This window comes from Actinopolymorpha rutila, from assembly GCF_013407855.1.
GTDB classification, from domain to species: Bacteria; Actinomycetota; Actinomycetes; order Propionibacteriales; family Actinopolymorphaceae; genus Actinopolymorpha; species Actinopolymorpha rutila.
Map to the genome: position 1 here is coordinate 3,670,890 of NZ_JACBZH010000001.1, position 113,342 is coordinate 3,784,231.

Annotated in this window: 108 protein-coding genes and 1 pseudogene (2 of these 109 cut by a window edge); 37 read left to right on the plus strand and 72 right to left on the minus strand. The window is 70.6% G+C overall.

From position 1 onward, the window contains the following. The 6 genes from F4554_RS16400 to F4554_RS16425 form a co-directional block, all read right to left on the minus strand. Window positions 1-98 carry the beginning of an aconitate hydratase gene (locus F4554_RS16400; RefSeq protein ID WP_179788184.1) on the minus strand. 2,710 nt of this gene lie to the left of the window's left edge, so the window shows 98 of its 2,808 coding nt (coding positions 1-98); it begins with the start codon at window positions 96-98; its stop codon lies beyond the left edge, outside the window. Window positions 99-318: 220 nt separating this feature from the next. Next, window positions 319-2,376, minus strand: coding sequence for a cytochrome c oxidase assembly protein (locus tag F4554_RS16405; protein ID WP_179788187.1), 2,058 nt, complete (start codon window positions 2,374-2,376; stop codon window positions 319-321). A gap of 17 nt (window positions 2,377-2,393) precedes the next feature. Next, a complete protein-coding gene (locus tag F4554_RS16410) occupies window positions 2,394-2,966 on the minus strand; it encodes a copper resistance CopC family protein (RefSeq protein ID WP_179788189.1) in 573 nt (190 codons plus the stop codon). Next, a complete protein-coding gene (locus F4554_RS16415) occupies window positions 2,963-3,733 on the minus strand; it encodes a YcnI family copper-binding membrane protein (protein ID WP_179788191.1) in 771 nt (256 codons plus the stop codon). Before F4554_RS16415 ends, F4554_RS16410 begins: the two co-directional genes overlap by 4 nt. A gap of 146 nt (window positions 3,734-3,879) precedes the next feature. After that, on the minus strand, window positions 3,880-4,479 hold the full coding sequence (locus F4554_RS16420; RefSeq protein WP_179788193.1) for a hypothetical protein: 600 nt from the start codon (window positions 4,477-4,479) through the stop codon (window positions 3,880-3,882). Window positions 4,480-4,510: 31 nt separating this feature from the next. Continuing rightward, window positions 4,511-4,762 carry a hypothetical protein gene (locus F4554_RS16425; RefSeq protein ID WP_179788195.1) on the minus strand — a complete coding sequence of 84 codons (252 nt, stop codon included), beginning with the start codon at window positions 4,760-4,762 and terminating at the stop codon, window positions 4,511-4,513. Between the two features lie 25 nt (window positions 4,763-4,787). Here F4554_RS16425 and F4554_RS33630 point away from each other — a divergent pair, with 25 nt between their 5' ends. Continuing rightward, window positions 4,788-5,396 carry a CGNR zinc finger domain-containing protein gene (locus tag F4554_RS33630; protein WP_179788197.1) on the plus strand — a complete coding sequence of 203 codons (609 nt, stop codon included), beginning with the start codon at window positions 4,788-4,790 and terminating at the stop codon, window positions 5,394-5,396. On the opposite strand, the gene F4554_RS16435 is transcribed toward F4554_RS33630, so the two are convergent. Together F4554_RS16435 and F4554_RS16440 are read right to left on the minus strand one after the other, a co-directional pair. Further along, entirely contained in the window at window positions 5,338-6,279 is a 942-nt protein-coding gene (locus tag F4554_RS16435; RefSeq protein ID WP_179788199.1) for an LLM class F420-dependent oxidoreductase, read from the minus strand. The genes F4554_RS33630 and F4554_RS16435 overlap by 59 nt on opposite strands. Before the next feature lie 79 nt (window positions 6,280-6,358). Beyond that, window positions 6,359-8,404: an amino acid permease gene (locus tag F4554_RS16440; RefSeq protein ID WP_179788201.1), complete on the minus strand. Its 2,046-nt coding sequence runs from the start codon at window positions 8,402-8,404 to the stop codon at window positions 6,359-6,361. Window positions 8,405-8,536: 132 nt separating this feature from the next. On the opposite strand from F4554_RS16440, the gene F4554_RS16445 reads away from it, so the two are divergent. Both F4554_RS16445 and F4554_RS16450 read left to right on the plus strand, forming a co-directional pair. Then, window positions 8,537-9,199, plus strand: a complete 663-nt coding sequence (locus tag F4554_RS16445; protein WP_179788203.1) for an NAD-binding protein — start codon at window positions 8,537-8,539, stop codon at window positions 9,197-9,199. Further along, window positions 9,199-9,882, plus strand: coding sequence for a potassium channel family protein (locus tag F4554_RS16450; RefSeq protein WP_179788204.1), 684 nt, complete (start codon window positions 9,199-9,201; stop codon window positions 9,880-9,882). The genes F4554_RS16445 and F4554_RS16450 overlap by 1 nt, the downstream gene beginning before the upstream one ends. Window positions 9,883-9,912: 30 nt before the next feature. Here F4554_RS16450 and F4554_RS16455 read toward each other — a convergent pair whose 3' ends face one another. The 4 genes from F4554_RS16455 to dut form a co-directional block, all read right to left on the minus strand. Further along, on the minus strand, window positions 9,913-10,761 hold the full coding sequence (locus F4554_RS16455; RefSeq protein ID WP_179788206.1) for a DUF3159 domain-containing protein: 849 nt from the start codon (window positions 10,759-10,761) through the stop codon (window positions 9,913-9,915). A 2-nt stretch (window positions 10,762-10,763) separates the two neighbouring features. After that, window positions 10,764-11,159 carry an OB-fold nucleic acid binding domain-containing protein gene (locus F4554_RS16460; RefSeq protein ID WP_092655108.1) on the minus strand — a complete coding sequence of 132 codons (396 nt, stop codon included), beginning with the start codon at window positions 11,157-11,159 and terminating at the stop codon, window positions 10,764-10,766. A 142-nt stretch (window positions 11,160-11,301) separates the two neighbouring features. Further along, window positions 11,302-12,078 (minus strand): DUF3710 domain-containing protein, encoded by a 777-nt coding sequence (locus F4554_RS16465; RefSeq protein WP_337796071.1) that lies wholly within the window; start codon window positions 12,076-12,078, stop codon window positions 11,302-11,304. A gap of 1 nt (window position 12,079) precedes the next feature. Continuing rightward, a complete protein-coding gene (dut, locus tag F4554_RS16470; RefSeq protein ID WP_337796072.1) occupies window positions 12,080-12,565 on the minus strand; it encodes a dUTP diphosphatase in 486 nt (161 codons plus the stop codon). Window positions 12,566-12,618: 53 nt separating this feature from the next. Here dut and F4554_RS32210 point away from each other — a divergent pair, with 53 nt between their 5' ends. Then, window positions 12,619-13,197 carry a DUF3093 family protein gene (locus F4554_RS32210; RefSeq protein WP_179788213.1) on the plus strand — a complete coding sequence of 193 codons (579 nt, stop codon included), beginning with the start codon at window positions 12,619-12,621 and terminating at the stop codon, window positions 13,195-13,197. A gap of 166 nt (window positions 13,198-13,363) precedes the next feature. After that, window positions 13,364-13,606: a DUF4235 domain-containing protein gene (locus F4554_RS16480; RefSeq protein ID WP_337796073.1), complete on the plus strand. Its 243-nt coding sequence runs from the start codon at window positions 13,364-13,366 to the stop codon at window positions 13,604-13,606. Window positions 13,607-13,785: 179 nt separating this feature from the next. On the opposite strand, the gene F4554_RS16485 is transcribed toward F4554_RS16480, so the two are convergent. Beyond that, window positions 13,786-14,085 (minus strand): DUF4193 domain-containing protein, encoded by a 300-nt coding sequence (locus F4554_RS16485; protein ID WP_092655104.1) that lies wholly within the window; start codon window positions 14,083-14,085, stop codon window positions 13,786-13,788. A gap of 341 nt (window positions 14,086-14,426) precedes the next feature. Between F4554_RS16485 and F4554_RS16490 the strand changes: the two genes are divergently transcribed. Together F4554_RS16490 and F4554_RS16495 are read left to right on the plus strand one after the other, a co-directional pair. Next, window positions 14,427-15,386, plus strand: a complete 960-nt coding sequence (locus F4554_RS16490) for an ATP-binding cassette domain-containing protein (protein ID WP_179788216.1) — start codon at window positions 14,427-14,429, stop codon at window positions 15,384-15,386. Continuing rightward, on the plus strand, window positions 15,383-16,603 hold the full coding sequence (locus F4554_RS16495; protein WP_179788218.1) for an ABC transporter permease: 1,221 nt from the start codon (window positions 15,383-15,385) through the stop codon (window positions 16,601-16,603). Before F4554_RS16490 ends, F4554_RS16495 begins: the two co-directional genes overlap by 4 nt. Window positions 16,604-16,728: 125 nt before the next feature. Here F4554_RS16495 and F4554_RS16500 read toward each other — a convergent pair whose 3' ends face one another. From F4554_RS16500 to F4554_RS16540, 9 genes are all read right to left on the minus strand, one after another. Beyond that, a complete protein-coding gene (locus F4554_RS16500; RefSeq protein ID WP_179788219.1) occupies window positions 16,729-18,597 on the minus strand; it encodes an ABC transporter substrate-binding protein in 1,869 nt (622 codons plus the stop codon). Window positions 18,598-18,645: 48 nt separating this feature from the next. Continuing rightward, window positions 18,646-18,831 carry a hypothetical protein gene (locus tag F4554_RS16505; RefSeq protein ID WP_179788220.1) on the minus strand — a complete coding sequence of 62 codons (186 nt, stop codon included), beginning with the start codon at window positions 18,829-18,831 and terminating at the stop codon, window positions 18,646-18,648. Continuing rightward, on the minus strand, window positions 18,828-19,727 hold the full coding sequence (locus F4554_RS16510; protein WP_179788222.1) for an ABC transporter ATP-binding protein: 900 nt from the start codon (window positions 19,725-19,727) through the stop codon (window positions 18,828-18,830). The genes F4554_RS16505 and F4554_RS16510 overlap by 4 nt, the downstream gene beginning before the upstream one ends. Beyond that, window positions 19,720-20,619 carry an ATP-binding cassette domain-containing protein gene (locus tag F4554_RS16515; protein WP_179788224.1) on the minus strand — a complete coding sequence of 300 codons (900 nt, stop codon included), beginning with the start codon at window positions 20,617-20,619 and terminating at the stop codon, window positions 19,720-19,722. The genes F4554_RS16510 and F4554_RS16515 overlap by 8 nt, the downstream gene beginning before the upstream one ends. A gap of 9 nt (window positions 20,620-20,628) precedes the next feature. Next, a complete protein-coding gene (locus tag F4554_RS16520; protein ID WP_179788226.1) occupies window positions 20,629-21,546 on the minus strand; it encodes an ABC transporter permease subunit in 918 nt (305 codons plus the stop codon). 2 nt (window positions 21,547-21,548) lie between these two features. Then, complete coding sequence (locus F4554_RS16525) at window positions 21,549-22,634, minus strand: ABC transporter permease subunit (RefSeq protein ID WP_179788228.1); 1,086 nt, start codon at window positions 22,632-22,634, stop codon at window positions 21,549-21,551. Window positions 22,635-23,242: 608 nt separating this feature from the next. Then, window positions 23,243-24,091, minus strand: a complete 849-nt coding sequence (locus tag F4554_RS16530) for an inositol monophosphatase family protein (RefSeq protein WP_179788230.1) — start codon at window positions 24,089-24,091, stop codon at window positions 23,243-23,245. Beyond that, window positions 24,088-26,211 carry a S9 family peptidase gene (locus tag F4554_RS16535; RefSeq protein WP_179788232.1) on the minus strand — a complete coding sequence of 708 codons (2,124 nt, stop codon included), beginning with the start codon at window positions 26,209-26,211 and terminating at the stop codon, window positions 24,088-24,090. The genes F4554_RS16530 and F4554_RS16535 overlap by 4 nt, the downstream gene beginning before the upstream one ends. 131 nt (window positions 26,212-26,342) lie before the next feature. Further along, window positions 26,343-27,446, minus strand: a complete 1,104-nt coding sequence (locus F4554_RS16540) for a ferrochelatase (protein WP_179788234.1) — start codon at window positions 27,444-27,446, stop codon at window positions 26,343-26,345. A 127-nt stretch (window positions 27,447-27,573) separates the two neighbouring features. On the opposite strand from F4554_RS16540, the gene F4554_RS16545 reads away from it, so the two are divergent. The 3 genes from F4554_RS16545 (at window position 27,574) to F4554_RS16555 (ending at window position 30,935) form a co-directional block, all read left to right on the plus strand. Then, entirely contained in the window at window positions 27,574-28,812 is a 1,239-nt protein-coding gene (locus tag F4554_RS16545) for an MFS transporter (RefSeq protein ID WP_337796074.1), read from the plus strand. A 204-nt stretch (window positions 28,813-29,016) separates the two neighbouring features. Then, a complete protein-coding gene (gene sepH / locus F4554_RS16550) occupies window positions 29,017-30,213 on the plus strand; it encodes a septation protein SepH (protein WP_179788236.1) in 1,197 nt (398 codons plus the stop codon). A 233-nt stretch (window positions 30,214-30,446) separates the two neighbouring features. After that, on the plus strand, window positions 30,447-30,935 hold the full coding sequence (locus F4554_RS16555) for a hypothetical protein (RefSeq protein WP_179788238.1): 489 nt from the start codon (window positions 30,447-30,449) through the stop codon (window positions 30,933-30,935). On the opposite strand, the gene F4554_RS16560 is transcribed toward F4554_RS16555, so the two are convergent. Next, window positions 30,879-31,745 carry a sulfurtransferase gene (locus F4554_RS16560; protein ID WP_179788240.1) on the minus strand — a complete coding sequence of 289 codons (867 nt, stop codon included), beginning with the start codon at window positions 31,743-31,745 and terminating at the stop codon, window positions 30,879-30,881. The two genes, F4554_RS16555 and F4554_RS16560, sit on opposite strands and share 57 nt — an antisense overlap. Before the next feature lie 92 nt (window positions 31,746-31,837). Between F4554_RS16560 and F4554_RS16565 the strand changes: the two genes are divergently transcribed. Beyond that, window positions 31,838-32,848: a S66 peptidase family protein gene (locus F4554_RS16565; protein WP_179788242.1), complete on the plus strand. Its 1,011-nt coding sequence runs from the start codon at window positions 31,838-31,840 to the stop codon at window positions 32,846-32,848. A 54-nt stretch (window positions 32,849-32,902) separates the two neighbouring features. After that, window positions 32,903-34,279, plus strand: coding sequence for a M20/M25/M40 family metallo-hydrolase (locus tag F4554_RS16570; RefSeq protein WP_337796075.1), 1,377 nt, complete (start codon window positions 32,903-32,905; stop codon window positions 34,277-34,279). Between the two features lie 35 nt (window positions 34,280-34,314). On the opposite strand, the gene F4554_RS16575 is transcribed toward F4554_RS16570, so the two are convergent. From F4554_RS16575 to argS, 4 genes are all read right to left on the minus strand, one after another. Next, on the minus strand, window positions 34,315-34,971 hold the full coding sequence (locus F4554_RS16575; protein ID WP_179788245.1) for a thymidine kinase: 657 nt from the start codon (window positions 34,969-34,971) through the stop codon (window positions 34,315-34,317). A 121-nt stretch (window positions 34,972-35,092) separates the two neighbouring features. Continuing rightward, entirely contained in the window at window positions 35,093-36,226 is a 1,134-nt protein-coding gene (locus F4554_RS16580) for an alkaline phosphatase family protein (protein ID WP_238341319.1), read from the minus strand. A gap of 53 nt (window positions 36,227-36,279) precedes the next feature. After that, a complete protein-coding gene (locus F4554_RS16585; protein ID WP_179788249.1) occupies window positions 36,280-36,873 on the minus strand; it encodes a DUF5998 family protein in 594 nt (197 codons plus the stop codon). A gap of 37 nt (window positions 36,874-36,910) precedes the next feature. After that, window positions 36,911-38,644 carry an arginine--tRNA ligase gene (gene argS / locus F4554_RS16590; RefSeq protein WP_337796076.1) on the minus strand — a complete coding sequence of 578 codons (1,734 nt, stop codon included), beginning with the start codon at window positions 38,642-38,644 and terminating at the stop codon, window positions 36,911-36,913. 112 nt (window positions 38,645-38,756) lie between these two features. Here argS and F4554_RS16595 point away from each other — a divergent pair, with 112 nt between their 5' ends. Then, window positions 38,757-39,413 (plus strand): MBL fold metallo-hydrolase, encoded by a 657-nt coding sequence (locus tag F4554_RS16595; RefSeq protein WP_179788253.1) that lies wholly within the window; start codon window positions 38,757-38,759, stop codon window positions 39,411-39,413. A 30-nt stretch (window positions 39,414-39,443) separates the two neighbouring features. Here the strand turns inward: F4554_RS16595 and F4554_RS16600 are convergent, their stop codons facing one another. Beyond that, window positions 39,444-40,454: an aldo/keto reductase gene (locus F4554_RS16600; RefSeq protein WP_179788255.1), complete on the minus strand. Its 1,011-nt coding sequence runs from the start codon at window positions 40,452-40,454 to the stop codon at window positions 39,444-39,446. A gap of 109 nt (window positions 40,455-40,563) precedes the next feature. Then, window positions 40,564-41,298, minus strand: a complete 735-nt coding sequence (locus F4554_RS16605; protein WP_179788256.1) for an MBL fold metallo-hydrolase — start codon at window positions 41,296-41,298, stop codon at window positions 40,564-40,566. Window positions 41,299-41,568: 270 nt separating this feature from the next. Between F4554_RS16605 and F4554_RS16610 the strand changes: the two genes are divergently transcribed. Together F4554_RS16610 and F4554_RS16615 are read left to right on the plus strand one after the other, a co-directional pair. Beyond that, on the plus strand, window positions 41,569-43,551 hold the full coding sequence (locus tag F4554_RS16610; RefSeq protein WP_337796077.1) for an N-acetylmuramoyl-L-alanine amidase: 1,983 nt from the start codon (window positions 41,569-41,571) through the stop codon (window positions 43,549-43,551). Between the two features lie 109 nt (window positions 43,552-43,660). Further along, complete coding sequence (locus F4554_RS16615; RefSeq protein WP_179788259.1) at window positions 43,661-44,419, plus strand: Clp protease N-terminal domain-containing protein; 759 nt, start codon at window positions 43,661-43,663, stop codon at window positions 44,417-44,419. A gap of 75 nt (window positions 44,420-44,494) precedes the next feature. Here F4554_RS16615 and F4554_RS16620 read toward each other — a convergent pair whose 3' ends face one another. The 4 genes from F4554_RS16620 to F4554_RS16635 all read right to left on the minus strand — a co-directional run bounded on the left by F4554_RS16620 (window position 44,495) and on the right by F4554_RS16635 (window position 48,980). After that, on the minus strand, window positions 44,495-44,740 hold the full coding sequence (locus tag F4554_RS16620; RefSeq protein ID WP_179788261.1) for a hypothetical protein: 246 nt from the start codon (window positions 44,738-44,740) through the stop codon (window positions 44,495-44,497). A gap of 51 nt (window positions 44,741-44,791) precedes the next feature. Beyond that, on the minus strand, window positions 44,792-46,141 hold the full coding sequence (locus F4554_RS16625) for an alanine racemase (protein WP_179788263.1): 1,350 nt from the start codon (window positions 46,139-46,141) through the stop codon (window positions 44,792-44,794). Continuing rightward, a complete protein-coding gene (locus F4554_RS16630) occupies window positions 46,138-47,742 on the minus strand; it encodes an amidohydrolase family protein (RefSeq protein ID WP_179788265.1) in 1,605 nt (534 codons plus the stop codon). The genes F4554_RS16625 and F4554_RS16630 overlap by 4 nt, the downstream gene beginning before the upstream one ends. Before the next feature lie 98 nt (window positions 47,743-47,840). Further along, on the minus strand, window positions 47,841-48,980 hold the full coding sequence (locus F4554_RS16635) for a Gfo/Idh/MocA family protein (RefSeq protein WP_179788267.1): 1,140 nt from the start codon (window positions 48,978-48,980) through the stop codon (window positions 47,841-47,843). 287 nt (window positions 48,981-49,267) lie between these two features. Here F4554_RS16635 and F4554_RS16640 point away from each other — a divergent pair, with 287 nt between their 5' ends. The 4 genes from F4554_RS16640 to F4554_RS16655 all read left to right on the plus strand — a co-directional run bounded on the left by F4554_RS16640 (window position 49,268) and on the right by F4554_RS16655 (window position 52,219). Beyond that, window positions 49,268-50,188 carry a phosphotransferase family protein gene (locus F4554_RS16640; protein WP_179788269.1) on the plus strand — a complete coding sequence of 307 codons (921 nt, stop codon included), beginning with the start codon at window positions 49,268-49,270 and terminating at the stop codon, window positions 50,186-50,188. Beyond that, window positions 50,185-50,919 carry a class I SAM-dependent methyltransferase gene (locus F4554_RS16645; RefSeq protein ID WP_337796078.1) on the plus strand — a complete coding sequence of 245 codons (735 nt, stop codon included), beginning with the start codon at window positions 50,185-50,187 and terminating at the stop codon, window positions 50,917-50,919. Before F4554_RS16640 ends, F4554_RS16645 begins: the two co-directional genes overlap by 4 nt. A gap of 100 nt (window positions 50,920-51,019) precedes the next feature. Then, complete coding sequence (locus F4554_RS16650; protein WP_179788271.1) at window positions 51,020-51,670, plus strand: LysE family translocator; 651 nt, start codon at window positions 51,020-51,022, stop codon at window positions 51,668-51,670. 60 nt (window positions 51,671-51,730) lie between these two features. Next, window positions 51,731-52,219 carry a MarR family winged helix-turn-helix transcriptional regulator gene (locus F4554_RS16655; RefSeq protein ID WP_179788273.1) on the plus strand — a complete coding sequence of 163 codons (489 nt, stop codon included), beginning with the start codon at window positions 51,731-51,733 and terminating at the stop codon, window positions 52,217-52,219. Between the two features lie 62 nt (window positions 52,220-52,281). Here the strand turns inward: F4554_RS16655 and F4554_RS32215 are convergent, their stop codons facing one another. Together F4554_RS32215 and F4554_RS16670 are read right to left on the minus strand one after the other, a co-directional pair. Continuing rightward, window positions 52,282-53,124, minus strand: coding sequence for an HNH endonuclease (locus F4554_RS32215; protein ID WP_238341320.1), 843 nt, complete (start codon window positions 53,122-53,124; stop codon window positions 52,282-52,284). 39 nt (window positions 53,125-53,163) lie between these two features. After that, window positions 53,164-54,055, minus strand: a pseudogene (locus tag F4554_RS16670) (DUF222 domain-containing protein); the annotation flags it as partial. Between the two features lie 147 nt (window positions 54,056-54,202). Between F4554_RS16670 and F4554_RS16675 the strand changes: the two are divergent. Together F4554_RS16675 and F4554_RS16680 are read left to right on the plus strand one after the other, a co-directional pair. Then, the gene (locus F4554_RS16675) at window positions 54,203-55,759 is read left to right on the plus strand and encodes a threonine/serine exporter family protein (RefSeq protein WP_179788280.1); all 1,557 of its coding nucleotides are present in this window, start codon (window positions 54,203-54,205) and stop codon (window positions 55,757-55,759) included. A gap of 117 nt (window positions 55,760-55,876) precedes the next feature. Beyond that, window positions 55,877-56,704: a phosphotransferase gene (locus F4554_RS16680; protein ID WP_179788281.1), complete on the plus strand. Its 828-nt coding sequence runs from the start codon at window positions 55,877-55,879 to the stop codon at window positions 56,702-56,704. Between the two features lie 57 nt (window positions 56,705-56,761). Here F4554_RS16680 and F4554_RS16685 read toward each other — a convergent pair whose 3' ends face one another. After that, window positions 56,762-57,232 carry an Lrp/AsnC family transcriptional regulator gene (locus tag F4554_RS16685; RefSeq protein WP_337796079.1) on the minus strand — a complete coding sequence of 157 codons (471 nt, stop codon included), beginning with the start codon at window positions 57,230-57,232 and terminating at the stop codon, window positions 56,762-56,764. A 160-nt stretch (window positions 57,233-57,392) separates the two neighbouring features. On the opposite strand from F4554_RS16685, the gene F4554_RS16690 reads away from it, so the two are divergent. Then, window positions 57,393-58,343 (plus strand): EamA family transporter, encoded by a 951-nt coding sequence (locus tag F4554_RS16690; RefSeq protein ID WP_179788283.1) that lies wholly within the window; start codon window positions 57,393-57,395, stop codon window positions 58,341-58,343. Continuing rightward, window positions 58,310-59,296, plus strand: a complete 987-nt coding sequence (locus F4554_RS16695) for an aldo/keto reductase (protein ID WP_179788285.1) — start codon at window positions 58,310-58,312, stop codon at window positions 59,294-59,296. The genes F4554_RS16690 and F4554_RS16695 overlap by 34 nt, the downstream gene beginning before the upstream one ends. 39 nt (window positions 59,297-59,335) lie before the next feature. Here F4554_RS16695 and F4554_RS16700 read toward each other — a convergent pair whose 3' ends face one another. Further along, a complete protein-coding gene (locus F4554_RS16700) occupies window positions 59,336-60,319 on the minus strand; it encodes a DUF6528 family protein (RefSeq protein ID WP_179788286.1) in 984 nt (327 codons plus the stop codon). A gap of 12 nt (window positions 60,320-60,331) precedes the next feature. After that, window positions 60,332-61,273 (minus strand): MurR/RpiR family transcriptional regulator, encoded by a 942-nt coding sequence (locus F4554_RS16705; RefSeq protein ID WP_179788288.1) that lies wholly within the window; start codon window positions 61,271-61,273, stop codon window positions 60,332-60,334. Between the two features lie 141 nt (window positions 61,274-61,414). On the opposite strand from F4554_RS16705, the gene F4554_RS33635 reads away from it, so the two are divergent. Then, complete coding sequence (locus F4554_RS33635) at window positions 61,415-62,146, plus strand: HAD family hydrolase (RefSeq protein WP_179788290.1); 732 nt, start codon at window positions 61,415-61,417, stop codon at window positions 62,144-62,146. On the opposite strand, the gene F4554_RS16715 is transcribed toward F4554_RS33635, so the two are convergent. From F4554_RS16715 to F4554_RS16765, 12 genes are all read right to left on the minus strand, one after another. After that, window positions 62,118-62,822 carry an SDR family NAD(P)-dependent oxidoreductase gene (locus F4554_RS16715; protein ID WP_337796080.1) on the minus strand — a complete coding sequence of 235 codons (705 nt, stop codon included), beginning with the start codon at window positions 62,820-62,822 and terminating at the stop codon, window positions 62,118-62,120. The two genes, F4554_RS33635 and F4554_RS16715, sit on opposite strands and share 29 nt — an antisense overlap. Next, entirely contained in the window at window positions 62,774-63,106 is a 333-nt protein-coding gene (locus F4554_RS31520) for an SDR family NAD(P)-dependent oxidoreductase (protein WP_202889315.1), read from the minus strand. Before F4554_RS31520 ends, F4554_RS16715 begins: the two co-directional genes overlap by 49 nt. Window positions 63,107-63,244: 138 nt before the next feature. Further along, on the minus strand, window positions 63,245-63,673 hold the full coding sequence (locus F4554_RS33090; RefSeq protein ID WP_179788292.1) for an anti-sigma factor antagonist: 429 nt from the start codon (window positions 63,671-63,673) through the stop codon (window positions 63,245-63,247). Window positions 63,674-63,941: 268 nt separating this feature from the next. Then, window positions 63,942-65,126 carry an SRPBCC family protein gene (locus tag F4554_RS16725; protein ID WP_202889316.1) on the minus strand — a complete coding sequence of 395 codons (1,185 nt, stop codon included), beginning with the start codon at window positions 65,124-65,126 and terminating at the stop codon, window positions 63,942-63,944. A 14-nt stretch (window positions 65,127-65,140) separates the two neighbouring features. Continuing rightward, on the minus strand, window positions 65,141-65,824 hold the full coding sequence (locus tag F4554_RS16730) for a hypothetical protein (RefSeq protein ID WP_179788294.1): 684 nt from the start codon (window positions 65,822-65,824) through the stop codon (window positions 65,141-65,143). Between the two features lie 81 nt (window positions 65,825-65,905). Beyond that, window positions 65,906-66,661 (minus strand): GvpL/GvpF family gas vesicle protein, encoded by a 756-nt coding sequence (locus tag F4554_RS16735; protein WP_179788296.1) that lies wholly within the window; start codon window positions 66,659-66,661, stop codon window positions 65,906-65,908. Between the two features lies 1 nt (window position 66,662). Next, on the minus strand, window positions 66,663-67,136 hold the full coding sequence (gene gvpJ / locus F4554_RS16740) for a gas vesicle protein GvpJ (protein WP_179788298.1): 474 nt from the start codon (window positions 67,134-67,136) through the stop codon (window positions 66,663-66,665). Then, the gene (locus F4554_RS16745; protein WP_179788300.1) at window positions 67,124-67,483 is read right to left on the minus strand and encodes a gas vesicle protein K; all 360 of its coding nucleotides are present in this window, start codon (window positions 67,481-67,483) and stop codon (window positions 67,124-67,126) included. The genes gvpJ (F4554_RS16740) and F4554_RS16745 overlap by 13 nt, the downstream gene beginning before the upstream one ends. Continuing rightward, on the minus strand, window positions 67,480-67,698 hold the full coding sequence (gene gvpJ / locus F4554_RS16750; RefSeq protein ID WP_179788302.1) for a gas vesicle protein GvpJ: 219 nt from the start codon (window positions 67,696-67,698) through the stop codon (window positions 67,480-67,482). The genes F4554_RS16745 and gvpJ (F4554_RS16750) overlap by 4 nt, the downstream gene beginning before the upstream one ends. Next, window positions 67,691-68,476, minus strand: a complete 786-nt coding sequence (locus F4554_RS16755; protein WP_179788303.1) for a GvpL/GvpF family gas vesicle protein — start codon at window positions 68,474-68,476, stop codon at window positions 67,691-67,693. The genes gvpJ (F4554_RS16750) and F4554_RS16755 overlap by 8 nt, the downstream gene beginning before the upstream one ends. Continuing rightward, window positions 68,476-68,883 (minus strand): gas vesicle protein, encoded by a 408-nt coding sequence (locus F4554_RS16760; RefSeq protein ID WP_179788304.1) that lies wholly within the window; start codon window positions 68,881-68,883, stop codon window positions 68,476-68,478. The genes F4554_RS16755 and F4554_RS16760 overlap by 1 nt, the downstream gene beginning before the upstream one ends. After that, the gene (locus tag F4554_RS16765) at window positions 68,880-69,200 is read right to left on the minus strand and encodes a gas vesicle protein GvpO (RefSeq protein WP_179788306.1); all 321 of its coding nucleotides are present in this window, start codon (window positions 69,198-69,200) and stop codon (window positions 68,880-68,882) included. Before F4554_RS16765 ends, F4554_RS16760 begins: the two co-directional genes overlap by 4 nt. 342 nt (window positions 69,201-69,542) lie before the next feature. Between F4554_RS16765 and F4554_RS16770 the strand changes: the two genes are divergently transcribed. Together F4554_RS16770 and F4554_RS16775 are read left to right on the plus strand one after the other, a co-directional pair. Further along, entirely contained in the window at window positions 69,543-69,926 is a 384-nt protein-coding gene (locus tag F4554_RS16770) for a DUF3618 domain-containing protein (RefSeq protein WP_179788308.1), read from the plus strand. A gap of 110 nt (window positions 69,927-70,036) precedes the next feature. Beyond that, entirely contained in the window at window positions 70,037-72,025 is a 1,989-nt protein-coding gene (locus F4554_RS16775) for a glycoside hydrolase family 43 protein (RefSeq protein WP_179788310.1), read from the plus strand. A 266-nt stretch (window positions 72,026-72,291) separates the two neighbouring features. Here the strand turns inward: F4554_RS16775 and F4554_RS16780 are convergent, their stop codons facing one another. The 3 genes from F4554_RS16780 to F4554_RS16790 form a co-directional block, all read right to left on the minus strand. Further along, window positions 72,292-73,887 (minus strand): SRPBCC family protein, encoded by a 1,596-nt coding sequence (locus F4554_RS16780; RefSeq protein ID WP_179788312.1) that lies wholly within the window; start codon window positions 73,885-73,887, stop codon window positions 72,292-72,294. Between the two features lie 62 nt (window positions 73,888-73,949). Then, entirely contained in the window at window positions 73,950-76,529 is a 2,580-nt protein-coding gene (locus F4554_RS16785; protein ID WP_179788313.1) for a hypothetical protein, read from the minus strand. 63 nt (window positions 76,530-76,592) lie between these two features. Then, a complete protein-coding gene (locus F4554_RS16790) occupies window positions 76,593-77,027 on the minus strand; it encodes a gas vesicle structural protein GvpA (RefSeq protein WP_179788315.1) in 435 nt (144 codons plus the stop codon). Between the two features lie 707 nt (window positions 77,028-77,734). On the opposite strand from F4554_RS16790, the gene F4554_RS16795 reads away from it, so the two are divergent. Further along, window positions 77,735-78,721, plus strand: a complete 987-nt coding sequence (locus tag F4554_RS16795) for a sodium:calcium antiporter (RefSeq protein ID WP_179788317.1) — start codon at window positions 77,735-77,737, stop codon at window positions 78,719-78,721. 205 nt (window positions 78,722-78,926) lie between these two features. Continuing rightward, on the plus strand, window positions 78,927-79,979 hold the full coding sequence (locus F4554_RS16800) for a zinc-binding dehydrogenase (RefSeq protein ID WP_238342059.1): 1,053 nt from the start codon (window positions 78,927-78,929) through the stop codon (window positions 79,977-79,979). On the opposite strand, the gene F4554_RS33640 is transcribed toward F4554_RS16800, so the two are convergent. The 5 genes from F4554_RS33640 to F4554_RS16825 form a co-directional block, all read right to left on the minus strand. Then, complete coding sequence (locus F4554_RS33640) at window positions 79,957-80,679, minus strand: HAD family hydrolase (RefSeq protein ID WP_179788318.1); 723 nt, start codon at window positions 80,677-80,679, stop codon at window positions 79,957-79,959. The two genes, F4554_RS16800 and F4554_RS33640, sit on opposite strands and share 23 nt — an antisense overlap. Window positions 80,680-80,721: 42 nt before the next feature. Then, window positions 80,722-82,278: an ABC transporter substrate-binding protein gene (locus tag F4554_RS16810; protein WP_179788320.1), complete on the minus strand. Its 1,557-nt coding sequence runs from the start codon at window positions 82,276-82,278 to the stop codon at window positions 80,722-80,724. 17 nt (window positions 82,279-82,295) lie between these two features. Then, window positions 82,296-83,165 (minus strand): carbohydrate ABC transporter permease, encoded by an 870-nt coding sequence (locus tag F4554_RS16815; RefSeq protein ID WP_179788322.1) that lies wholly within the window; start codon window positions 83,163-83,165, stop codon window positions 82,296-82,298. Then, window positions 83,165-84,175 carry an ABC transporter permease gene (locus F4554_RS16820; RefSeq protein ID WP_202889317.1) on the minus strand — a complete coding sequence of 337 codons (1,011 nt, stop codon included), beginning with the start codon at window positions 84,173-84,175 and terminating at the stop codon, window positions 83,165-83,167. The genes F4554_RS16815 and F4554_RS16820 overlap by 1 nt, the downstream gene beginning before the upstream one ends. Before the next feature lie 67 nt (window positions 84,176-84,242). Continuing rightward, window positions 84,243-87,233 (minus strand): hypothetical protein, encoded by a 2,991-nt coding sequence (locus tag F4554_RS16825; protein ID WP_179788324.1) that lies wholly within the window; start codon window positions 87,231-87,233, stop codon window positions 84,243-84,245. A 163-nt stretch (window positions 87,234-87,396) separates the two neighbouring features. Here F4554_RS16825 and F4554_RS16830 point away from each other — a divergent pair, with 163 nt between their 5' ends. Continuing rightward, complete coding sequence (locus F4554_RS16830; RefSeq protein ID WP_179788325.1) at window positions 87,397-88,152, plus strand: GntR family transcriptional regulator; 756 nt, start codon at window positions 87,397-87,399, stop codon at window positions 88,150-88,152. 120 nt (window positions 88,153-88,272) lie between these two features. Here F4554_RS16830 and F4554_RS16835 read toward each other — a convergent pair whose 3' ends face one another. Both F4554_RS16835 and F4554_RS16840 read right to left on the minus strand, forming a co-directional pair. Further along, on the minus strand, window positions 88,273-88,998 hold the full coding sequence (locus F4554_RS16835; RefSeq protein ID WP_179788327.1) for an isocitrate lyase/PEP mutase family protein: 726 nt from the start codon (window positions 88,996-88,998) through the stop codon (window positions 88,273-88,275). Next, window positions 88,998-89,468, minus strand: coding sequence for a carboxymuconolactone decarboxylase family protein (locus tag F4554_RS16840; protein ID WP_179788329.1), 471 nt, complete (start codon window positions 89,466-89,468; stop codon window positions 88,998-89,000). Before F4554_RS16840 ends, F4554_RS16835 begins: the two co-directional genes overlap by 1 nt. Before the next feature lie 47 nt (window positions 89,469-89,515). Here F4554_RS16840 and pdxR point away from each other — a divergent pair, with 47 nt between their 5' ends. Then, complete coding sequence (pdxR, locus tag F4554_RS16845) at window positions 89,516-90,955, plus strand: MocR-like pyridoxine biosynthesis transcription factor PdxR (protein WP_179788331.1); 1,440 nt, start codon at window positions 89,516-89,518, stop codon at window positions 90,953-90,955. Window positions 90,956-90,976: 21 nt separating this feature from the next. On the opposite strand, the gene F4554_RS16850 is transcribed toward pdxR, so the two are convergent. The 3 genes from F4554_RS16850 to F4554_RS16860 form a co-directional block, all read right to left on the minus strand. Next, window positions 90,977-91,783: an EI24 domain-containing protein gene (locus F4554_RS16850; RefSeq protein WP_202889318.1), complete on the minus strand. Its 807-nt coding sequence runs from the start codon at window positions 91,781-91,783 to the stop codon at window positions 90,977-90,979. Between the two features lie 196 nt (window positions 91,784-91,979). Further along, entirely contained in the window at window positions 91,980-92,327 is a 348-nt protein-coding gene (locus tag F4554_RS16855) for a DUF2188 domain-containing protein (protein ID WP_179788333.1), read from the minus strand. A gap of 92 nt (window positions 92,328-92,419) precedes the next feature. Continuing rightward, window positions 92,420-93,202: a MerR family transcriptional regulator gene (locus tag F4554_RS16860; RefSeq protein WP_179788335.1), complete on the minus strand. Its 783-nt coding sequence runs from the start codon at window positions 93,200-93,202 to the stop codon at window positions 92,420-92,422. A 146-nt stretch (window positions 93,203-93,348) separates the two neighbouring features. Between F4554_RS16860 and F4554_RS16865 the strand changes: the two genes are divergently transcribed. Beyond that, on the plus strand, window positions 93,349-94,521 hold the full coding sequence (locus F4554_RS16865) for a calcium:cation antiporter (RefSeq protein WP_179788336.1): 1,173 nt from the start codon (window positions 93,349-93,351) through the stop codon (window positions 94,519-94,521). A 12-nt stretch (window positions 94,522-94,533) separates the two neighbouring features. On the opposite strand, the gene F4554_RS16870 is transcribed toward F4554_RS16865, so the two are convergent. Then, the gene (locus F4554_RS16870) at window positions 94,534-95,034 is read right to left on the minus strand and encodes a DUF2127 domain-containing protein (protein ID WP_179788338.1); all 501 of its coding nucleotides are present in this window, start codon (window positions 95,032-95,034) and stop codon (window positions 94,534-94,536) included. A 260-nt stretch (window positions 95,035-95,294) separates the two neighbouring features. Here F4554_RS16870 and F4554_RS16875 point away from each other — a divergent pair, with 260 nt between their 5' ends. After that, window positions 95,295-97,145, plus strand: a complete 1,851-nt coding sequence (locus tag F4554_RS16875; RefSeq protein ID WP_179788340.1) for a DUF222 domain-containing protein — start codon at window positions 95,295-95,297, stop codon at window positions 97,143-97,145. A gap of 29 nt (window positions 97,146-97,174) precedes the next feature. Here the strand turns inward: F4554_RS16875 and F4554_RS16880 are convergent, their stop codons facing one another. Further along, the gene (locus F4554_RS16880) at window positions 97,175-97,672 is read right to left on the minus strand and encodes a metallophosphoesterase family protein (protein WP_179788342.1); all 498 of its coding nucleotides are present in this window, start codon (window positions 97,670-97,672) and stop codon (window positions 97,175-97,177) included. Between the two features lie 55 nt (window positions 97,673-97,727). Between F4554_RS16880 and F4554_RS16885 the strand changes: the two genes are divergently transcribed. Then, entirely contained in the window at window positions 97,728-98,663 is a 936-nt protein-coding gene (locus F4554_RS16885; RefSeq protein ID WP_179788345.1) for a phosphotransferase family protein, read from the plus strand. Window positions 98,664-98,667: 4 nt separating this feature from the next. Next, complete coding sequence (locus F4554_RS16890; RefSeq protein ID WP_179788347.1) at window positions 98,668-99,228, plus strand: P-loop nucleotide/nucleoside kinase family protein; 561 nt, start codon at window positions 98,668-98,670, stop codon at window positions 99,226-99,228. A 53-nt stretch (window positions 99,229-99,281) separates the two neighbouring features. Here the strand turns inward: F4554_RS16890 and F4554_RS16895 are convergent, their stop codons facing one another. Beyond that, a complete protein-coding gene (locus F4554_RS16895; RefSeq protein ID WP_179788349.1) occupies window positions 99,282-100,001 on the minus strand; it encodes a tyrosine-protein phosphatase in 720 nt (239 codons plus the stop codon). Between the two features lie 59 nt (window positions 100,002-100,060). Between F4554_RS16895 and F4554_RS16900 the strand changes: the two genes are divergently transcribed. After that, window positions 100,061-101,218 (plus strand): hypothetical protein, encoded by a 1,158-nt coding sequence (locus tag F4554_RS16900; protein WP_179788350.1) that lies wholly within the window; start codon window positions 100,061-100,063, stop codon window positions 101,216-101,218. Here the strand turns inward: F4554_RS16900 and F4554_RS16905 are convergent. Genes F4554_RS16905 through F4554_RS16915 form a run of 3 tightly spaced genes read right to left on the minus strand, consistent with a single transcriptional unit; the run spans window position 101,205 to window position 103,581 of the window. Continuing rightward, window positions 101,205-101,696 (minus strand): cupin domain-containing protein, encoded by a 492-nt coding sequence (locus tag F4554_RS16905; protein WP_179788352.1) that lies wholly within the window; start codon window positions 101,694-101,696, stop codon window positions 101,205-101,207. The genes F4554_RS16900 and F4554_RS16905 overlap by 14 nt on opposite strands. Next, window positions 101,693-102,856, minus strand: coding sequence for a Gfo/Idh/MocA family protein (locus F4554_RS16910; protein ID WP_179788354.1), 1,164 nt, complete (start codon window positions 102,854-102,856; stop codon window positions 101,693-101,695). The genes F4554_RS16905 and F4554_RS16910 overlap by 4 nt, the downstream gene beginning before the upstream one ends. Next, entirely contained in the window at window positions 102,853-103,581 is a 729-nt protein-coding gene (locus tag F4554_RS16915; protein ID WP_179788356.1) for a GNAT family N-acetyltransferase, read from the minus strand. The genes F4554_RS16910 and F4554_RS16915 overlap by 4 nt, the downstream gene beginning before the upstream one ends. A 235-nt stretch (window positions 103,582-103,816) precedes the next feature. Here F4554_RS16915 and F4554_RS16920 point away from each other — a divergent pair, with 235 nt between their 5' ends. Beyond that, entirely contained in the window at window positions 103,817-104,776 is a 960-nt protein-coding gene (locus F4554_RS16920) for a TauD/TfdA dioxygenase family protein (RefSeq protein ID WP_179788358.1), read from the plus strand. Window positions 104,777-104,827: 51 nt separating this feature from the next. On the opposite strand, the gene efeB is transcribed toward F4554_RS16920, so the two are convergent. The 3 genes from efeB to efeU all read right to left on the minus strand — a co-directional run bounded on the left by efeB (window position 104,828) and on the right by efeU (window position 108,370). Further along, window positions 104,828-106,201, minus strand: a complete 1,374-nt coding sequence (gene efeB, locus F4554_RS16925) for an iron uptake transporter deferrochelatase/peroxidase subunit (protein WP_179788360.1) — start codon at window positions 106,199-106,201, stop codon at window positions 104,828-104,830. 4 nt (window positions 106,202-106,205) lie between these two features. Next, on the minus strand, window positions 106,206-107,405 hold the full coding sequence (efeO, locus tag F4554_RS16930) for an iron uptake system protein EfeO (RefSeq protein ID WP_179788362.1): 1,200 nt from the start codon (window positions 107,403-107,405) through the stop codon (window positions 106,206-106,208). An 80-nt stretch (window positions 107,406-107,485) separates the two neighbouring features. Beyond that, window positions 107,486-108,370, minus strand: a complete 885-nt coding sequence (efeU, locus tag F4554_RS16935) for an iron uptake transporter permease EfeU (protein WP_179788363.1) — start codon at window positions 108,368-108,370, stop codon at window positions 107,486-107,488. A 239-nt stretch (window positions 108,371-108,609) separates the two neighbouring features. Between efeU and F4554_RS16940 the strand changes: the two genes are divergently transcribed. After that, window positions 108,610-113,342, plus strand: partial view of a HAMP domain-containing protein gene (locus tag F4554_RS16940; RefSeq protein WP_202889320.1) — the 5' portion only. The gene runs 487 nt beyond the window's last position; the window shows 4,733 of its 5,220 coding nt (coding positions 1-4,733); the start codon lies at window positions 108,610-108,612; its stop codon lies beyond the right edge, outside the window.

Below are 113,342 nucleotides of genomic sequence, written 5' to 3' on the forward strand. Positions count from 1 at the left end.
CGCTCGGCGCCGTCGACGGCGGCGAGCCGGTAGATCTCGTACGACGCCTCACCGACCTCGAGCTGTCCCTTGGCTCCGAAGCTGTCGACGCTCGCCATGGCCCTCTCCCCTTGTCCGTTGGATCCGTCCGCCGGGTCCGGTAGGTCCCGGTCGATCCTGCGTTGTCGGCCCGTCGGCCATCCTGCCCACCGATGCTCCGCGTGCACCGGCCGGGGTCCGGATGCGGCCCGGCTCCTCGCAATTATCTCGACGTCAAGATACACGGACCGGCCGAGCCGCCGCCACCCGTCCCCGCGAGCCGCCGGGACGGCCGCGTGGTCAGCGGCCGGAGTCGTCCCGAGCGGCCAGTCGGGCCAGCATCGCGTTGTAGTCGGACAGTCGGCCGTCACCGGCGTCGGCGCGCCGGTCCAGCCGCTTCGCCTCCCGGGCGTCGGCGCGCACCCACTGCGCGAACACGACGCCGAGGACGATGAGCACCGGAAGCTCCGCCGCGGCCCAGGCGATCCCGCCGCCGACGTTCTGGTCGGCCAGCGGGTCCAGCCAGGGCAGCCGCAGGCCGGCGAACCACTCCGCGCCGAGCACCGTCGTCGTGGTCATCACGATCACGCCGAAGAACGCGTGGAACGGCATGGACGCGAACAACAGCAGCATCCGGCCGAACGGCGGCAACCGGCGCGGCATCGGGTCCAGCCCGATGATCGGCCAGAAGTACAGCGACCCGACCGCCAGGAAGTGGAACGTCATCAGCAGGTGGCCGATGTGGTTGCTCATCGCCGCGGCGAACAGTCCGGTGAAGTAGAACGCGTACAGGCTCAGCACGTACAGCGCCAGCGCCACGATGGGATGGGTGACCAGCCGGACCACCCGGCTGTGCAGCACGAGGAGGATCCACTCGCGCATGCCCCGCTGGTGACTCCGCCCCTGCCGCTGCCCCTCGCCTCCCCGGCGGCCGGCCGGGAGCGCGCGCAGCGCCAGCGTCACCGGAGCGCCCATGGCCAGCAGGATCGGCGACAGCATGGTGAGCGTCATGTGCTGGGCCATGTGGACGCTGAACATCGCCGGGGCGTACGTCGCCACCCCGGAGCACAGCACGAAGACGGTGACCGCCACCCCGAACAACCAGCTGACCGTACGCCCGACCGGCCAGCGCAGGTCACGGGTGCGCAGCCGCCACACCCCGCGCAGGTAGAGGACGACGCCCGTGGCCGCCGCGACCAGCACCAGCGTGTCCGGTCGCCACAGGGTGAGCACGTTCGACCAGGAGAACGGCGGAACCGCCCAGCCGATCAGGGCCTGCGCGGTCGACTGGCGGCCCGCCTCCTCCGGCAGCGGCGTGGGCGTCCGCGACAGCGCGACGGCCAGCCCGATCGTGGCGGCCATCACCGCCGCCTCCGCCGCCGCGAACCGGCGGAACGCACCCGGCGCCTTCCGGTCCAGGGCCGGCAGGGTCCGTCGGCGGTGCCACCAGCCGAACCAGCCGAGGGCGACCAGCGCGGTGAGCTTGCCGAGTACCAGCCAGCCGTACGACGAGGTGACCAGCGGAGCGATCCCACCGAGGCGTACCCACGCGTTGACCAGCCCGGAGAAGCCCGCGGCGGCGAAGCACCACAGGGCCAGCGAGCTGTACCGGCCGGCGGCACTGCCCAGCGCGGGCGTGGTCGCCCGCCGGCCGTACACCGCCAAGCCCACCAGGCCGCCGACCCACAGCGTCACCGCGACGATGTGCACCAGCAGGCTGGAGGTGGCGATGTCGTGGTCGGCGGCGGAGGCCGAGTGACCGGTCAGCGCCGGCGGAAGTGTGGCGGTGACCGCCAGCACGAGCAGCAGGGCGACGCCGTTGAGCGTACGCACGCCGCGCGCGGTGGCGGCGAGGATGACCGCGAGGAGGAACACGACCGCCAGCGACCGGCCCTGGGTCACCTCCGAGACGAAGCCGGCCAGGTTGTCCCGGTAGTCCAGCCGGGCGACCGGGATGCCGAGGAAGTCCGAAATGGTGAACATCAGGGTGAAGGCGGCGGCCACCGCCCATGCCCACGCGCAGGCCGCCGCTCCGCGCAGCGCCCGGGTCGCGGCGGGTTCGAGCGCACCGGCCCGCGTGGGCGCCAGCACCCCGAACAACAGCGACCCGACCGCGCCGACGGCGGCGAGGTCCATGGCCAGCTTGGCGATCGGCAGGCCCCAGCCGGTCAGCATCCCCGGGTCGGGCAGCCCCGGGGCGGTGGGCTTCGGCCGTCCCCCACCCACCACCAGGGCGATCACGAGCACACCCACCCCGGCCAGCAGCCAGCCGGCCACGACCCAGGGGAAGTGGCCGGCCGGGCCGGGGCGGGTGTCGCCGCGGTCCGGCCGGCTGCCGGCGTCTCGACGTTCGGTCACGCTCACAGCATCCCCACCTAGCCCTCGTCCGGTGACGGCGGGTCGCCGGCGCGCCGCCTCCGGACGGCGATCACCCCGCCGCCGGCGAACACCACGAGCACCGCCACCCCGATCGGCCACCACGGCGTGCCGGACTTCCCGGGCTTCGTCGTGGCATGTGTACCGTGCCCGCCTCCGGCGGTGCGGGTGGTGAACTTCAGCGTCCCGGACACCGGGTGCCCGTCGGCGGACACCACCCGCCAGGCGACCTGGTAGGTGCCGGCCGGTCCCAGGTCGGCCAGCCGCTGGGTCACCTTGCTTCCCAGCACCCGCGCACCGCCGGACTGGTAGGTGGCGCCGCCGGGCCCACTGACCGCGACGACGTCGAACTTCCGGGAGATCGGGTCGTCGAACTCGAGGGTGATCTGCCGCGGCGGGCGGTCGAGCACCGCGCCGTCCTTCGGGTCGCTGGACACCAGCGCCGCGTGGGCGAACGCCGGAACCGACGACCAGGCCTGCAGGCCCAGGCAGGCGGCGAGTACCAGCGCGGTGGCGAGCACCCGCGCTCCGGCCGGGCGGATTCGGCCGGGCGTCCCGCGCCGGCCGGTCATCGTGGCCCGCCCCGGCCGAGCCGGCGGACCGCCAGCGCGGCGTACCCGGCGGCGGCCAGGCCGAGGATGCCGACGACCAGTCCGGCAGTCCCGAGCGTGCGTGCGGTGGAGTCCGCCGACGCGGCGGTGGGTTTGGCGGTGGGGTCGGCGGCGGCCTCGGTGCCGTGGTGACCGCCCGGGCCTGCGACCAGCGTGAGCGTCGGAGCCGGGTGCTCCGGCTCGGCCGCCCCCGGCGCCTGGGGTTGGTCCCAACGCGTGACCTTCTGGTCGTCGTACGTCTGGACGGTGGGGAACGACATCGACGACATGGATGCCTTCGCAGGCAGCGGGCCGACCGACACGTCGAACTCGTCGAACTCCCCCGGCCCGATCGCCGACCCTTCGGCGGCGGTCCAGGTGACCGCGGTGACGGCGCGGTCCAGTCGTACGTCACCGACGTCGACCGGCCGCGGGAGCTTGGACTCGGTCACCTTCGCGGTCCAGCCCGGGTGTGGCTTCACCCGGACCGACGGGAGCGGCGTCGCCGCCGGGAAGTTCACCCGGACGCGGACGGTCGAGGCGGTGCCGGACTCGTTGGGCACCCGGAAGGTGAGCTTGGTGTACTCCCCCCGTCCGGCCTCGCCGGGATCGACGGTCACGTGGGCGGAGGCGGTCCCGGCGGTCAGCAGCAGCGCACCGGTGGCGGTGCCGGTGACGACGGCGGCCCGCCGCAGCGGCGTACGGACCGATCGTGAGGTACGGGCGAGATGAGGCGGTCTGGCGTGCATGAGAACCCTTCGGCGCGAACCCGCGCACGGATGGGATACCAGCGGTTGGTACCGGCGCGGTGACTGGACGGTGGCCCGGTCGGCTCCGGCCGCCCAACGACCGTCGTCCCGTCCGCCGGTGCTGAAGGGGCGGTGGGAGCCGTGGGTCAGGCCGGAGCCGGCATCACGGCCGGGGGTCCTCGCCGCCGGTGGGCTCGGCGGATCCGAAGCTCACGCGCTCCCGGAAGGTCGTCGTGGTTCCGCGCGGGGGTGACGTTGACCCCGGCCGGGGCCGGCAGGGTCAGGGCGGGCAGGCGTACCAGCCCGAGCAGGTGGAACACCACCCACACGAGGGTCTCCCCGGCCGCGGCCAGGGCCGCGAGCAGCACGGCGGCACCGAGGTGGGCGAGCACCATCACCGGCGTGGGGAACGCCTCCACGAGCGTGCCGGCGACCGGGCCGGGGGTGCCGGGAGTGATGGTGGTTCCCGTCGTGAGTTCGTACCCGTGGGCACATGCGAGGGAGAACAGGACGTGGAAGACCGCCTGCGCCGCCAGCGCGCCGGCCAGGATCTGGCCGAACGCGCGCCGCCGGTCGGCGAGCACGGCGAACTCCGCGCCGACGACGACCGTGCCGGCCACCAGTGCCGCCACCGCCGGTGCCTCACCGCCCGCGCCGACGTGACCCACCACCGCCAGGGCGGTGCAGCAGCCCGCGAGCAACGCACCGCGGATGATCCGCGGCGGCCCACTGCCGGGGTGGCTCACGACCGGTCCCGTTCGCTCGGAAGTACGTCGGTCAGAGTCTAGGTGCCTCCCGGGAGGCGGCCGTGCTCCGGTGGCCAGGGCTGCGCTGCCCGCTCGCCCACGACCCGGCGGCACCCGCGACGGCACCCGCCACCAGGACGAGGAGCCCGCCGCAGACGCACCGTATGTAGGTCACCGTGCCGGCGGACGTGGCGTGCCGGGACAGCACCTCGCCCGCTCCCCCGGGGTCACCCAGGTCGGTCGCCGGCCAGCCGCAGGTGGGACAGCCCTCGTGGTCGCGCATCGCCCCAGCGTGCTGTCATGGTCTTGTGCACTTCAACCATTACGGTGGATCGGCGGCCCGGCTGGCGACCGCGCTGGTCAACCAGTGCCGGGAGACCGCCGGCCACCCCCGTACGGACGACACGGACGAGCTGGCCCGGATCCTGGCCGCCCACCAGATCGAGCACGGACGCCTGAGCCGGCGCGACGCCGACGACCTGGCCGCCTGGGCCGCGCACCTGGACCGGGCCTACGGCGAGCCCGACCTGGACCGCCAGGTCGCCCTGGTCAACGAACTGCTCGACCTCGGCGCGAGCCGCCCGTTCGTCAGCCGGCACGGCGGCCGGCCACCGCACCTGCACTACTTCCCGGAGGACCCGGACGTGGTGACCCGCGTCCGCGCGCAGACCGCCGCCGGCATCGCGCACGTGGTCTGCGACGCCGCCGGGCACCGGCTCGGGCGCTGCGGCCGGGAGGGGTGCGGTGCGGTCTTCCTGGACACCTCCCGCAACGGCCGGCGGCGGTTCTGTTCGCTGCGCTGCGCCAACCGGGTGCGTGTCGCCGACCACCGCGCCCGGGCGACGAGCCGAGTCCACGTCAGCCGAGCTGCGGCGCCACCTGCGCGGCGATCAGCTCCACCTGGTCCAGGTCGGTGAGGTCGAGCAGCTGGAGGTAGAACCTCGACACACCGAGTTCGGCGTACGCACCGATCCGGTCGACCAGCTCCGCCGGCGTACCGGCCAGGCCGCGTTCGCGCAGCGCCGCCGGGTCCTGGCCGATGGCGGCGGCCCGCCGGGCCACCTCGGCGTCGTCGCGGCCGCAGCTCACGGTCAGCGCGGCCGACAGCCGGAGCGTGCCCGGATCGCGGCCCTGTTCGGCGCACACCGACCGGACCCGTTCGTACGCCGGTGCCATCTCCGCGGGCGGCGCGAAGCCGAGGTTGAATTCCGCGGCGTACTTCGCTGCCAGCGCGGGCGTACGACGTGGCCCGGCACCGCCCACGATGATCGGCGGGTGCGGCGACTGGACCGGCCTGGGCAGCCCGGTCGTGTCGGTGAGCTGGTAGTGCTCGCCGTCGAAGCTGAACCGCTCGCCCGGCGGCGTCGACCACAGCCCGGTGAGGATCGCCAACTGCTCGGCGAACAACCCGAACCGCCGGGACGGGAACGCCAGCCCGAGCGCCCGGTGCTCCTGCTCGTACCACCCCGCGCCGAGCCCGAGCTCGACCCGGCCGCCGGACATCTGGTCCACCTGCGCCACCTGCAGGGCGAGCATCCCGGGCGGACGGAAGGTCACCGGGGAGACCAGGGTGCCCAGCCGGATCCGGGTGGTGTCGCGGGCCAGGCCGGCCAGCGTGGTCCATGCGTCGGTGGGACCGGGCAGCCCGTCCGGGCCGGCGGTCGGCATGCCGTCGATGGCGAGCAGGTGGTCGGAACGGAAGAACGCGTCGTAGCCGCAGTCCTCCGCCGCACGGGCGATGCGGAGCTGGTCGTCGTACGTCGCGCCCTGCTGGGGTTCGGTGAAGATACGCAGGTCCATGCCGGCATCCTTCCCGACCCGCCGGCCCTTACAGTCGGCGGCGGTCGGCGGGGGTCGGCGGTGTTGGGAAGGTCGGTGGTCAGCGGCGGGTGCCGGACCGCTCCCGCGCGGCACGCCCCGGCCCGCCCCGGCGTACCTGACCCGGTGCCCGCCACGGGCTGTCCTCGCGCCGGGCGGCGATCCGCGACGACCTCAGCTGGTACGGAACGCTGGTCACCAGCACCCCCGGGGTGAACAGCAGCCGGCCCTTCAGCCGCAGCGCGCTCTGGTTGTGCAGCAGCTGCTCCCACCAGCGGCCCACGACGTACTCCGGGATGTAGACCATCACGATGTCGCGCGGGCTGGCCCGGCGGATGCTGCGGGCGTACTCCACGATCGGCCGGGTGATCTCGCGGTACGGCGAGGCGAGCACCTTCAGCGGCACCGGGATCCCGCGCTGGTCCCACTCGTCCACCAGCCGCACGGTCTCCTCCGGGTCGACGTCGACCGTCACCGCCTCCAGCACGTCCGGGCGGGACGCACGGGCGAACGCGACCGCCCGCAGGCTGGGCCGGTGCAGCTTGGACACCAGCACCACCGCGTGCACCTTCGACGGCAGGGTCATGTCCTCGTCGGTGTCGATCGCGATCTCGGTGGCCACCCGGTCGTAGTGCTTGCGGATGCCCTTCATCAGCACGAACAGCACGGCCATCGCGGCCAGCGCGATCCACGCTCCGTGGGTGAACTTCGTGATCAGCACGATGATCAGCACCAGGCCGGTGGTCGCCAGGCCGACCGCGTTGACGATCCGGCTGCGCTGCATGCGGGTGCGGGCGGCGGGATCCTGTTCGGTGCGCAGCAGCCTGCCCCAGTGCCGCAGCATGCCGGTCTGGCTGACCGTGAACGACACGAACACGCCGACGATGTAGAGCTGGATCAGCCGGGTCACGTCCGCACGGAACGCCACGATCAGCACGATCGCGAAGCCGGCCAGCAGGATGATGCCGTTGGAGTACGCCAGCCGGTCCCCGCGGGTGTGCAGCTGCCGGGGCAGGAAGCCGTCCCGGCCGAGGATCGAGCCGAGCACCGGGAAGCCGTTGAACGCGGTGTTGGCGGCCAGCACCAGGATCACGCCGGTGACCGCCGCGACCACGTAGAAGCCGATCGGGAAGTGGTCGAAGATCCCCGCCGCGAGCTGGCTGATCACCGGCGGCTGGTGGTAGTTCGGCCCCACCGGCGTACCGTCCGCGTGCAGCAGCTGGGTAGCCGGCCGCTCGGCCATCCGAACGTGCATCAGGTTGGCCAGCACGATCACGCTGAGCGCCATGCTGACCGCGACCACCGCCAGCATCAGCAGGGTGGTCGCGGCGTTGCGGCCCTTCGGCTTGCGGAACGCCGGAACGCCGTTGCTGATCGCCTCCACACCGGTGAGCGCCGCGCTGCCGGAGGCGAACGCCCGCATGATCAGGAAGACCCCGGCCAGGCCCATCAGGCCGTGGGTGTAGGCGGGCTCGGGCGCCACGTGCAGCTCGGCGCTGGCCGCCTCCGGCAGGTCGCCGAGCACCAGCCGGACGAAGCCCCACGCCGCCATGCCAAGGATGGAGAACATGAAGAGGTACGTCGGAATGGCGAAGGCCGTGCCGGACTCGCGGATGCCGCGCAGGTTCATCGTCATCAGGAACACCGTGGCGATCACCGCCACGATGGTCTGATGGCCCTGCAGCGACTCGATCGCGGTCGCGGCGTACTGCGCCGCCGAGGAGATGGACACCGCCACGGTGAGCACGTAGTCGACCAGCAGCGCGCTGGCCACGGTGAGCCCGGCCGTCTGGCCGAGGTTGACGCTCGCGACCTCGTAGTCGCCGCCACCGGACTGGTACGCCTGCACCGTCTGGCGGTAGGAGGCCACCACCACGAGCATGACCAGGGCGACCGCGATCCCGATCTTCCAGGAGAACGCGTACGCCGCCAGGCCGGCCGCGGACAGGGTGATGAAGATCTCGTCCGGCGCGTAGCCCACCGACGAGAGCGCGTCACTGGCGAAGACGGGAAGGGCCACCCGCTTCGGCAGCAGCGTCTCGCTCAACTGCGTGCTGCGGAGCTTGCGGCCGACCAGCAGACGTTTGCCCAGATCACCTAATCCCACGGGAGGGATGCTAGAGGTACGGACCGATCCGGTCGCGTGCGCGCCTGGATCACCCGCCGGGCGGGCGGCCAGACTCGCCCCGGTGTAGCGTTCGGGATTGCCCTGACGAGAGATCGTGCGAAGAAGGACACTGTGCACATCGTGATCATGGGCTGCGGCCGGGTCGGCTCCACACTCGCGCACAGCCTGGAGGACCGCGGCCACAGCGTCGCGATCGTGGACCGGGCGGCCGAGGCCTTCCGCCGGTTGGGCCCGCACTTCGCCGGCCGCACCGTCACCGGAATCGGCTTCGACCGGGACGTCCTGATCGAGGCGGGAATCGAGCAGGCCGGTGCGTTCGCGGCGGTTTCCAGCGGTGACAACTCCAACGTCCTCGCCGCACGGATCGCCCGGGAGATCTTCCGGGTCGACAACGTGGTGGCCCGCATCTACGACCCCGGCCGGGCCGAGGTCTACCAGCGGCTCGGCATCCCCACCGTGGCCACCATCCCCTGGACGACGCACCAGATCATCCGCCGGCTGCTGCCGGAGGGCTCGGAGCCGGAGTGGCGCGACCCGACCGGGACGGTCCGGCTGGCCGAGGTGCACATCGGACCCGCCTGGGTGGGCCACCGGGTGAGCGACCTGGAGCAGACGTCCGGCGCCCGGGTGGCGTTCCTCACCCGGCTCGGCGAGGGGATCCTTCCCCACCGGGACACCGTCATCCAGGACGGCGACCTGGTGCACGTCATCATGCGGGAGGACGGCATCGAGAAGGTCGAGGCCGCGTTCGCCACCGGACCGGAGGACGTCTGATGCGTGTCGTGATCGCCGGGGCCGGCAACGTCGGCCGTTCCATCGCCGCCGAACTCCTCGAGAACAACCACGAGGTCCTGCTGATCGACCGGGACCCGCGGGCCACCAAGGCCGAGGCCGTGCCCAACGCGGAGTGGTTGCTGGCCGACGCCTGCGAGCTGTCCACCCTCGACGAGGCTGCGCTGCACCGCTGTCAGGTGGCCATCGCCGCGACCGGTGACGACAAGGCCAACCTCGTCGTGTCGCTGCTGGCCAAGACCGAGTTCGGCGTGCCGCGGGTGGTCGCCCGGGTCAACCACCCCAAGAACGAGTGGATGTTCAACGAGTCCTGGGGTGTCGACGTGGCGGTGTCCACTCCCCGGATCATGGCCGCGCTGGTCGAGGAGGCGGTCTCCGTCGGTGACCTGGTGCGGTTGTTCACCTTCCGCCAGGGCGAGGCCAACCTGGTCGAGCTCACGCTGCCGCCCAACTCGACGTGCATCGGAAACCGTGTCCAGGACGTCTCCTGGCCGCCCGACACCGTGCTGGTGACCATCGTGCGTGAGGGCCGGGTGCTGGTGCCCACCGGCGACACTCCGCTGGAGGCGCACGACGAGCTCCTGTTCGTCGCCGTCACCGAGCGCGAGAAGGAGCTCCAGGAGCTGTTGTGCCCGCACCAGGTGAAGAAGGCGCGCCAGAGCTGACCGGCCAGGGCGTGCGGCACGCCCTGTGGATCACTTGGGGTGCTGCCGGGCGGCGATCCGCTCGGCAGCCTGCTTGACCGCGCGGAAGTGTTCCTGCGGCACCGAGCCCTTCACCACGACGTACGTCAGCCAGAGCAGCACCAGCCACAGCGGCCAGCCCATCACCACCCGGGCCACGCCGAGCGCGACCACCTGGTCGGCGAGGTACAACGGCAGCTGGACGGCGAGCTTGAGCAGGAAGAACCCCGCCCACAGCCAGCCCACCCGGGTGAACGCCCGCACCAGCACCGGGTCGTCCCGCCAGGCCGTACCCCACCCGGCGGCCAGCCCCACCACGACACCGATCAGCGGCCAGCGCGCGAGGTTGGCGACGAGGTAGCCGACCGCGTAGGCGGCGTTGATGAACAGGCCGGGCAGGTAGAAGTCGGCGGCCTTGCCGGTGGCGTTGGCGATCAGCGCGGCGATGGCGACGCCGAAGAAGCCGCCGATGACGTTCTGCAGCGGGTCATGGCGTACCAGCCGGACGACGGCGAACACCACGCCCACCCCGATCGCCACCATGAGTGCCGGCCGCAACTGCTGGCCGGACAGGGTGAAGGTGGCGACGAACGCCAGACCGGGAAGACCCGCGTCCAGCAGGCCACCCCACCCGCCGAAGACGCGCAGCAGGGAGAAGGCGTCCTCGTCGTCCTCCGAAGCCGCCGGCCCGTCGGCATGCTGCTCGGAGGGCTCGGCCACGGCGTCGCCGGTGGGATTCGGGTGCTCGGGGGCCCCGGACTGGCCGACGGGATGCTCGGGGGCCTCGGTGTGGTCGGCGGACCGGCCCGGAACCCAGCCGGGCGAGTCGTCGTCTGGGCGGGGCGACGGTCCGTCGGTCACGTTCACTCTCCCAGGGGCCTGAGCTCGTAGCGGGGGTTGTACATGATCCTGCGGTCGTCGTGCACGGCGATCCGGCCGCGGACGATGATGTTGCGGCCGGGTTCGATGCCGGCGATGCGGCGCCGGCCGAGCCACACCAGGGCCACCTTGCCGGACCCGTCGTACAGCTCCGCCTCCAGGGCCGGCGTGCCCGCCCTGGGGCGCAACGTCACCGTCTTGATGGTGCCACGCAGCTTGACCTGCTCGCGGTCGGCGCAACCGTGGATCGGGTCGTAACCCGCCTCCAGCACGTCGTCCTGCAGCTCGGCCGCCTCGAGGTCGTCCTGGCTGCTGGTCAGTCTGGAAAGGGCACGACGCCACATACCGGTGCGTGTCGACCTGGTCGTGTCGCCGCTCATGCGACGCAGCGTACTCGGAGGCTCCGGAAGCGACGAGGCCGCACGCACGCCGGGACCCCGCCTCCCGCGATCCCGACCCACTCGAGGCCGCCGCCGGGATCGGGAGCGCCGCTCAGCCGAGGTCAGCCGAGGTCAGCCGAGGTCAGCCGAGGTCGTCGAGGTCCTCGTCGTCGGGGCCGATTCGCTGGGCCTCGTCCGGCAGGCGCAGCGGGATCATGTCGCGCGGCGCCATCGGACCCTTGCCACGCACCACGACCACCTGCGCCATCGCCGCGAGCAGGGGTTCGGCGGCATCGGGCTCGACCGCCGCGCGGCCGATCAGCGTGCCGCGCAGGAACCACCGGGGGCCGTCCACGCCGACGATCCGGGACGCCTGGGTGGCCTGCTGGCCGTCGGGCATCGTGGCCGGGACTACGACCTTCACCTCGGGCCCGAACGGTCCGGTCCCCTCGGTGACCATGCCTCCGCGCCGGGTGGTCTCGGCCGCGATCTCGCGGCGGATCTCGTCCCACAGGCCCTCGGTGCGCGGTGCCGCGAACGGCCGCAGCTCCAGCGCGGAGTCCTCCTGCACGAACAGCGCCGCGACCACGGACTGGGACTCCTCGTCCACCTGCAGCCGCAGCTCCGTCCCCTCGACCGGGTGCACCTGCAGCCCGCCCAGGTCGATCCGGCCCACCTCCAGCGGCTCGTGGAGCGACTCCACCTCGCCGGCGTCGTAGGGCCCCTGCGCACGCGGCGTGGTGGCGCCGGTCGCCGCCCGCGCTCCCGGGGTTCCCGCGTCCGGGTAGTCGGCATCGGCGCCGGACTGCTCGTCGACGGCGTACGTCGGCACGTCCTCGTCGTCCGGACGGCGGCCCCGGCGGCGGCGGTCGCGCGCGTCGAGGTCGGCGGGTGAGGAGTTGGCCCGTCGGAAAATCACGTCAGATCCCTCCACCGCGGGGTTGGCCCGCATCGGTAAAGCCCCCGGTCGAGCCGTGGCCGTCGGCACCGCGCAGCGACCCCGGCAGGGAGTCGACCTCGACGAACCGGGCACGTTCGACTTTCTGGATCACCAGCTGCGCGATTCGGTCACCGCGCCGGAACTCGACCGTGGTGTGTGGGTCGAGGTTGACCAGGACGACCTGGATCTCGCCCCGGTAGCCGGCGTCGACGGTGCCCGGTGCGTTGACGATCGACACACCGAGCCTGGCCGCGAGGCCGGAACGGGGATGCACGAAGGCGGCGTACCCGGCGGGCAGGGCGAGCGCCACGCCGGTCGGCACCACCGCGCGCTCCCCTGGGGCGAGCGTGACGTCGGCCGTGGTCACGAGGTCGGCCCCGGCGTCACCGGGGTGGGCGTAGGCCGGAATCGTCACGTCGGGGTCGAGACGCCGGATCAACACCGGTACGTCGTCCGTGCTGGTCACGGTGCCCGACCCTACTCGCAATCCCAGGTGCTCGCGGTGGGAGGCTAGCCGACGTGAACGCGCCATCGGATCACACCCCCGATCGCCCCGCGGACCCCGCGCGGACCGGCTCGCCGGGCCTCTCGTCCCCTTCCGGGCTTGGTTCCAGGCCTGGTTCCGGGCCTGGTTCCAGGCCGGTCTATGCAGAACGCTGGTGGGTGCCGGCGTCGTGGTGGGCGTTCGCGGCGGTGATGGTCGCGTCGTTGTGGTTCGCCGCGGAGCACGCGATGGGCGCTCCCGGCCACGTGGTCGGTGCCCTGGCGGCGGCGCTCTGCGGTGCGGGCCTCGGCTATCTCGGCAGCACGCGGGTCCTGGTGGACGACGCCGGGCTTTCGGTGGGCAAGGCCCAGGCGCCACTGGCGACGACCGGCTCGGTACTGGCTCTGACGACCGGACAGGCCCGCGCGCTGCGGGGCCCGGCGGCCGACGCGACGGCCCGGATGTTCCTGCGTCCATACATTTCCCGGGGTGTACGGGTGGAGATCACCGACCCGACCGACCCCACGCCGTACTGGTACGTCGCGAGCCGCCACCCCGAGCGGCTGGCCGCCGCCATGGAGCGGGCTCGGGAGGCCCCGCCCTTCACCGGCTGAGCCGGCGGCGGCCCGTTCGCGCGCGAGCCCGGGGGCCGTGCCCGCGGCTCGCCGAACACTCCCGGCCGGCCCCACGGGATCTCGCGCGAGCACGACCACGACGTGCCAGACTCGACCAAAACAGGGAGGTTTCCACGTGCAAAGGTCGAAACTCGGATGGACCATCGTGCGGAGTGTCAGCACGCTGGCCGCCGTCGCGGTGACCCGCAAGGCGGTCGACACCAGCTGGCGCTACGTCACCGGCAACGAGCCGCCCTCGGACCCGGAGGATCCCGACCTGACCTGGAAGGAAGCGGTCACGTGGGCGCTGGCCAGCGGGATGGGGATCGCCATCGCCCGGCTGCTGGCGACCCGGCAGGCCGCCAAGCTGTGGCAGCGCTGGACCGGTGAGCTGCCGCCGTCGAAGTAGCGGCGGACCAGGCGAGGCGCCACCCGGACACGACGACGCGTCCGGTGGTGAGCCGCCGCACGTGGCGGTCGCTCACCCCCGGACGCGTAGGTCCTGTGTTCCCCGTCCAGCCTGCTTGTTCGGCTGTGTTGCTTGGCTCTGCTGCTTCGGATCTGCTGCTTCGGATCTGTCCTGCGACCCTAGGCGGCGCAGTCCCGGCAGATCGGCCCGCCGTTCTTCTCGAACGCGAGCTGGCTGCGGTGGTGCACCAGAAAGCAGCTCGAACAGGTGAACTCGTCCGCCTGGCGGGGCAGCACCCGCACGGAGAGTTCCTCGTTGGAAAGGTCGGCGCCCGGGAGCTCGAACGTCTCGGCCACCTCGGCCTCGTCGACGTCGACCTTCCCGGAGTTCTTGTCCATGCGCCGCGCCTTGAGCTCCTCGATGCTGTCCTCGGAAAGCTCCTCGTCCGTCTTGCGTGGCGCGTCGTAATCGGTGGCCATCGTCCCTCTTCCCCCTGGCTCAGCGGGTCTTGCGGTGTGCACGTCGTTGTGCGCGGTGTGTAACGGGACCCTCGGTCTGCGGCGCTCGGGCAGCGGGTCCGGACTGCTTATCGAGCACCTAACGCTCGGCGGGCCGAACTTGTGCCCGATCCGGGGCGCAGATTCTGCCTTACCCCGCTCCGGGCCGTGAGCACCTGGAGCAGGTGTCGTCGAACTGGTCGTCGAATGAGCGGTTTCCCGCGCCGTTCGACATGCGCGGCGCCCGGATCCTACCCCGGGTCGATGACAAACCGTCCCCGAGGATGACCTGATTTACCACGAACGCCTGAAAGTCTGGCCTGGTGCTGGAACTCGTAGGTGTCACCAAGCGATACGGCGACCGGGTCGCCGTCGATGATCTCTCCTTGTCGGTCGGGCCCGGGCAGATGTTCGGCTTCGTCGGGACCAACGGCGCGGGCAAGACCACGACGATGCGCATCCTCATGGGTGTCCTGGAACAGGACGCCGGGCAGGTCCGGTGGAACGGCCGCCCGGCCGACGCCGACGCCCGGCGAAGCTTCGGATATATGCCCGAAGAGCGCGGCCTCTACCCGAAGATGCGCATCCGCGAACAACTCGTCTACCTCGCCCGGCTGCGCGGCACCGCGCGCGACGTGGCTGCCAACGCTGTCGAGGAGCTGCTGGCGGAGTTCGGCCTGGCCGACCGGGGCGGTGACCGGGTGGAGGCACTCTCCCTCGGCAACCAGCAGCGGGTGCAGTTGGCCGCGGCCCTCGTCCACGACCCCGCCTTCCTGGTGCTGGACGAGCCGTTCTCCGGGCTGGACCCCGTGGGCGTCGACGCGCTGGCCGAGATTCTCGCCCAGCGGGTACGCCGCGGCGTGGGAGTGCTGTTCTCCAGCCATCAGCTCGATCTGGTCGAACGCCTCTGCGACGCGGTCGGCATCATCCGGGCCGGCCGGATCGTCGCCACCGGGACGGTCGAGGAGCTCCGGACGCAGAACCGTCCGCGCCGCTACCTCGTCGCGGTCGGTGCCGGTACGGGCTGGACGTCCGGCGTTCCGGGGGTCGACGTCGTCGCGGAGGACCAGCGGGACGGCAGCCTGGCCACCACAGTCGAGCTGGCCACCACGGTCGACCCGCAGCACCTGCTCGACGCCGCCCGCGCGGCCGGGCCGGTGCACGAGTTCCGGCCGCTCACCCCGAGCCTGGTCGACCTCTTCCGCGAGGTCGTCTCCGAAGAGCTCCCGCAGTCCCCCACCGGCAACCACCGCCGCCCGGCCACCCAGGAGATTCCGGCATGAGCGCCCCGCTGTCCATGTCCGAGGCCACCCGCACGGTGGCCCGTCGCGAGCTGACCGAGCGGCTGCGGGACAAGTCGTTCTGGTTCTCCACCGTCCTCACCCTGATCATCCTCGGCGTCGTGCTGTTCCTGCCGAAGCTGCTGGGCGGTGACGACACCTACCGGATCGCCTACGCCGGATCCGCCGCCGACCAACTCGCCGCGTCGGTGAAGACCCAGGCCACAGCGCTCGACGTGACGGTCGAACGCGCCCGCTACGCCGACGAGGCGGCCGCTCGCGCCGCCGTCACCGACGGCAAGCTCGACGCGTACGTCGGCGCCGGCAAGGTGGTCGTCAAGGACAAGCTGGACCCGCAGATCGCAGCGGCGATCCAGTCCGCCCACCGCGACCTCGTCGCCGGCCAGCGGCTTCGTCAGGGCGGCATGGACCCCGCGGCGGTCCAGGCGGCCCAGCAGGTCGCGCCGCTCACGGTCGACGCCCTCGACCCGACCGACCCCAAGGCCGAGATGCGCGGCCAGATCGCTTTCATCGGCAGCATCGTGCTCTACGGCCAGCTGATCGGCTACTGCATGTGGGTGGCGTTCGGCATCGTGGAGGAGAAGGCGAGCCGGGTGGTCGAGCTCATCCTGTCCGCGATCTCCACCAAGGCGCTGCTGGCCGGGAAGATCCTCGGCATCGGTCTCCTGGGGTTCTGCCAGCTGGCCCTGATCGCGGCGTTCGGGCTCACCCTGGGCAACGCGACCGGGATGCTCAACGTCACCGCCGACCTGGTGATCCCCGTCGGGTACGTCATGGTGTGGTTCGTACTCGGCTACGGCTTCTACAGCTCGGTGTTCGCCGCCAGCGCGGCCCGGGTGTCGCGCCAGGAGGAGCTGCAGAACGTCATCGCGCCGGCCAGCATGAGCATCATGGTGTCGTTCTTCGCCACCTTCTACGTGAACCAGAACCCCGACGCACTGGTCTCCCGGGTGCTGTCGATCGTGCCGCCGTTCTCGGCGCTGTGCGCTCCGGTGCGGATGGCGCGGGGTGACGCGCCGCTGTGGGAGATCGGGCTGGCCCTGCTCCTGATGCTGGCCGCGATCTTCGCCCTGGTCGTGAGCGGTGCGCGGATCTACGAGGGCGCGATCCTGCGGATGGGCGCCAAGATCTCCCTGATGGACGCGTGGCGCGGCGCGCGGAAGCGCTCCACCCCGGCCGCGGTCGAGGCGGCCCGCTGACCGGAGCTGCTCGCCGAGCAGCCCCGTGGCGCAGGGCCGGAGGACAGACGGAACGGCCCCCGCACGACTCGTGCGGGGGCCGTTCTCGCGTTCGCTGCGACTACTCCGCGGCTACCTGAGCAGGCCTACTTGCCGGCCGGCTTCAGGTCGCCGGACAACATCAACATGATCGTGAAGTTGTCGGCGTACGGGGAGTTCTGCAGCAGCGGGTCGCTGTCGGCAGGCCACTTGTCGACCCGGACACCCTCCAGGCACGGGTTGTTGCCGTACCGCTCGAACAGCGGCACGATCGGCAGCAACTCGTTGAACACCACCGCCGCCTTGGCGACGTTGCGCTTCTGCTCGGCCTCGTCCAGACCCTGCGCGGCGGAGAGCACGACCTCCTCGAGGTCGATCTGGCCGAACGCCTTGGTGTTCTGCTTCAGCTCGAAGCCCATCCCCTTGCCGCCCTGGTTGGCGGCGATCGGGATGTTGTGCGTGAACAGGTCGGCCACGAAGGCGAAGTGCGGGTGCGGCTGGGAGGACGTTCCCCAGCCCTGGATCGCCAGCTCGAAGTTGCCCTTGTCCACGTCGATCGGCTGCTGGGTGAAGGTGACCCCGCGGCCGGTGACCTTGATCCCGAAGTTCGACAGCTGCTTGGCGGCGTTCTCCCCGGCCGCCGACCAGTCGGCGAACTCCGCCGGGAACGTGAGCTCGTACGCCGCCGGCTTGCCGTCCGGCTTCATCCAGGAGCTGCCCTGCTTCTTCCAGCCGGCCTGGGTGAGCAGGGTGGCCGCCTTCTTCGGGTCCAGTGGGTACGTGTCGAGCTTGGCCTGCTCGGCGTCGCTCAGCCAGTCCGGCACCTGGTTGTCGGAGAAGCCGGTCATGAACTTCACGCCCTTGCCGGAGTCGCCCAGCGCGAACGTGCCGTTGTCGTTCCGGTTGATCGCGTGCGCGATGGCCTGGCGGACCCGCGCGTCCTTGAACTCCGGCAGCTTGGCCATGTTGAAGAAGATCGCCGGCCCGGAGTAGACCGGCGGCCGGATGATCCGCAGGCCCTTCTTGATCGCCTGCTTCTCGGTCGCCACCGGGAAGCCGTGGGTGGCGTAGTCGACCTGCTTGCCGAGCACCAGCGGGGTGACGGTGGGCACCTCGCCGTTGTAGAGCACGATCCGGTCGAACAGCACCTTGTCCGTGGCGTAGCCCTTGTCCTTCTTGAGCAGCGTCAGCTGGGCGTTGGTGATGCTGTTGAAGTCGAACGTGAACGGACCGCTGGTGATGAACTCCTTGGCAGGGTTCTTCGGGCGGTAGCCCTGCAGGTCCTCGTTCAGCTTCTTGCCCTCGGGGCTGTCGAGGTCCTTGCCGCCGTTGAACAGGTCCTGCGCGCGCTTGGCGAACGTGCCGTACGTGGCGTCGGAGAAGATGGCCTGGCGGATGGCGTACCGCTCCAGCACCGTCGACGGCTTCTTCATCGAGAAGACCACGGTCTGGCCGTCGGTGGCCTTCACGTCGTCGATCAGGTCCCACTCGACCTGGCGCATGATCCGCCGGCACCAGAACGTCGTCACGACGTCCTTGCTGGTGATCGGCTTGCCGTCACTCCACGAAAGCCCCTGGCGGACGTGGTAGGTGAACGTCTTGGCCTTGCCGTCGAACTCCCACTTCTCGGCCAGCATGGGCTCCCACTTCTTCTCCGCCCAGCGGTACATGCCGCCGGGGAGAAGAATGAGGTCCTGGTACGGCGTGCCACCCATGATCGAGTCGGTCACACCGCTCATCAGGTTGAAGTGGCCCTTGGGCGGCACGGAGTACGGATAGGCGCCGTGGAACTCGCCACCCTTGCCGCCGCCGCCGCCACCGGCGGCTCCACCGCCGCCGCCACCGCCCCCTCCGTTACCGCTGTGCTGGCCGCCACACGCGGACAGCACCGCGGCGCCCGCGGCACCGAGGCCGAAGATCTCGAGCACCCGTCGCCGGGAAAGCTCGGGCCCGAACGGGCCTGGTGTTGCGTTCATCAGGTTCCTCCCCATCAAGGGATCAGTGCCGCGCTAGGAGGGTTCTGCCTAGCGATTCTTCAGGCGTACGAGAACGAAGACCGCCGCCGCGAACACCAGCCCCATGACGAGCATGAAGCAGGTGATCACGAACTGTGCCGTGCCGGGCTCGACGATCAGCAGCAACAGCCCGGAGAAGACGACGACGAACGCCGCCACCCGGAATGCCATCAGTCCGGCGCCGGGGTTGATCATGCCGCCGGGGCCCCACTGGCCGGGGCGCCGTCGGAGTTCGATGCCCTGGCCGCGGTGCGGGCCGCACGCTTGCGCCGGGCGAGGTCGGGGTCGGCCTCGGGAACGGCTTCCAGCAGCGCCTTGGTGTAGTTGTCCTGCGGGTCGTCGATGACCCGCAGGGTCGGGCCGTACTCGACGATCTTCCCCTCGTGCATCACCGCGATGTCGCCTTCGGCGCCGAAGTACTTCGCCATCGCCAGGTCGTGGGTGATGAACAGGAAGCCGACGCCGAGTTCGGTACGCAGCTTCGTGAGCATGCGGAGCAACTCGATCCGGATCGACACGTCGAGCATCGAGGTCGCCTCGTCCGCGATGATCAACCGCGGCTCGAGGGTCAGCGCCCGGGCGACCGCCACCCGCTGGCGCTGCCCACCCGACATCTGGTGGGGAAACTTCGGCATGAACGTCTCGGGCGGGTTGAGGCCCACCTGGGCGAGGAGTTCGGCTACCCGCTCCCGCGCCTGGGACCGGTTCTTCACCAGACCGTGCCGGCGAAGCGGCGCCGACAGGGTGGTGAAGACGTCCTGGATCGGGTTCAGTGAGGCGTACGGGTCCTGGTGGACGTACTGCACCGCGCGCCGGAACCGCTTGAACCTGCTCTTGTCCGGGCGCCTGCTCCCGAGGATGTCCTCGCCCTCGAACCGCACCACGCCGTCGGAGGGACGCAGCAGCCCGGAGGCGATCTTCGCCGTGGTGCTCTTGCCCGAGCCGCTCTGCCCGACCAGGCAGAGCACCTCGCCCACCCCGAGCCGCAGGGTCACGTCGTCGACGGCCCGCACCTCTCCGCGCCGGGTGCTGAACACCTGCGTGATGCCGTCGAGTTCCAGCAGCGGGCCGGACGTCGCGCCGTCAGCCATTGGTCGGCACCTCCTTGCGTTCCTCGGTCACCGTGGGCACGGCGTTGATCAGGCTCTTGGTGTACTCGTGCTGCGGGCGGTAGAAGATGTCGCGGACGTCGGCCATCTCGACGATCTTGCCGTCGTACATCGTGGCCACCCGGGTGGCCAGCTCGGCGGCCACCGCAAGGTCGTGCGAGACGAAGATCATCGCGAAGTCCAGCCGCTCGTGCAGCTCGTGGATCAGGTCGACGATCGCCCGCTGGGTGAGGATGTCCAGCGCCGTGGTCGGCTCGTCCAGGATGAGCATCTGCGGACGCAGCAGCATCGCCATCGCGATCAGCACGCGCTGGCGCATGCCGCCGGACAGCTCGTGCGGGTAGGACTTCAGCACCCGGTCGGGGTCGAGGTCGACGTCGCGAAGGACCTGCGCGGAGCGCTCGTACGCCGTCCGCTTCGACATCGACCGGTCGTGCGCCCGAACGGTGTCGTACATCTGGTCCCAGACCTTCAGCACCGGGTTGAAGGAGTTCATCGCGCCCTGGAACACCATGGCGGCCTCGGACCACCGGAACTTCCGCAACTGCTGGTTGTCGAGCTTGAGCAGGTCGACCTTCGAGCCGTCCCGGCGCCGGTAGGTCACCGACCCCGACGGGATCGAGCCCAGCTTCGGCAGCAGCCGCAGCAGGCCCAGGCCCAGCGTGGTCTTCCCACAGCCGCTCTCCCCGATCAGCGCGATGCTCTCGCCCGGAAAGAGGTCGAAACTCACGCCGTCCACGGCACGGTGGGCCGGGTCGTGCACGCCCTGACCCGTCTTGTACTCGACCACGAGGTCGCGCACCGACAGGACCGGCTCGCCCGAGGTGTTCTGGGTCGTGTTCGGGGTCGAACCCTCGACTACGCCTTCTCCCACAGCGTCCTCCTAGTTGTGCCGCAGTCGGGGGTTCAGGATTTCCTCGAACGACCTCGCCATCGTCACGAGCGAGAGCTGGAGGATGCAGATCGACAGCACCGGACCGAGGATGTAGCCGAGGCTGCCGTCGAAGAAGATGGCGCCGCGGGTCCAGGCGAAGTTGATCATGATGCCCCAGTTGTCGCCCTGCATGGGCGCCAGGCCGAGGAGGTAAAGACCTGCCATCGCGTAGATGGCGTTGGTCATGCCGATGACGAAGTTCATCAGGATGAAGCTCGCCATGTTGGGCAGGATCTCCCGGATCACGATCCGGCCGGTGCCGAGGTCGAGCAGCTTCGCCGCCTCGATGTACTCCCGCTGCTTGAGCGAGAACACCTGGGCGCGCACGGCACGCAGCAGACCGGGCCAGCCGAGAACGCCGAGGATGACGGCCAGCGTGATCGAGTCGCCCACGCGGTAGAACGCCGCCAGCACCGCGAGCAGGATGATGCTCGGCACCGTCAGCACGATGTCGGTGGCCGTCACGATGACCGAGTCGACCCGCCCGCCGAGGTAGGCGGCCAGCGCGCCGAAGATCACCGCGATCACGGTGGAGATCAGCGCGGCGAGGAAGCCCACCAGGATGACCGCCCGGCCGCCGTCGATGACCTGGATCAACACGTCCCGGCCCTCGGAGTCGAAGCCGAACGGGTGGGTCCAGCTCGCCGGGCCGTAGATGAGGTTGGTGTTGGTCGGCAGGTCGTTCGGCGTGAACAACGGGCCGATCAGGCACACGAGGACCATCAGGGTGAAGACGCAGAAGCCGAGGAAGCCGGTCTTGCTGCGCATCAACTGGCGTACGAAGCTGCGGAACGCGCCCATGCCCTGCTCGTCAGGCGCCGGGGCCTGGGCCGGCTGCATCGTGCCGGCGTCGACGATCTGGGTCACGGTCAGCCCTCCTTGCTGGTGATGCGGATCCGCGGGTCGACCCTGCTGTAGAGCAGGTCGGCCACGAGGTTGGCCAGCACCACGGAGATGGTGACGATCAGCAGGATGCCTTGCAGGACGGGGTAGTCACGACGCTGGACCGCCTCGTAGAGCAGGAATCCGATGCCCTGGTACTGCGTCACCTGCTCGACCAGGATCGAGCCGCCGACGACGAAGCCGAGGGAGAGGACGAAGCTGGTGAACAGCGGCAACATGGCGTTGCGGCCGACGTACTGCACCTGGATCCGGCGGTCGGTGAGCCCCCGTGCTCGGGCGACCGTCACGTAGTCCTCGCCGAGGGTCTCCACCGTCGACGACTTCATCACCAGCATCCAGCCGCCGAGCGACGTGAGCACGTAGACGAACATCGGCAGCGCCGCGTGGTAGAAGGCGTCGGAGAGGAAGTACAGGCTGAACTCCGGGTGCACGCCCGGCGAGTAGGCGCCGCGCATGTTCGCGATCGGCAGCCACTCCAGCTGGACGCCGAAGAAGACGATGATCATCATCGCCAGCAGGAAGTTCGGGATGGAGTGCGTCACCGAGGCGACCAGGGTCATCGCGTGGTCGAAGATGCCGCCGCGGCGGTAGGCCATCGCCATGCCGATGCCGATGCCGAGCACGAAGCTGATGATCAGCGCGATGCCCACGCTGAACAACGTCCACGGCAGGTAGGCGCCGATCTGGGAGGTCACCGAGGAACCCGGCGAGAGCAGCGAGGTGCCCAGGTCACCCTGGACCAGGCCGCCCAGGTAGTGGAGGTACTGCATGAACTTCGACTCGTTCGGGTCGAAGGAGAACAGGCCGGCCGCGGCGTTGGCGGCCTCCTGGTAGCTCATGCCGTACTGCGCGATCTGCTGGTTGATGTAGACGTCCACCGGGTTGCCCGGCAGTAGTCGAACCAGGAAGAAGATGGCGGTCGCAACCACGTAGATCGTCAGGAACGCCTTGACGACCCGGCCCACGATGTACTTCGTCGTGGACGATGTCCGGCCGGCCGGTTTCGAGCCCTTCTCCGGCTCGTCCGTGTCCAGGCTTTCGGTCGCAGCCACCTTCACCTCCCGGCTTCTCCCCATCACCGGTACGACCGGCGGCTTCCGCACACAAAGCGCGGTCGATCCGACACTGTCGACACAGGGATGCGTGATTTCACATAGTGCTCCCGGCGCGGATTCGCGCCGGGAACTTTGGCTGACCCGGAACGTATACCTTCACCCGGGCGGAACGGAACCACATCAGGCAAGTTGTAACCCGATTTTGTTGCGGAAATCTGCACACTCCCGCCTATGTCCACCCGGTTTCGCGCATCCGCCCGCACCTTATGTCCGTTTTCATGGTGATTTCGAAGGGTGTCGCGGCGATCTTGGCGGCGCCGCGCGCCGGATGGCTCCCCGGCGTTCACGCACCGCCGGTTGTGTACGAATGGCAAAGGGCGGCAGGCGGGTGTCGTCCCAGCCTTTGCGGTCAACGCTCACAGCCCGGTTTTCGGTCGACTCCGGAAAGCGTTCGGACAATTACTACGAGCAATCAGAGCACGACTTTGTTGCCCATCAATGTGATATTTACCGCAATCGTTCTTTCGACGTACGGGGAACGGGCCGAGAAGGCCGACGAGCCGTGGTTCGGGATCGAGCGGCCGATTACTCAGGGGCCGGCCGAGCTAGGAGTCGCCCGGGACGCGCCCCGGGCCGACCGCCACCACCGGGCTGCCCACGACGTCAGCCCCGTGGGTCACCACCAGCGACCGGAGCTCGTCGAAGACGGCCGGGGAGGCGGCGATCGCCAGCCGCCGGCTCGCGGCCTCCCCCGGCAGACCGCCGACCCGGGCACCGGCCTCCCCGGCCACCAGCAGGCCGGCCGACCAGTCCCACGGATGCAGCCCGGTCTCGTAGTAGGCGTCGAGCCGGCCGCAGGCAACAGAGCACAGGTCCAGCGCCGCCGACCCGATCCGGCGCACGTCGCGCACACGGGGCAGGACGTGCCGCAGCAGCTCGGCCTGCCGGGCGCGCAGGCCCGAGTCGTACCAGAAGCCGGTGCCGACCAGCGCACGGTCGAGTTCGTGCACCGAGCCGGCCCGCACCGGGTCGTCGTTCAGCCAGGCACCGGCGCCCCGCACCGCCGTCCACAACTCCCCCGCCGGCGGACAGAACACGGCGCCGGCCACCACCTCGCCGGCCACCTCCGCGGCGATGCTGACGGCGTACGCCGGCAGGTCGTACAGGTAGTTGACGGTGCCGTCGAGCGGGTCGACCAGCCACCTGACGCCTGATCCGCCGGGGACACTGCCGCCCTCCTCGCCGAGGATGGTGTCGTCCGGGCGCGCGGCGCGGAGCCGGTCGCGGATCAGCGCCTCCGACGCCGTGTCCATCGCGGTGACGATGTCCGTCGGCGTCGACTTGGTGTGCGCGACGCTCACCTCGTCGGTCAGCCGCCGCGCGTGAAGCAGCTCACCCGCCTCACGCGCGGTCCGTGCGGCCAGGTCGAGCAGCGCCGCCGGATCGGCGCTCACACCAGCTCCGGGCGTTCCCAGCCCGCGCCCTCGACGTGCCAGGAGAGGAACGCGAACACCGTGGAGTACCAGACCTTCGCGTGGTGCGGGGAGAGCACCCAGTGGTTCTCGTCGGGGAAGTAGAGGAACCGGTGCGGCAGCTCGGCCGAGTCACCGTCGTGCAGGCGGTTGAGCTCCCACCACAGCCGCAGCCCCTCCCCGATCGGCACGCGGTAGTCGCGGTCGCCGTGGATCACCAGCATCGGCGTGCTGATCTGCTCGGCGGACAGGTGCGGGGAGTTGGCGAGGGCACGCTCCGGAGTGAGTTCGCGGAACCAGTAGGACGCGACGTCCGTCGTCGGGCCGAACTGGTCCAACGCCCACAGGCTGGCGTGCGTCACGATCGCCTTGAACCGGTCGGTGTGCCCGGCCACCCAGTTGGCCATGTAGCCACCGAACGAGCCACCCATCGCCGCCGTGCGGTCGGCGTCGATCTCGGGCACCTCGAGGGCGGCGTCGGTCACCGCCATCAGATCGGTGAACGGCTCGGCACCCCAACGGCCCCAGCCCCGGTCGACGAACTCCTGGCCGTAGCCGGTGGACAGCGCCGGGTCGGGCAACAGGACGGCGTAACCGCGGGCAGCCATCAGCCAGGGGTTCCACCGCCAGCTCCAGGTGTTCCACGACGACAGCGGACCGCCGTGGATCCACAGCAGCAGCGGCGCCGGTTGCTCCGCGGACGCGCCGTCGGGGAGCACCAGCCAGGCCCGCAGGTCCGAGCCGTCCTCGGCGGTCGCGGTCACCTCGGTGAGCCGCCCCGGCAGCGCGGGTGTCGCCTCCGGGCCACGCAGTCGCTCCGCCTCCTGGTCGACGGCGTCCACCGCGAGCCGGACGATCGACGGCGGTGCGTCCACGGCGTTGCGCAGCGCGTAGAGGAACCGGCCGTCGGGCGACGGCTCCAGCCCGGCGTAGGCGCCGGTCGCGGTGAGCCGGCGCACGCAGCCGGTGGCGACGTCGACGGCGAAGACCGGACAGTGGCCGCGTTCGTCCGCGGTGAAGTAGATGGTGTGCCCGTCCGGGGACCAGCGGGGCTCGTGCGGCCACAGGTCGAGCTCGGGAGTGAGGTCGCGCTGCTCGCCGCCGTTCGTCGGAACCAGCCACAACGTGACGTCGGGCGCGGCCTCGGTGGAGCTGCGGCGCTCGCGCGAACACACCACCCAGCGGCCGTCCGGTGAGATCCGGGGCGCCTCGTGGTCGTGGTCTGCGTCGGTGGCCAGCACCCGGCGCTCGCCGGTCGCGGTGTCGAACGCCACCAGGTCGACGCGGTGGTCGCCCTGGCGGGTCGCGACCTTCCACGTGCTGACGACGGTGTGCCCGTCCGCGCTGACGTCGGCCGCACCCTCGTCGAGTGCCCGGCCGGGCTCGGGGCTGAGGTCGCGGGGCCGCGGGTGACCCTCGTCGACGTCGAACGCGTCGGCGGCGTACAGGCGGAGCTCGTCCGGGCCGAGGTCGTGATCCCAGTAACGGACGGGGTAGCTCTCGTGCAGGATCGCCGACACCGACGCGTCGGCGCGGGCCTTGCGGCGCTCGCGGTCGTCGTCGGCGGACTTGGTGCCGGGAAGCGTGGGCGCGGTGAACACGAGCGTGCCCGCGTCACGCGCCACCATGACTCCGCCGACGCCCCCCGGCCGGGACACCACCCGGCGTGCCTCGCCGCCGCCGGCGGGCAGCACCCACAGGGCGGGCTTTTCGGCGTCGTTCGCAGCGTCACCGTCACCGGCGGACGCCTCCGCCGGGTCGGTGCCGTCGGTGCCGGCGGACTCCTCGTCGTCGGAACGCGTGGACTCCGGCGGCTCCGGCCACTCCTCGTGGGGGCGCTTGGCCACGAACAGCAGCGAGCCGTCGGGCAGGAACGCCGCGCCGCCCTCGCCGGTGGTGCCGCGGGTGAGCCGCCGCGCCGGCCGGTCACCTGACGGATCGACCTGCCACAGCGACGTGACGTACTTCTTGCGGTCGGGTGAGAGCTGCTGGGCGGCGGCCACCAGCCGGCTGCCGTCGGGCGCCAGCCACAGACCGGCGAGCCGGCGCAACGCTACGTAGTGGTCGAGATCGTGGAAGGGGGTCGCCGTCTCCGCAGTCATGTGGATCAGCCTAGAGGTGGGCACCCACACAGGGCGACGATGATCTTCGGCCGAGCGGGACCCACTCCGGCCAGGGCGCCGGCCGGGCGGCCGGATCGGCGGCCCCGGATCGGCGTCTCGGGGTCGGCGGCTCAGTCGGCGCCGCAGGCAGCCGGACGGTCGCCCCGCAGGTTGCGGCAGCACCCGGCCGGGCAGTTGGCCCAGGTGGGCCCCAGGGAGCCGGTCAGCACGGGGTCCTTGTCGCGTTCGTCCCCGACGTCACCGTCGTCACCGTCGGTCCCGTCCTCGGCGGCGACCCGCTCCCGGACGAGATCGCCGACCATGCGGACGAACCTCGGGTCGACACCGGGCGTGGCCACCCGGGTGAAGGCCAGCCCGAGCCGTCCGGCGGTGGCCCGGGCCTCGGTGTCCAGGTCGTACAGCACTTCCATGTGGTCGGAGACGAAGCCGATCGGCACCACCGCTACACCCGGCACGCCCTGGTCGGCCAGCGCCGCGAGGTGGTCGTTGACGTCCGGCTCCAGCCACGGCTGGCTCGGCGGACCGGACCGGCTGCAGTAGACGAGATCCCAGCCGGCCTCCCGGCCGGTCCGGCCGGCCACCTCGGTGGCCACGGTGGTCGCGACGTCCCGGTGCTCGGCGACGTAACGGCCGCCCTCGGGTCCGCTGGCGGCGTTCATCGCCTCGGGGACCGAGTGGGTGACGAAGACGATCCGCGACCCTGCGGGGAGGTGCTCCAGTGCGTCGGCCGTCCCGTCCACGAACGGAGCGACGAAACCGGGACGGTTGAAGTAGTGCGGCAGCCGGACGAGTTCCGGGGCGCCCTCGCCCACCTCGGCCAGTGCGTCGGCGAGGTTCTCGCGGTACTGCCGGCACCCGGAGTAGGACGCGTACGCACTGGTGAACAGGCAGGCCGCCCGCCGAACCCCGGCCGCGCGCATCCGTGCCAGCGTGTCGGACAGGTAGGGGTCCCAGTTGCGGTTTCCCCAGTAGACCGGGAGGTTCGGGCCGTCGGTCCGCAGGTCCTCCTCCATCGCGGCCTTCAGTGCCCGGCACTGGTCGTTGATCGGGCTGCGGCCGCCGAACAGGAAGTAGTGCTGGCCCACCTCGGCGAGCCGTTCGCGAGGAATGCCCCGCCCGCGGGTGACGTTCTCGAGGAATGGCACCACGTCGTCCGCTTTCTCCGGTCCGCCGAACGAGACCAGCAGGACGGCATCGATCGGGACGGCTCGCATGGTCCCGATATTCGCAGGTGCCCTGTCGGTGCTGCTCGTTAGGGTGAGCGCAGCGGTCGCCCGGATTCGTCGCCGCACAGCGCGCAGCACGAGAGGCACCGCACCACCACGTCCCGACCGATCAACCGTGAGCCGCCCTGCCATGTTCAGCCCCTACCGCACGATCCTCGGCCATCCCGGGAGCCTGGCCTTCTCCCTCACCGGCTGGTTCGCCCGACTTCCGTTGTCGATGGTCGGACTCGGCCTGGTCCTGCTCGTGTCGGCCACCACCGGCTCCTACGGCCTGGCCGGCACGATCTCCGCGTCCTACGTCATCGCGGCGGCGGTGCTCGCCCCGGTGCAGGCCCGCCTGGTCGACCGCCACGGGCAGCACCTCGTCCTTCCGCTGATCGCGGCGCTCAACGCGGTCGCGCTGGGCGGCCTGATCGTCGCCGTCCGGGCCGGCGTGCCGACCCCGCTGCCCCAGGCGCTGGCGGCCGTCGCCGGAGCGTCCGGTCCGCTGGTCGGTTCCTACGTCCGTGCCCGGTGGACCCACCTGCTCGAGGGCAGGCCGGAGTTGCACACGGCGTTCGCGCTGGAGGCACTGCTGGACGAGGTCGTGTTCATGGTCGGCCCGCCGCTGGTGACCCTGCTGGCCACCACAGTGAGCCCGGTCGCGGGACTGGTGACGGCCATCATCGCGGGCGTGGTCGGCGCCAGCCTGCTGGCCGCACAGCGGCGTACGCAGCCACCGGTCCACCGTCCCGGCAACGGGCAGCAGGTGAAGCCACCGCTCGGCTGGCCGGTGCTCGGCCCGGTCGTGGTGGCGTGCGCGGGCCTCGGGGCGCTGTTCGGCAGCGCCGAGGTCGTGGTCGTCGCGGTCGCCTCCGACGCGGGTCACCGATCCGCGTCCGGTCTGCTGCTGGCCGGCTGGGCCACCGGGAGCATGCTGTCGGCCCTGGCACTGGGCGCGATGCGGCTGCGGATGCCGCCGATGAAGCGGTTCCGGCTCGGTGCCGCGGCAATCGCCGCGACGATGCTGCCGCTGCCTTTCATCGGTCACCTCGGCGTGCTCGGCGTCGTCCTCTTCCTTGCCGGGTTCGCGATCTCGCCCACGCTGGTGTCGAGCATGGCGGTGGTGCAGCGCACGGTTCCGCCGGCCCGGCTCAACGAGGGCATGGCCTGGACCACCACCGGGATGGCCGCGGGTGTGGCGGCCGGCGCCGCCGTCGCCGGTCAGGTCGTCGACGCGGCGGGTGGCCGCGCGGGCTTCTACGTCCCCCTCACCGCCGGCGTCGTCACCGTGCTCGTCGCGTTCGCCGCCAGGCCACCGCGGCGACGCGCGCCCGCCGGTGTCGCCGAGCCGGTCGAGCTGACCACGACCTGATCTCGACCTGCTATCGGCCGCACCGTCGGCGGACCCCTCTGCGCGACCGCGGACCGACACTGACGCGCTAGGGTCTTGACGAAGGCGTACTCCCCCGGGACCACGGATCAGTCGAACCGCCTCGGGTGTCTCCGGCGCGGTGCCTGGCATCGTCCTCCCGGTACGCGAGAGACTGAGCAGGCTCGACATGTGGGGAGGCACACTGTGCGCGACGTCAGGCTGGTACACCTCAGCGACGACGGCACCCATCTGCTCCTGACTCACGAGGGCTCGGGGGAGGAGTTCGCGCTCAAAATCGACGACCGCCTCCGCGGAGCCGTGGTCAGCGACCGGGCGCGACAGGGATCGGCGCCGCTGGAGAAGCAGAGCCGGCTGCGGCCCAAGGAGATCCAGGCCCGGCTGCGTGCCGGGGAGTCGTCGGAGGCCGTCGCCGCGGCCGCCGAGGTGCCGATCGAGCGGATCCTGCGCTACGCCGGACCCGTGCTGGCCGAACGCGAGTACACCGCCGGACAGGCCCGCCGCTGTGCCCTTCGCCGTAACGGCCGCGAGGGCCCGGCGCAGATCCTCGACGAGGCGGTCGGCAGCCGGCTGGACTCGCTTGGCGTCGGCCGCGACCACGCGACGTGGGACGCCTGGCGCACCCCCGAGGGGCGCTGGGCGGTCACGGTCACCTTCACGTTCGAGGGTGAAGAGCACCGCGCGATGTTCAGCTACGACCCGCTCGGCCGGGTCGTCGTCACCTCCGACGCCAAGGCCCGTGACCTGGTCGGTGAGGCGCCGATGGACAGCATCGTCCCTCCGCCCGCCGCGCCGGCCGCACCCGAGCACGTCGTCGAGCCGCAGTCGCGCGAGGCGCACCGGCTCCGGCTCGCTCCGCCGCCGGCCGACGCCGCGCCGGACACCGAGGACACCATCGACCTCTCGCACAGCATCGGCCGCCAGCTCGCCACCGGGCAGGGCCCGCGTGCGGTGCCGGCGCCGAGCGGTCCGGCAGGCCGGTCGAGCACGCACGGCGCCACGAGCGCGAACGAACCCGACGAGCTCGCCCCCGACGAGGTTCCCGACCTGGACGAGGCGCCGGACACCGAGCAGGCGGCCACGCCCGCGTCCGCACCGGCCGACGAGCTTCCGCGGCCCTCGGCACCGGCCGCCGCGGACGAGAAGGCCCGCGGCTCTGAACCCGAGGTGGCCACCGAAGGTGAGGCCACCGTCGGCGAGAAGGAGCAGCCCGCACCCGAGCAGCCCCCCGCGGCGGAGGCGGAGAGCCAGCAGCCCGCCCGTCGGCGGGCGGCGGAGGCCCGGCGTCGCCGGGCACGGGCTGCCGGCGGCAAGGGCAAGGGGCGCAGCGCGGTGCCGAGCTGGGACGACATCCTGTTCGGCGGCGGACGCGGTTCGGAGTAGCCCTCCAGTCCTCCCCCGGGACGTCTACTTCGTCCTGAGCAGGCACCGTTCGTCCCTACCCGGGCTGGACACTGTGTCCGGATGCTGGACGCCATGTTCGGCCTGCCCGGAAGGCTGGCAGACTTCGGCCATGCGTTCTGGCGTCCTGCACCGCTGTTGTTGTTGCTGCTGACCTCATCCGGTCCCGCGGCCTGCCGCCGCAGCATCAACCAGCACCTTCGAGGACGCCCGCGATGGACTTCGCTGCCTGGACTCGCACACTTTTCGACCGCGGCCTGCGCGTCGTGCCGCCGAGCCACCCCGCCCCGGTGCGGCTGTGGGCCCTGCTGCCGGCCGGCGGGCTGCTGCACTTCCGCTGCCACGGCACGACCGTGGATCTCGAGCGGTACGCCGAAGGTGACTTCCTCTTCGCCGCCCCGGCGGGCCGCTGCGACTGCGGCTGCGGCCAGCACCTGCCCGCTCCGCAGGCGCCACCCCGGCTGGTGCTGCGTACGGGCGCGCGACCTGTCGACGGCGTGCGCCACGACGGGGCGGGCGAGCGCGGCTGGCGCGGCTACGAGGCCGGGCTGCTGTCCGTGGACGCGGCCGCCGAGGTGTTCGAACGGCTGCTCGCCGAACTCACCCCTGGTGCCGGCGCGGCCGCCGGCCCACCGGCGGGACGGGGGTCAGCCCCGGTCCGGGCCGGTGGACACCGGGCGCCGGCCGTCGGACACCCAGTCTGACCAGGAGCCGACGTACAACCCGGCGCGTACGCCGGCCAGCTCCAGCGCGAGCACCTGCTGCGCCGCACTCACCCCGGAACCGCAGTAGGTGCCCACGTCGGATCCGCCGTCAGCCTCGTCGATCCCCAGGGCCGCGAACCGCTCGCGTAGCCGGGAGGGGTGCAGGAACAGTCCGTCAGCGTCGAGGTTCGCCGCGGTGGGAGCGCTGAGCGCACCGGGGATGTGCCCGCCCACCGGGTCGACGGGTTCGGTCTCGCCGCGGTAGCGCTCCCCCGCCCGGGCGTCGAGGAGCAGGCCGGATCGGGCGAGCATGGCCGCCTCGTCCACGTCGAGTACCGGCATGCCACCCGGCCGGGCGACGAAGTCGCCTGCGGTCTCGACCAGCGCCGGCTCCCCCGGCTCCCCCGGCTCGACCGGTTGCCCGGCCGCCACCCATGCGGCGAACCCGCCGTCGAGCACCCGGACCGAGCGATGCCCGAAGTACCGAAGGCACCACCAGGCGCGCGCGGCACCGAAGCCGTCGGGTGCGCCGTAGACCACCACGTCGGAGTCGGTGCGTAGGCCGAGGTCACGCATCGCCGCGGCGAACACCTCCGGGGCGGGCAGCGGGTGCCGCCCACCGCCGGCCGGGTCGGCGGGACCGGACAGCACGGTGTCGAAGTCGACGTACCGCGCACCGGGCACGTGCCCGGTCTGGTAGACCTCCCGGGCCGGTGGGCCGGCAAGCGTCCACCGGACATCGAGGACGACGGGCGGGTGGCCACCGGCCAGCCAGGTGACCAGGTCCGGCACGGAGAGGATCGGGCTCATGGCAGCCAGTCTCCCAGGCGGTGGACCGGTGATCGACTGGTGTCCGGCGATCTGACAGGCTGGGCTGCCCGGCGGCCACCGAGGAGGATTCGATGCCGACGTCCGCGCTCCCCGGCCCCGCACGTGCCGGCGCCGGTGACGGTGGTGGCACCACCCAGGCCGCCGGGGCCGAGCGTTCGGCCGCGCCACGCCGGCTGCGTCCAGGTGACCGGGCAATGGTCGTGGCACCGTCCGGTCCACTGGTGCCGGAGTACCTCGACAAGGGTGTCGCCGTCCTCAGGTCCTGGGGTCTGGAGGTCGAGGTCGCCCCGCACGCCCGCGACCGGCACCCCACCCTCGACTACCTCGCCGGCGCCGACGCCGACCGGGCCGGCGACCTGACCAGCGCGTGGTGCGACCCGGACGTTGCGGCGATCTTCTGCGCCCGCGGCGGGTACGGCGCGCTCCGCCTCCTCGACCTGCTCGACTGGACCGCGATCGCCGCCGCTCCGCCGAAGGTGTTCACCGGCTCCAGCGACGTCACCGCGCTGCACCAGGTGATCGGCTCCCGGCTCGGCATCCCCACGGTGTTCGGGGCGATGATCGGTACGGCGTCCTTCGTGGACGATCCGGCGGCCCAGGAGAACCTCCGCCGGTTGCTGTTCGAGCCGGAAGCCGGCCTGGTGCTGTCCGGGCCGCTGGCGCAGACCATGGTGCCCGGCCGGGCCCGCGGGCGCACCGTGGGCGGCAACCTCAGCCTGGTCGTCTCCGGACGCGGGGTTCCCGACGTCGCCCCGCCACCGCCGGGGTCGATCGTCCTGCTCGAGGACGTCACCGAGGAGCCGTACCGCATCGACCACTTCGTGACGCACCTGCTGCGCGCCGGGTACTTCGAGGGCGTGGCCGGGATCGCGCTGGGCTCGTGGGTGGAGTGCGGCGAGCTGGAGGTCGTTCGCGCGGTGCTCGCGGACCGGCTCGCCGGCCTCGGCGTACCGATCATCTGGGATCTTGGCTTCGGGCACTGCCCGGCACAGCTGGCGGTTCCGCTGGGCGCGGAAATGGAGCTGGTCGCCGACCCCGACGCCGGGGTGGCGCAGTTGGTGCTCACCGAGGCACTGGGCTGAGGGCGTGACCGAGGAAGTGGTCCGGGACGTGACACGGTGCAGGACGAGGCGAACGTGAGCGAGGGATCGAACGTGACCGGAACCGACGAGGCGTACTCCCACACCAGCCCCGGGACTGCTGCCGGGACAGGCACCCACCGGCCGGAGGACGGGGTGGAGGACCTGTGCGCCCGGCTGATCCGGTTCGACACCACCAACCGCGGACCGGGTGACTCGGTGGGCGAACGCGAGGCCGCCGAGTACGTCGCGGGCGTGCTCACCGACGCGGGCCTCTCCCCGACCCTGCTGGAGTCCGCGCCGCGGCGGGCCAACGTCGTGGTCCGCATCCCCGGCACCGACCCGGCCGCGGAGGCGGTGCTGGTGCACGCCCACCTCGACGTCGTACCGGCCGACCCGAGCGAGTGGTCGGTGCCGCCGTTCGCCGGTGAGATCCGCGACGGCCTGGTGTGGGGCCGCGGCGCGGTCGACATGAAGGACATGTGCGCGATGGTGCTCGCGGTGCTGCGGTCCTGGTCGGCGGCCGGCCTGCGGCCGCGGCGCGACATCGTGGTGGCGTTCGTCGCCGACGAGGAGGCGCACGGCGACTACGGCGCGAGCTGGCTGGTCGACGAGCACCCGGACCTGTTCGCCGGGTGCGCGATCGGGATCAGCGAGTCCGGTGGGCACTCCTTCGACGTGGACGGCGTACGCCTGTATCCGGTGGCCGCCGCCGAGCGCGGCACCATCCATCTCCGGCTCACCGCCCGGGGGCGGGCCGGTCATGGTTCCCGGCCCAACCCCGACAACGCCGTCGTACACCTGGCACACGCGCTGGCCCGGATCGCGGCGTACGAGTGGCCGGTCCGGCTCACCCCGACCGTGCGGGCCTACCTCGAACGCACCGGCGCGGCGCTCGGCGTCGACGTCGACCTGACCGACGTGGACGCCACGATCGGCCGGCTGGGCAAGGCCGGAGCGCTGGCCACCGCGACGGTTCGCGCGACGGCGACGCCGACGATGCTGGACGCCGGCTACAAGATCAACGTCATCCCCGGCACCGCACACGCCAACCTCGACGGCCGCGCGCTTCCGGGCACCGAGCAGGAGTTCCTGGACACCATCGACGAACTCCTCGGCCCCCACGTCGAGCGGGAGACCCTCGACTACACCGAGGCGGTGTCCGCGCCGATCGACTCGCCGTGGTTCGAGGCGATGGCCGCCGCGTTGCGTACGCAGGACCCCGACGCTGTGGTGGTGCCGTACTGCATGGGCGGCGGTACCGACGCCAAGTCGTTCGCCCGGCTCGGAATCGCCGGCTACGGCTTCTCACCGCTGCGGCTGCCGGTCGACTTCCCGTTCCGGGGCCTGGCGCACGGGGTCGACGAGCGGGTGCCGGCGGACGGTCTGCGGTTCGGCGCGCGGGTGCTGGACCACTTCCTGCGTACGGTGTGAGAGCTCGTCGCCTGGTTGGTCCGGAAGACTGCTCGTCAGGCGGACGCGCCGAACGGCAGGACGTCCGGCGACGGTGATCCGGCCCCGGCGGCGTGCGCGGTGACCCGCCGGCGGTGGTGGCGCCGGCACAGCACCTCGTACCCGATCTCCAGGGTGGCGCCATCGTCGGTGTCGCCGACCACGACCTGCTCCCCCTCGGTCACCATCACCCCGCCCACCGTCCGGGCGTTGTGGGTGCCGCGGCGGCCGCACCAGCACAGGGCCTGGACCTGCAGCGACTCCACCCGGTCGGCGAGTTCGACCAGTCGCTGGCTGCCCTCGAACAGCCGGGTGCGGAAGTCGGTGAGGATGCCGAACGCGTAGACCTCGACGCTCAGCTCGTCCACGACCCGGCCGAGCTGCTCGATCTGGGCACCGGAGTAGAACTGCGCCTCGTCACAGATGAGGTAGTCGATCCGCGCGCCCGAGGTCATCTCGGCGACGACGTACCGCTGGAGGTCGAGGTGCGGGCGTACCTCCACGGCGGGCACGGTGAGTCCCAGCCGGCTGGACAGCGTAGCCGCGCCGGCGCGGTCATGGCAGGTGAACAACCGTCCCGCGAGGCCGCGTTGCCGGGCGTTGTGGTCCAGCTGCAGGGCAAGGGTCGACTTGCCGCAGTCCATGGTTCCGGTGAAGAAGACGAGATCGGCCACGGCGGGCCATCCTCGCCTATCACCCGCGCCGAGTGATCGGCGGGGGCGAGTGATCGGCTGAGTGGGTCGGCGGACGGATCAGCGGACGTACGCGGTCGGCGGGGATGGCCGCCGGGCCGGGTCAGTCGGCGACCAGCAACGGGACCAGCATCTCCTCCGCGGTGAGCGAGCCGTGCCAGCCGACCAACAGCGGCTCCATCGGGAACTCCCGCCTGCACTCCACCGCCATTTCGTCCAGCGCGGCGATCACCACGTCACCGATTCGCGGGCGGACGCGGTCCTCCACCTCGCCGAACCACCCGGCCGCGATCGCCTCGTCCCGGCCCAGCACGAGGGCCGCATCGCCGAGCCGCTCCCGCCACGTCGCCAGCACGTCGGCGGCGGCGCCCTCGTCGGTGTAGAGGTAGCGCAGCCGCGGGTCGCCGCCGACCATCCGCACACCGGCCCGAAGCTCTGGTGCGGAGTCGACGTCCACCCGGTGCTCCTTCGGCACGTCGACCATCCCGTGGTCTCCGGTGATCAGGAGTACGACGTCCGCCGGCAGCGAGGCGCGGAGCCGGGCGGCGAAGTGGTCGACCGCGGACAGCTGATGCCGCCACGCCGGAGCGTTCACGCCCGCGCGGTGGCCGGTCCAGTCCAGGTCACCCTCGTACAGGTAGACCAGGCTGCGGTCTCCGCGCCGGCTCGCCTCGACTGTTCCCGCCGTGGCCTGCCCGGCGCTGTCCGCGGGGACGAACTCCCCGCCGCGCAGCCCGGCCACCGTGATGCCCGAGCCCCGGAACGCCTTGCGGGACACGGTGGTGACGGCCACTCCGGCCTGGACGCCGCGTTCGAACGCCGTCTGGTGCGGCTGCCACACCAGCGGCTCCACCGTGGTGTCCCAGCGCAACGTGTTGAGCAGCCGGTCGGTGCCCGGGACGGCCATGGTGTAGCCGACGATGCCGTGCCGGCCCGGCGCGAGCCCGGTGCCCAGGCTCGCCAGGCTGGTGGAGGTGGTGGAGGGCACACCCACGGTCAGCGAGCGCCTGATCCGGCCCTCGCCATTGAGGAACGGCGCGTCCTCTGCGTGGCGGTGCAGGAGGTGCCAGCCCAGCCCGTCGACGAGCATGACGACGTACCTGTCCGACGGCGGCAGGCCGAGCAGGTCATGCTCGCCCTCGACTCCGAGGGCGGCGAGGGCGGACGGCACCACGTCGGACAACGCGCCGGCGCCGTAGCGCGGGAGCACCAGGTCCGCAGAAGCCGAGGGAGGCAACGGAGGCGACGGGAGCGGAGGCACGCCAGGCCGGCCGCCGCCCTCCGGCGAGGTCATCGAAACTGCGGCGGGCGCCGGGTGAGTACGGACAGCTCCTGCGCGAAGCCGAGCAGCCGGCCCACGGCGTCGCCGCCCTCCACCGCCGAGCTCACCCGCACGGTGAGATCGTCGGAGGAGAACGTGCCGGTGTAACCGTGGTCAGCGTCGCAGTTGGGGTCGGCGCAGGTGGCGGGCTCCAGGTCGAGCCGCCCCATCGCGCCCCAGCCGATGGTGAGGATCGCCTCGTGGACGGGGCCGCCCGGCTCGTACGCGGCCGGGTTGGCCACCACCCGGCTCACCACGATCGAGCTCACCCGGTCGATGGGCACCGCCTCGGTGGACGCGGTGGCGTACGGTGTCGGCAGGGTCTCGTCGGCCGGATGCTCGTCGGTGTGGCCGAGGACCAGCCGGCTCGGCGTGAGGACGAGCACCGTGATGTGCCGGCGGACCTCCTCGGAGTAGAACGTCGGCTCGTGGTGGACGAAGTAGGAGACGACCCGTTCACCGGCCAGGCAGGTCTCCAACGCGTCGGCGACGACGTCCGGGTAGTAGCCACTGCGGTCGATCGCCGCGCGCAGCCCCTGCGTCGCGCTCGCGGACTCACTCATGCGGTCATCCTTCCACGCCTGCCTCGAGGGCAGCGTCCTACATGCGGGTCGGCGCGGCAATCCCCAGCAGCGACAGTCCGGAGGCCAGCACCCGGGCGGTCACGTCGCACAGTACGAGGCGGCTGGTCCGGGTCTGCTCGTCCTCGGCGCGCAGCACGGGGCAGCGCTCGTAGAACGCCGTGAACGCGGTGGCCAGGTCGAAGAGGTACCCCGCGATGCGGTGCAGCTCCACCTCGTCGACCGCCTTGTGCAGCACACCCTCGAACTCGGTGAGCCGAAGGGCCAGGGCGTGCTCGGCCGGGTCGGCGAGCACCACCTTGGCGCCGGCCAGGCTCACCGGGTCGATCTCGCCGCGCCGGAAGACGGAGTGGATCCGGGCGTGGGCGTACTGGAGGTACGGCGCGGTGTTGCCGTCGAAGGACAGCATCCGGTCCCAGTCGAAGACGTAGTCCTTCACCCGGTCGTTGGACAGGTCGGCGTACTTCAGCGCGCCGATGCCCACGATCTGGGCGACCTCTGCCTGCTCCTCCGCCGACAGGTGCGGCGCCTTCTCCGCCACCACGGCCGCGGCCCGGCGGACCGCCTCCTCGATCAGGTCGATCAGCTTGACCGAGTCGCCGGCCCGGGTGCGCAGCCGCTTGCGGTCGGCGCCGAGTACGACGCCGAAGCCCTGGAACTCCGCCCGCGCGTCGGCGCCGAGCCAGCCGGCCTCCCGGCCGGCCTGGAAGACCATCTCGAAGTGCAGCCGCTGGCCCAGGTCGGTGATGTAGACCAGCCGGCGGGCCTTCAGGTCGTGGACGCGGTGCCGCAGGGCGGCCAGGTCGGTCGTGTCGTACCCGAACCCGCCGTCGCTCTTGCGCAGGATCAGCGGCAGCGGACCGCCGTCGCGTCCGGTGAAGCCCTCGGGGAAGACGCACAGCGCGCCCTCGCTCTCCCGGGCCAGCCCGAGCTGGACCAGCTCCTCGATCACCGGGGCCAGCTGGTCGTTGTAGCTGGACTCCCCCGCGATGTCCGCAGGCGTCAGCAGCACCGACAGCCGGTCGTAGACGGCGGCGAAGTAGCGGCCGGACTCCTCCACCAGCACCCGCCACAGGGCGAGCGTCTCGGCGTCGCCGCCCTGCAGCGCGACGACCCGGCGGCGGGCCCGGCCGGCGAAGTCGGTGTCGGCGTCGAACTTCGCCCGGGCGTCCCGGTAGAACAGGCCGAGGTCCCCGACGGACAGCTCGTGCGCGGTCTCGCCGGCGCCGAGGTCGAGCATGTGCTCGATCAGCATGCCGAACGGCGTGCCCCAGTCGCCGATGTGGTTCTGGCGTACGACGTCGTGGCCGAGGTGGTTCAGCAGCCTGGACAGGGCGTCGCCGATGATCGTCGAGCGCAGGTGCCCGACGTGCATCTCCTTGGCGACGTTCGGGCCGGAGTAGTCGACCAGGACCCGCTCCGGCTCCGGCGTGGTGGCCACGCCGAGCCGCTCGGTGTCGGCGGCCATCTGCTCGACCATCCCGCCCAGCGCGGCGTCGGCGACGGTGAGGTTGACGAACCCGGGCCCGGCGATCTCCGCGCCGGCGACCAGCTCGCCGAGGTCGGCGCGCTCCAGCACCTCCGCGGCCACTTCTCGCGGCGGGCGGCCCAGCTGCTTGGCCAGGCGCAGCGCGCCGTCGGCCTGGTAGTCGGCACGGTCGGAACGGCGCACCGCCGGATCGGCGGGCGATCCCGCCACGTCGGCGAAGGCACGGGCCAGCTTCTGCGCGAGCAGCTCGGGAAGGTCGGTCACAACACGTAAGGATCGCATGCCCACCCGCTCCCGGGCACCTGGTGGGTCACATAGCGGCGGGTTACTTTGCGGTGGGTCACCTGGTGCGTTGTGGTGCGCTACCGTCCGTGCCATGGCGTACGACGGAAATGTGAAGGTTGGCGGCGCCCCCGCGGTCCGGGAGCTCGCCGGGCTGACCCTGACCAAGGTCTCGGTGGGCCGGATGGACAACAACGCCTACCTGTTGCGCTGCCGGGAGACCGGCGAGCAGGTCCTGATCGACGCTGCCGACGACGCCGGCACGTTGATCGACCTGCTCGGCGGCGCGCCGCTGGCCCGGGTGGTCACGACCCACCGTCACGGCGACCACTGGCAGGCGCTGGCCGAGGTCGTGCGGCGGACCGGCGCGGCGACCGCCGCCCACGTCGACGACGCGCCCGGCATCAAGGTGCCCACCACCGAGCCGCTGCACGACGGCGACGAGATCCGCGTCGGGTCCTGCGTCCTCACCGTCACCCACCTGGTCGGGCACACGCCCGGCTCGGTCGCGTTGTGCTACGACGAACCGGGCGGGCGCCCGCACCTGTTCACCGGCGACAGCCTGTTCCCCGGCGGCGTCGGCAACACCCACGGGTCGAGGAAGGACTTCACCCGGCTGATCGACGATGTGGAGCACAAGCTGTTCGACCGGCTGCCGGACGAGACGTGGGTCTACCCCGGCCACGGCGCCGACACCACCCTTGGCGCCGAGCGGCCTCACCTGCCGGAGTGGCGCGCCCGCGGCTGGTGAGGCAGCAGGGTTCGGCTCGACAACGGCGGCTCAGCCTGGCCGGCGGACGAACGACCGCAGCAGGGCGTACGGATAGGGGCGGGTGAACTCGCTCGCCTCGTCCAGCCGGGCCATGTCCTCAGGACCCAGCGACCAGCCGGCCGCGCCGAGGTTGTCGTCGAACTGCTCCAGCGTCCGGGCGCCGATGATCGGCGCCGTCACCCCGGGCCGCTGCACGAGCCAGCGCAGCGCGACCTGCGCGACGGTGTGGCGGGTCGACTCGGCGATGTCGTGCAGGGCGTCCAGGACGGTCCAGGTGCGGTCGTTGGCGTACCGCTCCCAACTCTCGCCGTTGTCGTTGCCGCTCGCCTCCGCTACTCGGGAGCCGGCCGCCGCACTACCCGCGCCGCGGCGGTACCTGCCGGACAGCCAGCCGCCGCGCAGCGGGCTCCAGGTGATCAGACCGAGGCCCTCACGTTCGCAGACTGGGACGAGTTCGAGTTCGGCGTCGCGGTCGAGCAGGTTGTACAGCGGCTGCAGGCAGGAGAACGGCTCCCAGCCGTTGTGCCGGGCGACGTCGACCGACTTCTGCAGTTGCCAGCCGGTGTAGTTGCTGGCTCCGACGTACCGGACCTTGCCGCTCTGCACCAGCCGGTCGAGGGTGCCGAGCGTCTCCTCCATCGGCGTTCCGTCGTCGAAGACGTGCACCTGGTACAGGTCGATGTAGTCGGTGCCGAGCCGGCGCAGGCTGGCCTCCACCGCCGCCATCATGTGCTTGCGGCCGGCGCCGGTGTCGTTCTGGCCCGGCCCCATCTGCCCGTACACCTTCGTGGCCAGCACGATGTGGTCGCGGTTCGCCGACGACAGCCAGCGGCCGACGACCTCCTCGCTGGAGCCGGCGCCGTAGACGTCGGCGGTGTCCACGAACGTCCCGCCGGCCTCCACGAACCGGTCCAGCATCTTGTGGCTGGTGGCCTCGTCGGTGGACTGCCCGAACGTCATGGTGCCGAGGCAGAGTTCGCTGACCCGCAGGCCTGTTCGGCCGAGATATCGGTGTTCCATGGGCCAGACCCTACGGGCGGATCAGCCCGTGCGGACGGGCCGATCGCGACGCCGTTCCCCGGACCAATTCGCACCCGTCCGGGCGCCTGGCCGTGGGAGCCCGGGCGCGTCAGGAACGGCCGCGCCCGCGACCTGCCTTCCGCCGGAAGCGTTCGGACGCACCGGACAGGATCGGCTCACCGTGGCAGAACACGGCCTTCTCGAAGTCGAGCTCCCCGAGCCGGCTGAAGCTTCGCGCCGCCGCGGGCATGTCCTCGGTGACGATCTCCCCTGCCCGGCCGGCGGGCGAGCGGATGCCGGCGAGGTTGACCGCCGCGTCGCCGACGAGGAGGGTCCCGCCGTCGCGTTCGAGCAGGAACGACAGGTGCCCGCGGGTGTGGCCCGGCGTGTGGATCACCCGAATGCCGCCCGCGAACGGCAGCCGGTGCCCCTCGCCGACCTCGATGTCGACCGCCGCGGGCTCGGGTTCCCCGCTCCTGGCGGTCAGTCGCACGACGAGGGGACCGAGCACCCTGGCGACGATGCCCTCCCACTGCGGCCACTGCCGTGGAGTGTCGCCACGCACCACAGCGGCGTCGATCGGGTGGGCGTACACCGACGCGCCGGTGCGCCGCACCATCGCGGCCAGGCCACCCACGTGGTCGGCATGGTGGTGCGTCACCAGGATGTGGTGGATCTGCGCTGCCTCCCGGCCCAGCTGCCGCAGGCCCTCGGCGATGTCCTCGTCGTCCTTGCGTTCGCCGGTGTCGACCAGGACGAGACCGTCGTCGGACTCCACGACGTAGGAGCTGACGAACCCGTGCTTGATGCGGTAGACGCCCGGAACCACGGTGGTTGCCTTCATTCGCACCACGGTAGGGCAGCCGGCGCCGGCGCGGGGCCGGTCCGAGTGCCCCGGAGTTTCGCGGCCGAGTCGGTCCGGGAAAATACCTGCGCAGACGTCCGGATGTGCGCAATCCATTGACGCGACTCGGTGGGTGGGATAACGCTGAGCGCGACATTGCGCGGCCTGATGCACCCGAGGGCCTGTGCCGCGTGGCTGACGGGGAGGTCAGTGATGCGCCGGAAGTATCCGAGGAACCAAAGGAACCCGAGGAAGTCGCCGTCCCTGCGCGTGGGCGTCGCCACCGCCGCCGTGGCCGCGGCGGCACTGGCGATGAGCGGGGTGCCCGCCGTCGGTGCGCGAGCGTCGGTCCCGAGTGCGGCCGTCCAGGGCCGGCAGAGCGCCCAGAGTGGCCAGGACCCAACCACAGCAGGGGTTTCGGCCTCCCGCCAGGCGGCGTTCGTTCAGGCGGCGCGGGAGTACGCCGTACCGCTGCCGGTGCTGCTCGGTGTGTCCTACCTCGAGACGCGCTGGGATGCCCACAAGGGGCGGCCCTCCATGGCCGGCGGCTACGGCCCGATGCACCTGACCGACCTGGCCGCCGCCACGGCCCACGACGGCACGCCGGCTCCGGGCGAACGCGGCGACCCCGCGCGTCCGGGTGCGACGAGGACGCCCAGTGGCCCGGCGTTCCGGACCGTCGACCTCGCCGCCCGGTTGACCGGCGTGCGCAAGGCCACCTTGCGCACCGACCCGGCCGCCAACATCCGCGGCGGCGCGGCGGTGCTCGCGGAGTACCAACGCCGGTTGGGCGGAGCGGGCGCCACCGACCCGGGCGACTGGTACGGCGCGGTCGCGGCGTACTCCGGTGCCACCGAGCAGACCGCGGCCCGCGCGTTCGCCGACGACGTCTACGCCCAGATCGGTACGGGCGCGAGCCGGACGACCGACGACGGCCAGCGGGTCACCCTGGCGCCGACCGGCGTACGCGCCGACCGCACCTGGCTGCGCAAGCTGGGCTTGCGCACGACCACGAACGCCGCACATACGCCGGAGTGCCCCGCCGACCTCGGGTGTGAGTGGATTCCCGCGCCCTACCAGGAGTTCGGCGACGGCGACTACGGCAACCACGACCTCGCCGACCGGCCGAACAGCCAGAAGGTGCGCTACATCGTCATCCACAGCACCGAGGGCAGCTACGCCGGCACCGTGAACCTCGTCCAGGACCCGACGTACGTCAGCTGGCACTACACGTTGCGCGACAGCGACGGCCACATCGCCCAGCACGTACCCACCAAGGACGTCGCCTGGCACGCGGGCAACTGGTACGTCAACGCGAAGTCGATCGGCCTGGAGCACGAGGGCTATGCCGCGCGCGGTGACTGGTTCACCGAGGTGATGTACCGCAACTCCGCCTCCCTGGTGCGATACCTCGCCGCGAAGTACGACATCCCGCTGGACCGCCAGCACATCCTGGGCCACGACAACGTACCCGGCATCACTCCGGCCTACGTGGCCGGGATGCACTGGGACCCGGGTCCCTACTGGGACTGGGGCCACTACTTCGAGCTCCTCGGCGCACCGTTCACCCAGAACGCCACGGCCGCCTCCGGCGTCGTGACCATCAAGCCGAACCCCGCGACCAACCGGCCCATCTTCACCAACTGCGAGGACAACCCCGGCCCGCCGTCGGAGGGCCGACCACGCCGCTGCCGGGCATGGCCCTCGTCGGCGCTGCTGCTGCACACCGAACCCCGCCAGAACGCTCCTCTGCTGAAGGACGTGGGCAGCAACCCGCCCAACGGCGTGAGTACGACCAACGTCGCCGACATCGGCAGCCGGGTCTCCACCGGGCAGCAGTACGCCGTCGCGGAGGTGCGTGTGGAGTGGACCGCGATCTGGTACCTCGGCCAGAAGGGGTGGTTCTTCAACCCCGCCGACGCTCCGCGCGCGGTGTGGACGAAGGCGACACTGGTGAAGCCCAAGCAGGGCAAGGATTCGGTGCAGATCTACGGTCGCGCCTACCCCGAGGCCTCCGCGTATCCGTCGGACGTTCCCGTGCAGCCGTTGGTGCCGTTGCAGTACACCTGGCCGGCCGGTCAGGAGTACGTGCTGGGGATGCAGCCGGAGGCGGAGTACTACCGTGCGGTGACCTTCGACCCCGCCGACCACCAGGTGATTCGTGGACAGCTGCGTTATTACCAGGTGCAGTTCGGCCATCGGATCGGCTACGTGCTCGCCGACGACGTCGACCTCGTGTCTCCCGGCAACTGACCTCGACCGAACTTGACCGAACTCAACTGAACTCGGCGGTCCGGCTGGGTGCGGCCAACTATGTCAACGTCCGCTTGACATAGGGCGATCATCCAACCAGTCTGTCTCCATGGCTGTCAACGACTTGGATCTCGACCAGATCATCGCCGCGGTCGAAGGCGAACAGACCCAGGCCACTCCGCTGGAGCGGGTCGGTGCCGCTCGGTCGGCGGCGACCCGGTTGGATGCCCTTGCGCAGCACGTGGTCGCGCACTTCGTCGACCAGGCCCGCCACGAGGGTGCGTCCTGGACCGACATCGGCGCGGCGCTCGGCGTCACCCGGCAGGCGGCTCAGCAGCGCTTCGTTCCGGCTGAGGGAGTCGACGTGGAGGCGGCGGGCAGTCGCGCCGCTCTCCCCTACAGCACCAGGGCGACCGCGACCCTTGCGGCGGCCCGCGAGCTGGCGGTCTCCCACCACCACCGGTACGTCGACGACCTGCACCTGCTGCTGGCGTTGCTGGACAACCGCAGCGGTGGCGCGGTCGGTGCGGTGAAGGCCTCGGGTGTGCGGGTGGCCGACGCTCGCAAGGCCGCGCGATCACGGCTCACCGCGGAGGGTCCGCGCCGGGTCACGAAGAACCCCCCGCTGGGCCGGGCATCGGTTCGGGCGCTGGACGTCGCGGTGCGCGAGGCGCTTCGGCTGGGCCGTGGCGAGATCGGCACCGAGCACGTGCTTCTCGCCCTGACCAGCGACCCGCGCACTCCGGCGGGCCAGGCACTCGCCGAGGCCGGGCTGGACTACACCGCCCTGCGCGACGAGGTGGGCCGGCAGTCCGCACAGACCGCCGAGCGCCCCGCGGTCAAGCGCGCCGCCCGCAAGCGGGCGTAGCACTTGGAGGTCCGCCCGGGGAACGCTCTGCTGGGCGGCGACCGTGGGCAGGTCAGCCCGGCAACCGACTCATGGTCAGTCGCCGGGCTGACGCCAATCCGGGGTTGACGCCGGGTCGTCCGAGATCGGGTCACCCACGTAGCAGGTCCAGCCGCCGTCGCGTTCGGTCAGCGGCTTGGCGCACTGGTCCGACCTTGTCCACCCGTGGCCGGAGTCGTAGTCCCTGAACGAAATGCTGTGGCCGCTGGTGGGAGCGCTGGCGGCGACGGTGAGTGCGGCCGGGACGAGCAGGGCGGCGAGAACGAGGCGTGGCTTGCGCATGCCCGGTGGGTACCCGGCCGCGGCCGGATCCGAACCGCGGCCGGACAGCGGTCAGAACAGCGTGTGCGCCACCTCGACGATCCGGTCCTCCTCGTCCACGACCGGGACCAGCCGCCACTTGTCGAACGCCGTGCACGGGTGGGAGATCCCGAAGCGCACCAGGTCGCCGACGGCCAGGTCGGCCTCCGTCGGCAGGTCGAGGAACGCGTGCTGGTCGTTGAGGGCGCTGACGCGTACGCCCGTGACATCCCGGCGACGGCCGTCCGGCCCCACGGCCGCACCTACCGACGGCAGCGCGACGTCGAACGGCACGTCCCGCCGACCGGCACCCACCAGCGCCCGGGTCGGCTCCGGCCGGGACAGGACGTACGCCCACACCTCCAGCGCGGCCCGCAACTCGTGCGGCCGGCCTCCGGTGGGCAGCGGGGTGGCGTGGCCGTACAACTCCTCGTCGTGGGTGACGTAGCCGCCGCTGCGGACGACCACCGTCGACGACGGTACGCCGGTCAGCTCCTGCGCGACCACGTCGAAGTACGTACTCCCGCCCGCGGACAGCAGCAGCCGGCCGTCGGGCACATCCACCAGGCCCTCCTCGCGCAGCGCGAGGCCGAGCGCGCGTACCTCCCGGCAGAACTCCGCGGCGGCGGCGAGCGCGACCTCGTCGCGCCCGTGCCCCAGCACGCCCTCGTAACCCGTCGCGCCCGCGACCCGGAGCATCGGTGCGGCGGCAGCGGCCCGGCCAACGGCCATCGCGGCGTCGTGGCCGCGCGCGCCGGTACGCCGGCCGGGTACGCCGATCTCGACGAGCACCGGCAGCGGCCGGCTCGCGGCGTGCGCGCGCAGCGCCTCGTCCAGCAGCGCCACGCCCTCGGTGCTGTCGACGCAGACGTAGACGGTGAGGTCGGGGTCGGCGGTCGTCGCCGCGGCCAGCCAGCCGATGCCGGCCGGGTCGACGAGTTGGTTGGCCAGCAGGATCCGGCGTACACCGCACTCCGCGTATGCGCGCACCTGCCCGATCGTCGCCGCGGTGATTCCCCACGCGCCTGCCCGCAGCTGCCGCGCGGTGACCTCCGGCGACATCGACGTCTTTCCGTGCGGTGCGAGCACCACGCCACGCTCGGCGCACCAGGCGGCCATCGTGGTGACGTTCGAGGCCAGCGCCGTCTCCCGCAGCACCATCAACGGGAAGGTGATTTCTCCGGTACGCAACCCGGCCTTGCGCTCGACCAGGTCCGCCGGCGTCAGCGGGGCGAGGGCGGTGAATGCCTTCTCCGCCGGGCCGATCGGTCGCTCTCGCAGCGCCGCCAGGGTGGCGTCGAGCACCTGCGCGTCGTAGGCGATGCCGGCCCCGGAAGCTTTCGCGGCGCCGGGAGCGGACGGGTCGTCGGGGGTTGCGGTCATCGGCCGGCTTCTCCTCGTCGCAGGGCGCGTCCGGGGGTCGCGCCGGTGAGTTCGCCGCCGGCCAGCACGAGCTCGCCGGCGACCAGTACGTCGTCCACCCCGTCGGCCAGCTGCCTCGGATGGTCGTACGTCGCCTGGTCGGTGACCCGCTCGGGGTCGACCACCACGACGTCGGCGACCGCGCCCTCGGCGAGCCGGCCCCGGTCGGCGAGCTGGAACCGCCGGGCGGGATGCCCCGCAAGGTGCCACGCGGCCTGCGGCCAGGTCCAGTCGCCGAGCTCGCGGGTGTGCCGGCCGAGGAAACGCGCGAACGCTCCCCAGCCGCGCGGGTGCGGATGGCCGCCGAGGTAGATGGCGTCGGAACAGCCGACGTGACGGTCGTCGCGCAGCATCGCCCGCAGGTCGGACTCGTCACCGCCGGGGGCCGGGATGATCGCGCCCACCGCGAGGTCGCTGTCCAGCAACAGGTCGCACAGCAGGTCGGGCAGGTCCAGCCCGGACTCCGCACACGCCTGGGAGAGCGTACGTCCCTCCGCCCACCGGAACTTCTCCCCCGACACGTAGCCGAGGATCGCCGGCGCCAGGTCGGCGCTGACCCGCGGGAACCAGTTCGCCCGCAGCTCGGCGCGCACGGCCTGGTCGGCGAGCCGGCGCAGGGTCGCCTCCACTCCGCCTCCCTGCACCTGCGGCGGCAGCGCCTTCATCGCCAGGATGGTGTTGCCGTAGATGTGCGGGTAGACGTCGAACGTCGCGTCCACACCGTCCGCGGCACAGTCGGCGAGGTGGGCGAGGAGGGGCTCGGACCGCCCGCGCAGATGGGAGGCGTGAATCGGGACGCCGGTCGTCCGGCCGAGGTCGCGGGCCTCGACCATGCCGGGCGCGTGGCCGCCGTCGTAGCTGCGCAGGTGGCTGACGTACGGCACACCCACCGCGGCCGCCACCCGGCACAGCGCGGCGAGCTCGTCGAAGTCGGCGAACACGCCGGGGACGTACTCCAGCCCGGTCGACACCCCGACCGCGCCCTCGTCCAGACCCTGCTCGACCAGGCGCACGAGTTCGGGCAACCGGTCGCCGGCGGGGTGGTCGTCGGGGCCGAGCACGTCGTGCCGGACGGTGCCGAGCGGTACGAGATAGGCGACGTTGACCGGCGTCCTGCGGTCGTAGAAGTCCAGCAGCTGTGCGACGGTGCAACCGTCCGCGAGTTCCGGCGGCGGCGTACCGTCCACGGCGGCGAAGTAGCGGGCGACGTAGGCCACCGTCTCCGCCGAGCCGGGCGCGAACGACAGGCCGTCCTGGCCGAGCACCACCGAGGTGACGCCCTGCCGGAGCATGGCCTCCTGGACGTCGGGGCGGGTGAGCACCGCGTCGGCGTGCACGTGGGAGTCGACGAAGCCGGGGAGAACGTAACGGCCGGTCACGTCCAGCACGGTCCGGGCGGAGACGGCGTCGCCGAGGTCTCCGACGGCGGCGATCCGGCCGTCCCGGATGCCGACGTCCGCGCGTCGCGGACCTTCTCCGTTGCCGCCGTCACCGGCAGGGCCGCCCGGATCGGTGCCGTCCACGACGGTGCCGCCGGTCAGGAGGATGTCGTACTCGCTCACTCACACCTCGCCGCGTCCGCGCGCCCGGGGCCACCGGCTGGTGGCCTCGCGGCCGAGGTTATCCGGTCCGAGCCGATACCGGGCAGGCGTCCCGGATGTCAGGGCTCGGGATGCAGCTGGACCGCCCGGCCGGTCGCGGCGGCGGAGTAGATCGCGCACAGCAGGCGTACGGTCTTCACGCCGTCGGTGACGTCGACGGCCGGCGGCCGGTCCTCCCGCAACGCGTCCAGGATGTCGCGCCACTGCGCCCGGTGACCGGCCAGGCCGATCGCGGCCGGGTTCTGCGCGCCGCCGGCCGGTCCGCCGTTCGGTGGAGTGTCCGGTGGAGGGGGTACGCCGGGCAGGTCCCAGCGGGTGACCTTGTCGTGGGTGAGTTCGATGGTGCCCGTACTGGTGCGGAGGGTGAGGCACGCCGGATCGCCCGGGAGTACAGCCGTGGACGAGACCACCACGCCGAGCGCACCGGAGACGAACCGCAGCGTGGCGACCGTGGTGTCCTCGGCCGACATCACCGCCGGGTCGTGTCCCAGCGTCGCGGACTGGGCGGTGACCTCGACCGGAGCGCCGAGGAACCAGCGGAGCAGGTCGATGTTGTGCACGGACTGGTTCATCACCGAACCACCGCCGCTCTCCTGTCGCCCCCGCCACGAGGCGCGCGCGTAGTAGTCGTCGTCGCGGTGCCAGTGGACGAACGTCTCGCCGAGGAGCGGCCGGCCGAGTTCGCCCGCGTCCAGCCGGCGCTTGATGTCGAGGTGCTGGGGCTCCAGCCGGCGTTGCGCCATCACCGACACCAGCAGGCCGGACTGGGCCGCCTCCCACGCGATCTCCTGCGCGGCGGCCACGTCCAGAGCCAGCGGCTTCTCCACCACGACGTTGCGGCCGGCACGCAGGGCAGCCAGCGCCTGCGGCGCGTGGGTGGGGGTCGGCCCGCAGAGCACCACCAGGTCGAGGTCGCCTCGGGCGAGGATCTCGGCGGGGTCGGCCCTGGTGGCCCGGGGCCAGCCGAGTTCGGCGAGGTCGGTGTCCGCTCCCCCGCTCACCGCCACGAGTTCCACCTCCGACCGCAGCTCGGCGAGGACCCGTGCGTGGGTGACACCGATGCTGCCCAGACCGACCAGGCCGACGCGCCTGCGCGCGAGCGTCTGAGCCTGGCCGGGGGCGTGGCCGGGCGCCGGAGCCTGGCTGAGCGCCGGTGTCGGGCTCGGTGCCGGCGTCGTTGCCGGGCGAGTCGAGTCCATGTCGCTCCTGTCGATCCTGTCGATCCCTTGACGCTGGGCGATGGTTTTCAGTCCGGACCGGAAGTGTAGGCCAATCGCTGGGCATGCTCAACGCCACGCCAGGACCGGCGGCACCGCTCACCCGCATCGTCGGCGCGGGCGTCGGCGCGGGCGTCGGCGCGGTCGACCGAGCCGGCCGCGCACCTCCTCCCAGTCTGCCGCCGGGAGCAGCCGTACGGTGACGGAACGAGAGCGGCGCCGAGGCCGGGTCGAGCGCCGCGAGCCCGCCGGTAACGTTCAGGCACGCGATGAGTGTCGATCAGCGGCCGGACGGCGCACCCCCACCGTCCGGCGCAACGCTTCGGTGGGTACGCGAGGTCACCGGCCCAGGCGGCCTGGTGGCGTCCGTGCGGTTGATGGGTGTCGACTCGACCGCCCTGCACGCGGTCGACGTCCTGAGCGCCACCGGCGTTCTGCACCGCCTCACCCTGCGCCGCTTCCACCGCACTGACCGGTTGCGCACCGACCCGTGGTACGCCCCCACGAACGAGGCCACCGTGCTCGGTCTGCTGGGCAGCACCGACGTACCCGCGCCCCGCCTCGTGGCCGCCGACACCACGCCGACGATGTGTGACGTACCCACGCTGCTCACCACCCGCGTGCCCGGCAGCCCGCCGGCGCGCGCCGACCGGACCGTGCTGGCGCAGCTGGCGGAGACCCTCGCGCTCATCCACGCCGTGGACCTCCCTGTCGTACGGGCACTTCCGCCGTACCGGCCCTACTACGACCGCCAGCGCGACGGCGACCGCCGACCGCCGGCCTGGTCGGCGGCACCCCGGCTGTGGAGCCGGGTCTTCGACGTGGTGGCCGCCGGACCGCCGCCGGCGACCCTGGGATTCATCCACCGCGACTACCACCCCGGCCAGACGCTGTGGGACGGCGACCGCCTGGTCGGGGTGGTCGACTGGACCACCGGCTGCCTCGGTCCGCGCGGCATCGACCTGGCCCGGATGCGGCTCAACCTGGCCGGGCGCTACGGCGGCGAGGCAGCCGAACAGTTCCTGGCCCTCTACCGCGGGATGGGCGTGGCCGACGCGCACCATCCGTACTGGGATCTGCTGGACACCTGCGACGGACTGCTCGACGCACCCGAACCGTCGTCGCCAGTGGCCCGGGCGGAGTGGACGCGCTTCGAGGACTGGCTGGCCCGAACGGTCGCCCAGCTGTGAACGCCGACCTGAACCCCGCCGCGAGTGCCGTCCCGAACTCCGACACGAGCGCCGACCTGAGCGCGGAGACCGACGAGTTCCTCCACTTCGTTCGGGCGCACACCCTGCTGCGGCCGGTGCCCGGGGTGCCCGAGGTCAGCCTCCACCTCGCCGACGACGCGATCGGGCTGTGGCAGGAGACCGAACACACCTTCGGCCTCACCGACTCACCGCCGCCGTTCTGGGCGTTCGCCTGGGCCGGCGGGCAGGCGCTGGCGAGGTATCTCCTCGACCATCCCGACGAGGTGGCCGGTGCGCGGGTACTCGACCTGGCCTCGGGCTCGGGACTGGTCGCGATCGCCGCCGCGCAGGCCGGCGCCGCCGCCGTCACCGCCAACGACCTCGATCCGCTGTCCCTCGCGGCGATCCACCGCAACGCCGCCGCGAACGGAGTACAGCTCACCGGGCACCTCGGTGACCTGCTGGCCGAGCCGACGGTCGACACCGACGTGGTGCTGGCCGGCGACATCTTCTACGAACGCGCCACCGCTGCCCGCATGCTGCCGTTCCTGCGACGGGCACGGGCAGGCGGAGCCCGCGTCCTGGTCGGTGACCCGGGGCGTACCTACCTGCCGCCGGACGGGTTCGTCGCGGTCGCGTCGTACCGGATGCCGGTGCCGGTGACCCTGGAGGACGCCGAGGCCAAGCAGACCACGGTGTGGCGGCTGGTCGAGGACCGCGCCTCCGACTGAACCCCAGGGGCTCCCGACGGCTACCCCGCGGCGCCGGACGGGATCCGGCCGTGGCGGACCGCCCGGGAATAACCGCGCGGGCGGGTGAACTTGCCAAGACATGCCGACCAGCCCACACGCCCTGCTCGGGATCGCCGCCGTCGCACTCGGCCTCGTCCTCACGCCCGGACCGAACATGATCTATCTCGTCTCGCGCTCGGTGACCCAGGGACGCCGCGCGGGCCTGGTGTCGCTGACCGGCGTGGCCGCCGGGTTTCTCGTCTACCTGCTCGCGGCGACGGCGGGACTCGCGACGGTCTTCTCGCTGGTGCCCGCGCTCTACACCGCGCTGAAGCTGGGCGGTGCGGCGTACCTGCTGTGGCTGGCGTGGAAGGCGGTGCGGCCCGGCGGTGAGTCGGCGTTCGCGCCGAAGGTGTTGCCGATCGACCCGCCGCGCCGGCTGTTCGCGATGGGCTTCGTCACGAACCTGCTGAACCCCAAGATCGCGATCCTCTACGTCTCGCTGCTGCCGCAGTTCGTCGACCCCGCGCGCGGTCACGTGGCCGGCCAGAGCCTGGCACTCGGGTTGACGCAGATCACCGTGGCGCTGACGGTGAACGCCTTGATCGTGCTCAGCGCGGGGTCGCTGGCCGCCTTCCTCGGCCGGCGGCCGGCCTGGCTGCGGGTGCAGCGCTACCTCATGGGGACGGTGCTCGCCGGGCTGGCGGTACGGATCGCCGCGGACCGGTCCCGCGCACTGGCCGCTCCGTGACCTGCCGCATAGCGACCTTCTCGGATAATCCGCATCGGACCGAGTTGTAGCCTGAACGGCATGACCGCCATGGCTCCCACCCGCGCCGAACCCGACCTGTCGTTCCTGCTGGACCACAGCAGCCACGTCCTGCGGTCGCGGATGGCGGCCGCGCTGGGCGAGATCGGGCTCACCGCCCGGATGCACTGTGTGCTGGTGCACGCCCTGGAGGAGGAGCGCACCCAGATCCAGCTCGCCGAACTCGGCGACATGGACAAGACCACGATGGTGGTGACGGTGGACGCGCTGGAGGAGGCCGGGCTGGCGGAGCGCCGGCCGTCCAGTACCGACCGCCGGGCCCGGATCGTGGCCGTCACCAAGGAGGGTGCGCGGATGGCCCGGCGCAGCCAGCGGGTGGTCGACCGGGTGCACCAGGAGGCGCTCGCCGCGCTTCCCGCCGACGAACGCAAGGTCTTTCTGCGCGCCCTCGAGCGGCTGACCACCGGTCACCTCGCCGAACCCGTGGACGCTCCCCGTCCGGTCCGCCGAGCCCGGCAACGCGAGTCGTAGCGCTCCCCTCCAACGGTCCCGTTCCTCCTGCGGTTCCATTGCTTCCGCGGCCCCGACGCGCTTCATGGCCGGAGGATCCGTCGTTGCGGGTCGCACCACTGGGGCGGAACGTATTCGGGGTGGCCGTGGCTGCCTATCCGCACCAGCCAGCCTTCGTGGTGGACGGTGGTGCGGTGAAAGCGGCACAACAGCACCTCGTTGGCGAGGTCTGTCGGACCGCCGTGGTCCCAGGCGGTCATGTGATGGGTGACGCAACGCGGCTCTGGAATCTGGCAGCCGGGGAAGTGGCAGTGGCGGCCGTCGCGGATGGCCAGCGCACGGCGTTGGTGTTCTTGGAAGAACCGGTCGGAACGGCCCAGGTCGAGGACCTGCCCGTCTCCGCCGAGGACGACCGGGATCAGGTCGGCCTCGCAGGCAAGCCGGCGCACGGTCGCGGCAGAGATCGGTTTGCCGTCGGTACCGAGGTAGCGGGCCGACCCGCCGCCTCCACAGGTGGGGCAGCCGTCGTGCGGGTCGATGGCAGCCTCCGGCCCGGCCGCACCTTCGGGTTCGGTTCCTGGTTCCGTTCCAGCAGTGGGTGCCGATTCGGGGTCGGTGTTCGGTTGTGGGCGCTGGGCGGGTTCTCCGGGTGGAGGTATCCGAGCCGCGGCTGATCCGGTGCCGGGAGGTCGGTGTTTCTCTCTACCTGCTTGACTTTTTCGGCCTCCCGACTCGCCCGGCGTTTGTCCCGACCTGCCCTCCGACCCGCCGCCAGGCCCACCGTCTGCGGCACCCCCGACTTGACCCGCGCGGTCCTTGCCGGTCTTCTTGGCGTACTTGGGGTCTGTGCAGGGGCAGGTGCACGGCCTGGGCCGGATGACGGTGGCGGTGTCGTCGATCGTCCCCGCACCGGTCCCCTTCAGCAAGGTCTCGAAGGGGATGGTGACCGTGACCTGCGGCGGTCTGCCACCGCGGACGGGTGCGGTCGCCGCAGCCGCGAGCAGGCCGAGGGCTTCGGCGAACGCGTCACCGCGGCGCTGGTCGATCGGCCGGGTATCGCGTTCCGGCGCCTTTGATGGGTTCGGCGAGAGGCTCGATGATTTTGCGGAGCAGTTCCATCTCCCACGCGGGCAGGGTGATGTGCACCGACTCCGATTGCGGGATGCCGTTGGGGAGGTAGCGCAGGGACCGTTTCTGTTCGGCTTTGCGGTCCTTGCGTTCCAGCTCCTCCCGCATGAGCCGGTCGTACTCCTCCGGCGCGATCCGCTCCAGCAACTTCTCGCCCAGCACCTGCAACTCGTCGGGGTTGGCGAACCGGGCTTTGGCGATCAGGAACTCCTCGGCCCGGTGACGTTCGTCCAGGCCCACGTACTCGGGCAGCTTCTTGATCGCGTCGGCGATCACCTGCGCCTGCTTCGACGACACCACACCCGCAGCGAGAGCCTCCCCGGTCAACCGCACCTCCTTGTCGAGGTCGCGGGCGAGACCGACGGCCGCGGAGGACTCGTGCTGACTCATCCGCTGCGCCGTCCGCAGATACACCGTCGCGTTCGGCGCACCGGTGAGTTTGCCGATGTCACAGGCCTCGGCCTGACGCACCAACGCCAACTCCAACGCCTCGATGCGAGCCTTCTTCGCCCGCACCTGCGCGATCAGCGACCCGACCTCCTCCGCGCCGAGGAAGCCCTTCGGCGTCACCCACGCCGAGTCGAGAGCCGGGTCCAACAGGTCGAGCGCAGCCTGAACCCGACCAGCGGCACCACCACCAGTCGGACAACCCCACTCGCTCGAAGACATGATCGAATGCCATCGGCCACCACCGACAAGAACTCCCAGTCCACAAGGCGGGATGAGCATCGCGAATGGGAAGCAAAGACGGCACGCGCCATCGTCGACGAGAGGTGCCGGGCCAATACGGACCGGCTCGCGCGCGGGCGCGACGAGGCGGCCTCGTACCGTAGTGCGGTCGAAACGGCCCGACAGACGCGACGAGGAAGACTTACCGTGCACGACCCCGCCACCGCCGGGATGCGAAACCGCCTACGACGAGCGGCCGGCGCCGCGCTACGCAGGGACGAGCCCGTCGTCTCGCAACGCCCCCGGCACTCGCCGTACCCCGTACGCACCGCCACCCACGTCGACGACCGCGATCTGCGGCACGCCCTGGACTTCCTGCTCCGGCTCGGTGAACTACTGCTGCGAAGTGGAGCCGGCTCGGTCGACGTCGAGGCCTCGATCGTGGCCAGTGCCACGGCACTGGGCCTGGAGGACGTCGAGGTGTCGGTCACCTACACCCAGGTGCTGGTCTCGGTCGCGGTCGAGGGTTCGGGGGCGCCGCTGACCGACCTGCGGATCGTGCGGGTCCGCGCCGTGGACCACAACCGGCTGGTCGCCCTGCACCAGTTGGTGCTCGGGCTCACCGAGGGCTCGCTGACCCCGGACGCCGCGTACCTGCGGCTGAACGCCGTCGTCCGCGCGCCGAAGCGCTATCCCCGCTGGGTGGTCAGCGGCGCCTGGGGAGGCCTCGCGGCCGCGGTGGCCGTACAGCTCGGCGGCGGGTGGCTGCTCGGCCTGGTGACCTTCTGCACCACCGTGATCATCGACCGGCTGGGCCGCCGGCTGGCCAGGCGCAACCTCCCGGACTTCTACCTGAACTTCATCGGTGCCGCTCTGGTCACGTCCGTCGCCGTGGCCCTGACCGGCATCGGTGCGCCGGTCCAGCCCGGGCTGGTCGTGGCCGGCGGGGTGGTTCTGCTGTTGCCCGGTATCGCACTGCTCGGCGCGGTGCAGGACGCGCTGACGGGGTTCATGGTGACCGCCTCCGCCCGGGCGATGGAGGTGGTGCTGCTGGCGGCCGGCATCACCGGCGGGGTCGCGGCCGCGCTGATCGTGGCCCGCCAGGCGGGCGTGGTCATGACGGTGGCACCGCCGGCGCCGTTCACCCTGGCCGGGCTGCCGCCTCGGTTCCTCTCCGCGGGCGTGGTCGCCGCCGCGATGGCGGTCGGGTTGTACGCGTCCATGCGGCTGCTGCCGGCGGTGTTCCTGCTCGGCGGCTTCGGCTGGGTCGCCTACCTCGCCCTTGACGAGGTTCTCTCCTCGCCGTCGATGGCCCGCGGGCTGGTCGCCGTCGTCATCGGCATGTGTGGGCAGGCGATCGCGGCCCGGCGGCGGCTGCCTGCCCTCGCGGTGGTGTTGCCGGCGATCGTGCCGATGCTGCCCGGTCTCACGATCTACTCCGCGATGCTGCAGATCACCCAGGGCGACAGCCGCGGCGGGATCTCAGGCCTGCTGCTGGCCGCCACCGAGTCGCTCGCCCTCGCGGCCGGGGCGATCCTCGGCGAGTTCCTTCTCCAGCCGCTGCGCCGTGGGTTGTCACGTACGGAACGCAGGTACGCCGGACCGCGGCTGGTGGGACCAGTACGCGTACTCGTGCAGCGTCCCCGCCGCGAACACGGACCCGGCCGTGGGCCGGCGTACCTGCGGTCACGTCGTTCCCACCGGGACCGCCACTACCGACGTGACCGCGACGTGCGTGTCGGCGCAGACTCCGGCGCCGGCTGACAAACCGCAACCGCGCTAGCATCTCGCCCATGGGTTTCCGATAGGTACGTGCTCGGGCACCTCCTCGCCTCCCGCCTTCGACGCGGACACCTCCACTTCCAGAGGCGAGGAGCAACCATGCATGCCACCGAACTTCCGAAGCACCCCGAGCCGGACTCCGAGTCGGCCCGAGAACAGCCCCTCACCGGCGGGGTTATTGCCGGTGCCGTACGCGTCGGGCAGACCGTACGCCGCGTCGCCTCACCACACGCGCCGGCGATCCAGGAACTACTGGCGTACCTGCGCCGGCGTGGTTTCGTCCAGGCGCCGAAGCCGCTCGGCGTCGACGACCGCGGCCGCGAGGTCTGGTCGTTCGTGCCGGGGCGGGCAGGTCACCCGCCGATCACCCCCGACATCGCCTCCGACGAGGCCCTCGTCGAGGCCGCCCGCACCATCCGGCGGTTCCACGACCTCTCCGCAGACCTGCTGGCCACCGGCTGGCACGGCTGGAACCCAGACGCGGCGGACCCGAGCGGCCGGCACGAGGTGGTGTGCCACAACGACCTCGCGCCGTTCAACCTGGTGTTCCAGGGACGCCGGGTCGGCGCGGTGATCGACTGGGATCTCGCCGCGCCCGGCAGCCGGGCCTGGGATCTCGCGTACGCGGTCTGGCGGCTGGTCCCGCTCCACCGCCCGGAGTACACCGCACCACTCGGCTGGCCGCCACTGGACCGGAGCCGCCGGCTCCGGCTCTTCGTGGACGCGTACGGACTGTTCGGCCGCGACCGGGCCGACCTGCTCGAACTCACCCAGCACCGGATGCGGCACACGGTCGAGGGGATGCGGCGCCTGGTCGAACTCGGCACGCTCGCGGACCTGCCGGCGTCCGACCCGCGCGCGGAGGCCGGAGACCTGGAGTACTTCGGCGCCCACCTGTCCAGGTGGCAGGAGGCCCTGACCCGCTGAGCCTAACGCTGGACCACCGAACGCCGATCCTGCCGGACCGGCGACCGTCATGACCGCTCAGTCGGTCGCCGGGTCCGGCAGCGGAAGCGACCTCGGAGGCACCGGAGTGGACACCACGATCGACGTCGTGGTCTGCCCGAACAGCAGGAACCCGTCGAGGACCTCCTCGAGTTCGGCGATCGAAGGCGCGTGCACCTTGAGGAAGAAGCAGTCCTCACCGGTGATCCGGTGGCACTCCACGACCTGCGGGGTGTCCCGGGCGGTCGCCGCGATCCGGGGTAGCTGACCAGGCCCCGGCCGGATCCGCACCAGCGCCGTCACCGGCATGCCGAGCGCGGCGGGGTCGAGGTCCACCCGGTAGCCCGCGATCACCCCGGCCTCCTCCAGCCGCTGGACGCGTTCGGTGATCGCCGGGGACGACATACCGACCCGCCGTGCGAGTTCGGACATCGACAGGCGTGGGTTGTCGAGGAGTTCGGCCAGCAGGCGGAGGTTGACCGCGTCCAGCAGCTTGGGGCGATCGGTCACGGTGAATCCCCTTGCAGGCCTTGGTTCTTTAGGCAAGTTGGTCCTCCCGCCTTCAGAATGCCCTTCAGTCGCGCGATGGCCTCCAGGAGGATACTCCCGTGAGCGCCCGCACTCCCGTGAACCTCCCTGTAAAGGCCACGACCACTCCGGGTCCGCATCGATGAGGTCCACTGTCCTCACCCGCCGGGTGCGGGCACCGGTGTTGCTGGCGTCCAGTTCGGTGTTCCACTACCTCGGCCCGGCGTTCGCCGTCCTGGTGTTCGTCCGTCTGGACCCGCTGGGCGTCGCCTGGCTCCGGATCGCCACCGCCGCAGCAGTCTTCGCCGCGTGGCGCCGGCCGTGGCGACTGCTCCGCCGGCTGACTGCCGCCCAACGCCGGGACCTCGTGGCGCTGGGAGCGGTCCTGGCCGCGATGAACTCCGTGTTCTACCTCGCGATCGCCCGACTGCCGCTGTCGACGGTGGGCGCAATCGAGTTCCTCGGCGTCGTCATGCTCGCCGCGAGTGGGGTACGGACGGTCCAGAACGCGATCGCGGTCGTCCTCGCCGTCGGCGGCGTGGCCACCCTCGCCGACGTCCGGCTCGCCGGCGAACCGCTCGGCTTCGTGCTGGCGTTCGCCAACTGTGCGTTGTTCATGCTGTACGTCGTCGTCGGCCACCGGGTCGCCAGCGGTGCGACACAGCGCGGCGGCCGTTGGGGCGGGGTCGACCAACTCGGCGCCTCGATGCTGGTGGCCACGATCGTCGCGGCACCGTGGGGCCTCGTCCACGCCGCGCCCGCGCTCACCCACCCGGGCTGGCTGGCCGCGGGGGTGGCCGTCGGGATCTGCTCCTCGGTGATCCCGTACGTCACCGACCAGCTGGCGATGGCGCTGCTCCCCCGGTCCGCGTTCGCGCTGGCGCTCAGCGTCCTGCCGGCGTGCGCCACCGTCGTCGGGCTCGTCGTCCTGGCACAGCGGCCGACAGCGGCGGACCTGTTCGGCGTGGCCCTGGTGATCGCCGGCCTCGCCGTTCACCAGGACATCCGACGGGACACCCGGCAGGACTTCAACCAGCGCAAACTCCAGGAAGGAATCCCATGCAGTACGTCCGACTCGGCTCGTCCGGGCTGAAGGTGTCCCGCCTCGGCCTGGGAATGATGAGCTACGGCGACCCCGCGCGCCTGCGCTGGAGCCTCGCCGAGGATGCGGCCGAACCCATCGTGCGCCGGGCGGTCGAGGCCGGCGTTACGTTCTTCGACACCGCCGACATGTACTCCGGTGGGGCCAGCGAGGAGATCACCGGACGCCTGCTGCGCAAGCTGTTCGGGAAGCGCGACGACTACGTGCTCGCGACCAAGGTCTACTACCCGACCGGCCACGGCCCCAACGACCGCGGCCTGTCCCGGGCCCACGTCCTGGCCGCGGTGGACGCGTCCCTGCGCCGGCTGGGCACCGACCACATCGACCTGTACCAGCTCCACCGCTGGGACCCCGAGACTCCGATCGAGGAGACGTTGGCCGCCCTGGACGATGTCGTACGCGCGGGGAAGGTGCGCTACCTCGGTGCGTCCCTGATGTACGCATGGCAGTTCGCGAAGGCGCAGTACACCGCGCGGCTGGGCGGATGGACCCAGTTCGTGTCCATGCAGACCCGGTACAACCTCGTCTACCGCGAGGAGGAACGGGAGATTCTGCCGCAGTGCGCAGACCTCGGCGTCGGCGTTCTGCCGTACAGCCCGCTGGCCGGTGGCGACCTCGCCCGTGTCGGGCTGCACGCAGGCGGGACTCCCAGCGCACGAGCTGCCGTCCGGGGGTCCCGGGCACGCGCCGACGGCGACACCGGCAACAGTCAGGAGGTCCTTCACGCGCTGGCCGCGGTAGCGGCGGTTCGCGGTGTCCCGCCCGCGTGCATCGCACTGGCCTGGCTGCTCGGTCGGCCAGCCGTGAACGCGCCGATCGTGGGGGCGACCAGGCAAGGCCACCTTGACGAGGCCGTCGCCGCGCTCGACCTGGTGCTCGACGAAGAGGAGACCAAGCGCCTGGAGGAGCCGTACCACCCGCGTGCGCCGTACGGCTACTCCTGACGCCCTGCTGCGACCTGGTCTGCCGGAAACGCGGCTCGGTTACGAGCTCTCCTCGTCGAACCAGCGAGCCCGGTAGATCTGGGCGCCTGGAAGGACCTTCTCCTCCGTACTGTCCGCACCGACGAACAGGTCCACCGAGTCGGTGCACCAGCTGCACGGGTTGCCGGCCTTCGGCGTGGTCTCCAGCACGGTGCCGGTGGCCGCGTCCGTTCCCACACTCTTGATGTTGAGCGCGTAAAGCTCACGTTGACGGGGGAAGCCGACGAACGTCCCGGTGGACTTCTGGAACTGGTGGACGCCGTACACGGTGGTGAGCCACAGCCGGTCGGGGTCGCCGGCCACCGGCCCGAGGTCGTGGCCCCAGTTGGTAGGCAGGTTGTACGCCGCCTGCTGGGTCAGGGTCGGCGCCGCCGGTGTGCCGCCCACGGCGTACTTCACCAGCAGGTGGTCGCCGATGGCCCACAGGACGGACAGCCGCGCGTCCCACCAGACCTCGTGCGCGCCGGGCAGCGCGGCCTCGACGTAGGTGTCGGAATGCCTGCCCTGGCTCGCGGTGTAGACGCGGATCCAGCTGCCGTTGCTGGCGGCCACCGCGATGTTGCCGTCGGGCAGGAGTTCGATGCCGTGCGGGTTGGGACTTCGCCCGAGATCGACCGACCACGCCACCGGCCCCTTGTCCGAGTAGGGCACCGAGGCGAGCAGCCCGTAGGAGTCGGTGACCAGGACGTACTGACGGCCGTCGGCGCCCGTACGCAGGCGAGCGTCGTCGGGCAGCCCCCAGGACTTGCTGGTGTCGCCGGCGTCGCTGTCGGCGCTCGGCTGCCACGACCACAGGGTGGCGTTGGAGTTCGCCCAGCGCTTGGTGCTGTCCAGCACCACGACGCGGTCACTGGCCTGCTCGGTGACGATGATGGGTGCGGGGCTGGGGCGGCCGGAGGCCGTGGCCGCGGTGGCGGGCCCGGCGACGGTCGCGGCCAACAGACAGGCGGACACTCCGGCGAGGATGCCGCGGGTCACACGCATGCTCGTTCTCCTTCAGTGGTGGGGATTCGAGGTGCGACGAGACTTTCGTGCCGGCCCGACCTGGTAGCGCGCGGTGGCGGCACCGGCCAGGTCGAGCAGTTGCCGGGCGGACTCGGCCCGGAGCTGTGCCACCCGCACGTATAGCGCGTCGGTGACGAACAGTTGTGCATGCCGCCCGGCGGTGCCGCGATAGCGGTAGGTCGCCGTACGGGCGGTGGTGGCCAGCGTGACGTCGGCGCCGACAGCCAGCGGAGACGCGGCGCTGCTGGTGACGGCGGCCGTGGTCGCGCCGCGGGAGCGGGCCAGGTCGAGGAGTTCGATCGCCTGCACCGCACGGCCGGAGTGGCTGATCGCGATCGCGACGTCGTTCGGTCCCAAGGTCACGGCGTACGCGGCGGCGGTGTGAACATCGGCGGAGGTGAGCGTCGGAACGCCGATACCGGTGAGCTGGGTGGCGAGGTAGTGCGCGACGTCGGCGCTTCCCCCGAACGCGAAGACCTGCACCTGACCTGCCTCGGCCACGGCGCCGGCCAGCCGGTCGAGGTCCGCGGTGTCGAGGAGTTGCGCCGTACGCCTGATCGCGTGCACCGTCGACGACGCGAGCAGCGCCACCGTCGTCTCGGCATCGGCGTCGGCCGGTATGTCACCGGTCGGGTCGGCGTCCGGGTCGTGACGGCCTGCCGAGCCACCTCGGCCCGCCTCACCCGCGAGCGCCAACCGGAGTTCGGTGTAGCCGGCGAGGCCGAGCATCCGGCAGAAGCGGTTGACGCTGGCGGTGGAGGTGCCGGTGCGTTCGGCCAGTTCCTCGATCCCGATCCGGGCGACCAGGGCCCCGTCCTCACTGATGACGTCGCCGATCCGGCGGGCGGTGGGAGTGAGGGTGTCACGCATCGACGCGATCCGCTCCAGCAGCGTGGCGTCGGAGTTCGCCCCGTTCGCCCCCGTTGATCCCATGCGGGCAATATTTACATCGAGTACGCTGAGGCGTCAATCATTTCCACCACGTGTTCAGCAACGCGCCGGCAGGTGTTCGCATCGGGTCGGCAACCGTGCCCAGCAAGGTGTTCAGCAACGAGTCCAGCCATGGAGGATCTGGTGTCGCCAGCCGATTTCGCCTCGTCGTCCACCGCCCTGCTCGTCGACGTGGGCGGAGTTCTTCTGCTGCCCAACGCGGCCCTGCTCACCCCGGTCGTCGCCCGGCACGGCGGTGCAGGCACCGAGGAGGAGTTCCTGCGGGCGCACTACGCCGCCCACAACGCGGCGTTCCCTGCCCGGGGCGCGCTGCGCGACTATTACGAACTGCTGCCGAGGTTCGCGGGCGTTCCGGCCGATCGGCTGCCGGCCGCGGTCGAGGACTATCGCGCGGTCTCCCGTACGCGAAACATGTGGCACGCACCGGACCCCGCTTCCAGGGCCGCGCTCGCCGAGTTCACCGGCGAGGAGGTGCGCGTGGCGATCGTGTCGCAGGCGGACGGGCGGATCGCCCGGATGCTGCGCGAGGCGGCGATGTGCCAGGAGGGCGAGGGCCCGGGTGTGACGGTCGACGCGGTACTGGACAGCGCGGTGGTCGGCTACGACAAGCCCGACCCGCGCTTCTTCCGGGCTGCTCTGGACGCGGTCGGCACCACCTGCGACCGAGCGGTCCACGTCGGCGACACCGTGCCGGCGGATGTCCGCGGCGCCCAGGCCGCGGACATCCTGGCCGTGCACTACGACCCGTACGACGACTGCGACGACCCCGGCGACCACGAGCACGTACGGACCCTCGCCGAGGTCCGGGCCTTCCTTCCGGCCCCGGTCAGGTGCTCGCCGCGCGCCGCTGGTTGAACCTGCGCGCGGCCGAACGCCCCATCGTGGTGAGGCCACGGAGCACCCTGGAGTCCGTCCGCTCCTGTGCCCGGTGACCGGGCTCGGCGCCCGTCTGCCCGGGATCGGCGGGCGGGCCGGGCAGCAACGGGCGGACCAGGCCGAGCAGTCTGTTCGTCGTACCCGGCATCAACCCGGCCACCCTGGCGCCGAGGATCGCGGCCGGGGTGAGCGTGACCTCCGCTCGCCCGGCCAGGCCAGCCGCCACGATCCGGCGGGCGGCGCGTTCGGCGTCCATCGACAGCAGTGGCGCGCTGGCCGCGGCGGAGAACCAGCCGTACTCCTTGGTCGACCGGCCCGCGAACGACGCGCGCACGTGGGAGCCGGTGCGCATCAGCCCGGGCACGACGGTGGTGACGGAGATGCCGCTGCCCGCGAGTTCGGCGCGCAGCCCCTCGGAGAAGCCGACCGCCCCGAACTTCGCCACGGAGTACGGCAGGAGGTGCGGCACCGCGAGCTTCCCGCCGATCGACGTGACGTTCACGATCCGGCCGCTGCGGCGTGCGCGGAGGTGCGGCAGCGCCGCGAGCGTGACCTGCACCGGGCCGAGGCACATGGTGTCCAGCGCGTCCCGGAACGCCTCGACGGTCACCGACTCCAGCGGCCCGACCTGGATGACGCCCGCCACGTTGACCACGACGTCGAGCCCGCCACGTTGACCACGAGGTCGAGCCCGCCGCGGTGGCCGATCGCGCGGGCGACCAGGTACTCGACCTCCTGCGCGTTTCGTACGTCACAGGGAACGGCCAGCACGTCGGCGCCGCGGGCGGTCAGGTCGTCCCGCGCGGCGTACAGGTCGTCGGCCGTACGCGCGCACAGCACCAGGGAGTAGCCGCGCCGGGCGAGTTCGCGTGCCACCAGCAGACCGAGTCCGCGCGAGGCGCCGGTCACCAGGGCTGTTCGGGGCGTTGGTACTTCCATCGGATCTCCACCGCCCTCGGGGCATGTCGCGAAGGGGGACCAGCCTGGTGGTCCGGGTCGAAGATCGCGTACCCGAGGTGCCGTCGGTGAAACGGCCGCACGTGTCTGCCGGGTCAGGGACTCCGGTGAGCCGTGGGCTCAGGCGAACGGGGATCCACCGCTGGTGGTGCCGGCCAGTGCGTCGTCGACCGTGGGGTAGATGTCGAACGCGACGTCGAGGCCGGTGAGGTGCAGGAGCTTGGTCGGTCCCCGGCGAGGCGCGCAGATGCGCACCGGAACGTGCTCGGCGTGGGCGCGGCGCTGGACGTCGACCAGGACGTCGAGTCCGCCGGAGTCGAGGAAGGGCACGTCCGCCAGCGACAGCACGACCATCGCCGGTCGTTCGTCGAGCAGGTGGTTCAGCTCCTGGGACAGCTGTGCCGAGGTGGCCTGGTCCACTTCGCCGGTCACGGACGCGACGAGAGCGCCGGCTCCGGTGTGGATCGAACTGATGCGGATCTCGGGGTCGGCAGCGCCGGCATGGTGTACGCCGGTGGCCTTTGTCTGCGTGGTCTTCTTGGTCGACACGGGTTCGCTCCGTTCGCTGGGACTGGGCCGGAAGCGCGCCGTTCTCCCCCACCGTAGGCCAGGGAAGCCGAAGCGGCCACCTGAGCGTGGTTCGGCGCCCCGAGGTGCGCACCGGAACAGTGGTGCGCGTCACCATCGCCGGGTCGTCAGACGGCGCAGGGCGCCCGGAAGGCCGGTCGAAACCGGCACTTCACGAGCGCCCTGTGTCGTTGCGAGGTGACAGTCGGGAGTACGTGTGGACTCCCGACCGGTCCGCCGATTGGTCCCGTCAGCGAACCGCCTCGGCGCGGCGGCGCCGCCGACGGCGTGGGGAAGGTCCGCGGCCGTTGCCGTTCCCGGCCGAGGTGTCGTCCGCCTCGTCGTCGGGCTCGTCGTCCTCGTCTCCGTACTCGTCGTCGGGCTCGTCGTCCTCGTCTCCGTACTCGTCGTCGTACTCGTCGTCGGCGTCCCGGTCGTCTTCCGGCTCGTCGTCGTCGAGTTCGTCGTCGAACCCGTCCTCGTCCTCGTCGTCCTCGTCGTCGCGGGGTTCGTCCGCGTCGTCGTCCTCCGACTCCTCGTCGTCGAGGTCGTCGAGGTCGTCGTCCTCGGAACCATCCTGGTCGTCCGGTCGCCGGTCCTGCCGACCGAACTCGTCCTCGCGGCGGTAGTCGTCGTCCTCGTCCGGCTCGCGAACCACTTCGCCGTCGCGGATCTCACCGCGCCACGACCCGGAGGCCTCCCCCTGGATCGTCACGAACCGGCGGAAGTGCTTGAGGTCCAGGCGGACCCGACGGCCGAACGCCCGCCAGATGTTCGCCGTCTTCTCGAACAGCCCCTTGGGGTAGTACTCCATGACGAGGAGGAGCATCGTCAGGTCGTCGGCCAGCGGGTGGAAGGTGACGACACCCTTGGTCGTGCCCTTGGCACCTTCGGTCGTCCAGGCGATCTTGCGGTCAGGAATCTGCTCGGTGACCCGCGCGCTCCAGCTCCGCTTGGACCACCAGACCTTGCCGCGCCAGTTGCTCTCCACCTCGTCCTTGGCGTCGACACCCTCGACACCCTTCATGAACGAGCCGAACTCCTGGAACTGCGACCACTGGTCGTACACCACCGACACCGGCGCACCGATCTCGATGTCCTCGATGATGTTGATCAGCTTCGGCCCTGAGCGACCGCCGCCGAACAGGCCCTTGATCTTGTTCTTCAGGCCCTGGCCGAGTGCGCTCATGCCGGCCCTCAGCGGCGACTTGCCCTCGAGCAGCGCCTGAACTCCGGTCATCATCGCGCTGGGGTTCTCGGCCTGCTCCTCGAGCCCCTTGGTCAACGAACCGAGCTTGCCGCTGACCGACTCGACAAGCTCCGATCCGCGGGCGGCGGCGTACTCCTTCGCCTCGTCGGTGAGGCGCTCGACGGCAGGGCTCTTCAACAGAGCCTTACCGACGTCCCCCAGGAGCGAGCTCTTCTTGGAAGCCACCCGGATCTCCTTCCTCAGCCTCGCGACCGAGCCTGCCGGCCAGAGCCGGAACCCTGACGGCGGGAAGCCGCCGAACGGGTCCTGCTCGCGGCCCGGCGGGGCGCGTCCGAACTCGGGCGCCTACGGCGCGGCTTCTCCTCCGAGTCGTCCCCACGGCTTTCGCGGGGGCGACGCCGCGGCCGCTCGCGGCGCTCGGCCGCGGGCTCCTCGGCGTCGCCGGACTCCTCGGCGTCGTCGGCGTCGTCCACTTCGTCCGTGGGCTCGTCCTCGTCGACCTGGTCGCCGGCGCGGTCGTCCGCCTCGTCGTCGTACTCGTCGTCGTAGTCGTCGTCGAGTTCGTCCTCGACACCCTGGGTGGCCTCGCCGGCCTTGTCCTTCAGCTTCGAGGACTTGTCGGTCAGGGAGCTGGTACGCGACTGCAGGCCGTCGGACAGCCGGGTGAGCTGCGACTCCAGCGTTGCCAACGCCGCCTTGCGGCCGGCGTCGGCCACCGGGCCGCGCAACTGGTCGCCGAGCTGGGTGATCTGTGGCGTGCTGGCCAGCCTGAGCACGCCCTCGCGGACGAGCTCACGCGGCTGAAGGCCGAGCTCCTTACCGGCGAGCCACAGCGCGAGACTCAGTGCCGCCTTGCCCTTCTTCGTCCTGCCAAGGAGGTATCCCCCGGCGACCGCGACAGCGATCTTGGTCCTGTCATCCACGGTGTTCTCCTCTCGGTTACGGCGAAAGATCCGGCCTCGTCGCCGCAGTCCCCCGCGGCGAAGATCTTCCGACCGTGAGTCTCACCAGCCCCAGCGGGACTGTTGAGACTGAGCTGTAGTCGACGCGTCGGCCATTCCGATCGCGTCGAAGCTGTAGAGCGGCAACGGTCCGACGTACTCGAGCTCGGCCAGCCCGTCCACCTCGTTGGTGAGCGCCCTGACCGCCTCGTCCAGCTCGTCCAACCGCTCCCGGCGGACGAGGAGGGCCACCTGCTCCCAGCCCTCCTCCGACGAGCTGATCGACTTCGTGTCCTCGGTGAGTTCGCCCATCGTCGCGACCCAGGCCGCGACGAGCTGGGACCGTTGTTCGGTGAGCCGCTGGGCGACGAGCTGCCCGACCTCGATGCGTTCGGACATCTCGCTGCCCGGCCCACCGCGGCCGGCCGCCGCCCGCAGCTCGGGGTCCTCCCTGAACAGCCGCGCGACGGCCTCGTCGGTGAGGGTGAACGTGAGCCGGAGCTCGACGAGATCAGCGGTTGCCTCCAGCGCCCGCGCGAACTCCTCGGCCGCCGGGGCGAGCACCTCCGAGCGCACCGCGTCCACGTCGGGCGCGACCGTTCCGAAACGGAGCGGCAGCACGGGCCCGCCGCGTACCAACTCGACCAGGGCGTCGAGGTACTTCACCGCGTCGTCCTCGGTCAGCTCGTCCTCTCCGGCGACCTCCCGGGCCAGGACGGCCAGGTCGCCGTCCTCGACGATCTGGTACTCCCCGTCGGAGAGCTCACCCTGTTCGTCGATCTCGCGGCCCGCCGGGACCACTCCGTGCAACAACAACATCTCAGGACTCCTCCGCAGGCTGACGGCTCGCACGCCGCGACCGCGGTGCGCTCCGGCTCGACGAGGCCCTCCGGCGGGTGGTGGACCGCTGCTCCCGGCCGGAGTCGTCGTCCTCGTCGTCGTCATCGTCGTCGTCGGAGGAGAAGGACTCCTTGATTCCGCTGATGGCGCCCTTGGTCTTGCTGCCGGAGGAGTTGCCGTCCCCGGTCACCTCCCGGACCAGCCCCGGAAGGCCGGCCACCTGGTCCTCCTGCTGGCCGAGGTCCAGCCGGTTGACCGCTTCGGCGAACCGGAGGTAGGTGTCCACGCTCGCGATCACGATCCGGGCGTCGATGGTGAGGATCTCGATACCCACGAGCGCGACGCGAACGTAGGCGTCGATGACGATGCCCTTGTCGAGGATCACCTCGAGGACATCGGCCAGACTGCTCGGTCGGGGCGCACGGTTGATTCCTTGCGTCGCTACAGCTGCCATGGCTTGTTGTGCCTCCCTGTGGTGTCGAGCCGTTCGTGTTCGTCGAGCAGGTCGTCGACGTCGACCGGGAGCCGGAGTCCTTCGCGTTCGACCCCGAAGATCTCCCGAAGCTCGGCGAACTTGTCTTCCAGTGCGAGCAGCGCCTCCCCCAGGCGTTCGATTTCCTCGTCGTTCAGGCTTCCGCCGTCCATTCGCCGGATCGCCTGGCGCTCCAGGAGGTCACGGACGAGTTCGAGCAGAGCCACGACGAGTTGCCCGAGGCCCCTACCGAGGTCCTCGGCGTTCGCGTCGATGCGAGGGGTGCGCCGCAGGTCCGGCAGCCGCGGCAGGTGTGCCGGTTCGCTCATCGCGCTCCCCTCCCCTCGAGGTTGGTGCGGTGTATCTCGTTGGCCGTCTCCAGCCCGATCAGCAACAGCCGGAGGTTGACCTGGATCAGGTCGATGCCGGCCAGGGAGATGATGATGTCGCCGGACACCACAACTCCACGGTCGACAACGCGGTCCAGCAGGTCCACCAGACTGGTGCCCCCGCCCGAACCGGTGAGAAGCGTGCGGTTAGCCATCGGCCGCCGCCGAGGATCCGATGGTCACCTGCGCGAAGCTGTACGGCGGCCACGGCCCGGTCAGCTCGACGCGTACTCCGCCGGCCTCCAGGTCGGCGGCGTACTTCTCCACCAGGTCCCGGAACGCGTCGGTCGCCGAGGTGGGGACGAGGTAGGTGGCGTTCAGCAGCAGGTCGGTCGCACCGCCGGAGGACAGCCGGGTCGCGTCACTGGCGTGCTCCGCCAACGCACGGTAAACCTCGTCGCCGGCCTGACGTACGGCATGGCGTTGCTCCTGGCTCGCCTGCAACGCCTCCCGTCGCGCCTGCAGGTAGGCACGTCCGGACGGACGCCCGGCGCGGTCGCGCTCGCGTTCGGTGTTGGCGTCGGGCGTCTCGGCTTCGCGGCGCATCCGGACACCCCACTCCTGGTGGTCGGCCAGCCGGGCAAGCAGGTCGCGGATCTCGGCGGAACGCTCCTCCAGGAGCCGGCGCGCGGCGTCGTCGTCACCGACCACCGTCGCCAGTCGGAGCGGAAGAGCGGGCGTCTGGTCGAAGACGGCGCGGATCACGGTGTCGTGGTCCATCGCCATCCGGGCGAGCGGGCCGTCCTCGGTGACCTCGTCCTCGCGTACGCCCAACGCGGCAAGCGAAACGTCGGAGACAACCGCCGCGAGGTCGCCGTGAGCGACCAGTCGTGGGCTGCCGCCTCCGACGATGCCGGGCAGGCCGGACAGGTCCACCGCCGTGGAACCGACGATGGCGAAGAGGTAGAGGCCGCGAGCGCCGCCCGCCGTCATCAGCGATCCTCCTCCTGTGCGTCGCCGGACCGGTTCGATCGCTCGGACCGCTCCGGAAGCTCACGGTCGGCGATCGCTCGCTCGAGGCGCTCGATGCGCTCCTTCAGCTGGTCGTTCTCCGCCTCCAGCTCAGCCGGTGCGCGCCTGCCCTCGACCTCGTCGTTCTTCTTGCCCCCGCCGGTCGACTGGGAGGTGAAGAACTCGTCGCGCGTCCACCAGTCCATGCCCATCTCCTGGGCGGTCTGGGCAGAGGCGACGAACAACCTCAGCTTCAGGGACAGCAGCTCGATGTCCAGAATGTTCACGACGATGTCGCCCGCGATGACGACACCCTTGTCCAGAACGCGTTCCAGGACATCGGCGAGCGTGTCGGGCCGAGGGTTGCGACCAGCGACCGACTGCGTCATGACGGATCCACCGATCCACGTACATAACGGCGCAGGCGTTCATAACCGTCCAGCTCGCCGTCGGAGGTGACGTCGAGCCGGTAGGTCGCGATCACCGTCGTGGTGGAGGGGATGCGCTCGAGTTCGACCACGTCGACGAGCAGTGACCAGCCGTCACCTTCACGGCGTACGCCACTCACCCCGTCGGCCTGCTTGCCGGTGAGTTCACCGAACTGCTGCACGGCGCCGCGGATGACCTTGGCCATGCTCGGCTTCTTCTTGGCGCGGGGCTCCCGCTCCCGGGATTCGTCGGGGTCAGATTGCTGTCGCTCGGTCATATGTCCCCAGCGGATATGGGTCAGGTCAATGTATTTCGTGTTCGACTATGTAGCCCCCCGGTGACGCCTTCGCGACGCTACCGCATCGGTTGCGTTGTGTCGCGCGAGGTGATTTGGCCTTCCTGGCAACGAATGACTGTGCGTAGGTGCGACAGATCTGTCAGTATGCGCAGGCGGCCAATCATTCCGAATGTCCGAGTTCGGCGGGCGTCGGCAAGTACACGTCGCCGCGATTCACGTCCGCGAATTCACCAGGGGCGACCGGCCGCCGTAATAGCCGACTTGACGCAGTTGGCCGGTCTCGATAGCAAGAGATCACCGAACCGGCGAGAGGAAGCACGTATGCGTGACCAGCGGGGCCCGAACGCCTACCGCGAGGCCGCAGAACCCGCGCGGATCCAGGTTCAGGTCGACCAGGCCCGCGAACGGCTACGTGGAACGATCGACGAGATTGGAACCAAGATGAACGTACGAGCAATGGCCCAGGACAAGTCCGCCAAGCTGACCGGAAGCGTGCGCTCCGGTGCCACCGGAGCGTCCAAGGTGACCCGGGACAAGGCGAAGAGCCTGTCCTCGACGGCGCGCGCCGACGGGCCGAAGCAGTTGCGCAGAGCCGGCACCCAGGTCGTGAAGATCGTGAGCGGCCGCAACGGCAAGGCCGTCGTGGTGGCGGTTCCGGTGGCGTTGGCCTCACTGCTCCTGCTCCGCCGGATCAGGAAGCACTGACCTCGCCTTTCCGGGTGCAGGGCCCGACAGCCGCGGCCGCCCATACTGGCCGTCAGTTGTCAGTCACCGAACGTTGACGGCACGACGGCGCGGTGCGACGATCCCGAACCATGCGCCTGGGACGTCCGTTTCGCCTGACCCTGCTCCTCGTCGCGGCCGCGGTCGTGAGCGGCTCACTGCTGGGCTCACCACTGGGCTCACCGGCGTCGGCCCAGGAAACGCCGGTCGCTGAGCAACCGGCCGCGGACCAAGCGACCGCGACCGCGTACGACTCCTTCCGGCCGGGGCAACCCTGGTTGGACACCGACGGCAAGCCGATCCAGGCGCACGGCGGACAGGTCGTGATGACCGAGGACCCTTCCGGCGGCAAGCTCTACTACTGGTACGGCGAGGACCGCAGCAACGGCTACTACGACAGCCCGGGCGTGCACGTCTACTCCTCCACCGATCTGTACAACTGGACCGACCGGGGCCTCGCACTGCGGTCGATGAACTCACCGAGCCAGTTCACCGACGACCCGTACTTCCGCGCGCTGTACGGCGACTACACCGCCGAGCACCAGGCGGCCGTCTACCGCGACCTCGGCACCCGCAAGGTCAGCGCGGACGTCAACCCCGCGATCCTCGAACGCCCCAAGGTCATCCACAACGCACGCAACGACACGTGGGTGATGTGGGTGCACGCGGACGGCCCGTCGGCCACCTCGAACGCGCAGTACGCCAAGGCCAGGGCAGGGGTCGCGGTGTCGGACTCCCCCACCGGGCCGTTCCGCTGGATCGACAGCTACCGCCTGCACGTCGCGCCGCCGGGTGAGCCGAACTACCAGCCGGACAACCCCGGCATGGCCCGCGACATGAACCTGTTCGTCGACGACGACGGCACGGCGTACATCGTCTACTCCAGCGAGGAGAACTACTCGCTGTTCATCTCCCGGCTCGACGACGACTACACCTACCTCGCGACCCCGCCCGACCGCGCGGTGAAGGGCGTCGACTTCGTCCGGCCCTACGTCGGCGGCCACCGCGAGGCGCCGGCGTTGTTCAAGTCGCACGGCACCTACTACCTCATCACCTCCGGCGCCACCGGCTGGGATCCCAACCCCGCGAGCTACGCCACCGCGACCTCGATCCTCGGCGAGTGGACCGACCACGGCAACCCGGCACAGGGCGACGGCGCGGGCACGACGTACCGCTCGCAGAGCACGTCGGTCGTCCCGGTCGACCCCGACCAGGGGCAGTTCATCTACATGGGCGACCGGTGGACGCCGTCCGACCTCGCCAACTCGCCGTACGTTTGGCTGCCGATCCGGTTCGGTGAGGGCGACTCGATGCGGCTTCCGTGGCGCGACGAATGGACGCTGGCCGACCTGACCCCGCAGCCGCGCTACACCGTGCAGGCGAGGATGCCGTCGTTCGTCTGGCTGGGTGAGTCCGGCTCACTTCCACGGCACGTCCGGGTCACCCGCGACGGACGCACGGTCGGTTCGGCGGTCACCTGGGACACCGGCGACCTGTCCCGTCCCGGCATGGTGTCGGTCACCGGGACGCTGACCGACCTCGGCGGGCTGACGTTCACCCGCGACGTGCTCGTGGTGCCGAAGCAGCTGCGGTACGTCGTGAACGCCGGCGGTGACTCCACCACCGACTGGCAGCGCATCGTCGCGATCGCCGGTGAGGACGGCTCCCTGCTCAACTCCGTGCCCGAGCAGCCGCTCGGCGCCGACCCCGCGACCGGCGCCCGGTGGGGCTACACCAGCGAGGGAAGCAAGCCGCGCACCGTCGTGAACGGCGACATCTACACCACGCTGCGGTACGCCGTCAGCCACCGCGACCTGTCGTACACGATGTCCGGACTCGACCCGCGCAGGCGCTACACCGTCTACGCCGGCTACTACGACCCGTGGCCGTGGGCGAACCGCGCGGCCCGGGTAAGCGTCAACGGAACCGTGGTGTCGGACCAGCAGCTGTTCACGGCCGAGCCCGCTGCGGGCACTTACACCGACGTCGCACCGACCGCCGACGGGACGATCACTCTCACGGTGTCCCCGACGCGTTCCCCGGACATCCAGCTCAGCTGGGTGATGGTCGCGCGGCAGTAGGTGCGCAGGGTGGCGTGACAGTCGGCGCACAAGGGCGGCAACGCCGAACGGGGGCCCCCACCTCGGCCAGCGTGTCCGGCTTGCGCCGCAACGCGTCTGGACGGGGACAGTCGCAGCCTGGGCGGACTGGACACCGCCGGAGGTTCTCGCCCGCTCCGGGGGGGCCGGGCGCGCACTGACTCACCGCGGACGAAGTCGTGCCCCCCGCTGCTAGCGAGGGGCACGACGTCGTTCACCGGTACGCGGTGTGGCTCACCGCTGGGTGCTCATGCCGAGGTGGTCGACTTCCGGGCCCGGCGGGGAGAGCGACGGCCTTCGGCCGAACGGCCGTTGCGCTCACCGTCGGAGCTCCTCTCCGAGCGCTGACGCGAGCCCTCACGTGAGCTCGGGCGCCGCCTGCGCGCGGGCCTCTCGGCCGGCTCGTCCGCGTCGTCCCCGGACTCGTCGGCCTGCTCGCCGCCCTGGTCGGCCTCCGCGGCGGGCTCGTCCGAGCTGTCGTCGGACTCGCTGTCGGAGCTCCTCCGCGGGCGCCTGCGCGAGCCCTCACGTGAGCTCGGGCGCCGCCTGCGCGCGGGCTTCTCGGCCGGCTCGTCCGCGTTGTCTTCGGACTCCTCAGCCTGCTCGCCGCCCTGGTCGGACTCCGCGGCGGGCTCGTCCGAGCTGTCGTCGGACTCCTCAGCCTGCTCGTCGGTCGGCTCATCCGCGTCCTCGGGCTCACCCTCGTCGTCGCCCTGGTCGGCGTCGTCGGACTCGTCCGTAGGCTCGCCGTCCTCGTCCGTGGGCTCGCCGTCCTCGTCCGACTCGTCAGTCGGTTCGCCGTCCTCGCCGTCCTCGCCGGACTCGTCGTCGAACTCGTCGTCCTCGTCGTCGAACTCGTCATCGAAGTCGTCGTCGTCGAGGTCGGAGTCCTCCGAATCCTCGTCCGAGTTCAGCCTGTTCGGCGGACGGTAATCGTCCTCGCGGCGGTACTCATCGTTCTCGTCGGGCTCGCGAACGACCTCGCCGTCGCGGATCTCACCGCGCCACGAGCCGGACGCCTCGCCCTGGACCGTCACGAACCGGCGGAAGTGCTTGAGGTCCAGACGGACACGACGACCGAACGCGCGCCAGATGTTCGCCGTCTTCTCCATGAACCCCTTGGGGTAGTACTCGACGACCACGAGGATCTTGGTGAGGTCGTCGGCCAGGGGGTGGAACGTGACGATGCCCTTGGTGGTGCCCTTCGCCCCGTCGGTCGTCCAGGCGATCTTGCGGTCCGGAATCTGCTCGGTGACGCGAGCGCTCCAACTGCGGGTGGACCACCAGACCTTGCCGCGCCAGTTGCTCTCCGTCTCGTCCTTGGCGTCAACTCCCCGGACGCCCTTCATGAACGAGCCGAACTCCTGGAACTGCGTCCACTGGTCGTACGCCACCGACACCGGCACTCCGACGTTGATGTCCTCGATGATGTTCATCATCTTCGGACCGGACCGCCCCTTGCCGCGGCCCTTCTTCTCGCCACCCTCGCCGTCGCCGTCGCCGTCTTCACCGTCGTCGTCGCCGTCGTCGTCACCCTTGCCCACGAGCGACTTGGCCTTGTCCTTCAGCCCCGACCCCAGCGAGGCGAGGCGCCCGGGCTTGGAGTCGTCGCCGTCCTCCTCGCCGTCGCCGTCGCCGTTCTTGTTCTTGCGGCCGTTGGGATTCTCGGCGTGGTCGTCCAGCCGCTGGGTGACCCCCTCGAGCCGGCCACCAAGGGACTGGACGAAGTCCGACCCCCGTGCAGTGGCGAAGTCACGTGCCTCCTGCTTGAGGCGATCCCCCACAGGGCCTTTCAGCAGTGACGACCCGAGATCGGTCAGCACCGACTTTCCTTTGCCTGCCATCTGCTCTCCTCTCCTTACCGACCGGTGCGCGTGGACCTACGTCCAGAGTTCGAGGTACGGCTCTAGGACGTGGATGCTGCCTTCTTCGCCCCGCGTCGGGACGATGCGGCCTTCTTCGCGCCACCTGTCGATGCGGTCTTCTTGGCACCGGCGCGGGAGGATGCGGCCTTCTTCGCCCCGCCGGCCGATGTGGTCTTCTTCGCAGCCGAGCGCGATGCGGCCTTCTTCGCCCCACCCGACGAAGCAGCCTTCTTCGCACCGCCGCCGGAGGACGCGGCCTTCTTGGCCCCACCCCGAGCGGAGGTCGTCTTCTTCGCCCCACCCGACGAGGCAGCCTTCTTGGCCCCACCCGGTGCGGAGGTCGTCTTCTTCGCCGCCCCCTCGTCCGCAGCGGCGGCCTTCTTGGCTCCACCACGAGCAGACGCCGCCTTCTTGGCACCGCCAGACGACGCGGCCTTCTTCGCCCCGCTGCGGGACGAGGCAGCCTTCTTCGTAGCCCCATCGCCCGACGCAGCGGCCTTCTTCGCCCCACCCCGTGCGGAGGTCGTCTTCTTCGCCGCCCCCTCGTCCGCAGCGGCAGCCTTCTTGGCCCCACCACGAGCAGACGCCGCCTTCTTCGCCCCGTCCCCGGAGGACGCGGCCTTCTTGGCCCCACGCCGAGCGGAGGTCGCCTTCTTGGCACCGCCGTCCGAGGCGGCCTTGTCCGCACTCTCACCCGACGAGGCGGCCTTCTTGGCCCCACGCCGAGCGGAGGTGGTCTTCTTCGCCGCCCCCTCGTCCGCAGAGGCAGCCTTCTTGGCCCCACCACGGGCAGGCGTGGCCTTCTTCGCACCGTCCCCGGAAGACGCGGCCTTCTTGGCGCCACCACGCGCAGATGTCGACTTGTTGGCACCGCCGTCCGAGGCGGCCTTCTTCGCCCCGCTGCGGGAGGAGGCGGCCTTCTTGGCTCCACCTCGAGCGGAGGTGGTCTTCTTCGCTCCATCCGAAGAGGCAGCCTTCTTCGTTCCTCGGCCGGAGGTGGTCTTCCTCGCCCTGCGGTCGGTGGAAGCCTTCTTGGCCGGCGCGTCCGAAGCCTCACCGGCCCCTTCCGCACTGGCTCCGAGGGCGGAAACGGTCACTTCCCCCGCCCTCGAACCACGGTCGGACTCGTCGTCCTCGTCGTCCTCGGACCGGTCGGTGGGTTCGTCGTCAGAGCCGTCGCCGGACTCCGCTACCGCAGGCGCCTCGTCGTCGCCGTGGTCCCGATCCGAGTCCTCATCCGAGTGCTCATCCGATTCTTCATCCGACTCGTCCTGGGCTTCGGGCTCGCCCTCCGAAGTGTCCTCGTCCGGTGCATCGGCCTCGTCGTCATCCTGATCCGACTCGCTGGACTCGCCCTCAGGCTGGTCGTCGTACGCGTCCTCGGGCTCGTCCCCGTTGGGCTCGTCCCTGTCCGGGTCGTCGTCAGCCTCGTCGGCTACGTCGTCACGATCCGAGTCGTCGTCGCCGTCCTCGGATTCGTCGGCCTCGTCCTCGGGCTCGTCGTCGTAGTCGTCGTCCGCCTCAGGCTCGTCGACGTCGGCCTCGTCCTCATCGGCGTACTTGCCCTGGGGCTCGTCACCATCAGCGTCGTCGGCGGGCTCACCCTCAGCGTCCTCGTCGTCGTACGCGTCCTCGGGGTCGCCACCCTCGGACTCGTCGTCGTAGTCGTCGTCCGCCTCAGGCTCGTCGACGTCGGCCTCATCAGCTACGTCGTCGTCGCCGTCCTCGGATTCGTCGGCCTCATCCTCGGGTACGTCGTCGTACTCAGCGTCCTCGTCGTCGTACGCCTCCTCGGCCTCGCCACCGTCAGCTTCGTCGGCGGGCTCACCTTCAGCGTCCTCGTCGGAGTCGTCGTCCGCCTCCGGCTCATCGACATCTGCCTCGTCGTCATCGTCTTCGTCGTCGTCTTCGTCGTCGTACTCGTCGTCGTACTCGTCGTCGAAGTCGTCGTCATCCGACTCGTCGTCGGCATCGTCTTCGTCGTCGTACTCGTCGTCATTTTCGTCGTCGAAGTCGTCCTCGTCGTCGGGCTCGTCCGACACCTTCGCGTCGTCGTACTCGTCCTCGCCGGGCTCGACGTCGTCTTCCTCGGCCTTCCGCCTGCGACCCGGCCGGAGTCGATCGCTCAGGCCCGACGCCCTGCCGGCGAGCCCGGCGCCACGCCTGCCCGCCTTGCCACCCGCCGAAGTCGCCTTGTCCGTCGCGTCCGACGCCCGGTCCGTCACGTCCGAAGCGGCACCCGACGCCCGGTCTGTCACGTCCGAGGCAACGTCCGAGGCGGTGCCCTTCGCCTGGCCGGCCACCTTCGACGCACGACCGGTGATGTCTGCCGTGCGCTGGTTCAGGTTGTCCGACAGGCTGTTCAGCCGGGACTCGACAGTGGCCATCGCGGCCTTGCGACCGGCGGCCAGCAGCGGTCCTCTCAGCTGGGCGCCGATCTCGGTGACCTGCTGTGTCTGGGCCAGCTTCAGAAGTCCTTCACGCACCAGTTCGCGGGGCTCGACCCCGAGCTGACGCCCGGCAAGCCACAGCGCGAAGCTGGCCGCGGCCTTGCCTTTCTTGGTTCGGCCGAGGAGGTAGCCTCCCGCGATCGCCGCGCCGATCTTGGCTCTGTCGTCCACTGATTCTCCTTCGAGATATGTCCGGTGACTGGGCGCGGCGGCACGACCTCGGCGTGCGACCTGTCAGCCGTTGTCGTCGCTACGACGGGAACGCGAACCCGAGCGGCTGGAAGAACGCTTGCGGGGCGTACTCGACTCGTCGTCGTCGTCGCCGGTAAAGGAAGAGATCACTTCCTTGGCGGTGTCCTTGACGCCTTCCAGCGCACCCTTCGTCTTGTACTTGGCACCGCCCTCGGTGACTTCGCGGATCAGCCCCGGAACACCCGCGACCTGACCGTCAGGCTGCATGTCGAGCCGGTTGACCGCCTCGGCGAAGCGGAGGTAGGTGTCCACACTCGCAATCACGATTCGCGCATCGATGGTGAGGAGTTCGATCCCCACCACCGCCACCCGGACGTACGCGTCGATGACGATGCCCTTGTCGAGGATGACCTCGAGCACGTCGGCGAGGCTGCTCGGTCGAGGCGCCCGGTTGATGCCCTGCGTCGATGTTGCCATTGGGTCCCTCCACGTGTTCGTCTCGCTACGTACTGGTCAGGGGGTGGTTGCGTCTGCGGTCTGCCTGCCCCCATGTGACCGGCGGACAAAGTTGAGGCAAAGGGAGGTCGCGCGCCCGCGACCATGGCCGGCGGTGACGACTCGTCACGCCACGCCCGCCAAACCGCGAGGGTCAGCAGAACATCGCGTGGCGCTACTCACAACCTGGGCGACATCACTCCGAGGCCGACCCCGGGCGACTCCGGACCCACCGGGCCGTCGGGCCTGTGTCTGCTCGCTCATCACCACTACCAGGTTTCGGGCGCAGGTCTGTCAGGTCGTCGTGCACATGATCCCTTCCGGGATCTGGCGACCATAACGCATACGCCGCACTGTGTCGCGCGGCCGAAAACGGCGCGGTTCCGGAGACGACCGCACACCTTGCCCGCAGGAACAGCCGCGAGAACAACCGAGTAAGACGGGGCACGGATTCGGCTCGTTGCCGCGAACACCTGGCAGGAGGAATCGTGCGTTGCCGTCAAGGACGCATTGACAGTGAGGTACGGACCGGTGCCTCACGGCAGCAAGACCCGAACCAACCGGGTAAATACAGACCAGACATTCGAGCCGAACACCCGAAAACGGACACCCTCGAAAGCGCCGGCGGTGGTGTTCACCCGCTTCGGTGACGGGCGTAACGATCAAGGCGCCGCTAGCCTGCTCCGACCATGTCCTACCTTCTGCTCGCTGTGTCCTTCGCGCTGTTGCTCGGCGGTGCCGTCGTATTCACCAACGCTGTCGAGTGGGCCGGTATCCGGCTCGGTCTCGGCGCGGGCGCGGTGGGCAGCGTCCTCGCCGCAACCGCCACCGCCCTGCCGGAGTCGGTGATCCCGATCGTCGCCATCCTCAGCGGGGACCAGTCCGGGCAGATCGCGATCGGTGCGATCCTCGGTGCGCCGTTCCTCTTGGCCACCCTGGGGATGCTGGTCATCGGTGTCTCCACCCACCTGTTCGCCCGCAGGCGGGACAACGACTCCACACTCGCGGTGCACACCCCGACCACGGCCCGTGACCTCATCGTCTTCGGCGTCTTCATCGCAGTTGCGGGCACCCTGGGCCTGATCGGAAACCAGCCGGTCCGGATCGCCGCGGCGGTGGTGTTCCTGGTCGCGTACGGCGTCTACGTCTGGCGAACCGTCGGGCACGGCGGCGAGCAACAGGAGGAGCCGCGCGCGCTGTACTTCGACTCGACCAAGCACGACCCTCCGCACAACGTCACCGTCGTCGCCCAGATGCTGGTCGGGGTGGCCGCCATCGTCGGCGGCGCCGAGGTCTTCGTCACCCAGGTGGAGGGCATCGCCCACCAGGTCGGCATCTCCCCGCTGGTCCTCGCGCTGGTTCTCGCACCGCTTGCCACCGAGCTTCCTGAGAAGACCAACAGTGTCCTGTGGACGCGGCACGGCAAGGACGCCCTGGCCCTGGGCAACGTCACCGGGGCGATGGTGTTCCAGTCGATGGTGCCGGTCTCGGTCGGGCTCGCGTTCACGCCCTGGTCGTTCACCGCGCCGAGTACGTTGGCGGTCGGATGTGCACTCGCCGGCGGCGGGCTCGCGCTGTACGCCGTACTCCGCAGAAGACGGTTCACCAGGTTCTCGATGGCGGCGTGGGGAGCGCTCTACGTCGGCTTCGTGGCCTACGTCGGACTGGCGGCCTGAACCCCGAACGTTTGCGGCACCTCGTGCCGGGCATCGAAGCATGATCGAGACGACCCTGCGGGAGAGGTGAACGCGCGCGTGAAGGCAGCGGTGTGGCACGGTAAGCGAGACGTCCGCGTCGACGAGGTTCCCGACCGTCATCAAAGAACCCACCGACGCGATCATCCGGACGACGACGACCGCCATCTGCGGTTCCGACCTGCATCTGTACGAAGTGCTCACGCCGTTCATGACCGAGGGCGACATCCTCGGGCACGAGCCGATCGGCATCGTGGAGGAGGTCGGTGAGCAGGTCACCCACATCAGGCCGGGCGACCGGGTGGTGGTCCCGTTCAACATCTCCTGTGGCCACTGCTACATGTGCGAGCGGAATCTGCAGAGCCAGTGCGAGACGACGCAGGTGCGCGACCAGGACAAGGGCGCCGCGTTCTTCGGTTACACGAAGCTGTACGGCCAGGTGCCCGGCGGCCAGGCGGAGTACCTCCGCGTGCCCCAGGCGCACTACGGACCGATCAAGGTCCCGGAGGGACCGTCCGACGAGCGCTTCGTCTACCTCTCCGACGTGCTGCCCACCGCGTGGCAGGCTGCGGTGTACGGCGACGTGGGGACCGGCTCGACGGTCGCGGTGTTCGGTCTCGGACCGATCGGCCAGATGTCGTGCCGCGTCGCCGCGCACCTGGGCGCACGCAAGGTCATCGGCATCGACCTCGTTCCCGAACGCCTCGCGCTGGCCAGGAAGTACGGCGTCGAGACCGTCGACGTGAGCACGGGCAACGTCGGCGACACGATCCGGGACCTCACCGACGGCCGCGGCGCGGACACGGTCATCGACGCGGTGGGGATGGAGGCGCACGGAGCGCCCCTGGGCAAGGCCGCCCACCAGCTCGTGGGAATGCTCCCCAAGCCGCTGGCGGCGATGATGACCGAACGCGGCGGCGTCGACCGGCTCTCCGCGCTGCACGCGGCGATCGACGCGGTGCGGCGAGGCGGGACCATCTCGGTCAGCGGTGTGTACGGCGGCATGGTCGACCCGATGCCCATGATGCAGATGTTCGACAAGCAGGTCACCATCCGGATGGGGCAGGCCAACGTCCGGCGCTGGGTCGACGACCTCCTCCCCCTGGTCACCGGCGACGACGACCCGTTGGGGGTGCAGGACTTCGCCACCCACCGGCTACCGCTGAGCGAGGCGCCGGGGGCTTACCAGATGTTCCAGCACAAGGAGGACGGCGCGATCAAGGTTCTGTTGACGCCATAGCCCTCCGGGCAAGAAGTGGCGCCACCTCGCCCAGGTCGTGCACATGGTGGTGGTCGGCGCGCTGCGGGCACAGCTCCAACGGGTCGACGTGGATTCCCGTCAGGCCGGCGGCCCGGGCACCGGCCAGGTCGAAGGCACGGGTGTCGCCGACATACGCGACGTTGTCCGCGCGTACCCGCAGCGCCGCCACCGCCGGGCCGAAGACACGTGGGTCGGGCTTGGCCACACCGACGACCTCGCTGTCCACCACACAGGTCACCACGACTCCCGGGCCGGGCCCCACCTGACAGATCGCCTCGTCGCGGAGCAGTTGCTCCACGGTGCCGTTGGAGTTGGACACGATGCCCAGCTCCAGCAGCTCCGCGCACGCCGCCAGGCCCTCCCGGACTCCGGGGAGCACGTGGCTCCAGAGGTCCGGACGCTCGGCGATCATGACCTGCATGTCGCCCAGGCAGGCCGCGGTCTGCTCCTCGGGGACTCCGCACTCCCGCAGGAGCCGTCCGTGGTAGGCGTCCCAGTCGAACGCGCCGTCGGAGTCGCCCGCGGCCATACCCCGGTGATGGGCTCGCAGGACGACGGACAGGTCGGTGGTGCCGCCGTGGGCCGACACCACCCTGCCCAGCAGACGCGGGTCGGGCACCACCATCACGCCCCCGACGTCAAGCAACACGGCCTCGATGGCGTCAAGCGACGGGATCACGGCACTCCTGGTCTCGATGGGACATGGCCGGCCGGACGGCCGTCACCGGGAGGCGGCGAAGAACGCGCCGAGCTGCTTCTCGACCTCGGCCACCGCCTTGTCCAGGCCGGCGCCGGAGAAGCCCTTCTTCATCGCGTCGAGTCCGCGGTTGACGTCCACGGAGCCTGCCTGTACCGGACGCAGGTATCGGGCCATCATGGCGCTGAACTGCGCCAGCTGAGTCTTGATCGGCTGTTCCTTGAGGGAGAAACCCGCCAGCGGTGACAGTTCGAAGTTGTCGAAGGACTGGGCATAGTCCAGCCAGCGCTTCTCGCTCTCGATCATGTCGCTCGGGCGGCGTTCCAGCGGGATCCGCCAGGACATCGTGTAGCCCGGGAAGACGTATTCGCTCTTGGCGGTGATCGACTTCTCGTCGTCGGCCTCCCAGTCGGTTCCCTCCACGCCGTACTCCAGCAGGTCGTGGTTCTCCCGGGCCGACAACCACTCCAGGAACCTCATGCCGTCATCGAGTTGGTCACCCTCCACGTTGAAGGCCACGTGGTTGGAGGCGCCGAAGGTGGTCAGCTGTTTGGCGTCCTTGTCGGCGTACGGCAGGGTCAGCGTGAGCCGCGCGCCCGGGACCTTGTTGAGGGTGCCGCCGTAGGTGGTGGTCATCAGGCCGTCGGTCACGCCGACGGCGGCGCCGAACTTCCCCTGGCCGAACAACGAGTAGATGGTCTTCTTGTCGACGTTGAGCAGGTCGTGGTTGAGGATGCCGTCGGTGTAGTACTTGCGAACCCGCTTGGCGGTGTCGACCTTGCTCGGCACCTCCCAGATCGGGACCACCCGTGCCTTGCCGGCCCTGGCGTCCGCGGTGCGCATCAACAGGATCGGGATGTTGGAGACCGGCACTCCGATGTACTCCGGCGTGCCTTCCCAGGAGTCGGCGTCGAACATCGACAGCGAGCTGTTGATGTAGCCGTTGTCCATGCCGTACGGAATCATCGAACTCTTCTTCTGCTTGACTCCGTAGAGGAAGCGTTCGAACTCCTCGAACGTCTCCACCTCACCGTCGGCGAGATCCTGGCGGATCATGAAGCCGATCAGCGAGGTCGCGTTGTTCACCTGCGGCACACCCCACAGCTTTCCGCCGAACTTCGACGTCTGAATGGTGCGCTCGTTGATCGTCTCGACCAGGTTGGGGTACTTCTTCGCCTTCCACACCGTGTCCAGGTCGAAGATCGCACCGTCACCGGCGAGCTTGGCGTGGTGCAGCCAGTCCGCCTCCAGCGAACCGGTGAACTTCTCCTTGGAGGTGTACTTCAACAGCTCCGCCTGGGAGTAGTTGCTCCATCCGATCCACCGGATGTCCAGCGTCAGGCCGGTGTCCGCCGCCAACTTCTTGTTGACAGCGGACGGGACGCGGTTCCAACCCGACGGGACGTCACCGGGTTCGAGGAAGACCAGCTTCTTCGACGCGGTGGTGGAACGATCGGCCTCACCGCAGGCCGCCAGGACGCTCCCGGCAGTCAGCCCGCCTACAACGGCGCCGGCACCGTGCAGGAACGACCGCCGGCTGAGGAGGGGCCGGCCGGACGGCAGGTCGGGACGTCGGTACATGGTGCTTTCCTTCCGAGTCAACCCTTGGTGGCGCCGAGGGTGAGTCCCCTGACGAAGTAACGCTGAACGAAGGGGTAGGCGAGGATGATCGGGCCGATGGTGATCAGCACCAGGGCCATGCGCAGCTGGAAGATCGGGACGTCGGCCGTGCTGCCGACCTGGATCGCCTGCGCCGAGTCCACGTTGGCGATCATGTTCTGCAACAGCAGCTGCAGCGGGAAGCGGTCCGGGTCGGAGATGAACAGCAGCGCCATGAACCATTCGTTCCAGTAGTGCAGCGCGTAGAACAACCCGACCGTGGCGAGGATCGGCTTGGCGATGGGAAGCACGATCCGGAAGAGGATCGTGAGCTCGGAGGCCCCGTCGATGCGGGCCGAGTCCAGCACGTCCACCGGCAGCGTCCGGAAGTACGCCACCATGACGAAGACCAGGAACGGCGACACGAGGTTGGGCAGGATCACCGACCAGTAGGTGTCGGTGAGGTGGAGATACTGCGTGACCAGGATGTAGAAGGGCACCAGCCCGCCGCTGAAGAGCATCGGCAGGTACGTCATCCCCGTGAGCGGCTTGCTGATCCAGCGCAGCCGGCCCGCGATGACGTAGGCGAGGGCGGCGGTCACCACCAGGGCGATCGAGGTGCCGACCACGGTGATGAAGACGCTGGCGAGGTACGCCAGGCCGACCCGCGGGCCGGTCAACAGCGCGTGGTAGGCGGCCAGGCTGAACTCCCGAGGCCACAGGGTGTAGCCGTGGGCGACCAGCTCCCGCTCCGAGGTGAGTGACGAGGCGACCACCAGCCAGAACGGCAGCAGGCAGGCCACCGCGAAAGCGGCCGAGACCACGGTGGCGACGACGCGGAACCCGTCGACGTCGCGGCGACTCCTCATCACATCAGCCCCGACTTCCTGGCGTACCGACGCGCCAGCAGCGTCGCCACCGAGACGAACACCAGGCCGACCACCGACTGCATCAGCCCGATGGCGGCGGTCATGCCGAAGTCGCCGAGGGTGCGCAGGGCACGGAAGACGTAGGTGTCGATCACGTCGGTGGTGGGGAACAACGCGCCGTTGTCACCGACGATGGCGTAGATGGTGGCGAAGTCGCCGTAGAAGATCCGGCCGATGTTGAGCAGCAACAGGACCAGCATGGTCGGTACGAGCATCGGCAGCGTGATGTGCCACGCCAGCTTCCGGCTGCTCGCGCCGTCGATCCGGCCCGCCTCGTAGACCTCCTCCGGGATCGAGGTGATGGTGGCCAGGTAGATGATCGAGAGGTACCCCGACATCTGCCAGACCTTCAGCACGGTGAGGATCCACGGCCACGCGCCCGGCTCGGCATACCAGTTCACCTGGGGCAGGCCGAACGATGTCAACCACTCGTTGACCATGCCGCCGCCTCCACCGATTCCCTGGAGGAAGCCCTGCAGCATCAGGCTGACCACGACCGGGGAGATGAAGTACGGCAGGAAGATGGTGGACTGCAACAGCCGCTTGACGTACCTCAGCCTGATCTCGTTCAGGAAGATCGCCAGCAGCACCGAGGAGACCGTCGTGGCGACCAGGAACAGGCTGTTCAGGAACAGCGTGTTGAACAACACCCGGCCCGCGTCCCCCGACCCGAGGAAGAACCGGAAGTTCTCCACACCGTTCCAGGGACTGCCGAGGATGCCCTCGCTGACGTTGTAGCTCTTGAACGCCACCACGATGCCGACCATCGGTGCGTACGAGAAGACCGCGAAGAACACGATCCCGGGAACGGCCAGCAGCCAGATGCTCCTGTCCCTGGCCACTCCGCGCCGGCCCTGGCCCCGCCGAACCGAACCACCCGGGCCGACCGCGCCGGCCGGACCCGCCTCACCGGTCTCCGGCACCATCGCGGGTCCGGACACGAGCGTCATGAGCGGCTCTTCTCGTACGCCGGCAGGGTCCGCGCCGGCCGGACGCGCTCCGGCAGGACGCGGCCGGTCACCGCAGCCCCACCGTCGCGCAGCGATCCTCCAGCGTCACCGACTGGCCGACCGTCAGTTGGCGAAGCCCGCACTGCCGGCCGGGCGCCACGAGGTTGCCGTCGAGCTTCACCCGACCGGACCGTGCGCTGACCTCGACATCGAGATCGCGGCCCTGGACCGTGATGCCGTCCACTCCCCCGTCGGCCCCGGGCAGCAGGACGAACGTGGGCGTGCCACGGTCCATGCGGTAACCGTTGTTCATCCACACCGCGTCGATGACGGTGGCCACCCCGAACAGGCTCGGCCGCTGCCCGGCTGCGAAGGGACCCGACTCGTCCCACTGGTAGCGCTCGGCGAACATGTTCGTGGCCACGATGTCGCGCAGCATCGCGTTTGACAGCGTGTCGGCCCGGTCGACGTCGCCGTTGGCCAGCAGCCCGTAGATGGTGTAGCTGGTGATGCCGTACCGCACGTCGTTGGTGTTCGCCCCGAACCCGGCCAGCGGCAGCTTCGGGTCGTAGATGCTGTCGAACCTCTCCAGCAGGCCGGTGGCGTGCACGCGGTCCATCGTGCGTACGTTCAGCGCGGGGGTCGCGGACATGACGTTGCCGGCCAGCTTCACCCCGGTCGTCGGGTCGTACTTCTGCGGGGGCTGCGCGGTCGGCGACTCCCAGAACCACTCGTACATGTTCGCGTTCAGCGTCTCGAAGCGCTGGTCCCAGAACGCCACGTCGTCCGGGAGGTTCAACCGGTCGGCGATCCGCCGGGCGAAGTCGGTGTCGACCAACGCGTGGGACACGAAGGCGAGGTCCTTGTTGTTGGCGTTGGTGTCGCCGCTGTACTTCGGATGGTCCTGCTTGTACACCAGCAGCCGCCGCAGCGCCGGGTAGACGCGGCGCAGCCGGGCGTCGTCGCCGGTCAGCGTCCACAGCGTCCACGCCGTCTGCGCCTCGCGGGCCGGCAGGAACTCCCCCGGCAGCGCGCCGTCGTCACCGACCAGCCGGAGCAGACCTTCCAGGGCACCCCAGGCCGCGTCCGGATCGACGTAGGCCAGGAACTGCATCCCGATGGAGGAGTCCCAGGACGCGGTGACCGCCGCCTTCGCCGGACCGTGCAGGTACAGGGCCGGCTTGCCGGTCGCGAGCTGCGGGAACGGGTTGTCAACCTCCGGTTGCGGAGGTAGCACGTCGGAGACCAGGAACGTCCAGGACCGGTAGTACATCTTCCGGACCCGCGCTGCCGACACGCCCCGGGCGTCGACACCGTGCAGGCCGAAGTCGCGGGGGCGAGGCGCCTTCGCCAGCACGCCGTCGAAGTAGGCGGCGTTGCCAGCCGCGGTCGCCTCGGGGTCCGCGTGCTGCGCGGCCACGGCCCGTGCTGTCGCCTGCGCGGCGGCGCCGTCCCCGACCGCGAAACCGGTGCCCACCGTGGAGTTCACCGATGAGTTGCCCGTCCCGGACAGGGACGCCGACCAGTAGCCGTTGGTGGTGCCCGGTTCGGCGAGCGTGGGTCCACCGCGGGACCACGCGTCCCGGTCGGCGTAGAACACCGGCGCCGACGCACCCGCCGGCAGGGCGACCGCGTAGGTGAAGCCGTCCCCGGCGATCGTGATCACGCGCGAGTCCGGTTCGTACGTGGGCGTTCCGAAGTACTGACCGGACAGCTGGGACGTCGCGCCGGTGTCGCCGGCAGTGACCTTCACCGACCGGGTGAGCGCGTCCACGCCGTGGAAGGTGTCCCGCACCTCGGCGTCACTTCCGTCCGGGAAGGTCGCCGTCGTGGTGAGCAGGTGCGGCATCCACGTGGTGCGCCGCTGCTGGGCGCCGACCAGCCACGGGCCGACCGGAGCCTGCAGGGACACCCGGTCGAAGCTCGCGGTGGTCTGGAAGCCGTTGACGAACAGGCGGAGGTTGATCCGCTTCGTGCCGGACCATCCGGTGATCTTGCGCAGGTCGTAGCTGAACGTGCCGAGCTGGGTGGAGTTGTTCTGCACGATGACGTCCGCGCCCTGGCCGTCGTTGACCTTGATCGCCCAGAACTTGTCCGCGCGGTCGACCTTCACCTTCAGGATCGGGTAGCGGTCCAGGTCGGCCACCACGGAGCGGGTGACGAAGCCGTACCACGTGCCGGTCGACTGCGGAACCGTGAGGTTCAACCGCCCGTCGGACACGGTCGGTTTCACCGCCCCGGACGGCACCCAGCCGACGTCGAGGCCGGTTTCGAAGTCGTCGGAGAACGCCTCCTGGGTGGTGGCGGCGGACAGGAACCGAACCTCGTCGACCTGGGTGGAGGACTGGTAGCCGGTGGTGAAGATCCGCACGGTCACCGACTTCGTGCCTGACCAGCCGGTGGCCTTCTTCAGGTCGTAGAAGTACACCCCGCTCGCCGTCGTGGTCGCCTGCAGCACGGTGTCGACCGGCTGGGTTCCGTCGTTGACCTTCAGACCCCAACCCTGCGTGGCGTCCGGCACACTGATCCGGACCGTCGGGAACCGGTCGACGTCGACGGTGAAGGCCCGGCTCGCGTAGCCGTAACTGGTGCCCGTGGTGTTGGTGTTCTCCAACTGCAGTACGCCGCGACTGATGCGGAGGTAGGTGTTCGCCGACGGCGTCCAGTCGCCGACGGCGTTGAAGTCGTCGCCTCCACCGGTCCGCGCGGTGACGAACCCGGGTGCATCCCCCGCGGGGCGCTGGTTCGTCATCAACAGGTCGTCCAGCCGGGGCGCCTGGTCGTTGGCGTAGTAGCCGGCGTTCAGCGGCAGGTCCGGCCGGTCACTCTGCTTCGCGGGCGGGTCGTCGGACAGGACGTCGTAAGGATTGACCACGATCCGGCTGCGGGGAAGGCTCAGCCACCGCGGCCCGCTCGGGCCGGAGTCGGCCAGGTCGCTCGCCCGGGGCGCTTGGGGTGCGCTGGGCTCCGCGTGTGAGACCGGAGCCGGTCCCGCCACCATGACGGCGGAGACGACGGATGTGACCGCGAGCAGGCAGAACGCGCGAAGCCCAGACATGGCACCTTCTCCAGGGCGGATACCGGAATAGACCGGTATCGTGACGCCGGATGATCTTGGCTGTCAACGCCTGTGCTGTCTATTTCGGCCCGGGTTAGGGTTTCGGACACCTGGCGTTCGCCGAACACGTCGAGCGCTGCAGCCGAAGGGAGACCAGCCGGGCATGCCCCGCCACAAGCACGTCGTCGCCACCGACCTGCCCGACCTCGACCGAAAGGACATCGAGGGCAACGGCAAGGGCCCCTGGCTGCGCGCGAATCTCACCGCGCTGATCCTCAGCATGTCGCCCGGCGACCTCTTTCCCAGCGAGCGGGTTCTCGCCGAGCGCTACGGCGTGGCCAGGATGACGGTCAGCCGGGAGATGGCGAGCCTGGCCAACAGCGGGCTGCTCGAACGCGTTCCCGGCCGCGGCACCTTCGTCCGCCGGCCGAGCGGCATGGTGGAGACGCTGTCCAGCTTCACCGACCTGCGTACGTGGTACCACGCGACGGCACGCATCATCTCGGTACGCACGGTCAGACCCACCCGGCACGAACGCGCCACCCTCGGACTCGGCCCGGAGGAGGACGTGGTGGCCCTCCATCGCGTCCGGTTGACCGAGGGCCGGCCGATGGCCGTCGAACGCGTGAAGCTGCCGGCCCGCCGGTTCCCCGGCCTGAACCGGCGCGGACTGGAGGGACGCTCGCTGTACGGCGTACTCGCCTCGGAGTACGACACCCACGCCTACTCCGCCGAGCAGACCATCACGGTGAGCAGACTCGACGCCCGGGACGCCGAACTGCTCGAGGTCGAGGAGGGCTCGCCCGCCATGCGCATCGACCGGATCACCCACGACAACCTGGGCGCGGTGATGGACATGAGCACCGCGCTGTGCCACCCGGACCGCTACAGCGTGCAGATCCACATCGGGCTCGGCTGATCGAGCCCGAGAGCCTGAAGACCGCTTCCCCGAGCCCGCAACGGCGAACGGCGGGCCGCGGCATGGAGCCGCGACTCGCCGTTTCCGCTTCTGGGGCAGAGATTTCTCAGGCAGGATCTCTCAGGCAGTGAGTTGCTCGGCGATGGTCTTCAGAGTTGCCAACGTGCGCAGGTGGAGGCCGCCGCCGAAGGTGATGCGGGTGGCGCCCATCCGGCCGAGCTCACGCGGGGACGGTCCGTCGGGCCGGCCGACGGCGTTGACCGGCAGGCCGATCCCGTCGGCGATCACCCGAAGGTGCTCCGGCGGGGCGAAGATGGGATACACCCCGTCGGCCCCCGCGGCCGCGTAGTGCTTGCCGCGTTCGATGGTCCGGTCCGGCGAGGGGTCGCCGTCGCGCACGTACGTGTCGATGCGGGCGTTCACGAACAGGTCGTCGCCCGCCGCGGCGCGCACCGCGGCCAGGTAGTCGGCCTGCCGCTTCGGCTCCACCAGCGCGTGGGTCGCCGGGTCGGAGTCCTCGAGGTTGACCCCGACGGCTCCGGCCTCGAGGACGCGTTCGACGAGCTCGGCGGGCGGGAGCCCGTACCCCGCCTCGACGTCGGCGGACACCGGAACCTCCACCGCACGGGTGATCCGGGCGATCGCCGCGAACATCTCCGCGGGCGGTGTCCCCTGTCCGTCCGAATAGCCGAGCGAGGCCGCGATGGCCATGCTCGGCGTGGCCAGCGCGGGGAACCCGGCGTCGACGAACACCCTGGCGCTGGCCACGTCCCACGGCCCGGGCAGGATCAGCGGATCGCCGGCCGCGCGGCCGTGGTGGAGTGCGCGGAAGGTCTCGACGGACATCAGTGCTGTCCCGCGAACTGCCCGGGTGTGTAGCTGCCGGCCTCGGCCCGGGCGGTGACGTTCAGCCGGTTGAACGTGTTGATCACCGCGATCGTCGAGATCAGCTGGGCGAGTTCCTTCTCGTCGAAGTGCTTGGCGGCCCGCTCGTACACCTCGTCCGGTACGAAGCCGTCGGTCAGCACGGTGATCGCCTCGGCCAGCGCCAGCGCCGCCCGCTCCTTCTCGCTGAAGAAGTTGTCCGCCTCCTCGAACGCCGCCACCAGCGCGATGCGCTCGTCGGTCTCCCCTGCGGCGCGGGCGTCCTTGGTGTGCATGTCGATGCAGTACGCGCAGCGGTTGATCTGGGAGGCACGCATCAGCACGAGTTCCTTGATCGTCGGATCCAGGCCCTGGGCGGCCTCGTTGGCGAGCCTGATCAGCTGGCGGACGACGTTCGGCGAGTGCTGGTAGATGTTGATTCGCTGTGTCATGGCCTCAACGCTACGGCCGGATCAGCCCAGGGATATGGTCCATTGCCATGGCAGAATCCTGGGCCACTTCGCTTGACCTCCACCTTGATCTCACACACCGCGGGCGCGGGCTGGGCGCCGCACTCACCCGGGAGCTGCGCGGCGCCGTACGCGGCGGGCGGCTGGCACCGGGCACCCGGCTGCCGTCCTCGCGTGCGCTGGCCGCCGACCTGGGAATCGCCCGCAACACCGTGGCCGACGCCTACGCCGAACTCGTCGCCGAGGGCTGGCTCACCGCGCGCCAGGGCTCGGGCACGGTGGTCGCCGAGCGCGTACCGTCGCGGCGGACGAGACCACGCGCCGTGCCCGAGCCGACCCATCCCCTGCTGCCGGGTACGACGTACAACCTGATGCCGGGTTCGTCGGACCTGTCGGCCTTTCCCCGCACGGCGTGGGTGACCGCGACCCGGCGGGCACTGACCGCCGCACCCAGTGAGGCGTTCGGCTACCAGGCGACGTCGGGCCGGCCGGAGCTGCGCCGGGCGCTCGCCGACTACCTCGCCCGGGTGCGCGGGGTGTACACCGACCCGTCCAGGATCCTGGTGTGCGCGGGCGCCATGCACGGCCTGTGGCGGATGGCCGAGGTGCTCCGCGCGCAGGGTGTTCGGCGGGTCGCGGTGGAGGCGTACGGTCTGCCCGATCACCGCTCACGGCTGACAGACGCCGGGCTGCGGCTGTCGGCGCTGCCCCACGACGAGGACGGCGCGGACCCGGCGCCGCTGCCTGAGCTCGGCGTTCAGGCCGCGCTGCTGACACCGTCGCACCAGTTCCCTACCGGCGGCGCCCTGTCGCCGGAGCGGCGCGCGCGAGTGATCGACTGGGCACGGGCGGGTGGCGGCGTGATCCTGGAGGACGACTACGACGGCGAGTTCCGCTACGACCGCCAGCCGGTGGGCGCGCTGCAGGGCCTGGATCCCGAGCACGTGGTCTACCTGGGCACGGCCAGCAAGAGTCTCGCGCCCGGCCTGCGGCTGGGCTGGATGGTCCTGCCGGAGCGGCTCGTCGCCACCGCGTACGAACTCGGCTCGTCCCGCTGGCACGTCTCCACGGTCGACCAGCTGACCCTGGCGGAGTTCATCACCTCCGGTGACTACGACCGGCACGTCCGCGCGATGCGCACCCGCTACCGGCGCCGCCGCGACCGCTTGGTCGCCGCCCTCGCCCGGGCCGTGCCGCACGTCCGGGTCAGCGGGATCGCCGCGGGACTGCACGTCCTGCTGGAGGTTCCGGCGGGAACGGAGGAGCAGGTGGTCGCCCGGGCCCGACGGGAAGGACTCGGGGTGGCCGGGCTCGCACCCCTGACGTTCGGTACGCCGAAGCCCGTCCGGCACGCGATCATCGTGGGGTACGGCACTCCGCCGGACCACCTGTTTCCCGGCGCGGTCGCCGCACTGTGCCGGGCACTCGCGGACCCCGACGAACGCCGGAAGAGCCCACGAGGGAAGTAGGGCCCAGGACGGTCTGGTTCCTCAGGACCGGCGCGGCCCGGTGCTCTCGGTCGGCTCGCCGAGCGCCCGCCGGGCAAGCAGTGTGGCGCCGGCCACCGCCGCCGGGGTGAACACCACCGCGCCGAGCGGGATCAGGAACGCCACGAACACCGCGACGCCGAAGCCGGCGGTCACCGGCCGGATCGCGCGCAGTGCCCGGCGGCGTTCGGCGAGCCCCAGCCCCCGCCGTTCGAACGGCGTACCGACGAGCTCCACGGAAAGCAGCCAGCCACCGAGAACCGCTCCGACCACCGGCACGGCCGTCTGCCCCACCACCGGCAGGAAACCCGCCACGAACAACGGGACGCCGACCAGAGCCGATGCGGCGAGGAGCCGGGAGGAGTCGGCGACCCCGCGCCGCAGCGACCGGGCCCAGCCGAGCTCGACCGCGTTCGGCACGCCGCCGTACCGCTCCTCGACGCGTTCGGAGATCCGCTCGTAGAACGGCCCGCCGATCGCGAGGGTGACCGCGGTGAACGCGAGGACGCCGATCAGGGCGGACAGGCCGAGCAACGCCAGCCCGGCGGCGAATCTCGCGAACGTACGAGCCCCGCCGGACCAGTCGTCGGCGAACGGCGTAAGCGCCGCGGCCACGTCGCCGGCGAAGTACGCGAGGGTGACGAACCCACCGAGGAACAGCACCCCGGTGATGAAGGCCGGCACGACGCCGAGCAACGCGAGCCGGGGGTTCGCGGCGTACATGCGCACACCGCGTACCAGCAGGCTCACGCCGGTGAGGAAACCACCGGGGTAGCCGACCGCCGAGACCGGAGCCGAACGCGTACTCACGATCGGTGAGTCTAGGGCCGGACGGCGGGCGACTCTCGGCGCCGGCGGCCGAATGATCGCCCAACGGCATGGTGCTCCGGATCACCGCGGCGCGGGCAGGCCCCTCGGGTCAGCTAAGTCGGCCGTGGCGAGTCGCTGACGCTGTGACCGTCAGTGCGACCTTCACGTGATCTTCAACGTGACCTTCAACGTGACCTCAGTACGTCTCTTCCTCGCTGGGCCGCCGGTCGTCGTCGTGGATGACCACCCGGCTGGGACTGTCGCCGGCCGCGAGCTTGCGGGCGTCGGCCAGGGCCGCGTCGCGGTCGACGTAGTAGCCGACCACCTCGTCACCGCGCTTGACGTGGAATGCGCCACCGGCGGGAAGCACGGAGTACGTCACGGGCGCGGGCGTGGTGCCCGACGTTGCCCGGGCCGTCGTCTCCTGCTCGGTCTGACGCGCCTCGCTCGACTGTTGCGCGGCCTCCCCGGCACTGGCCCAGGCCTGGGCCAGCCCGGAGTGGGTCTCCTGGGGCACGTCGGGTCGCTCCGGCAGCTCGCTCATGTGCCCAAACTATCCCCGGAACCGCCCACACGCCGTCCGGCCCTGCGGTGCCTGGTCGTCTGCGGGTTCCTCGGCCTGGTTGTGGATCCCGGTCAGCGGGCGCGCCGCGCCCGGTCCAGGTAGGCCACCAGCGAGGTCAGCTGGCCGGCACTCCACGGCAGCCGCTCGCTGAGCTCGGCGCTGTTCTCCTGCCACATCCGCCGGGCGGCCGCCGTCGTCTGCGCTCCGTCGGCCTGGAACGCTTCCCCCACCTCGTCCCAGTCCCGGAGCAGGTCCTGCACGTGCGGATCCTCGACCGGAGTACGTTCCTGCACGTGGCCAAGGAGTTGTTCGACCAGTCCAGCCCACCGGGTCCTGGCCTCCTCGACCACTTCGGGGCCGAGTTGGGCCCGGCGCGTGGCCAGCTGCTCGCGTTGCTCGGACGTGAAGTAGGTCTCGAACACAGTCATCATCTCCAGGGTGGTCATGAACTCCTGCGAATCGGGCATCGACGAGTCGGCGAGCCGGCCGATCAGCCCCTCGATCTGGAGCATCAGCCGGCGGATGCGTTCCGACTGCTCCCCCAGGTCGCGCAACTGGGCCGTCAGCAGCTCGCGCATCGCCAGCAGGTCGTCCTGCGGTTCGTCCTGCGGTTCGTCCTGCCGTTCGTCCAGCGCTTCGGCGATCTGCGGAAGCGACAGCCCGAGGCTGCGCAGCGCCCGAATCCGGTACAACCGCCGCAGGTCGTCGTCGGTGTAGCGGCGATGCCCCGATGCCGTCCGCTCGCCCGCGGTGAGCAGGCCCGTCTCGTCGTAGTGGTACAGCGTCCGAACGGTGACTCCGCTCGCCCGTGCGAGCTCACCGATGCTCCACCGGGTGCCGCGATCTCCGATCACGTCGACGACGCTAGAACCTACCGCTGGGGAAGGTTCAAGCCGGAACGCCGAAACGCCCGCTCCAGCTGGCCGTTTTGCCTTCCCTTTACAATTACTGCTCCGGGTACTCACCCGTCTCGTCCGCCACGACTGGAAGGCTCCATGCCGTGACGCTCACCCGCCGCCCGCCGTACGTCTCGTGGACGACCCTCGTGCCGCTGCTCGCCCTTCTCACGCTGGCATTCACCTGGGGCCGCTACCTGCCGATCCTGTTCGCGGTGGTGATCGCGGTCGTACTCGCCGGGGCCGTGCTGTCCGCGGTCCACCACGCGGAGGTCGTGGCGCACCGCGTCGGCGAACCCTTCGGCTCGCTGGTCCTCGCGGTAGCCGTGACGGTGATCGAGGTCGCGCTGATCGTGACCCTGATGGTGTCGGGAGGGCCGGAGACCTCCCAACTGGCCCGGGACACCGTCTTCGCGGCGGTGATGATCACCACCAACGGCATCGTCGGAATCTCCCTGTTGGTCGCCGCGCTGCGCTACGGGACGACGCGGTTCAACGCCGAGGGCAGTGGAGCCGCACTGGCGACCGTGGCGACCCTGGCGGCGTTGAGCCTGGTGCTGCCGACCTTCACCCTGGGTGCGCCCGGCCCGGTCTTCTCGACCGACCAGCTCGTCTTCGCGGCGATCGTTTCGCTCTTGCTGTACGGGATGTTCGTACTCACCCAGACCGTCCGGCACCGCGACTTCTTCCTACCCGTACACCATGACAACGATCCGGTCGCCGGACGTGGGAACGCTCCCACATCCGAGCCGGCCGAGGTCGACCCGGCCGGTGACGTCGGGGAGAGCGCCGACGCCGGTGAGCACGCCGCTCCCCCGAGCACCCGGGCCGCGCTGACAAGCCTCGGGCTGCTGCTGGTGGCTCTCGTCGCGGTGGTGGGCCTGGCAAAGGTCGAGTCGCCGTCGATCGAGTCTGCCGTCAAGGCAATCGGATTCCCGCAGTCGTTCGTCGGCGTGGTGATCGCGTTGCTCGTCCTGCTGCCGGAGACGATCGCTGCCGTACGCGCCGCCGCGCGGCAACGGACGCAGATCAGCCTCAACCTCGCCTATGGCTCGGCGATGGCAAGCATTGGTCTCACGATCCCGGCGATCGCACTTGCCTCGATCTGGCTGAAGGGTCCGCTCCACCTCGGCCTCGGGGCCACCCAGCTCGTGCTCCTGGCGCTCACCGTGGTGGTCAGCGTTCTCACGGTGGTGCCCGGTCGGGCGACCCGGCTGCAGGGCGGTGTCCATCTCGTCCTGCTGGTCGCGTTCCTCTTTCTCGCAGTCAGCCCCTGACCTCGAGGGCGGTCACTCAGGCGTGGCCGGATGAGCGCCGCCGGCACGTTGTCTGCCGTACTCGCGCCAGGTCAACCAGACGATGAACGCGTCGAACACGGTCAGCACCACGAGTCCGACCGTGGGATGGAGTGCGATGCGGTAGATCTGGTAGCCGATGAACGCGAGCAGGAACACGATGGTCCAGGGGTACGCCCACAGCTGGTTGCGCAGCAACGCGACGACGAGGACGACCTTCACCGCGCCATGAAGGAGCAGGTAGGCGGCACCGAACCACACCGTCGACTGGTGGAGACCGGCCGTCAGGTGCAACAGGTGGGTGGCGATGAAGTCGTGCGGATCCTCGGAGATCTCGTGCTGGGTCAGGGTGACGACGAGCCGGCTGAGGGTGGCAGGTGACACCGCCAGCAGCAGGATCCCGCCGATCAGTTCGAGCAGGCCGTCCAGGCCCTTGAGGATGATCCCGATCTCGAACGTGCGGTCCAGCAGGTCCCCTGGCTTGAACCACGCCATGTCGCCACCCGCCGATCGTGCTGCCGTCCTGCCTTCCTTCTCTGCTTCCTGACGCTAGTAGGCCACCCTGGGAGATCGGCTAGCGGATGCCGATGTCGCCGGCATCCCGACTGCCGTTCTCCCTCGTCCCTGCGTGCTGCCGGCGCCTTGACCAGCGGGGCAAAACCCACTACTTGTCCACAGGTAGCGGATCGGGTTGCGCATCGGGTCTCCTTGTGGACAACGATCTTCGTGTCGGCGGTCACCTCTAGACTTCGAACGTGTATTCGACGACGCAGGAACCTCCGGGCTGGGACGGCGACACCGACGCCGAGCAGCGACTGGAGGCTGCGTTGGTCCAGGTCGGCACCATCCTCACCGATGTGCTGGCGGCACCGATGCTGTCGCTTCGGCCCGAGAAGCTGGGCCGGTTGTTCGAGCTGCACGGGGCCGACGAGGCGATGATGGACGCCCTGAAACTCGCCATGGTCGCCAGAGCCGAAGCCTCCGACGTCGGCAAGACCACCGGTGCGGCGACCACGGCGACGTGGTTGCGCACCGCGCAGCGGATGTCGAAGACCGAGGCCTCCGCGACAGTGACGCTGGCGAGGGATCTGGACCGCACCGTGACCCTGACAGCCCGCGCGTTGACACGGGGTGAGCTGTCGTTCAAGCACGCACAGGTGATCGCGTTCGCGATCAAGGACCTGCCCACCTGGATCGGCCCCGAACAACGCCTGAAGGCCGAGGAATACCTGATCGAGGAATCCCGGCGCCGTAACCCCGACGACGTACGCCTGCTGGGCAAGCACCTGCTGCAGGTGCTCGCACCCGAAGAATGGGAACGCCGCCTCGGCAAGGAACTCGACGACGCCGAACGCGCCGCCGAACGCAAACGGTCCCTGAAATACGTCCCCAACGGCATCCCCGGCTCCGAAACCGTCGTGATCAAACTACCGGTGCTGGAGATGGAACAACTCCGCAAGCTCATCGAAGCCCTCGTCGCCTCCGACACCCGCCCCGACCCCGACGAACGTCCCCTCGACCAACGCCGAGGTGACGCGTTCGCGGAACTCATCGCCCAGTGGGCGCAGCAGCAGGCATCGCCCAACCGCGGACGCGGACGCGACTGCGTCACGGTCACCGTTGGAGTCGACCAGCTACTGACCGGCCTCGGGTTCGGCACCATCGACGACCTCAACCCCGTCCGCCCCACGCCCTGCACCTGCCAAACCTCCGACGCCCAACGCCAAAACGCCAAACGCAAAGCCCGACAGCAGAACACGAGCACCAACGGCACCACAGGCGCCACGGGCGCCAAGACCGACGACTCCAATCCCAAGAAGGCCGCCGGCGGCAATGGCACCGACAGCTCCGGGGACACCGAGCCCGAAGCCGGTGCGGATGGCGTTGTTGTCGAGCCGGACCAGACTCACGGCGGTAGTGCGACGAGTAGCCGGAATGCTCAACCCATCAGAGAGAAACGACCACCCGGCCAACCCGAACCACGAGAACCCGGCCAACACCGACAACCGAACAGCGAGACCGGAGCGCATCCAAGACCCGAAGCCGATCCGGAAGCAGCTACCGAACCCGAGGACTGGAGCCTCGGGCCAGAAGACGACGCCGGCACCGACTCCGAACCGGAGGAGGGTGCGGCGGGGCCGGAGGCTGCCATCGACCCCCACGACGGCTGCCAGAAGTGTGGCGGGGGCGGGTCGGCCCGGATCCTCGGCCTCCGAGGAGAACCGCTCTCAGTCGCCACCATCCGCCGGATGGCGTGTGACGCGAACATCATCCCGGTGGTGCTCGGCGGCAACGGCGAAATCCTCGACATCGGAATGGCCGACCGGTTCTTCACCGAACCCCAACGCCGAGCCCTCGCCATCCGCGACGGCTCCCACTGCCACTTCCCCAACTGCCAAGTACCCGAACGCCGCTGCGTCGCCCACCACATGACCGCCTGGGACCACTTCGGCCCGACAGACCTCGCCAACGGCGTGCTGTTGTGCAAGACCCACCACACCTTCGTCCACCACAAAGGCTGGCAGGTACGCATGGGCGACCACGGCCACCCCGAGTACATCCCACCAGAGTGGGTGGACCTGCACCAGAAAGTGCGGCGACCATGAAGTGCGGCAGCCCGGACGAAGGACAGCCCTTACGTCACCGGAACGATCGACGCGTCCTTCACCCGTCCGCGTTGGAGGACGACGATGCCGATCGTTCCATGGGGCTGCCGACGCCGGTCGGTCGGCGAGCCGGGGTTGAAGATCCGTACGCCGTCCTCGGTCTGCGTCAACGGGATGTGCGAGTGCCCGAACACCACGAGGTCCGCGTCCGGGAATCGCCGCCGCATTCGCGCCATCCGACCGGTGGCCTGCCCGCTGTCGTGCACCATCGCCACCCGAACTCCGGCCAGGGTGATCTCGAGGACCTCCGGTACGCCCGAGCCCCACTCGGCGACTTCCGGGCCGTCGTTGTTGCCGGCGACCGCGTAAAGGGGGGCGAAGGCCGCGAGCTCGTCCAGAACGTCGGGCGTGCACACGTCGCCGGCGTGCAGGATCACGTCCGCCGTACGCAGGTGTTCGGCCACCCGCGGCGGGCAGGACTTCCACCGTCGCGGCGCGTGCGTGTCGGACAGGACAACTACTCGCATCGGCCCATCATGTCCCACCCGCGCGAGGCGCGGCGATACATGGCAGTCTGGGCGGATGGCGTCGCACGGGGCCGGGCACGCGCTCGACTGGGTGAGAACCCGATGGGGACCGGATGCGGTCGCCCGGGTCGTTCGCCGTACGCCCATCACCAACGGCTACTCCTCACAGTCGGTCGAGCGGCTGGACTTGATCGTCCAGGCGGGCGACGGTTCGACCGTCGAGTTGGCAGTGTTGCGAAAGCACGCGACCGAGGCCGAGGTCACGGTGTTGCGTGCTCTCCGGGAGGTCACCGACCCGAGAGCGAGCGCACTTCCGGAGTTGCTGGCAGACGGGACCGACGCCACGGGGCCGTGGGTCGTCCTGCCGTTCTACTCCGGCAGCACACTGGCATCAGAAGCCGAGGTGTCCGACGACGTGCTCGAGTCCCTTGCCGTGCTGCACGTTCGCCATGTCAACGCCACCTTGCCGGGTCTCCCGATCGTCGACGGGACGTGGTGGGACAACGGTTTCCGGCACGTCGACCGGCGACTGTCGGAACTACTGCCGACCGCGGCCGAGCCCGCGCCGCTGCGCGAGGCGCTCGACCTCGTTCGGAGCCTGCGGGGTGATCCACTCCTCGTCCGTACACCCGAACGCCTTTCGCGCACCCTGGTGCACGGAGACATCCACGCGAACAACATCCTCGCCAGGCCCGCCGGGTCGAAGATCATCGACTGGGGAGCCGCCACGCTCGCCCCGGCGATGCTGGACCTGGCCAACCTCGTCGCGCCGGACAGTCCACGCTTCGCGGTCTACGTCGAGGCGTGGGAGGCCGCGGCCGGTCGGGCACTGGATCTGCGGCTGGCGAACGTCGAGTACCAATGGGCCACCGCCTGCGTCAACATCAAGTACCTCGGCTTCGCGGCGCACCACCTCGGCGGCGGCACGGTGCGCGACATGCTCGGGCGGGCACGACGTGCCCTGAACGCCCTGGCCCATTCGGACGTGTAGGCCAATGGCCCTGCCCACGCTTGTCGCCATCAGCGGACCGTCGGGTGGTTACGGCAAGACGACGCTCGCGCACGAACTCGCTCAGGCACTGGGTTGTCCGGCAATCTGTCGCGACGAGATCAAGGAGGGCATGGTCCACGCGAACCCAGGCTTCCGACCCGGACGCGGCGATCCGCTCACCAGGCGTACGTTGCCGGCATTCTTCGGCGTACTGGAGCTGCTGGTTCGCTCCGGCACCACCGTGGTCGCGGAGGCAGCTTTCCACGATCGACTGTGGCGGCCAGGCCTGCAGCCGCTGATGGGACTCGCACACCTTCGGATCATCCGGTGCACCGTGGCACCCGACGTCGCCCGCGCTCGAAATGCCCAGCGATACACGGCGAACCCTGTACGGAAGGCGGCCCATACGACGAGCGCGCACCAGCATGCTCCGGGCAGGGAAGAAGACTTCGCCGGGATCACCCTTCCCGCGCCGACGCTACTGGTCGACACCACCGACGGATTCGAGCCGCCAATGCCGGAGATCCTGAGCTTCGTCGACGCTCGTCCGCATACCCAGCCGTGACAACGGCGCCTTGACATTGGACGAGACGGTGGGCGGGATCGACGCCGTACTCGCTAACCGACCAGCCGCGACCTGAGGGCGCCGGCCTGGGCCACGGTGAGACCGCCGAACAAAAGGTACGCCTCGGCGCCTCCGTATCGGGCGTCCAGGTGACCGAGCGCGGACCGCATCGACTCCGGGCGGGCTGAGAACGACTCCGCGAGGAAACCTCGCTCGACCGGATCCGCCACCAGTAGGAGCAGGTCGTCGAGGTGGTCGCGCATCCGCTGGTCCACCGCCGTGTAGTCGGCCACCACGAAGTCGGCGGCCACTCCCACCAGGGTCAACACCAGGGCGACCACCATGCCCGAACGGTCCTTGCCCGAATGACAGTGCACGACCACGCCGCCCGGCGGAGCGTCCGCGACTGCCGCGACGGCCGCGGCAAGCAGGTCGGGGTTCTGGTCGAGCATCTCCGCGTACTGCCGCTCCATCGGCCACGCCGGGTCGTACGGATCGCCATCCCTGGCAAGCGGCCGGTTCACGTACAGCGGCTCACCCGCGAACGGCGAACGGTCGTCCGCGCACTCCAGCGGTGAACGTACGTCCACGATGCGCGTCACACCCGCGGCCCGCACCGCTTCGACTCCCACGGTGCTCAACCGGGTCAGGTTGTCCGAACGGATGAGCGCACCTGGCCTGATCCGGCCGCCGTCGCGAGTGGGCAGGCCGGCAAGGTCTCGCGTGTTCAGGCAGTTCGGCCACTCCAACGCCGGCGGCTTCGAGTCGATCATCCACACCACTCCCCTCCGAGTACCGTGATCATCCATCACCCGCCGACGCAGGAGACCCCGTGAGTCGACTCTGGCCAGGATTCTCCCCCACCGACTTCCCGGTCGCGGTGTACGACGGCGAGAACACCTGGCTGTACCGCCACCCGAGTCCGCCGGAGGAGTTCCGCCGGCACCCGCGGGCAGACGACGCCCTCGTCTTCGCCGGTCGGCACCCGGCGGTGGTCGCCAGTTCGGCGACCGAACTCGGCGGAGTGCTCACGCCGACTGTCCTCCGGGGCGGGCGCAACGATCTGGACGTACGGGCGGAGATCGCGCACGAGACCTTCCACGTCTTCTGCCGGCGGCGTCATCCGGACTGGTTCGTGGACGAGTCGGCCGCCCTCACCTACCCGGTCGAGGACGCGGACGTGCTCGCGCTGCGCCGCCTGGAGGCGGAGGCCCTCCGCCGCGCCGTGGTCGCCGCATCCGGATCCGACTCCGGCGCCGCGAACACAACCGACACCACCGGCGCCTCGGCCGGCTGGGCGGCGACGGCCCTCACCCTGCGCCGGGAGCGCCGGCAGATCCTCGCGGAGGCGGCCGCGCAGTACGAACGTGATCTGGAGCGCTGCGAGGGCCTGGCGTACTACGTGGAGGGCAGGGCGGCCGGCAGCCCACGATGCCTGCGGGCGTTGGCCGAGCCGGTACGTCCGGACGACGTCCGACGCGCCGCCTACGCGACCGGTGAGGCGATCGCGCTGCTCCTCGACCGGTTCACGCCGGGCTGGCAAGCAAGGCTGGAGGCCGACGCCACGTCGTACGTCGACGACCTGCTCCACAACGCGGTCGCGAACGCCGGGCCGACGGAGTTCACCGCCGACCACCGCTCGATGGTCGTCGGCCGGGCGAAGGGCGCGATCGCGGCGCTGCGGGAGGAACGTCGTTCTCGCCGTCACGCGTTCCTTGCCCGCGACGACAAGGTGGTGCTCACCGCAACCGGACGCAAGCCCTTGCGGGTAACAGGATTCGACCCGATGAACCTGCACAATCTCGGCTCCGGCGCCGTCCTGCACACCCATCACCTGAAGGTCGCCGGCGAGGACTTCGAGCTCGAGCTCTTCGACTGCCAGGCGCTCACCGAGGGCGCGGGTGACCATCCCCTGTTCGACGGCCTCCGACGGGTCACGTTCACCGGCGGCGGCACCGGCGGCGACGGCGGCGGCGCTACCGCTCCCTGACGTCCTCGCTGTTGGTCATCACCGGGCCGGTCCAGCGCAGGTCCGGCTGGTTGACCACGATCGCCTCCTGCGTCGTGCGGGCGATGACGACCAGGGCCTCCTGTTCGGGGTCCGGGTTCTCCTCCCGGTGCGGGACGTACGGCGGCACGTAGATGTACTCCCCCGGCCCGGTCACGATCCGGACCTCCTGCGGCTCGGGCCCTTCCAGGTCGAGGAAGACGAACTCCGGCCGCCCGCTCACCACGAAGATCGCCGTCTCGGAACGGCCGTGGTGGTGGTTCTCCGAGGCGGTCGACGGCGCGACGTGCGTCTGTCCCATCCACAGCTGACGGGACCCGACCGACCTGCCGCTGATCGCCTCCACCCGCCGCATCCCCGCACTCTGCGCGGTCGCCTCGGACAGCCCGGCCGGCGCGACGTGGTGCAGCATCCGGTGGAAAGGGTCGTCCGGGATGTGCGAATCGAGTGGGCGGCTCATGCACGTACCTCCTGCTCTGCAACGAAGTCCGGGACGTCCACCCGCTCGCCGTTCCGCAGCGCCGACTCGTGCCCGCAGATGCCGGGCGCGGTCCAGTCAGCGGCGGTGAGAGCGTCGACCACCGGCGCGCGGGACTCCACGATGCTGGTCACGAACTCGTGCACGAGGTGCGGGTGCGAACCTCCGTGCGCGCTGCCCAGTCGCACTGCCCGCGCACCGTCACTCGGGTCGTAGGTCGTGGGCCGGACGAACGGCGCCAGCTCCGGCGGCAACAGGTCCGGGCGGTCCGGCGGGTGCACCGTCGTCGCGGAGGCACTGCGGCCGCGGGCTCCGGTTCCGTCAGCACCACCGAGCGGCTCCAACCTGAACACCTGCAGCCCGTCCTCCTCGTTCAGCTGCGGCCATTCCACCCCCGCCTCGTGCCCGTACACCGAGAAGCCCTCGTAGTACGTACGCCCGGTCTGGAAGAACGACACCGTGACCTCGGCGGCCAGATCTCCCTTGTCCAGTTGGAAGAGCGCCGTCTCCACCGGGAACGGGTTGTCGAAGTCGCCGCGGCGGTCCGGGGTCAGCCGGCCCGACCCCAGCCCGACGGCGGTGCGCACCCGGGCGCCGGCCAGCGCCAGCAGGGGCGACAGGGCGTGGGTGGAGTACGTCATCGGCGGGTAGCCGTACCAGTAGCGCGGGAAGCCGTCGAGGTTCTGGATGTGCGCGCCGCGCAGGAACGTCAACGCACCAAGGTCACCGCGCTCGTACAGGTCGCGGACGTGGAAGAAGTCCCGTCCGAAGACCATCGTCTCCATCATCATGTACGTACGCCGCGACGAACGCTGCGCGGCCAGCACCCGGCGAATCCCGTCCAGCGTCGTCGCCATCGGCACCGCCGACGCGCAGTGCCGGCCGCTCTCGAGCACCGCGACGCTCTGGTCGACGTGGAAGCGAACCGGACTGGCGACGTGCACCGCGTCGAAGCCGTCGGAGGCCAGCAACGCTTCCAGGCTGTCGAACCGGTCGCGTACGCCATACCGATCGGCGACCGTGTGCAAGGTGTCCTTGTCGATGTCGCAGAGGGCCACCCGGCCCACGTCCGGATGGCTGCGGTACAACGGCAGGAACTCCCCGCCGAACCTCCCACCCACCACCGCCACGTCGATCGTCATCGGCTTCTCCCCTCCGTGCTGTCGACAGCGTGCTCCGGGACGCGCAGGACCAGGAACGGCGTCTCGCACCGCAGTTCGAAACCGAGCGCGGTGTAGAGCCGGACGGCCGAGGCGTTGCCGGCCGCCGAGTGCAGGAACGCCGTCTGCCCGTCGGCCCGGATGTTCGCGGCCACGGCGCGTACCAGCCGGTCGGCCAGTCCCTGGCCGCGGTGTGCGCCGTCGGTGCACACCGCGCTGATCTCGGTCCACCCGGGCAGATGCATGCGGGTGCCGGCCATGGCCACCAGCCGACCGCCGCGACGGATTCCGAGGTAGCCGCCGAAGTCGATGGTGCGCTTCCGGAACGGTCCCGGCTGGGTCCTCTCCACCAGGTCGAGGATCTCCGCCAGGTCGTCGGCGCCGAGCGGCTCGGCCTCCTCGTCCACGCGGAGGTCGACCCGCGACGCGACGAACTGGACGCCTTCGAGTCGCAGCACCACGTCCCAGCCGTCCGGCGGAACGACGTGCCCACCCGACAGGGTGACGGCCGACCCGGCGCCGGCCAGGCGGGCCAGGTCGGCCCAGTCGGCCGCCGTCGGCTCGCCGGGCAGCGCGGCGAACGGCGAGACGTCGGGCTGGTACCGAACGGCTCGCCCGAGGGACTCGGCCAGGTGCGCGTGCGGACCGGTCAGCGCCGCATACACCGGGTTGTCCAGTGGGAGCGGCGTCTGCTCCAGGCCCGTCATCGACGCGCCGCGCTCATCGGGAACCTCCAGGTGGGTGTTCGCCCAAACGTCGAGCCAGCCTAACCACGAGCCCGGACACGGCCGTACGGGAGGGCGACAGCGCCGGCAGTCCTCACGGGTCGGCTGAGAGAAGTTGAGAGAACCTGAGAGAAGTTGAGAGAAGACGGCCCGGCCCACCGTCCACGACTCGGGACAGCGCGGTTTAACAACAATTCCCAGCGGGATAGTAGGGATTATGACCACGATCACAGACCGCACCACCGGCCGGCCCACCGCGACCGAGGACGGTTACCAACGCATCGACGTACGCCCGACCTCCGGGACCATCGGCGCCGTGATCGGCGGAGTGCGCCTCGGCGGCGACGTCGACCAGGCCACCGTGGCAGAGATCCGGCGGGCCCTCCTGGCGCACAGGGTGGTGTTCTTTCACGACCAGGACCACCTGGACGACGCCGGGCAGCGGGCGTTCGCGCACCTGCTCGGCACACCGACGAAACCGCACCCCACCGTGTCCGGGGACGGCGATGCCGTCCTGCCGATCGACTCCGACTACAGCAAGGCGAACAGCTGGCACACCGACGTGACGTTCGTCGACCGGGTCCCCGCGATCAGCCTGCTGCGCGCGCTGGTCCTCCCGCCCTACGGCGGGTCGACGGTCTGGGCCAACACCGTCCGGGCGTACGACACCCTTCACCCCGCGCTGCAGGCCCTCGCGGGCGAACTGTGGGGCGTCCACTCCAACCTCTACGACTACGCGGCAGAGCGGGACGAGCGACGGCTGGGTGGGATCGACGTCAAGCGACAGGAGTACCGCACCGAGTTCGGGCAGCAGGAGTTCGAGACCGAGCATCCGGTCGTGCGCATCCATCCCGAGACCGGCGAGCGGTCACTGCTGCTCGGCCACTTCGTGCGCCGGTTCGTCGGCCTGAGCACGCGGGACTCCCGCGAGTTGTTCGAACTCCTGCAGCGGCACGTCACCCGGCTGGACAACACCGTCCGGTGGAACTGGCGGCCCGGCGACCTCGTGATCTGGGACAACCGCGCGACCCAGCACTACGCCGTGGACGACTACGACGACCATCCCCGGCTGTTGCACCGGGTCACACTGGCCGGTGACATCCCGGTGAGCGCGGACGGTGTGCGCAGCGTCGTACGCAAGGGCGACGCGTCGCACTACTCCGAGGTGCCGGCCTGAGGGGCTTCGGAGATCGAGTACGTGCCGCCGGGAAGGGCTGCTCTGGCATGGTCAGGTGAACAACGCCTGGCCGACGTACTCACCGCGGCGCACTCCCGGCGGCACGGCGAACAGCGCCGAACCGCGGTGCTGGAGGTACTCCATCAGCCCGTCCCGCGCGGCCAGCCTGGTCTGCATCGGGATGTAGTGCGTGTCCGGATCTCGGACGTACGCGACGAAGAACAGGCCAGCGTCGAGCCGGCCGAGCGCGTCGTTGCCGTCGGTGAAGTTGTAGCCGCGCCGTAGCATCCGTACGCCGTCGTTCTGGCTGGGATGCGCAAGCCGCACGTGGGAGTCGGCTGCCAACAGCGGCTTGCCGTCGGATCCCTTCACCGTGAAGTCGGGCGGGTTGAACTCCTTCCCACCCGACAGCGGTGCACCCTCGGACCGGTCGCGGCCGACGAGATTCTCCTGCTCCCGCAGGGATGTACGGTCCCACGTCTCGATGTTCATGTTGATCCGGCGGGCCACGAGGTAGGAGCCGCCGGCGAGCCAGCGCGCTCTCGGGTCGTCGTCCGCGCCCACCCACACGTGGTCGTCGACCAGCCGGGTCTCCTCCGCCTTGAGGTTGGCGGTGCCGTCCTTGAAGCCGAACAGGTTACGCGGCGTCTGCTGGGTCCTCGACGTCGACGACGTACGACCGAAGCCGAGCTGGGACCAGCGCAGCGCGGCGGTGCCGAAGGCGAGCCTGGACAGGTTCCGGATCGCGTGGACGGCGACCTGCGGGTCGTCCGCGCACGCCTGCACACACAGGTCCCCGTCGCTGCGGGCAGGGTCGAGGTTGTCCTTGGGAAAGTGCGGCAGGGGGCGCAGCGCCCGGGGCCGACGGCCGTCGATCCCGAACCGGTCCTTACCCTCGGCGTCCCGGAAGAGGGACGGCCCGAAGCCGAAGGTCAGGGTCAGCCGCGAGGGCGGCAGGCCGAGCGCCTCACCGGTGTCGGGCGGGGGCGCCTCGTACGCGCCCGGCGTACCGCCACCCACCGTGTGACCCTGGGTCAGCTGCACAGCCGCGGCGGTCCACTCCCGCAGCAGCGCGACGAGCTCGGCGCGAGTGGTCGCTGTGACGTCGAACGCCGCGAAGTGCAGCCGGTCCTGCGCGGGCGTGACGATGCCGGCCTGGTGCGCGCCGTGGAACGGATAGCGGTCGACCGTGCTCGGGTCCGGCGACTGCGTGCGCTCCGCGGCATCCGGCTCGGCGGCGTGGGCGACCCCCAGTCCGCCGGCGAACCCTGCCGCACCGACGGCAGCACCGGCCCCGGCCAGGCCGAACAGCCGGCGTCGGCTCACGCCGTTCCGCACGGACTTCTGCGCGGCCTCCTGCGCGGCCTCCCGGGCAGACCCCTGGGCAGACCCCTGGGCGGACTTCTGCGCGGCGTGGTCGGTCATCTCGTCACACCAGGATCGTCGCGGTGAGGCGGGACAGCGGCTCCGCCAGCGCGTTCACCGAGTCCGACAGCTGCTTGACCTGAGCCTGGGACAGGTCGGTGTAGGAGACGAACCCGTCGCCGCGGCGGTACTCCCCGAGCTGCTTCCGCAGGACGGTGAAGCGCTGCTCGATGACCTTGCCGAGGGCGGGATCCTTCTTGTCCACCACCGGGCGCAGTGCGTCGAAGGCCTCCCTGGCACCGTCGACGTTGGCCTGGAAGTCGTACAGGTCGGTGTGCGACCAGATCTCCTCCTCGCCGGTGACCTTGCCGGTAGCCACCTCGTCCAGCAGTTCCTTGGCGCCGTTGGCCAGCTGGTCCGGCTGGTACTCGAGCGTCGCGACCCGCTTGCGCAGGTCTCGGGTGTCGGCAAGGAGCTGGTCGGCGTACTTCGTGCGTTCGGCGTCGGTGAGCCGCTGCGCGCCCGGCGCGTCGGCCGGCCACCACAGGTCCTTCTCCAGCAGGTGCCAGCCGGTCCAGGTCTGCCCCTGCGCCAGATCGGCCTCGCGCAGGTCCATCTTCGGGTCGAGGTCTCCGAAGGACTCCGCGACCGGCTCGATGCGCTCCCAGTGCACGCGCACCGGTGCGTAGAGCTCGCGGGCCCGGTCGTACTGTCCCGCCTTGTAGGCGGCGACGAACTGCTTCGTACCGCTGAGCAGCTTGTCCACCTCGCTCGTGACGTACGACCGGTAGCGCGCGGCCGCCTGGTCGAGCAGCCGCTGGTCGGCGCCGGCGACGGCTCTGCCCGAGCCAGTCACGGTGAACTTCGCCCGGATGCCGTCGCCGGACATGCCGGGCTTGCAGGCCGTGGTGTAGGTGCCGGGCTGGGCGCGTACGACGAGCTGGCGGGTGAGGCCCGGGCCGATGTTCTCGACCTCGCCCGCGATGGTCTTCCCGTCCGCGCGGTAGAGGTAGAACTCGGTGACCTTGCTGCCGTCGTTCGTCACGTCGAACACCAGCGTCCCCGACGCCGCCCTGGTGGTGGACACAGAGCACGTGTCGTCGGTGGAGGACACGGCGATCCCGCCCTTGGCACGTCCGCCGTCGCCCCGGTCCGCGGACGTACGCGGCTCGTTGGACGTGCAGCCGGCCGACGCGAGCAGGATGGTCGTGGCGGCAAGCGCGCAGAGAACGGCGGGAGCTGCCGGGTGCTTCGGAACACACATGGGACGAGTGGTCCTTCGGGTCTGGAACGGGGCCGGAGCAGGCCTGGAGCGGGACTGGAGCGGGCTGGGTCTGGAGGCGGTCAGCCGGCGCTCGACGCCGGCGACGCGGACACGGGCGGGGCGGCGGCTGTGGAGGGGCGGTTGTTCTGCCGGATCTGGCGGAGGAACAAGAACATCACCGGAACCACGTAGGCGACCCACACGGTCGCTTCCAGCCAGGTGGTGGCGGGTGAGAAGTTCAGCGTTCCCTTGAGCAGCGTGCCCAGCCACGAGGACGGGGAGATCGTGCCGCTGACGTCGAAGGCCAGGTTGTTCAGTCCGGGCAGGATCCGGGCCTCCTGCAGGTCGTGCACGCCGTAGGCGACCACTCCCGCGGCGACCACGATCAGGAACGCGCCGGTCCAGGTGAAGAACTTGGAGAGGTTCAGCCGGAGCACTCCGCGGTAGATGAGGTAGCCCAGGGTCACCGCGGTGAGGATCCCGAGCGCCGCACCGGCCAGTGGGGCCACCGTGGAGGAGCTGCCCTGCGCGGTCCTGGTGGCCGCCTGGGTGGCCGCCCACAGGAACAACGCGGTCTCCAGCCCCTCCCGGCCGACCGCGAGCATGGCGACGACGACCAGGCTCGCCCGGCCACCGTCGGCGGCACGGTCGATCTGGCCCCGGAGCTCCGACGACAGCCCCCGGGCCGAGCGCGCCATCCAGAACACCATCCAGGTCACGAACCCGACGGCCACGATGGACAGCGAACCGCCGATCGCCTCCTGCGCCTCGAAGCTCAGGCCGCGGGGGCCGAAGGTGAGCAGCGCGCCGAACGCCAGCGAGACACCGACCGCGACTGCCACCCCCGCCCAGATCCGCGGGATGAGGCGGCGGCGATCGGACCTCACCAGGTAGGCGACCAGGATGACCACGACCAGGGATGCCTCGAGTCCCTCTCGCAGTCCGATCAGGTAGTTCGCCAGCATTCGTCCACTCCGACCCGACAGGTACGTTTCGTAGGTAAGCCTTCCCAAGCAAAGGCTACCCTAACTAATCCAGCGGCAGTACTTGCCTCCATTCCGTCGGCACCTTGGGACCTTCGGCCCTGTCCTGGCGAGCAGATGGTCAGGTGGTGTGGAGGTCGCACCGTGATGACATTCCCGTGCCGGGCGCCGTACGGCTCCCACGGTCGAGGAAACGCACCCCAAGACCCCCGGAGATCGCGTTGACCACTCGCACAACAGGCTCTCGGCGCAACGCCGGCCGCTCGAATACCCCGAAAGGCAGCGACGGCGGCTGTACCGGGGACTCGCAGGATGTCGCCCTCGAACGCCTGCTGGCGGCGATGGAGGACCTGCGGGACGGCAACTTCCGGCGCCGCGTCACCGTCGGCGGCGACGACGACGAGGTGACCGCCAAGCTCGCCGCGGTCTTCAACGAGATCGCCGAGCGCAACCAGGGCCTGGTGGGCGAGCTGATGCGGGTACGCGAGGCCGCGGGCCGGGAGGGGCAGTTCACCGAACGACTGCGCCTGAACGACATGCCGGGTGGCTGGTCGATCGCCGGGGACCTGGTGAACGACACGATCGAGGACCTGCTGCAGCCGACGGCGGAACTCAGCCGGGTGCTCGGTGCGGTGGCCGACGGTGATCTGAGCCAGCGGGTCTCCTTCCACGCCACCAGGGCGCCGGCCGGCGGCGAACTGGACTCGCTCAGCAAGACGGTCAACGGCCTGCTGGACCAGTTGTCTATGTTCGCTTCCGAGGTCACCCGGGTGGCCACGGAGATCGGCATGGAGGGACGGCTGGGCGGCCAGGCGCAGGTGCCCGGTGCCACCGGCACCTGGAAGGACCTGACCGACTCGCTGAACTCCATGATCGCCAACGTCACCGCGCAGGTCCGCGACGTCTCCCAGGTGGCGAAGGCGGTGGCCCGCGGCGACCTCAGCCAGAAGATCTCGGTGGACGTGTCCGGCGAGGTGCTGGAGCTGAAGTTCACGTTCAACACGATGGTCGACCAGCTGTCCTCGTTCGCCGACGAGGTGACCCGCGTGGCGCGCGAGGTCGGCAGTGAGGGACGACTGGGCGGGCAGGCGCAGGTGCCCGGAGTCGCGGGCACGTGGCGCGACCTCACCGACTCGGTGAACTTCATGGCGGAGAACCTCACCGGCCAGGTCCGCAACATCGCCCAGGTCGCCACCGCCGTCGCCCGCGGCGACCTCAGCCAGAAGATCGACGTCGACGCACGCGGGGAGATCTCCGCCCTGAAGAACACCATCAACACGATGGTCGACCAGCTCTCGTCGTTCGCCGACGAAGTAACGCGGGTCGCACGCGAGGTCGGCACCGACGGGCGCCTCGGCGGGCAGGCGCAGGTACCAGGAGTCGCCGGAACCTGGCGCGACCTCACCGACTCGGTGAACTTCATGGCGGAGAACCTCACCGGCCAGGTCCGCAACATCGCCCAGGTCGCCACCGCCGTCGCCCGCGGCGACCTCAGCCAGAGAATCGACGTCGACGCACGCGGGGAGATCTCCGCCCTGAAGAACACCATCAACACGATGGTCGACCAGCTCTCGTCGTTCGCCGACGAAGTAACGCGGGTCGCACGCGAGGTCGGCAGTGACGGACGACTGGGCGGGCAGGCGCAGGTACCAGGAGTCGCCGGAACCTGGCGCGACCTCACCGACTCGGTGAACTTCATGGCGGAGAACCTCACCGCCCAGGTGCGCGGGATCGCGCAGGTGACGACGGCGGTCGCCCGCGGCGACCTCAGCCAGAAGATCGACGTCGACGCGCGCGGGGAGATCCTGGCGCTGAAGAACACCATCAACACGATGGTCGACCAGCTGTCCTCCTTCGCCGACGAGGTGACCCGCGTCGCCCGCGAGGTCGGCACCGACGGACGACTCGGCGGCCAGGCGCAGGTGCCCGGCGTGGCGGGCACGTGGAAGGACCTCACCGACAACGTCAACATCATGGCGGAGAACCTCACCGCCCAGGTCCGCAGCATCGCCCAGGTGACGACCGCGGTCGCCCGCGGCGACCTCAGCCAGAAGATCGACGTCGACGCACGAGGCGAGATCTCCGCCCTGAAGAACACCATCAACACGATGGTCGACCAGCTCTCGTCCTTCGCCGACGAGGTGACCCGCGTCGCACGCGAGGTCGGCACCGACGGACGACTCGGCGGCCAGGCACGGGTCCGCGGCGTGGCGGGCACGTGGAAGGACCTCACCGACAACGTCAACATCATGGCGGAGAACCTCACCGCCCAGGTCCGCAGCATCGCCACCGTGGCGACGGCGGTCGCCGGTGGCGACCTGAGCAAGAAGATCACCGTCGAGGCCAAGGGCGAGGTCGCCGCGCTGGCCGAGACCATCAACGGGATGGTCGACACGCTGCGTGCGTTCGCCGACGAGGTGACGCGGGTGGCGCGCGAGGTCGGCACCGAGGGAACCCTGGGCGGTCAGGCGCGGGTGCCCAACGTCGCCGGCACGTGGAAGGACCTCACCGACAACACGAACTTCATGGCGAACAACCTGACCAGCCAGGTGCGCAACATCGCCCAGGTCACGACCGCGGTCGCCCGCGGCGACCTGAGCAAGAAGATCGACGTCGACGCGCGTGGGGAGATCCTGGAGCTGAAGAACACCATCAACACGATGGTCGACCAGCTGTCCGCGTTCGCCTCGGAGGTCACCCGCGTCGCCCGCGAGGTCGGTACGGAAGGAAAACTGGGCGGGCAGGCCGAGGTGGTCGGGGTGTCCGGCACCTGGCAGCGGCTCACCGAGAGCGTCAACCACCTGGCCGGGAACCTCACCTCCCAGGTCCGCGCGATCGCCGCCGTCGCCACCGCCGTCACCGAAGGCGACCTGACCCGGCAGATCACCGTGGACGCCTCCGGTGAGGTCGCCGAGCTCAAGGGCAACATCAACCAGATGATCGCCAACCTGCGCGAGACCACCACGTCCAACCTCGAACAGGACTGGCTGAAGACCAACCTGGCAAGGATTTCCGGACTGATGCAGGGATGCCATGACCTGAAGGCGCTGGCGTCGCTGATCATGAGTGAGCTCGCTCCGCTGGTCTCCGCGCAGTACGGCTCCTTCTACCTCGCCACCAGCGACCTCGACGCCGACGTGATCCTCGAACGCACCGCCGGGTACGGCTCGATCCCCACCGACCTGGTGGACGCGCCGCCCGCGAGGTTCTGCCTGGGCGAGTCACTGGTCGGGCAGGCCGCCGCGGACAAGCGGACGATCGTGATGGCCGGCGCGTCCAGCTACGTACGCATCTCCACCGGGCTGGGCACGGTCATGCCGTCCAACGTCATCCTCGTGCCGGTGCTGTTCGAGGGGCAGACGCTCGGCGTGATCGAGCTCGCCTCGGTGAAGGACTTCACGGCGGTGCACCGGGATCTGCTGGAGCAGTTGAAGGAAACCATCGGCGTCAACGTCAACACGATCGTGGCGAACTCGCGTACGGAGGCGTCGCTCGCGCAGTCCCAGCGGCTGGCACAGGAGTTGCAGGCCCGGTCCGAACAGCTCCAGCAGCAGCAGGAGGAGCTGCAGCGTTCCAACATCGAGCTCGCCGAGAAGGCAGCCCTGCTGGCCAGCCAGAACCGCGACATCGAGATCAAGAACATCGCCATCGAGCAGGCCAGCCAGGAGCTGGAGGAACGCGCCCGTCAACTCTCGCTTGCGTCGACGTACAAGTCGGAGTTCCTGGCGAACATGTCGCACGAGCTGCGTACGCCGTTGAACAGCGTGCTGATCCTGGCGAAGCTGCTCGCCAACGACCTGCAGGGCAACCTGACCGCGCAGCAGATCGAGTTCGCCCGGACGATCTACTCCGCGGGTACCGACCTGCTGCAGATGATCGACGACGTTCTCGACCTCGCCAAGGTGGAGGCCGGCCGGATGGAGGTGCTCGTCGTCCCGGTGACGGTGGAGGACCTCGTCGGCTACGTGGACTCGCTGTACCGGCCGATGGCCGCGGAGAAGGGACTGGACTTCTCTGTGTCGGTGTCCCCCATGGTCCCGTCCACCCTGCAGACCGACCGGCACCGGCTGCAGCAGATCCTGCGCAACCTGCTGTCCAACGCGGTGAAGTTCACCCACACCGGCGGCGTCCAACTGCACATCCGGCTGGTCGGCCAGACCGAGGTGAACAGCCCGTCACTGCAGGCGGCTCACTCCAGGGTCGCGTTCGTCGTCGAGGACACCGGGATCGGCGTCGCCGCGGACAAGCTCGCGCTCATCTTCGAGGCGTTCCAGCAGGCGGACGGCACGACGAGCCGGAAGTACGGCGGGACCGGGCTCGGCCTGTCCATCAGCCGCGAGCTGGCCCGCCTGCTGGGCGGCGAGCTTCAGGTCTTCAGCGAGGCGGGCCGAGGCAGTACGTTCACCCTCGTGCTGCCCATCGGGGAGCAGATCACGCTGTCGGGCCAGACCACACCCGGGTCGCAGGCGATGCGAGGCATGCCGACGTCCGGTGCCGCGATCCCGGCGACCAGAGCGCCGGGACGTGCGATCCCCGGCATGAAGGTCCCCGAGACAAGGACGCCCGAGTCGTCGGAGCCCACGACGTCCGATGCGGAGGGCTTCCGGCCGAACGTGTCCGAGGCGGGGGTCACCGAGCCGGAGGGCGCGCAGCCGGAGGGCGCCGGCACGCAGCCGTCGGACACCCGGCTTCCCGACCACGGCTCGATTCCCGGCGTGAAGACGCCCGGGATGAGGATTCCCGGCCCCACGACGCCCGGGTCGGGCGATCCCACGCCGATGCCTCCCGGCAACGTCGTACCGGGCAGCGTCGTGCCCGGTGAGGCGGCCGACACCGCACGGCCGGACGCCGAGCAGCACGAGGAGACGCCGTCCGAAACGCCGGACGGGCAGGTTCGCGACGTGAGTGCCCACAAGGGTGCCGGTGAGCACCTGCGGCCCTCTGCCTCAGCCCA

Coding starts and splice junctions, on each gene's coding strand:
- F4554_RS16855 (WP_179788333.1), bottom strand. CDS start 92,327: ATGAGCGAGCTGCCGGAGCGACCCGACGTGCCCCAGGAGACCCACTCC.
- F4554_RS16510 (WP_179788222.1), bottom strand. CDS start 19,727: ATGGCTGACGGCGCGACGTCCGGCCCGCTGCTGGAACTCGACGGCATC.
- F4554_RS16410 (WP_179788189.1), bottom strand. CDS start 2,966: ATGACCGGCCGGCGCGGGACGCCCGGCCGAATCCGCCCGGCCGGAGCG.
- F4554_RS16920 (WP_179788358.1), top strand. CDS start 103,817: ATGACCACGATCACAGACCGCACCACCGGCCGGCCCACCGCGACCGAG.
- F4554_RS16790 (WP_179788315.1), bottom strand. CDS start 77,027: ATGGCAACATCGACGCAGGGCATCAACCGGGCGCCTCGACCGAGCAGC.
- F4554_RS16505 (WP_179788220.1), bottom strand. CDS start 18,831: ATGATCAACCCCGGCGCCGGACTGATGGCATTCCGGGTGGCGGCGTTC.
- efeO (WP_179788362.1), bottom strand. CDS start 107,405: ATGTGTGTTCCGAAGCACCCGGCAGCTCCCGCCGTTCTCTGCGCGCTT.
- F4554_RS16565 (WP_179788242.1), top strand. CDS start 31,838: ATGCCGACGTCCGCGCTCCCCGGCCCCGCACGTGCCGGCGCCGGTGAC.
- F4554_RS16655 (WP_179788273.1), top strand. CDS start 51,731: ATGACCGCCATGGCTCCCACCCGCGCCGAACCCGACCTGTCGTTCCTG.
- F4554_RS16555 (WP_179788238.1), top strand. CDS start 30,447: ATGGACTTCGCTGCCTGGACTCGCACACTTTTCGACCGCGGCCTGCGC.
- F4554_RS16640 (WP_179788269.1), top strand. CDS start 49,268: ATGAGTGTCGATCAGCGGCCGGACGGCGCACCCCCACCGTCCGGCGCA.
- F4554_RS16910 (WP_179788354.1), bottom strand. CDS start 102,856: ATGACGATCGACGTGGCGGTGGTGGGTGGGAGGTTCGGCGGGGAGTTC.
- F4554_RS16835 (WP_179788327.1), bottom strand. CDS start 88,998: ATGTCCGTCGAGACCTTCCGCGCACTCCACCACGGCCGCGCGGCCGGC.
- F4554_RS16775 (WP_179788310.1), top strand. CDS start 70,037: ATGCGCCTGGGACGTCCGTTTCGCCTGACCCTGCTCCTCGTCGCGGCC.
- F4554_RS16585 (WP_179788249.1), bottom strand. CDS start 36,873: ATGAGTGAGTCCGCGAGCGCGACGCAGGGGCTGCGCGCGGCGATCGAC.
- F4554_RS16810 (WP_179788320.1), bottom strand. CDS start 82,278: ATGTACCGACGTCCCGACCTGCCGTCCGGCCGGCCCCTCCTCAGCCGG.
- F4554_RS16680 (WP_179788281.1), top strand. CDS start 55,877: ATGCATGCCACCGAACTTCCGAAGCACCCCGAGCCGGACTCCGAGTCG.
- F4554_RS16880 (WP_179788342.1), bottom strand. CDS start 97,672: ATGCGAGTAGTTGTCCTGTCCGACACGCACGCGCCGCGACGGTGGAAG.
- F4554_RS16840 (WP_179788329.1), bottom strand. CDS start 89,468: ATGACACAGCGAATCAACATCTACCAGCACTCGCCGAACGTCGTCCGC.
- F4554_RS16700 (WP_179788286.1), bottom strand. CDS start 60,319: ATGCGTGTGACCCGCGGCATCCTCGCCGGAGTGTCCGCCTGTCTGTTG.
- efeB (WP_179788360.1), bottom strand. CDS start 106,201: ATGACCGACCACGCCGCGCAGAAGTCCGCCCAGGGGTCTGCCCAGGGG.
- F4554_RS16615 (WP_179788259.1), top strand. CDS start 43,661: ATGGCTGTCAACGACTTGGATCTCGACCAGATCATCGCCGCGGTCGAA.
- F4554_RS16500 (WP_179788219.1), bottom strand. CDS start 18,597: ATGAACGCAACACCAGGCCCGTTCGGGCCCGAGCTTTCCCGGCGACGG.
- F4554_RS16415 (WP_179788191.1), bottom strand. CDS start 3,733: ATGCACGCCAGACCGCCTCATCTCGCCCGTACCTCACGATCGGTCCGT.
- efeU (WP_179788363.1), bottom strand. CDS start 108,370: ATGCTGGCGAACTACCTGATCGGACTGCGAGAGGGACTCGAGGCATCC.
- F4554_RS16760 (WP_179788304.1), bottom strand. CDS start 68,883: ATGACGCAGTCGGTCGCTGGTCGCAACCCTCGGCCCGACACGCTCGCC.
- F4554_RS16560 (WP_179788240.1), bottom strand. CDS start 31,745: ATGAGCCCGATCCTCTCCGTGCCGGACCTGGTCACCTGGCTGGCCGGT.
- F4554_RS31520 (WP_202889315.1), bottom strand. CDS start 63,106: ATGGAAGTACCAACGCCCCGAACAGCCCTGGTGACCGGCGCCTCGCGC.
- F4554_RS16425 (WP_179788195.1), bottom strand. CDS start 4,762: ATGCGCGACCACGAGGGCTGTCCCACCTGCGGCTGGCCGGCGACCGAC.
- F4554_RS16535 (WP_179788232.1), bottom strand. CDS start 26,211: ATGACTGCGGAGACGGCGACCCCCTTCCACGATCTCGACCACTACGTA.
- F4554_RS16595 (WP_179788253.1), top strand. CDS start 38,757: ATGGCGTACGACGGAAATGTGAAGGTTGGCGGCGCCCCCGCGGTCCGG.
- F4554_RS16735 (WP_179788296.1), bottom strand. CDS start 66,661: ATGTTGTTGTTGCACGGAGTGGTCCCGGCGGGCCGCGAGATCGACGAA.
- F4554_RS16540 (WP_179788234.1), bottom strand. CDS start 27,446: ATGCGAGCCGTCCCGATCGATGCCGTCCTGCTGGTCTCGTTCGGCGGA.
- pdxR (WP_179788331.1), top strand. CDS start 89,516: ATGGCAGAATCCTGGGCCACTTCGCTTGACCTCCACCTTGATCTCACA.
- gvpJ (WP_179788298.1), bottom strand. CDS start 67,136: ATGGCAGCTGTAGCGACGCAAGGAATCAACCGTGCGCCCCGACCGAGC.
- F4554_RS16705 (WP_179788288.1), bottom strand. CDS start 61,273: ATGGGATCAACGGGGGCGAACGGGGCGAACTCCGACGCCACGCTGCTG.
- F4554_RS16625 (WP_179788263.1), bottom strand. CDS start 46,141: ATGACCGCAACCCCCGACGACCCGTCCGCTCCCGGCGCCGCGAAAGCT.
- F4554_RS16795 (WP_179788317.1), top strand. CDS start 77,735: ATGTCCTACCTTCTGCTCGCTGTGTCCTTCGCGCTGTTGCTCGGCGGT.
- F4554_RS16780 (WP_179788312.1), bottom strand. CDS start 73,887: ATGGCAGGCAAAGGAAAGTCGGTGCTGACCGATCTCGGGTCGTCACTG.
- F4554_RS16695 (WP_179788285.1), top strand. CDS start 58,310: ATGCAGTACGTCCGACTCGGCTCGTCCGGGCTGAAGGTGTCCCGCCTC.
- F4554_RS16895 (WP_179788349.1), bottom strand. CDS start 100,001: ATGATCGACTCGAAGCCGCCGGCGTTGGAGTGGCCGAACTGCCTGAAC.
- F4554_RS16450 (WP_179788204.1), top strand. CDS start 9,199: ATGCGTGTCGTGATCGCCGGGGCCGGCAACGTCGGCCGTTCCATCGCC.
- F4554_RS16690 (WP_179788283.1), top strand. CDS start 57,393: ATGAGGTCCACTGTCCTCACCCGCCGGGTGCGGGCACCGGTGTTGCTG.
- F4554_RS16460 (WP_092655108.1), bottom strand. CDS start 11,159: ATGAGCGGCGACACGACCAGGTCGACACGCACCGGTATGTGGCGTCGT.
- F4554_RS16870 (WP_179788338.1), bottom strand. CDS start 95,034: ATGGCGTGGTTCAAGCCAGGGGACCTGCTGGACCGCACGTTCGAGATC.
- F4554_RS16605 (WP_179788256.1), bottom strand. CDS start 41,298: ATGAAGGCAACCACCGTGGTTCCGGGCGTCTACCGCATCAAGCACGGG.
- F4554_RS16745 (WP_179788300.1), bottom strand. CDS start 67,483: ATGAGCGAACCGGCACACCTGCCGCGGCTGCCGGACCTGCGGCGCACC.
- gvpJ (WP_179788302.1), bottom strand. CDS start 67,698: ATGGCTAACCGCACGCTTCTCACCGGTTCGGGCGGGGGCACCAGTCTG.
- F4554_RS16485 (WP_092655104.1), bottom strand. CDS start 14,085: ATGGCCACCGATTACGACGCGCCACGCAAGACGGACGAGGAGCTTTCC.
- F4554_RS16620 (WP_179788261.1), bottom strand. CDS start 44,740: ATGCGCAAGCCACGCCTCGTTCTCGCCGCCCTGCTCGTCCCGGCCGCA.
- F4554_RS16635 (WP_179788267.1), bottom strand. CDS start 48,980: ATGGACTCGACTCGCCCGGCAACGACGCCGGCACCGAGCCCGACACCG.
- F4554_RS16755 (WP_179788303.1), bottom strand. CDS start 68,476: ATGACGGCGGGCGGCGCTCGCGGCCTCTACCTCTTCGCCATCGTCGGT.
- F4554_RS16820 (WP_202889317.1), bottom strand. CDS start 84,175: ATGACGCTCGTGTCCGGACCCGCGATGGTGCCGGAGACCGGTGAGGCG.
- F4554_RS16885 (WP_179788345.1), top strand. CDS start 97,728: ATGGCGTCGCACGGGGCCGGGCACGCGCTCGACTGGGTGAGAACCCGA.
- F4554_RS16770 (WP_179788308.1), top strand. CDS start 69,543: ATGCGTGACCAGCGGGGCCCGAACGCCTACCGCGAGGCCGCAGAACCC.
- F4554_RS16765 (WP_179788306.1), bottom strand. CDS start 69,200: ATGACCGAGCGACAGCAATCTGACCCCGACGAATCCCGGGAGCGGGAG.
- F4554_RS16435 (WP_179788199.1), bottom strand. CDS start 6,279: ATGGACCTGCGTATCTTCACCGAACCCCAGCAGGGCGCGACGTACGAC.
- F4554_RS16830 (WP_179788325.1), top strand. CDS start 87,397: ATGCCCCGCCACAAGCACGTCGTCGCCACCGACCTGCCCGACCTCGAC.
- F4554_RS16495 (WP_179788218.1), top strand. CDS start 15,383: ATGAGCGCCCCGCTGTCCATGTCCGAGGCCACCCGCACGGTGGCCCGT.
- F4554_RS16905 (WP_179788352.1), bottom strand. CDS start 101,696: ATGAGCCGCCCACTCGATTCGCACATCCCGGACGACCCTTTCCACCGG.
- F4554_RS16915 (WP_179788356.1), bottom strand. CDS start 103,581: ATGACGGGCCTGGAGCAGACGCCGCTCCCACTGGACAACCCGGTGTAT.
- F4554_RS16815 (WP_179788322.1), bottom strand. CDS start 83,165: ATGAGGAGTCGCCGCGACGTCGACGGGTTCCGCGTCGTCGCCACCGTG.
- F4554_RS16600 (WP_179788255.1), bottom strand. CDS start 40,454: ATGGAACACCGATATCTCGGCCGAACAGGCCTGCGGGTCAGCGAACTC.
- F4554_RS16825 (WP_179788324.1), bottom strand. CDS start 87,233: ATGTCTGGGCTTCGCGCGTTCTGCCTGCTCGCGGTCACATCCGTCGTC.
- F4554_RS16650 (WP_179788271.1), top strand. CDS start 51,020: ATGCCGACCAGCCCACACGCCCTGCTCGGGATCGCCGCCGTCGCACTC.
- F4554_RS16890 (WP_179788347.1), top strand. CDS start 98,668: ATGGCCCTGCCCACGCTTGTCGCCATCAGCGGACCGTCGGGTGGTTAC.